The 115,343-nt window shown below is 61.3% G+C and carries 105 protein-coding genes, 1 pseudogene and 2 riboswitches (2 of these 108 running past the window's edge); of the genes and pseudogenes, 62 read left to right on the top strand and 44 right to left on the bottom strand.

All coding sequences use genetic code 11. The features are described from left to right. Positions 1-131, bottom strand: partial view of a thiol peroxidase gene (gene tpx / locus M2397_RS14955; protein ID WP_259243836.1) — the 5' end (the start) only. The gene continues 370 nt to the left of window position 1, outside the view; 131 of the gene's 501 nt are visible here — the first part of the coding sequence; the start codon lies at positions 129-131; its stop codon lies off the left edge, out of view. A gap of 159 nt (positions 132-290) precedes the next feature. Here tpx and M2397_RS14950 point away from each other — a divergent pair, with 159 nt between their 5' ends. The 10 genes from M2397_RS14950 to M2397_RS14905 all read left to right on the top strand — a co-directional run bounded on the left by M2397_RS14950 (position 291) and on the right by M2397_RS14905 (position 11,505). Next, positions 291-1,580 carry a glycosyltransferase gene (locus tag M2397_RS14950; protein ID WP_259243835.1) on the top strand — a complete coding sequence of 430 codons (1,290 nt, stop codon included), beginning with the start codon at positions 291-293 and terminating at the stop codon, positions 1,578-1,580. A gap of 72 nt (positions 1,581-1,652) precedes the next feature. Then, a complete protein-coding gene (locus M2397_RS14945) occupies positions 1,653-2,558 on the top strand; it encodes an AraC family transcriptional regulator (protein WP_131696564.1) in 906 nt (301 codons plus the stop codon). Between the two features lie 190 nt (positions 2,559-2,748). Further along, complete coding sequence (locus M2397_RS14940) at positions 2,749-4,059, top strand: sugar ABC transporter substrate-binding protein (protein WP_145337318.1); 1,311 nt, start codon at positions 2,749-2,751, stop codon at positions 4,057-4,059. Between the two features lie 154 nt (positions 4,060-4,213). Further along, positions 4,214-5,104 carry a carbohydrate ABC transporter permease gene (locus M2397_RS14935; protein ID WP_131696566.1) on the top strand — a complete coding sequence of 297 codons (891 nt, stop codon included), beginning with the start codon at positions 4,214-4,216 and terminating at the stop codon, positions 5,102-5,104. Between the two features lie 10 nt (positions 5,105-5,114). Continuing rightward, the gene (locus M2397_RS14930) at positions 5,115-5,945 is read left to right on the top strand and encodes a carbohydrate ABC transporter permease (RefSeq protein ID WP_048728032.1); all 831 of its coding nucleotides are present in this window, start codon (positions 5,115-5,117) and stop codon (positions 5,943-5,945) included. 36 nt (positions 5,946-5,981) lie between these two features. Next, on the top strand, positions 5,982-7,085 hold the full coding sequence (locus tag M2397_RS14925) for an ABC transporter ATP-binding protein (protein WP_090405114.1): 1,104 nt from the start codon (positions 5,982-5,984) through the stop codon (positions 7,083-7,085). 15 nt (positions 7,086-7,100) lie between these two features. Continuing rightward, positions 7,101-8,582 (top strand): mannitol dehydrogenase family protein, encoded by a 1,482-nt coding sequence (locus M2397_RS14920; RefSeq protein ID WP_259243828.1) that lies wholly within the window; start codon positions 7,101-7,103, stop codon positions 8,580-8,582. A gap of 137 nt (positions 8,583-8,719) precedes the next feature. Next, positions 8,720-10,201 carry a xylulokinase gene (xylB, locus tag M2397_RS14915; protein ID WP_131696568.1) on the top strand — a complete coding sequence of 494 codons (1,482 nt, stop codon included), beginning with the start codon at positions 8,720-8,722 and terminating at the stop codon, positions 10,199-10,201. Positions 10,202-10,213: 12 nt separating this feature from the next. Then, positions 10,214-11,152, top strand: coding sequence for a carbohydrate kinase (locus M2397_RS14910; protein ID WP_131696569.1), 939 nt, complete (start codon positions 10,214-10,216; stop codon positions 11,150-11,152). An 83-nt stretch (positions 11,153-11,235) separates the two neighbouring features. Further along, positions 11,236-11,505, top strand: coding sequence for a DUF2790 domain-containing protein (locus M2397_RS14905; protein ID WP_259243826.1), 270 nt, complete (start codon positions 11,236-11,238; stop codon positions 11,503-11,505). 61 nt (positions 11,506-11,566) lie between these two features. On the opposite strand, the gene M2397_RS14900 is transcribed toward M2397_RS14905, so the two are convergent. Together M2397_RS14900 and ilvA are read right to left on the bottom strand one after the other, a co-directional pair. Beyond that, the gene (locus tag M2397_RS14900) at positions 11,567-11,836 is read right to left on the bottom strand and encodes a DUF1652 domain-containing protein (protein ID WP_145337315.1); all 270 of its coding nucleotides are present in this window, start codon (positions 11,834-11,836) and stop codon (positions 11,567-11,569) included. 233 nt (positions 11,837-12,069) lie between these two features. After that, positions 12,070-13,092, bottom strand: a complete 1,023-nt coding sequence (gene ilvA / locus M2397_RS14895) for a threonine ammonia-lyase, biosynthetic (protein WP_259243825.1) — start codon at positions 13,090-13,092, stop codon at positions 12,070-12,072. Positions 13,093-13,339: 247 nt separating this feature from the next. Between ilvA and M2397_RS14890 the strand changes: the two genes are divergently transcribed. Beyond that, a complete protein-coding gene (locus tag M2397_RS14890) occupies positions 13,340-13,540 on the top strand; it encodes a ParD-like family protein (protein ID WP_027606410.1) in 201 nt (66 codons plus the stop codon). Then, positions 13,540-14,301, top strand: a complete 762-nt coding sequence (gene map, locus M2397_RS14885) for a type I methionyl aminopeptidase (protein WP_259243823.1) — start codon at positions 13,540-13,542, stop codon at positions 14,299-14,301. Before M2397_RS14890 ends, map begins: the two co-directional genes overlap by 1 nt. Before the next feature lie 84 nt (positions 14,302-14,385). Here map and M2397_RS14880 read toward each other — a convergent pair whose 3' ends face one another. Further along, positions 14,386-15,318, bottom strand: coding sequence for a magnesium transporter CorA family protein (locus M2397_RS14880; protein WP_259243821.1), 933 nt, complete (start codon positions 15,316-15,318; stop codon positions 14,386-14,388). Positions 15,319-15,324: 6 nt separating this feature from the next. Continuing rightward, positions 15,325-16,911 carry a RimK family protein gene (locus M2397_RS14875; protein ID WP_259243819.1) on the bottom strand — a complete coding sequence of 529 codons (1,587 nt, stop codon included), beginning with the start codon at positions 16,909-16,911 and terminating at the stop codon, positions 15,325-15,327. Positions 16,912-17,005: 94 nt separating this feature from the next. On the opposite strand from M2397_RS14875, the pseudogene M2397_RS14870 reads away from it, so the two are divergent. Then, positions 17,006-17,455 (top strand): annotated as a pseudogene (locus M2397_RS14870) (GNAT family N-acetyltransferase); the annotation flags it as partial. Here M2397_RS14870 and sfnG read toward each other — a convergent pair. Continuing rightward, positions 17,451-18,536, bottom strand: coding sequence for a dimethylsulfone monooxygenase SfnG (gene sfnG / locus M2397_RS14865; RefSeq protein ID WP_259243818.1), 1,086 nt, complete (start codon positions 18,534-18,536; stop codon positions 17,451-17,453). The pseudogene M2397_RS14870 and the gene sfnG overlap by 5 nt on opposite strands. Positions 18,537-18,804: 268 nt before the next feature. Between sfnG and M2397_RS14860 the strand changes: the two genes are divergently transcribed. Then, complete coding sequence (locus M2397_RS14860; RefSeq protein ID WP_259243817.1) at positions 18,805-20,043, top strand: acyl-CoA dehydrogenase family protein; 1,239 nt, start codon at positions 18,805-18,807, stop codon at positions 20,041-20,043. 302 nt (positions 20,044-20,345) lie between these two features. On the opposite strand, the gene M2397_RS14855 is transcribed toward M2397_RS14860, so the two are convergent. Both M2397_RS14855 and M2397_RS14850 read right to left on the bottom strand, forming a co-directional pair. Then, a complete protein-coding gene (locus tag M2397_RS14855; protein ID WP_145337311.1) occupies positions 20,346-21,131 on the bottom strand; it encodes a sulfite exporter TauE/SafE family protein in 786 nt (261 codons plus the stop codon). A gap of 91 nt (positions 21,132-21,222) precedes the next feature. Next, positions 21,223-21,993: a class I SAM-dependent methyltransferase gene (locus tag M2397_RS14850; protein ID WP_259243816.1), complete on the bottom strand. Its 771-nt coding sequence runs from the start codon at positions 21,991-21,993 to the stop codon at positions 21,223-21,225. 137 nt (positions 21,994-22,130) lie between these two features. Between M2397_RS14850 and M2397_RS14845 the strand changes: the two genes are divergently transcribed. From M2397_RS14845 to M2397_RS14835, 3 genes are all read left to right on the top strand, one after another. Continuing rightward, positions 22,131-22,652, top strand: coding sequence for a DUF3455 domain-containing protein (locus M2397_RS14845; protein WP_131696579.1), 522 nt, complete (start codon positions 22,131-22,133; stop codon positions 22,650-22,652). Positions 22,653-22,736: 84 nt separating this feature from the next. Then, positions 22,737-23,267: a sigma-70 family RNA polymerase sigma factor gene (locus M2397_RS14840; RefSeq protein WP_145337309.1), complete on the top strand. Its 531-nt coding sequence runs from the start codon at positions 22,737-22,739 to the stop codon at positions 23,265-23,267. Beyond that, positions 23,264-23,938 carry an anti-sigma factor domain-containing protein gene (locus M2397_RS14835; RefSeq protein ID WP_259243815.1) on the top strand — a complete coding sequence of 225 codons (675 nt, stop codon included), beginning with the start codon at positions 23,264-23,266 and terminating at the stop codon, positions 23,936-23,938. The genes M2397_RS14840 and M2397_RS14835 overlap by 4 nt, the downstream gene beginning before the upstream one ends. On the opposite strand, the gene M2397_RS14830 is transcribed toward M2397_RS14835, so the two are convergent. Next, on the bottom strand, positions 23,939-25,240 hold the full coding sequence (locus M2397_RS14830; protein WP_145337308.1) for an ATP-binding protein: 1,302 nt from the start codon (positions 25,238-25,240) through the stop codon (positions 23,939-23,941). It abuts the gene before it with no gap. Positions 25,241-25,243: 3 nt separating this feature from the next. Further along, entirely contained in the window at positions 25,244-25,945 is a 702-nt protein-coding gene (locus tag M2397_RS14825; RefSeq protein ID WP_053135156.1) for a response regulator transcription factor, read from the bottom strand. A gap of 171 nt (positions 25,946-26,116) precedes the next feature. Here M2397_RS14825 and M2397_RS14820 point away from each other — a divergent pair, with 171 nt between their 5' ends. From M2397_RS14820 to M2397_RS14770, 11 genes are all read left to right on the top strand, one after another. After that, complete coding sequence (locus tag M2397_RS14820) at positions 26,117-27,274, top strand: efflux RND transporter periplasmic adaptor subunit (protein ID WP_259243814.1); 1,158 nt, start codon at positions 26,117-26,119, stop codon at positions 27,272-27,274. 12 nt (positions 27,275-27,286) lie between these two features. Further along, positions 27,287-30,391 carry an efflux RND transporter permease subunit gene (locus tag M2397_RS14815; protein WP_259243811.1) on the top strand — a complete coding sequence of 1,035 codons (3,105 nt, stop codon included), beginning with the start codon at positions 27,287-27,289 and terminating at the stop codon, positions 30,389-30,391. Between the two features lie 162 nt (positions 30,392-30,553). Beyond that, on the top strand, positions 30,554-30,985 hold the full coding sequence (locus M2397_RS14810) for a hypothetical protein (RefSeq protein ID WP_131696585.1): 432 nt from the start codon (positions 30,554-30,556) through the stop codon (positions 30,983-30,985). A gap of 103 nt (positions 30,986-31,088) precedes the next feature. After that, entirely contained in the window at positions 31,089-31,730 is a 642-nt protein-coding gene (locus M2397_RS14805) for a DUF1345 domain-containing protein (RefSeq protein WP_131696586.1), read from the top strand. A gap of 72 nt (positions 31,731-31,802) precedes the next feature. Next, the gene (locus M2397_RS14800; RefSeq protein WP_167655489.1) at positions 31,803-32,642 is read left to right on the top strand and encodes an AraC family transcriptional regulator; all 840 of its coding nucleotides are present in this window, start codon (positions 31,803-31,805) and stop codon (positions 32,640-32,642) included. Positions 32,643-32,696: 54 nt separating this feature from the next. Then, complete coding sequence (locus tag M2397_RS14795) at positions 32,697-33,296, top strand: LysE family translocator (protein ID WP_131696588.1); 600 nt, start codon at positions 32,697-32,699, stop codon at positions 33,294-33,296. Between the two features lie 109 nt (positions 33,297-33,405). Then, positions 33,406-34,425 (top strand): LacI family DNA-binding transcriptional regulator, encoded by a 1,020-nt coding sequence (locus M2397_RS14790; protein ID WP_145337302.1) that lies wholly within the window; start codon positions 33,406-33,408, stop codon positions 34,423-34,425. A 92-nt stretch (positions 34,426-34,517) separates the two neighbouring features. Continuing rightward, positions 34,518-35,300, top strand: coding sequence for a sugar phosphate isomerase/epimerase (locus tag M2397_RS14785; RefSeq protein WP_131696590.1), 783 nt, complete (start codon positions 34,518-34,520; stop codon positions 35,298-35,300). Continuing rightward, entirely contained in the window at positions 35,293-36,234 is a 942-nt protein-coding gene (locus M2397_RS14780; RefSeq protein ID WP_259243805.1) for a sugar kinase, read from the top strand. Before M2397_RS14785 ends, M2397_RS14780 begins: the two co-directional genes overlap by 8 nt. Before the next feature lie 45 nt (positions 36,235-36,279). After that, positions 36,280-37,578, top strand: coding sequence for an MFS transporter (locus M2397_RS14775; protein WP_259243803.1), 1,299 nt, complete (start codon positions 36,280-36,282; stop codon positions 37,576-37,578). Further along, positions 37,575-38,552, top strand: coding sequence for an NAD(P)-dependent oxidoreductase (locus M2397_RS14770; protein WP_259243802.1), 978 nt, complete (start codon positions 37,575-37,577; stop codon positions 38,550-38,552). The genes M2397_RS14775 and M2397_RS14770 overlap by 4 nt, the downstream gene beginning before the upstream one ends. Before the next feature lie 54 nt (positions 38,553-38,606). On the opposite strand, the gene M2397_RS14765 is transcribed toward M2397_RS14770, so the two are convergent. Continuing rightward, entirely contained in the window at positions 38,607-40,232 is a 1,626-nt protein-coding gene (locus M2397_RS14765) for a methyl-accepting chemotaxis protein (RefSeq protein ID WP_259243801.1), read from the bottom strand. Between the two features lie 233 nt (positions 40,233-40,465). Between M2397_RS14765 and M2397_RS14760 the strand changes: the two genes are divergently transcribed. Genes M2397_RS14760 through M2397_RS14750 form a run of 3 tightly spaced genes read left to right on the top strand, consistent with a single transcriptional unit; the run spans position 40,466 to position 42,927 of the window. Then, the gene (locus M2397_RS14760; protein WP_259243799.1) at positions 40,466-41,893 is read left to right on the top strand and encodes a nucleobase:cation symporter-2 family protein; all 1,428 of its coding nucleotides are present in this window, start codon (positions 40,466-40,468) and stop codon (positions 41,891-41,893) included. Between the two features lie 13 nt (positions 41,894-41,906). Continuing rightward, the gene (locus tag M2397_RS14755; RefSeq protein ID WP_145337296.1) at positions 41,907-42,368 is read left to right on the top strand and encodes an LEA type 2 family protein; all 462 of its coding nucleotides are present in this window, start codon (positions 41,907-41,909) and stop codon (positions 42,366-42,368) included. A gap of 7 nt (positions 42,369-42,375) precedes the next feature. Beyond that, positions 42,376-42,927 carry a GNAT family N-acetyltransferase gene (locus M2397_RS14750; RefSeq protein ID WP_259243798.1) on the top strand — a complete coding sequence of 184 codons (552 nt, stop codon included), beginning with the start codon at positions 42,376-42,378 and terminating at the stop codon, positions 42,925-42,927. 28 nt (positions 42,928-42,955) lie between these two features. Here M2397_RS14750 and M2397_RS14745 read toward each other — a convergent pair whose 3' ends face one another. Continuing rightward, entirely contained in the window at positions 42,956-43,882 is a 927-nt protein-coding gene (locus M2397_RS14745) for a carbon-nitrogen hydrolase family protein (RefSeq protein ID WP_259243797.1), read from the bottom strand. Between the two features lie 92 nt (positions 43,883-43,974). Between M2397_RS14745 and M2397_RS14740 the strand changes: the two genes are divergently transcribed. Next, on the top strand, positions 43,975-44,895 hold the full coding sequence (locus M2397_RS14740; RefSeq protein WP_259243796.1) for a LysR family transcriptional regulator: 921 nt from the start codon (positions 43,975-43,977) through the stop codon (positions 44,893-44,895). Here the strand turns inward: M2397_RS14740 and M2397_RS14735 are convergent. Then, positions 44,867-45,121: a hypothetical protein gene (locus M2397_RS14735; protein ID WP_053135090.1), complete on the bottom strand. Its 255-nt coding sequence runs from the start codon at positions 45,119-45,121 to the stop codon at positions 44,867-44,869. The genes M2397_RS14740 and M2397_RS14735 overlap by 29 nt on opposite strands. 164 nt (positions 45,122-45,285) lie before the next feature. Here M2397_RS14735 and M2397_RS14730 point away from each other — a divergent pair, with 164 nt between their 5' ends. Continuing rightward, positions 45,286-45,606: a YqjD family protein gene (locus M2397_RS14730; RefSeq protein WP_259243795.1), complete on the top strand. Its 321-nt coding sequence runs from the start codon at positions 45,286-45,288 to the stop codon at positions 45,604-45,606. Between the two features lie 86 nt (positions 45,607-45,692). Here M2397_RS14730 and M2397_RS14725 read toward each other — a convergent pair whose 3' ends face one another. After that, positions 45,693-46,727, bottom strand: a complete 1,035-nt coding sequence (locus tag M2397_RS14725) for an Ldh family oxidoreductase (RefSeq protein WP_184745805.1) — start codon at positions 46,725-46,727, stop codon at positions 45,693-45,695. A 179-nt stretch (positions 46,728-46,906) separates the two neighbouring features. Here M2397_RS14725 and M2397_RS14720 point away from each other — a divergent pair, with 179 nt between their 5' ends. Further along, entirely contained in the window at positions 46,907-52,069 is a 5,163-nt protein-coding gene (locus M2397_RS14720) for a dermonecrotic toxin domain-containing protein (RefSeq protein WP_259243794.1), read from the top strand. A gap of 20 nt (positions 52,070-52,089) precedes the next feature. Here the strand turns inward: M2397_RS14720 and M2397_RS14715 are convergent, their stop codons facing one another. Further along, a complete protein-coding gene (locus M2397_RS14715; protein ID WP_025857288.1) occupies positions 52,090-52,359 on the bottom strand; it encodes a PepSY domain-containing protein in 270 nt (89 codons plus the stop codon). Between the two features lie 142 nt (positions 52,360-52,501). Here M2397_RS14715 and M2397_RS14710 point away from each other — a divergent pair, with 142 nt between their 5' ends. From M2397_RS14710 to M2397_RS14680, 7 genes are all read left to right on the top strand, one after another. Beyond that, complete coding sequence (locus tag M2397_RS14710; protein ID WP_259243790.1) at positions 52,502-53,500, top strand: FecR family protein; 999 nt, start codon at positions 52,502-52,504, stop codon at positions 53,498-53,500. Between the two features lie 351 nt (positions 53,501-53,851). Next, entirely contained in the window at positions 53,852-54,277 is a 426-nt protein-coding gene (locus tag M2397_RS14705) for a hypothetical protein (protein WP_259243885.1), read from the top strand. Next, complete coding sequence (locus tag M2397_RS14700; RefSeq protein ID WP_145337290.1) at positions 54,277-54,828, top strand: adhesin; 552 nt, start codon at positions 54,277-54,279, stop codon at positions 54,826-54,828. The genes M2397_RS14705 and M2397_RS14700 overlap by 1 nt, the downstream gene beginning before the upstream one ends. Positions 54,829-54,895: 67 nt before the next feature. Further along, positions 54,896-55,645 carry a hypothetical protein gene (locus tag M2397_RS14695; protein ID WP_131696605.1) on the top strand — a complete coding sequence of 250 codons (750 nt, stop codon included), beginning with the start codon at positions 54,896-54,898 and terminating at the stop codon, positions 55,643-55,645. A gap of 61 nt (positions 55,646-55,706) precedes the next feature. After that, on the top strand, positions 55,707-56,387 hold the full coding sequence (locus tag M2397_RS14690; RefSeq protein WP_131696606.1) for a C39 family peptidase: 681 nt from the start codon (positions 55,707-55,709) through the stop codon (positions 56,385-56,387). Positions 56,388-56,425: 38 nt separating this feature from the next. Next, positions 56,426-57,169, top strand: a complete 744-nt coding sequence (locus M2397_RS14685; protein WP_053135060.1) for a hypothetical protein — start codon at positions 56,426-56,428, stop codon at positions 57,167-57,169. Positions 57,170-57,219: 50 nt separating this feature from the next. Beyond that, positions 57,220-58,527 carry a hypothetical protein gene (locus tag M2397_RS14680; RefSeq protein ID WP_259243787.1) on the top strand — a complete coding sequence of 436 codons (1,308 nt, stop codon included), beginning with the start codon at positions 57,220-57,222 and terminating at the stop codon, positions 58,525-58,527. Positions 58,528-58,603: 76 nt separating this feature from the next. Here M2397_RS14680 and M2397_RS14675 read toward each other — a convergent pair whose 3' ends face one another. Next, on the bottom strand, positions 58,604-59,926 hold the full coding sequence (locus M2397_RS14675; RefSeq protein ID WP_131696609.1) for a sigma-54 dependent transcriptional regulator: 1,323 nt from the start codon (positions 59,924-59,926) through the stop codon (positions 58,604-58,606). A 341-nt stretch (positions 59,927-60,267) separates the two neighbouring features. Here M2397_RS14675 and M2397_RS14670 point away from each other — a divergent pair, with 341 nt between their 5' ends. Beyond that, on the top strand, positions 60,268-60,528 hold the full coding sequence (locus tag M2397_RS14670) for a hypothetical protein (RefSeq protein WP_032887053.1): 261 nt from the start codon (positions 60,268-60,270) through the stop codon (positions 60,526-60,528). A gap of 65 nt (positions 60,529-60,593) precedes the next feature. Here the strand turns inward: M2397_RS14670 and M2397_RS14665 are convergent, their stop codons facing one another. From M2397_RS14665 to gnd, 3 genes are read right to left on the bottom strand one after another with little or no spacing between them, the layout of a single operon-like run. After that, entirely contained in the window at positions 60,594-61,418 is an 825-nt protein-coding gene (locus tag M2397_RS14665) for an HAD family hydrolase (RefSeq protein ID WP_145337287.1), read from the bottom strand. Beyond that, complete coding sequence (gene zwf / locus M2397_RS14660) at positions 61,415-62,938, bottom strand: glucose-6-phosphate dehydrogenase (protein ID WP_131696611.1); 1,524 nt, start codon at positions 62,936-62,938, stop codon at positions 61,415-61,417. The genes M2397_RS14665 and zwf overlap by 4 nt, the downstream gene beginning before the upstream one ends. Beyond that, positions 62,935-63,918 (bottom strand): phosphogluconate dehydrogenase (NAD(+)-dependent, decarboxylating), encoded by a 984-nt coding sequence (gene gnd, locus M2397_RS14655; protein WP_131696612.1) that lies wholly within the window; start codon positions 63,916-63,918, stop codon positions 62,935-62,937. Before gnd ends, zwf begins: the two co-directional genes overlap by 4 nt. Positions 63,919-64,188: 270 nt before the next feature. Here gnd and M2397_RS14650 point away from each other — a divergent pair, with 270 nt between their 5' ends. The 4 genes from M2397_RS14650 to M2397_RS14635 all read left to right on the top strand — a co-directional run bounded on the left by M2397_RS14650 (position 64,189) and on the right by M2397_RS14635 (position 68,978). After that, on the top strand, positions 64,189-64,368 hold the full coding sequence (locus M2397_RS14650; protein WP_256663518.1) for a DUF6026 family protein: 180 nt from the start codon (positions 64,189-64,191) through the stop codon (positions 64,366-64,368). Between the two features lie 160 nt (positions 64,369-64,528). Next, positions 64,529-66,271: a phosphoethanolamine transferase CptA gene (locus M2397_RS14645; protein WP_184745819.1), complete on the top strand. Its 1,743-nt coding sequence runs from the start codon at positions 64,529-64,531 to the stop codon at positions 66,269-66,271. A gap of 129 nt (positions 66,272-66,400) precedes the next feature. Beyond that, positions 66,401-68,626, top strand: a complete 2,226-nt coding sequence (locus tag M2397_RS14640; RefSeq protein ID WP_259243786.1) for a TonB-dependent siderophore receptor — start codon at positions 66,401-66,403, stop codon at positions 68,624-68,626. A 142-nt stretch (positions 68,627-68,768) separates the two neighbouring features. Beyond that, complete coding sequence (locus tag M2397_RS14635) at positions 68,769-68,978, top strand: hypothetical protein (protein WP_131696615.1); 210 nt, start codon at positions 68,769-68,771, stop codon at positions 68,976-68,978. A gap of 103 nt (positions 68,979-69,081) precedes the next feature. On the opposite strand, the gene M2397_RS14630 is transcribed toward M2397_RS14635, so the two are convergent. From M2397_RS14630 to M2397_RS14585, 10 genes are all read right to left on the bottom strand, one after another. Beyond that, a complete protein-coding gene (locus M2397_RS14630; protein WP_131696616.1) occupies positions 69,082-69,573 on the bottom strand; it encodes a GNAT family N-acetyltransferase in 492 nt (163 codons plus the stop codon). Between the two features lie 174 nt (positions 69,574-69,747). Further along, the gene (zapE, locus tag M2397_RS14625; protein ID WP_259243782.1) at positions 69,748-70,851 is read right to left on the bottom strand and encodes a cell division protein ZapE; all 1,104 of its coding nucleotides are present in this window, start codon (positions 70,849-70,851) and stop codon (positions 69,748-69,750) included. Between the two features lie 15 nt (positions 70,852-70,866). Beyond that, positions 70,867-71,202, bottom strand: coding sequence for a nuclear transport factor 2 family protein (locus M2397_RS14620; RefSeq protein ID WP_145337284.1), 336 nt, complete (start codon positions 71,200-71,202; stop codon positions 70,867-70,869). A gap of 51 nt (positions 71,203-71,253) precedes the next feature. Next, a complete protein-coding gene (locus M2397_RS14615; RefSeq protein WP_145337283.1) occupies positions 71,254-71,970 on the bottom strand; it encodes a YafY family protein in 717 nt (238 codons plus the stop codon). Positions 71,971-72,117: 147 nt separating this feature from the next. Continuing rightward, positions 72,118-74,775, bottom strand: coding sequence for an aminopeptidase N (pepN, locus tag M2397_RS14610; protein ID WP_259243779.1), 2,658 nt, complete (start codon positions 74,773-74,775; stop codon positions 72,118-72,120). A gap of 13 nt (positions 74,776-74,788) precedes the next feature. Beyond that, positions 74,789-75,619: a DUF2797 domain-containing protein gene (locus tag M2397_RS14605; RefSeq protein ID WP_065941225.1), complete on the bottom strand. Its 831-nt coding sequence runs from the start codon at positions 75,617-75,619 to the stop codon at positions 74,789-74,791. Further along, entirely contained in the window at positions 75,616-75,876 is a 261-nt protein-coding gene (locus M2397_RS14600) for a YeaC family protein (RefSeq protein WP_017738604.1), read from the bottom strand. The genes M2397_RS14605 and M2397_RS14600 overlap by 4 nt, the downstream gene beginning before the upstream one ends. Positions 75,877-75,890: 14 nt before the next feature. Continuing rightward, positions 75,891-76,760, bottom strand: a complete 870-nt coding sequence (locus M2397_RS14595) for a rhomboid family intramembrane serine protease (protein ID WP_131696621.1) — start codon at positions 76,758-76,760, stop codon at positions 75,891-75,893. After that, positions 76,757-77,731, bottom strand: a complete 975-nt coding sequence (locus M2397_RS14590; protein WP_178116770.1) for a metallophosphoesterase — start codon at positions 77,729-77,731, stop codon at positions 76,757-76,759. Before M2397_RS14590 ends, M2397_RS14595 begins: the two co-directional genes overlap by 4 nt. Continuing rightward, positions 77,728-78,618: an NAD(+) kinase gene (locus M2397_RS14585; protein WP_003190745.1), complete on the bottom strand. Its 891-nt coding sequence runs from the start codon at positions 78,616-78,618 to the stop codon at positions 77,728-77,730. The genes M2397_RS14590 and M2397_RS14585 overlap by 4 nt, the downstream gene beginning before the upstream one ends. 145 nt (positions 78,619-78,763) lie before the next feature. On the opposite strand from M2397_RS14585, the gene M2397_RS14580 reads away from it, so the two are divergent. Next, complete coding sequence (locus tag M2397_RS14580) at positions 78,764-79,711, top strand: DUF1853 family protein (RefSeq protein ID WP_259243775.1); 948 nt, start codon at positions 78,764-78,766, stop codon at positions 79,709-79,711. 125 nt (positions 79,712-79,836) lie between these two features. Here the strand turns inward: M2397_RS14580 and M2397_RS14575 are convergent, their stop codons facing one another. From M2397_RS14575 to cobW, 4 genes are read right to left on the bottom strand one after another with little or no spacing between them, the layout of a single operon-like run. Next, entirely contained in the window at positions 79,837-80,439 is a 603-nt protein-coding gene (locus tag M2397_RS14575; protein WP_259243881.1) for a VWA domain-containing protein, read from the bottom strand. 53 nt (positions 80,440-80,492) lie between these two features. Then, positions 80,493-81,491, bottom strand: coding sequence for an ATP-binding protein (locus M2397_RS14570; RefSeq protein WP_184745831.1), 999 nt, complete (start codon positions 81,489-81,491; stop codon positions 80,493-80,495). Continuing rightward, positions 81,491-85,252: a cobaltochelatase subunit CobN gene (gene cobN / locus M2397_RS14565; protein WP_259243772.1), complete on the bottom strand. Its 3,762-nt coding sequence runs from the start codon at positions 85,250-85,252 to the stop codon at positions 81,491-81,493. The genes M2397_RS14570 and cobN overlap by 1 nt, the downstream gene beginning before the upstream one ends. Before the next feature lie 3 nt (positions 85,253-85,255). Continuing rightward, positions 85,256-86,317 carry a cobalamin biosynthesis protein CobW gene (gene cobW, locus M2397_RS14560; RefSeq protein ID WP_131696626.1) on the bottom strand — a complete coding sequence of 354 codons (1,062 nt, stop codon included), beginning with the start codon at positions 86,315-86,317 and terminating at the stop codon, positions 85,256-85,258. A gap of 92 nt (positions 86,318-86,409) precedes the next feature. Then, positions 86,410-86,610, bottom strand: a riboswitch (cobalamin riboswitch). Positions 86,611-86,652: 42 nt separating this feature from the next. Beyond that, positions 86,653-86,858, top strand: a riboswitch (cobalamin riboswitch). 96 nt (positions 86,859-86,954) lie between these two features. On the opposite strand from cobW, the gene M2397_RS14555 reads away from it, so the two are divergent. From M2397_RS14555 to cobM, 4 genes are all read left to right on the top strand, one after another. Further along, on the top strand, positions 86,955-87,143 hold the full coding sequence (locus tag M2397_RS14555; RefSeq protein WP_027606475.1) for a CbtB-domain containing protein: 189 nt from the start codon (positions 86,955-86,957) through the stop codon (positions 87,141-87,143). A gap of 11 nt (positions 87,144-87,154) precedes the next feature. Then, on the top strand, positions 87,155-87,859 hold the full coding sequence (locus M2397_RS14550) for a CbtA family protein (protein ID WP_131696628.1): 705 nt from the start codon (positions 87,155-87,157) through the stop codon (positions 87,857-87,859). Continuing rightward, complete coding sequence (locus M2397_RS14545; protein ID WP_131696629.1) at positions 87,856-88,248, top strand: cobalamin biosynthesis protein; 393 nt, start codon at positions 87,856-87,858, stop codon at positions 88,246-88,248. The genes M2397_RS14550 and M2397_RS14545 overlap by 4 nt, the downstream gene beginning before the upstream one ends. Before the next feature lie 70 nt (positions 88,249-88,318). Continuing rightward, entirely contained in the window at positions 88,319-89,065 is a 747-nt protein-coding gene (gene cobM / locus M2397_RS14540) for a precorrin-4 C(11)-methyltransferase (protein WP_259243769.1), read from the top strand. 251 nt (positions 89,066-89,316) lie between these two features. On the opposite strand, the gene nfuA is transcribed toward cobM, so the two are convergent. Next, a complete protein-coding gene (gene nfuA / locus M2397_RS14535; protein WP_027606479.1) occupies positions 89,317-89,901 on the bottom strand; it encodes a Fe-S biogenesis protein NfuA in 585 nt (194 codons plus the stop codon). A gap of 93 nt (positions 89,902-89,994) precedes the next feature. Continuing rightward, positions 89,995-92,289 (bottom strand): fatty acid cis/trans isomerase, encoded by a 2,295-nt coding sequence (locus M2397_RS14530; RefSeq protein ID WP_259243768.1) that lies wholly within the window; start codon positions 92,287-92,289, stop codon positions 89,995-89,997. A gap of 165 nt (positions 92,290-92,454) precedes the next feature. Between M2397_RS14530 and metH the strand changes: the two genes are divergently transcribed. After that, the gene (metH, locus tag M2397_RS14525; protein ID WP_259243767.1) at positions 92,455-96,165 is read left to right on the top strand and encodes a methionine synthase; all 3,711 of its coding nucleotides are present in this window, start codon (positions 92,455-92,457) and stop codon (positions 96,163-96,165) included. Between the two features lie 52 nt (positions 96,166-96,217). After that, positions 96,218-96,436: a DUF2970 domain-containing protein gene (locus M2397_RS14520; RefSeq protein ID WP_027606482.1), complete on the top strand. Its 219-nt coding sequence runs from the start codon at positions 96,218-96,220 to the stop codon at positions 96,434-96,436. Here the strand turns inward: M2397_RS14520 and M2397_RS14515 are convergent. After that, a complete protein-coding gene (locus M2397_RS14515) occupies positions 96,433-97,500 on the bottom strand; it encodes an ABC transporter substrate-binding protein (RefSeq protein ID WP_259243765.1) in 1,068 nt (355 codons plus the stop codon). The two genes, M2397_RS14520 and M2397_RS14515, sit on opposite strands and share 4 nt — an antisense overlap. 422 nt (positions 97,501-97,922) lie before the next feature. On the opposite strand from M2397_RS14515, the gene M2397_RS14510 reads away from it, so the two are divergent. Both M2397_RS14510 and M2397_RS14505 read left to right on the top strand, forming a co-directional pair. Beyond that, positions 97,923-99,581 (top strand): nitrite/sulfite reductase, encoded by a 1,659-nt coding sequence (locus M2397_RS14510; protein ID WP_167655460.1) that lies wholly within the window; start codon positions 97,923-97,925, stop codon positions 99,579-99,581. Next, complete coding sequence (locus M2397_RS14505; protein ID WP_003235539.1) at positions 99,565-100,059, top strand: DUF934 domain-containing protein; 495 nt, start codon at positions 99,565-99,567, stop codon at positions 100,057-100,059. The genes M2397_RS14510 and M2397_RS14505 overlap by 17 nt, the downstream gene beginning before the upstream one ends. A 370-nt stretch (positions 100,060-100,429) precedes the next feature. Here the strand turns inward: M2397_RS14505 and M2397_RS14500 are convergent, their stop codons facing one another. Beyond that, positions 100,430-100,834 (bottom strand): MerR family transcriptional regulator, encoded by a 405-nt coding sequence (locus M2397_RS14500; protein WP_131700657.1) that lies wholly within the window; start codon positions 100,832-100,834, stop codon positions 100,430-100,432. Between the two features lie 71 nt (positions 100,835-100,905). Between M2397_RS14500 and M2397_RS14495 the strand changes: the two genes are divergently transcribed. Beyond that, positions 100,906-102,138, top strand: coding sequence for an NADH:flavin oxidoreductase/NADH oxidase family protein (locus M2397_RS14495; RefSeq protein WP_131700656.1), 1,233 nt, complete (start codon positions 100,906-100,908; stop codon positions 102,136-102,138). Between the two features lie 77 nt (positions 102,139-102,215). Further along, positions 102,216-103,940 carry a ubiquinone-dependent pyruvate dehydrogenase gene (poxB, locus tag M2397_RS14490; RefSeq protein ID WP_131700655.1) on the top strand — a complete coding sequence of 575 codons (1,725 nt, stop codon included), beginning with the start codon at positions 102,216-102,218 and terminating at the stop codon, positions 103,938-103,940. 117 nt (positions 103,941-104,057) lie between these two features. Here the strand turns inward: poxB and M2397_RS14485 are convergent, their stop codons facing one another. Beyond that, on the bottom strand, positions 104,058-104,615 hold the full coding sequence (locus M2397_RS14485) for an NADPH-dependent FMN reductase (RefSeq protein ID WP_131700654.1): 558 nt from the start codon (positions 104,613-104,615) through the stop codon (positions 104,058-104,060). 227 nt (positions 104,616-104,842) lie between these two features. Here M2397_RS14485 and M2397_RS14480 point away from each other — a divergent pair, with 227 nt between their 5' ends. Beyond that, the gene (locus M2397_RS14480; protein WP_065927911.1) at positions 104,843-105,079 is read left to right on the top strand and encodes a hypothetical protein; all 237 of its coding nucleotides are present in this window, start codon (positions 104,843-104,845) and stop codon (positions 105,077-105,079) included. Between the two features lie 63 nt (positions 105,080-105,142). On the opposite strand, the gene M2397_RS14475 is transcribed toward M2397_RS14480, so the two are convergent. Next, complete coding sequence (locus tag M2397_RS14475) at positions 105,143-105,487, bottom strand: hypothetical protein (protein ID WP_131700653.1); 345 nt, start codon at positions 105,485-105,487, stop codon at positions 105,143-105,145. 181 nt (positions 105,488-105,668) lie between these two features. On the opposite strand from M2397_RS14475, the gene M2397_RS14470 reads away from it, so the two are divergent. After that, the gene (locus M2397_RS14470) at positions 105,669-106,562 is read left to right on the top strand and encodes a LysR substrate-binding domain-containing protein (protein WP_131700652.1); all 894 of its coding nucleotides are present in this window, start codon (positions 105,669-105,671) and stop codon (positions 106,560-106,562) included. On the opposite strand, the gene M2397_RS14465 is transcribed toward M2397_RS14470, so the two are convergent. The 5 genes from M2397_RS14465 to M2397_RS14445 all read right to left on the bottom strand — a co-directional run bounded on the left by M2397_RS14465 (position 106,559) and on the right by M2397_RS14445 (position 111,569). After that, a complete protein-coding gene (locus M2397_RS14465; RefSeq protein ID WP_131700651.1) occupies positions 106,559-107,140 on the bottom strand; it encodes a GNAT family N-acetyltransferase in 582 nt (193 codons plus the stop codon). The genes M2397_RS14470 and M2397_RS14465 overlap by 4 nt on opposite strands. Positions 107,141-107,148: 8 nt before the next feature. Further along, on the bottom strand, positions 107,149-109,404 hold the full coding sequence (locus tag M2397_RS14460; protein ID WP_259243760.1) for an Orn/Lys/Arg decarboxylase N-terminal domain-containing protein: 2,256 nt from the start codon (positions 109,402-109,404) through the stop codon (positions 107,149-107,151). 86 nt (positions 109,405-109,490) lie between these two features. After that, positions 109,491-110,231, bottom strand: coding sequence for a DNA polymerase III subunit epsilon (dnaQ, locus tag M2397_RS14455; protein WP_167655525.1), 741 nt, complete (start codon positions 110,229-110,231; stop codon positions 109,491-109,493). Positions 110,232-110,313: 82 nt separating this feature from the next. Continuing rightward, positions 110,314-110,766 (bottom strand): ribonuclease HI, encoded by a 453-nt coding sequence (gene rnhA, locus M2397_RS14450; protein WP_003173571.1) that lies wholly within the window; start codon positions 110,764-110,766, stop codon positions 110,314-110,316. A 44-nt stretch (positions 110,767-110,810) separates the two neighbouring features. Beyond that, entirely contained in the window at positions 110,811-111,569 is a 759-nt protein-coding gene (locus M2397_RS14445) for a class I SAM-dependent methyltransferase (protein ID WP_131700648.1), read from the bottom strand. A gap of 65 nt (positions 111,570-111,634) precedes the next feature. Between M2397_RS14445 and gloB the strand changes: the two genes are divergently transcribed. The 3 genes from gloB to M2397_RS14430 all read left to right on the top strand — a co-directional run. Next, positions 111,635-112,402, top strand: coding sequence for a hydroxyacylglutathione hydrolase (gloB, locus tag M2397_RS14440; RefSeq protein ID WP_145337271.1), 768 nt, complete (start codon positions 111,635-111,637; stop codon positions 112,400-112,402). 98 nt (positions 112,403-112,500) lie between these two features. After that, the gene (locus tag M2397_RS14435; protein ID WP_184745836.1) at positions 112,501-113,916 is read left to right on the top strand and encodes a lytic transglycosylase domain-containing protein; all 1,416 of its coding nucleotides are present in this window, start codon (positions 112,501-112,503) and stop codon (positions 113,914-113,916) included. 149 nt (positions 113,917-114,065) lie between these two features. Further along, positions 114,066-115,343: the 5' portion of an extracellular solute-binding protein gene (locus M2397_RS14430; protein ID WP_259243753.1), read on the top strand. The gene runs 552 nt beyond the window's last position; only the first 1,278 of its 1,830 coding nucleotides appear in the window; it begins with the start codon at positions 114,066-114,068; its stop codon lies beyond the right edge, outside the window.

Genomic DNA, 115,343 nt, shown 5'->3' with positions numbered 1-115,343 from the left:
CCGGCAAAGGTAGCCAGGGTTGCATCCGACAGATCGCCGGCGGTCAGGGTGAAGTCTGCAGCTTCAGAGCCGACTTTCGGCAATTCGCCTTCAACCTGGACAGGGTTCCCACGAAGGGTGACTTGAGCCATGAACAGAATCCTTATGCTGGGTTTTGGTTAAACGAATTCGAGAGGCGGAAGTTAACCACAAAGTGCCGTGGCTACCTACCGCCAGACACAAATTGTCATGCCACGCGGTTGTGGTTTAATTGCGCGCTTTGCGCCTGCCCTCCAAGGAAACCGTTGTTGATGAATCAGCCCGCCACCAAAGTCCTGGTCATTGGTTATGTCTGGCCGGAGCCGCGTTCCTCGGCCGCGGGCGGGCACATGATGCAGATTCTCGAAATGTTTCTTACGCAAGGTTGGGACATTACCTTCAGCAGCCCCGCAGCGCTGGGCGAGCACAAGGCCGACCTGCTTGCGCTGGGCATCGCCGAATGCGCGATTGAGCTCAATAACAGCAGTTTCGACGATTTTATCCGCGAACTATCCCCCGACATCGTGCTGTTCGACCGTTTCATGATGGAAGAGCAGTTTGGCTGGCGCGTGGAGAAATGCTGCCCCGACGCCCTGCGCGTGCTGGAAACCGCCGACCTGCAAAGCCTGCGCGACGCCCGTCACCAGCGTCTCAAGGCGCACCTCAAGGCCCATCCGGGCAGCGACGACTTCACTGCGCTGTTTGCCCCGGCCCTGGAGGAAGAATTCCAACTGATGGCCGACACCGACCTGGCCAAGCGCGAAATCGCCGCGATTTACCGCTGCGACATCAGCCTGATGATCTCCGACGTGGAAATCCGCCTGCTCACCGAACAGTTCAAGGTACCGGCCGCCCTGCTCCACTGGTGCCCGTTGATGATGACGCCGCCAACCGACGCCTTCGTACCGTTCGAGGAGCGTGCGCACTTCCTCAGCATCGGCAACTTCCGCCACGCGCCGAACTGGGACGCCGTGCTGTGGATGAAGAACAGCCTGTGGCCGCTGATTCGCCAGCAACTGCCGGGCGCCCAACTGCATATCTATGGTGCCTACACCCCGCCCAAGGCCACCGCACTGCACAATCCAGCGCAAGGCTTTCACGTGATGAACTGGGCCGAGGATGCCCTGCAAGTGATGACCGCTGCGCGTATCTGCCTGGCGCCCTTGCGCTTTGGCGCGGGCATCAAGGGCAAGTTGGCCGATGCGATGCTGTGCGGCACACCCAACATCACCACGCCGGTGGGTGCCGAGGCCATGGGCGATGAACAGCCCTGGCCTGGCGTGATCGAACCGAGCGCCGCCGCCCTGGCCGCCGCCGCGGTGAGTTTGTACCAGGACCGCGAGCGTTGGACCCAGGCCCAGGAGCACGGCCGCCAGCTGCTGGCGCGCCGCTATGACCAAAACGTGCATGGTCCCGCGTTGGTGGAGAGCCTGGAACGCTGCCGCAGCCATCTCGCCGCCCACCGTCGGGACAACTTCACGGGCAGCATGCTGCGCCACCACGCCCATAAAAGTACGCAGTACATGTCCCAATGGATCGAGGCAAAAAACCGGACCGTGTAAACGCCGGCGCTGGCGAGGTCGTGCGCGAGGGGGCATTATCCCAAGCAGCAACCACAATAAAGCGACGGCAGCATGACCCGAGCAACGCGAATCACCGACCCTTCCTACGAGCTGATGGACGATCACAACGGTCTGTCCATCATCTATCGCCAGCATGGTTTCCCCTGCCCGCTGGTGCGCTGGCATTTCCACAAGGAATACGAACTGCACCTGATCGTCGCCAGCTCGGGCAAGGTGTTTATCGGCGACTACATCGGCAACTTCTATCCGGAAAGCCTGTTCCTCACCGGCCCCAACCTGCCCCACAACTGGATCAGCCAGGTGGAGGAAGACGAAGTGGTGCCCAAGCGCGACATGCTGGTGAACTTCACCGATGAGCTGTTCGAGCAGGGCAGCCACATTTTTACCGAACTGAAAATGCTGGCACCGTTGCTGGAGCGCGCTCAATACGGCATCGAGTTCCGCTGCAAAAAAACCATCGCCCAGGCCATGACCCTGATGCAACGTATCGAAGACGCCCAGGGCATGGCGCGCCTGGGGCACTTCTTCATCTTGCTGGAAGTGCTGAGTAGCTGTGAGGACTACCACCTGCTGTCCGGTGTGACCACGCCGCAACTGGCCGATGAACACAGTATCGACCGCACCAACCGCGCGGTGGACTACATTTTCGCCCACTACGCGCGCGAGTTGCCCCTGGAGGAAGTGGCGGAACACCTGGGGATGAAGCCGACGTACTTTTCCCGGGTGTTCAAGCAGGCGACCGGGCGCACATTTATCGAGTTTGTAAACCGGCTGCGCATCAGCAAGTCCTGCGAGCTGCTGGCCGATGGCGACAAGGCCGTGACGGATGTGTGTTTTGAATCGGGCTTCAACAACATCTCCAATTTCAACCGGCGATTTCAGCAGCTCAAGGGCATGACACCCTCTCACTACCGCCGCCTGGCGGTACAGCGCTTGACCGAGCAGAACCTGGCCTAATGGTGATCGCGCCCACGTAGTGGACACGATCCTCGAGTGCAAAAAAGTATCAGTCCAAGTGTTCCCAAGGATTTGTCACAGCCCCGTTTGAAGGCTGTAATCAACGCACACTCTTCCTGACTGCTCGTAGGAAGACACAACAACAATAACTGTCCTTCTGTAGCCCCTGGGCGCGGAAATGGAGTGCGCGATGAAGTTCACAGCAAAAGCTCTGCTTGCCTGTACCTGTATGACCCTCAGCGCCGTCAGCCTTGGCGCGCAAACCCTGACCATTGCCACCGTCAACAACAGCGACATGATCCGCATGCAGAAGCTCTCGAAAACCTTCGAGGCCGAGCATCCGGAGATCAAGCTGAACTGGGTGGTGCTCGAAGAAAACGTACTGCGCCAGCGCCTGACCACCGACATCGCCACCCAGGGCGGGCAGTTCGATGTGTTGACCATCGGCATGTACGAAGCCGCACTCTGGGGCGCCAAGGGTTGGCTCGAACCGATGAAGGACTTGCCGGCGTCCTACGACCTCGACGACGTATTCCCTTCCGTGCGTGACGGTTTGTCCGTCAAGGGCTCGCTGTACGCCTTGCCGTTCTACGCTGAAAGCTCGATCACCTATTACCGCACCGACCTGTTCAAGAACGCCGGGCTGAGCATGCCCGAGCACCCGACCTGGAGCCAGATCGGCGAATTCGCGGCCAAACTCACCGACAAGAGCAAAGAGCAATACGGCCTGTGCCTGCGTGGCAAAGCAGGTTGGGGTGAAAACATGGCGCTGATCACCACCCTGGCCAACGGCTACGGCGCGCGCTGGTTCGATGAGAAATGGCAGCCGGAATTCAACGGCCCCGAGTGGAAGGACGCGCTGAACTTCTACGTCGACAACATGAAGAAATCCGGCCCGCCGGGTGCTTCCAGCAACGGTTTCAACGAGAACCTGGCGCTGTTCAACAGCGGCAAGTGCGCGATCTGGGTCGACGCGAGCGTCGCCGGCTCGTTCGTCACCGACAAGACCCAAAGCAAAGTGGCTGACCATGTCGGTTTCACCTTTGCCCCCCACGAAAAAACCGACAAAGGCACGTCGTGGCTGTACTCCTGGAGCCTGGCGATCCCGACCAGTTCCAAGGCCAAGGACGCCGCCAAGGTGTTCACCAGTTGGGCCACCTCCAAGGAATATGGCGCATTGGTCGCCAAGACCGACGGCGTAGCCAACGTGCCGCCAGGTACGCGCAAGTCGACCTACAGCGACGAGTACATGAAGGCTGCACCGTTCGCCAAGGTGACCCTGGAATCGCTGAAAGTCGCCGACCCGACCAAACCGACCCTCAAGCCGGTGCCGTATATCGGTATCCAGCTGGTGACCATTCCTGAGTTCCAGGCGATCGGAACCCAGGTCGGCAAGTTCTTCTCCGGCGCGCTGACCGGCCAGCAAACGGTCGATGCTGCACTGACCGCCGCGCAGACCACCACCGAGCGTGAAATGAAGCGGGCGGGTTACCCCAAGTAACCGGGGCCTCACCACAGTTCAGTGTGGGAGGGGGCTTGCCCCCGATAGCAATCTACCAGTTGATGATTTTGTGACTGATACACCGCTATCGGGGGCAAGCCCCCTCCCACACTGACCGCACTCCGATCCTTGCTCCGCACTGGTCTTGATTATCATGAATACACCCCCCAAAAGCCGCCTGGCCAACCCAGGCTGGTTCCTCGTCACGCCCTCGGTTGCCATGCTGCTGCTGTGGATGATCGTGCCGCTGGGCATGACCCTGTACTTTTCACTGATCCGCTACAACCTGCTCTACCCCGGCGAGAACCAATTCGTCGGGCTGGAGAACTTCACTTACTTCATCACCGACTCGGGTTTCCTGCCCGGCGCCACCAATACGTTGTTGCTGGTGGGCAGCGTGCTGCTGATCAGCGTGGTGTTCGGCGTGTTGATCAGTGCCCTGCTGGAGGCCAGTGAGTTCCTGGGGCGGGGCATCGTCCGGGTGCTGTTGATTTCGCCCTTCTTCATCATGCCCACCGTCGGTGCGCTGATCTGGAAGAACCTGATTTTCCACCCGGTTTCGGGGATTCTCGCCGCCGTGTGGAAGTTCTTCGGCGCCGAGCCGGTGGACTGGCTGGCGCACTACCCACTGCTGTCGATCATCATCATTGTGTCGTGGCAATGGCTGCCGTTCGCCATCCTGTTGCTGATGACCGCCATGCAGTCCCTCGACCAGGAACAAAAGGAAGCTGCGCGCCTGGACGGTGCCGGCGCCATCGCGATTTTCTGGCACCTGACCCTGCCCCACCTGGCCCGCCCTATTGCCGTGGTGGTGATGATCGAAACGATCTTCCTGCTCTCGGTCTTCGCCGAAATCTTCACCACCACCAACGGTGGCCCCGGCTACGCCTCCACCAACCTCGCCTACCTGATCTACAACCAGGCGTTGGTGCAGTTCGACGTGGGCATGGCCTCGGCCGGCGGCTTGATTGCCGTGGTCATCGCCAATATCGCGGCGATCATCCTGGTGCGGATGATCGGCAAAAACCTGACTGACAAGCCTTGAGGGCCGCGCCATGACGCTTCAACAATCCCGCCGCCTGCAAAGCCTGTTGCTCGGCACCCTGGCCTGGGCCATCGCGATCCTGATCTTCTTCCCGATCTTCTGGATGGTGCTGACCAGCTTCAAGACCGAAATCGACGCGTTCGCCACGCCGCCGCAGTTCATCTTCACGCCGACGCTGGAGAACTACCTGCACATCAACGAGCGCAGCAACTACTTCAGCTATGCCTGGAATTCGGTGCTGATTTCATTCAGCGCCACCGCCCTGTGCCTGCTGATTTCGGTGCCGGCGGCCTACTCCATGGCGTTCTACGAAACCAAGCGCACCAAGGGCACGCTGCTGTGGATGCTGTCCACCAAGATGCTGCCACCGGTGGGCGTGCTGATGCCGATCTACCTGCTGGCCAAGAGCCTTGGCCTGCTGGACACGCGCATCGCGCTGATCATCATCTACACCCTGATCAACCTGCCGATCGTGGTCTGGATGGTTTACACCTACTTCAAGGACATCCCCAAGGACATCCTCGAAGCCGCGCGCCTGGACGGCGCCACGCTGTGGCAGGAAATGGTCCGGGTGCTGCTGCCGATCGCCAAGGGCGGCCTGGCTTCCACGGTGTTGCTGTCACTGATCCTGTGCTGGAACGAGGCCTTCTGGTCGTTGAACCTGACCTCGTCCAACGCCGCGCCCTTGACCGCACTGATCGCCTCCTACTCCAGCCCCGAAGGCTTGTTCTGGGCCAAATTGTCAGCCGTCTCGACCCTGGCCTGCGCGCCGATCCTGATCTTTGGCTGGATCAGCCAGAAACAGCTGGTGCGCGGTTTGTCCTTCGGCGCCGTGAAATAACGGTTTCCTATAAAAATTCAAAAGGAGGCCCATCCCATGGCCAACCTGAAAATCAAGAATCTGCAAAAAGGCTTCGAAGGCTTCTCGATCATCAAGGGCATCGACCTGGAAGTGAATGACAAGGAATTCGTCGTGTTCGTCGGCCCGTCGGGCTGCGGTAAATCTACCCTGCTGCGCCTGATTGCCGGCCTCGAAGAGGTGAGCGAAGGCACCATCGAACTGGATGGCCGCGACATCACCGAAGTCACGCCGGCCAAGCGCGACCTGGCCATGGTGTTCCAGACCTACGCCCTGTACCCGCACATGAGCGTGCGCAAGAACATGTCGTTTGCCCTGGACCTGGCCGGCGTCGACAAGAAGCTGGTGGAAAGCAAGGTCAACGAAGCCGCACGTATTCTCGAACTGGGCCCGCTGCTGGAGCGCAAGCCCAAGCAACTCTCCGGTGGCCAGCGCCAGCGCGTGGCGATCGGTCGGGCGATTGTGCGCAACCCGAAGATCTTCCTGTTCGACGAACCGCTGTCCAACCTCGACGCCGCCCTGCGCGTACAGATGCGCCTGGAACTGGCGCGCCTGCACAAAGAGCTGCAAGCGACCATGATCTACGTGACCCATGACCAGGTTGAAGCCATGACCCTGGCCGACAAGGTAGTGGTGCTCAACAGCGGTCGCATCGAGCAGGTCGGCTCGCCGCTGGAGCTGTACCACCAGCCGGCCAACCTGTTTGTGGCGGGTTTTCTCGGCACGCCGAAAATGGGCTTCCTCAAGGGCAAGGTCACCCGCGTCGAAGGCCAGGGCTGTGAGGTGCAGCTGGACGCCGGCACCCTGATCAGCCTGCCGCTGAGCGGCGCCAGCTTGAGCGTGGGCAGCGCGGTGACCCTGGGCATTCGTCCGGAGCACCTGGAAATCGCGTCGCCTGGGCAAACCACCCTGACCGTCACCGCCGACGTCGGCGAGCGCCTGGGCAGCGACACCTTCTGCCACGTCATCACCTCGAACGGCGAGCCGCTGACCATGCGGATTCGCGGCGACATGGCCAGCCAGTATGGCGAGACGCTGCACCTGCACCTGGACCCGGCGCACTGCCATCTGTTCGACACCGACGGTGTTGCCGTGGCCCGTCCACTGCGCGCTGCCGCCTGATTTGCGAGATTTGTGATGAAACTGAATAAACAGAACCTCACCCAGCTGGCAGCGGAAGTCAAACTGCCGGCCTACGCCATTGCGAGTACCTCCCAGGGTATCGCCCATATCGGCGTCGGCGGCTTCCACCGCGCGCACCAGGCGTATTACACCGACGCGCTGATGAATACCGGCGAGGGCCTGGACTGGAGCATCTGCGGCGTTGGCCTGCGCGCCGAGGACCGCAAGGCCCGCGACGACCTGGCCGGCCAGGACTACTTGTTCACCCTTTACGAACTGGGCGACACCGACGACACCGAAGTGCGCGTGATCGGCTCGATCAGCGACATGCTGCTGGCCGAAGACAGCGCCCAGGCATTGATCGATAAACTGGCCAGCCCCGAGATTCGCATCGTCTCGCTGACCATCACCGAAGGCGGCTACTGCATCGACGACAGCAACGGCGAGTTCATGGCCCACCTGCCGCAGATCCAGCATGACCTGGCGCACCCCAGCTCGCCGAAAACCGTGTTTGGCTTTATCTGTGCGGCATTGACCCAGCGCCGCGCGGCCGGCCTCCCGGCGTTTACCGTGATGTCCTGCGATAACCTGCCGCACAACGGCGCCGTCACGCGCAAGGCACTGCTGGCCTTCGCCGCCCTGCACAATGCCGAGCTGCATGACTGGATCAAGGCCAATGTGAGCTTCCCGAACGCCATGGTCGACCGCATCACGCCGATGACCAGCACTGCCCACCGCCTGCAACTGCACGATGAACACGGCATCGACGATGCCTGGCCAGTTGTCTGCGAACCCTTTGTGCAATGGGTGCTGGAAGACAAGTTCGTCAACGGCCGCCCGGCGTGGGAAAAGGTCGGCGTGCAGTTCACCGACGATGTGACACCCTATGAAGAAATGAAGATCGGCTTGCTCAACGGCAGCCACCTCGCCCTGACCTACCTGGGGTTTCTCAAGGGCTATCGGTTTGTGCACGAGACCATGAACGACCCGCTGTTCGTGGCTTACATGCGCGCCTACATGGACCTCGACGTCACGCCAAACCTCGCGCCGGTACCGGGCATCGACCTGACCGACTATAAGCAGACCCTGGTGGACCGCTTCTCCAACCAGGCGATTGCCGACCAGTTGGAACGGGTGTGTTCGGATGGCTCGTCGAAGTTTCCAAAGTTCACCGTGCCGACCATCAATCGCCTGATTGCCGATGGGCGCGAGACCGAGCGCGCGGCGCTGGTCGTCGCGGCCTGGGCCTTGTATTTGAAGGGCGTGGATGAGAATGGCGTGAGCTACACGATCCCCGATCCGCGCGCGGCGTTCTGCCAGGGGCTGGTGAGCGATGATGCACTGATCAGCCAGCGATTGCTGGCAGTGGAAGAGATTTTCGGTACGGCTATTCCCAACTCGCCTGAGTTTGTGGCAGCGTTCGAGCGTTGCTATGGGAGCTTGCGTGATAACGGCGTCACCGAAACCCTACAGAACCTCCTGAAGAAACCGGCTTAAATGTGGGAGGGGGCTTGCCCCGATGAGGGTGTGTCAGGCAAATATTCTTCACTGACCCACTGCCATCGGGGGCAAGCCCCCTCCCACACTGGACCGGGTTGCCAATCCAAAAAAATAACACCGCTGAGCACACTCTCATGACCCAGCAAAACCTGTTCCTCGGCATCGACTGCGGCACCCAAGGCACCAAGGCCATCGTCCTCGACGCGTCCAGCGGCAAGGTGCTGGGCCTCGGCGCCGCCGCGCACACCCTGATCAGCGGCGCCAATGGCCGGCGCGAGCAGCACACCCAGGAATGGCTGGATGCCTTTACCGAAGCCACCCACCGCGCCTTGCAACAGGCGGGCGTGGACGGCCAGGACATCCTCGGTATCGGCGTGTCCGGCCAGCAGCACGGCCTGGTGTTGCTGGATGACAGCGGCCAGGTGCTGCGCCCGGCCAAGCTGTGGTGCGACACCGAAACCGCACCGGAGAACGAGCGCCTGCTGGCCTACCTGGGCGGCGAGAGCGGTTCGCTGGAACGCCTGGGCGTGGCGATTGCGCCAGGCTACACCGTGTCGAAACTGCTGTGGACCCTTGAGCAGCACCCGGACATCTTCGCGCGCATCGCCCATGTCCTGCTGCCCCACGACTACCTCAACTACTGGCTTACCGGCCGCGCCGTCGCCGAATACGGCGATGCCTCGGGCACCGGCTACTTCAACGTGCGCACTCGCGCCTGGGATGTGGCGCTGCTCAAGCACATCGATCCCAGCGGCCGCCTCGAAGCGGCGTTGCCGGCGTTGATCGAAGCCGATCAAACCGTGGGCAGCATCCTGCCGGCCATCGCCGAACGCCTGGGCATCAACCCCAAGGCCATCGTGTCCAGCGGCGGCGGCGACAACATGATGGGCGCCATCGGCACCGGCAATATCGCCCCCGGCGTGATCACCATGAGCCTGGGCTCGTCCGGCACCGTGTATGCCTTCGCTGACCAACCCAACGTCAGCCCGCAGGCGTCGGTCGCCACGTTCTGCTCGTCCAGCGGCGGCTGGTTGCCGTTGATCTGCACGATGAACCTGACCAACGCCACCGGGGTGATTCGCGAGCTGTTTGAATTGGACCTCAACGCCTTCAACGCGCTGGTCGAGCAAGCCCCGATTGGCGCCGATGGCGTGAGCATGCTGCCGTTCCTCAACGGCGAACGCGTGCCCGCCCTGCCCCACGCCACCGGCAGCCTGCATGGGCTGACCATGACCAACCTGACCCGTGCCAACCTGTGCCGGGCCGTGGTCGAAGGCACCACCTTCGGCCTGCGCTACGGCCTCGACCTGCTGCGCCAGACCGGCCTGCAAAGCCAGAGCATCCGCCTGATCGGCGGCGGCTCGAAAAGCCCGGTGTGGCGGCAGATGGTCGCCGATATCATGAACACCGAAGTGATCTGCACCGAACAAAGCGAAGCCGCCGCCCTAGGCGCGGCGATCCAGGCGGCGTGGAGCCAGTCCGGCGAATCCCTGGCCAGCCTGTGCGACAAATGCGTGAGCGTCGACCCGACCAGCCGTACCCTGCCGGTGGCGGCCAGTGTCAGCGCCTATCAACTGGCTTACGAACGCTATCAACAGCACGTGGCAACCCTTTAAGAGCGAACGACTATGTATTTGGTGTGTGGTGAAGCGCTGTTTGATTTTTTCAGCGAGGAAGATGCCAGCGGGCAGGCCTCCAAGGTCAATTACAAGGCGATTGCCGGCGGCTCACCGTTCAACGTCGCGGTAGGTTTGCGCCGCCTGGGCATCGAGGCCGGGTTGTTCGGCGGCCTGTCCACCGACTTCCTCGGCCGGCGCTTGTTGCAGGTGCTGAAAGATGAAGGCGTCAGCGAGCAGTTCCTGGTGGAGTTCGCCGCGCCGACTACGCTGTCGATGGTCGCCGTGGGCGCCGATGGTTCACCGCAGTACAACTTCCGGGGTGAAGGCTGCGCCGACCGACTGCTGGAAGTCGCCCACCTGCCGGAACTGGGGTCTGATATTCGCGGCCTGCATATCGGCTCGTTTTCGCTGGTGGTGCAACCGATCGGCGACACCTTGCTGAACCTGGTCAAGCGCGAAAGCGGCAAGCGCCTGATCAGCCTCGACCCCAACGTGCGCCTTAATCCGCAGCCGGATATCCAGCTGTGGCGCGACCGTGTCGCCGAGTTGGCCAAGCATGCCGACCTGATCAAGGTCAGCGATGAGGACCTGCACCTGCTCTACCCCGGCCAGTCGCCGGAAAGCGTGCTGCAAGGCTGGCTGCAGCACCGTTGCCAACTGGTGTTCCTCACCCGTGGCGGCGATGGCGCCAGTGTGTTCAGCCGTCAGCATGGCACCTGGTCGCAACCGGCACAGAGCGTGGTGATGGCGGATACCGTGGGTGCCGGGGATACCTTTCAGGCCGCGTTGATTGCCTGGCTGACCGAGCAACAGCTGGACTCGGTGGAAGGCCTGCAACAACTGAGCCGCGTGCAGATCGACGCCATGCTCGGTTTTGCCATCCGCGCTGCGGCACTGACGTGCGGCAAGACCGGGCCGGACCTGCCGTATCGCCAGCAGCTTGGATGAAGGTTTTGTCAGCCAGGGAAAATTAATCGATGGTTAATCCCGCAAGTCGAGAGTGAAGTTCTACTCACTTGCGGAGCACCACCATGAAACTGCACACCTTAATGCTCGGCAGCGCCCTGGCGCTGGCAGCGGTGTCGGGCCTGGCCCAGGCTGATGATCAAACACAGGCGAACAAACCCGTGCCTTATCATTACGGCATGCCGATGAACATTGCCAAGGTCCTGGCCATGAACGAACCCCTAACCAACGACTGCAAAGTCATCAAGGCGGATATCAAGTTCCTGGACAAGGCGGGCAAAGTGGAAGACGTGAGCTACCGGAAAATGTCCGAAGCCTGCGACTTCCAGAATTGATGGGCAAACATACACAGCATTGGGCCTGGCATTTACCAGGCCCACCGTTCATAACCAACGATCAGTAGTAACCGCGCCCTCCAGCCCTTTGCTGGGCAGGTGCATGGCTGTGCTTGAGGTCTTCACGCAACCCGGTGATGAGGTTGCAAATAGCTCGACTGCTGTCGAGTTTGTCAGCATTTATACCTTTGACCTCCAAATCCACCCGGTCACGGTCGCGGTCGTCATAGACCTTGATCGTCAGCGAAGCATCTTCGGCTTTGGTGCATTCGCACCGTTTAGGCAGGAAACTTCCTTCAATAATGCTGCGAAGTTCTAATTCCGAAAGCATGGCCAACCTCTCCTTTTTTGAGACTTGCCAATCGATTGTTGTAGGTCTGCAGGCGCATGCCTGCCACGTCTTGCCAGCCCTGGAAGACGCTTACCCTTACCAGCCTACTCGGCAAATTCCGTTTTTGTTGTAACTTTTCCTCATAAGCAGTGTGGGAATTTACATAGCTTAGGTTACCCCAGTTAAATCATCGTCGAACCGCTTCGATTAATCGTTTAACCCCACGCTTCGAATTAAACCGCAGCTTGTGCCGCTACTCTTTCAGCAACATATCGCAAACTATCAAAGTTGATATTGGCGCCTGAATTAACTGCGACCAAGGTCTGCGCACTCACCCCACGATTGGCCACGTACTTGCGAACCCCCGCCACCGCCAGCGCACCGGAGGGCTCGGTGATGGAACGTGTATCGTCGTAGATCAACTTCATCGCGCTGCACAGTTCGTCATTGCTGACGGTGATCACTTCGTCGACCCAATCGCGGCAGATCTCAAAGCCATAGGCGCCGATCTGCGCGACCGCGGTGCCATCGGCGAACCCGTCGACACTGGGCAGCACCACCCGCTCTCCAGCTCGCAGCGCCGCGAGCAGGCAACTGGAGCCTTCGGGTTCGACCCCGATGATGCGCACCTCGGGCCGCAGGTATTTGACGTAGGCGGCAATGCCGGCGATCAGGCCGCCGCCGCCCACCGGCACGAAGATCGCGTCCAAGGGGCCCTGTTGCTGGCGCAGGATTTCCATGGCCACCGTGCCTTGGCCAGCGATCACATCCGGGTCATCGAAAGGCGACACGAACGTGCACCCGGATGTCTCGGCCAACTGCAGCGCATGGGCCAGGGCAAACGGGAAGCTCTCGCCGTGCAGCACCGCTTCGGCGCCTCGGGAGCGCACGCCCAGCACCTTCAACTCGGGAGTGCTGCACGGCATGACGATCCGCGCCTGGATCCCCAACTCCTTCGCCGCCAGTGCCACGCCTTGCGCATGGTTACCCGCCGACGCCGTCACCACACCACGCGACTTTTGCTCGGCGGTGAGCTGCACCAACTTGTTGTAGGCGCCGCGAATCTTGAAGGAAAAGGTCGGTTGCAGGTCTTCGCGCTTGAGCAGCACCTGGTTGCCCAGCAATGCCGACAACGCCGGCGCGGCTTGCAGGGGCGTACGCACCGCCAGGTCATAAACCGGCGCGGCGAGGATCTTCTTCACATAGTGTTCAAGCAATGCCGTATCAGCGGTGTGGGGGACGGGGCACGTGCTCATGGGTGTCTCCTGGTTTTTAAGGGCCTTGGAGACGGAAAAACAAAACCCGCCTCTAAGGCGGGTTGGGGTGCAGCCGTGTGCTATCCCGCCATATGAGGAATGGCGGTAATAATGCTTGGCTGGCTGCGAAAGGCTGGGTAGGTCATGCCTGGAAATTAACCGGCCATCCGTATCAAGTCAACATCCTGTTTACCGACAGCATACGAAACATATACGATTCGTATATCCAGCCACTACAGTGAACCTCATGGGCATCGTCAAGATCAGCGACCAACTGCACGAACAACTCCGTCTGGCCAGCGCGGCCATGGACCGTTCCATCAACGCCCAGGCCGAGTTCTGGATCAAGGTCGGCCTGCTCGCCGAACTGAACCCCAGCCTGCCCTACCACGAGTTGATCAACAAACTGCTGCTGGACAAGCCCGACCTGATCCGGGGGCGCAGCTGATGATCAAGACCGCCGCCCAACTGGCTGTGATGCGCGAATCCGGGCGCCTGCTGGCCAAAGTGTTCGACATGCTCGACGGGTTTGTCGCCGCCGGCCGTTCCACCCTGGAGCTGGACAGCGCCGTCGAAGCCTTCATCCGTAACGAGCTCAAAGCCCGCCCCGCCAGCCTCGGGCAGTACGACTACCCGTTCTCCATCAACACCTCGATCAACGAGGTGGTGTGCCATGGCATGCCCAGCGCGAAGGAGATCCTCAAGGACGGCGACATCATCAACATCGACATCACCCTGGAAAAAGGCGGCTTTATCGCCGACTCCAGCAAGATGTACATGATCGGCACCGTCGCCCCCAAAGCGCGGCGTCTGGTGGAGATGACCTTTGAGGCGATGTGGGCCGGGATCCGCCAGGTCAAGCCCGGCGCGCGCCTGGGCGATATCGGCCATGCGATCCAGAGCCATGCACAAGCCAATGGCTACAGCGTGGTGCGTGAATACTGCGGCCATGGCATCGGCAAGCAGATGCATGAAGAGCCGCAAATCCTCCACTTCGGCCGTCCCGGTACCGGGCTGGAACTGCGCGAAGGCATGGTGTTTACCATCGAACCGATGCTCAACCAGGGCAGTTCCAAGGTGCGCAGCCTGAAAGATGGCTGGACGGTGGTGACCAAGGACAACAGCTTGTCGGCGCAGTGGGAACATACCGTGGCGGTGACGGCGGATGGCTTTGAAGTGCTGACCCTGCAAACACAGCCAGGCCAATAACCTGTGGCGAGCGGGCTTGTCCCGCGTTGGGCTGCGCAGCAGCCCCAAACCAGGCGCAGAGGCGTGCCTGATGCATTGCCACCTTTACATCGTCGCGCCCGCCATCCGCTTGAGCACTAGCACCATCAAGCCTGCCCCCATCCCCATCGCAGCCAGGAACAACGGGTACGACACCCACCACGGCGTACCCGCCGTCATCATGCTGAACTCCGACATACCGCCAATGCTGGCGATCAGGTTGAGCGGCAGGAACACCACGTTGATCAGCGTGAGCTTGCGCAACAGGTTGTTCATGCTGTTGTTCATCAGGTTGCCGCGCGCATCGATCAGCCCGGAAAACACGTTGGAATAGATCTCCGCCTGTTTGTAGCACTGATGGTTCTCGATGATCAGGTCGTCGATCAGGCCGAGGATCTCGGCACTGAAGTGCTCCTTTTCCCCATGGTTGCGCAGCCGCGACAGCACGGCGCCGTTGCTGTGCAGCGCGTTGATGTAATAGATCAGGCTTTCGCTGAGGCTGAACATCTGCATCAGGTGATGGTTGCTCATGGACGCGTTGAACTGCTGCTGCAACTCCCGTGCAACCAGCTTGATCACCTTGAGGTGGCCCAGGTAGTGGTGGATGTTGTTGAGCAGCAGGTCGAGCAATACGTCCAGCGGCGTGTGCAACGGCCGGCGCTGGCCCAGGCCACTCAGTGGGGTTTCATCGGTGGCGATCACCAGCAGGCGGCCGGGTGAAAACAGCAGGCCGCACGACGCCACTTCGAACACCAGGTTGCCGCCACCGGAATAGTTCTCCGGGCGCTTCCAGATCAGGAACAGGTTGTCGGGATGAAATTCGATGCGTGAGACTTCGTCCGGGTCGAGCGCCGACGCCAACGCGTGCTCGTCGAGCTTGTGGTGATCGCGCAGCCATTCGCGCTCGGCCAGGTCGGGGTTGTTGAACAACAGGATCGGGGCCGCATCGTTATCCCCGCTGCGCAGCTTTCCATCGGTCAGTTCAAAGCGCTGAATCATCGCGCGTCACCAGACCTGGCCCTGGCGTTTCAACTCCAGGCGCCGCACGAACTCTTCCAGCACCAGGCTGTACAGGTCGTCCTGCAAGTAGGCATCTTCGATGCCGGCATCGAGGTTGGGGTTGTCGTTGACCTCGATCACTACCACCTTGTCGCCGGACTGCTTGAGGTCCACACCGTACAGGCCGTCGCCGATCAGGTTGGCGGTTTTCACCGCCAGTTCCACCACCGCCTTGGGCGCTTCATGGACGGCCAGGGTGCGGCATTCGCCGTTGATGGCCTGGCCGATGGCCTTGTGGTTATAGATCTGCCAGTGGCCCTTGGACATGAAGTACTGGCAAGCGAAGATCGGTTTGCGGTTGAGTACGCCGATGCGCCAGTCGTACTCGGTGTAGAAGAATTCCTGGGCCAGCAGCAGCACCGAATGCTCGAACAACTCGGCGGTGGCCTTGAGCAAGGCTTCCTGGCTTTCGACCTTGATCACGCCACGGGAGAAACACCCGTCGGGAATCTTCAACACCAGCGGAAACCCGAGGCGCTCGCCGACCCGTTCGAAATCTTCCGGTCGCTCCTTGTAGAGAATCTCGGTGGCGGGCATGCCCAGGTGATGGCTGTTGAGCAGGTCGGTGAGGTAAACCTTGTTGGTGCAGCGCAGGATCGAGGCAGGGTCGTCCATCACCACCAGGCCTTCGCTTTCGGCTTTCTTCGCGAAGAGGTAGGTATGGTTGTCGACGCTGGTGGTCTCGCGGATCAGCAAGGCGTCGTATTCGGCCAAGCGCGCGTAGTCCTTGCGCTCGATCAGCTCCACATCAATGCCCAGGCCCTTGCCCACGCGGATGAAGTTCTCCAAGGCACGGGCGTTGGACGGTGGCAGTTGCTCCTGTGGATCGTGCAGGATCGCCAGGTCATAACGGGCCAGGCGCCGCGAACGGGGTTGGCGCCAGATCTTGCGGCTGAAGTTATCGAGGGCATGGGCGAATTGATCTTCCTGGTCGTCGCGCAACTTGTGCAGTACGCCGGACTTCACCCCTTCGATATGCCAACCGTTGTTCTTTCTGAATTCAACTAAGAGAATCGGACTTGGAAATGTTTCAAACAACTGACGGGCCAATTCCTGCAACGGTTCTATATTGGTCCTGCCGAAGTAGAGAGTCAGGGTAAACCCTTCGGTATTACTGTAGAGGTGATGACTCAAGGCTTTATCAAGGGTTTTATCCAAGTCATCCAGCGCCAGGCCGTACAGCGACTTCTTAGTCAGTTCGCTGATGGTGCGCACCGAGGGAATCACCTTGTGTCCGCGCGCTTCGGCCAGCAACGAGCAGTAGTAGCCGTGCCCCAGGTACTTGTAGCTGCGGCACAGATTGATCACCTGCACACGCTTGCCTGTGTCGTTCTGCCAGGTTTGCTCCAGGTATTCCTGGGCGGTGACGATGTCTTCGCTGGGAAAGTAGGAGGCCCAATCTTCCTTGCGCTCAACAATGATCAGCACTTGACTGTTACTTCGAGGCGGCGCAGAAAAAAAGCCCTTCGATGTTATTGTCGCCGCGACGATTTGCTCGGATACTTCACGCCAATGACCTTGTACCGCCGACATAATATTTGATCCGCTTTAGAGAACTCGACCTTTTCTATTAAGCACGATCTCTTAGGGAAGTCCCGTTTCGTTACGCAACTTTTACGGCGGTTATATGGCTCTTTTCTCTCGCGTTGCATTACCCAAAGATGTACCGGCATTAGTCGCATTGGAGCACCAGTGTTTCACCACCGACCGGCTTTCATCGCGCAGTTTTCACTGGATGATCAGCCGCGCCCACGGCCAGTTGCTGGTGGCGGAACAGGACGGGCAGTTGCTCGGCTATGCGCTGGTGCTGTTTCGTCGTCGCAGCGCGTTCGCGCGCCTGTATTCCATCGCCATTGCCGAGCACGCGCGTGGCCTCGGGCTGGGCAAGCAGTTGCTCAGCCATGTCGAGGCCTGCGGGGTGACGCACGGGTGCGCGCACCTGCGCCTGGAGGTGCGCACCGACAACCCCGGCGCCTTGGCGCTGTATGAACGCAACGGCTACCGGCGCTTCGCCCAGGTCAACGACTACTACGCAGACCACACCCCTGCCCTGCGCCTGGAAAAAACCTTGGTCAGGCCACCTGCTTGATCCCGGCCTTGGCTTCCAGCTCGCGCACCAGCGGCAACACGCGCTTGCCGAAGTACTCCACTTCTTCCTGGAAGTGCAGGAAGCCTGCCAGTACCAGGTCCACGCCCACGGCCTTGAGCGCGACGATGCGCTCGGCAATTTGCTGCGGGGTGCCGATCAGGTTGGTCTTGAAGCCATCGTTGTACTGCACCAGGTCTTCAAAGCTGGACTTGGCCCAGTTGCCCTCGCCTTCGGGGGACGCCTTGCCTGCCTGCTTGGCCGCGTCGCCAAAGGCATTCACGGCTTCCGGGTCGGCCTTGTCGATGATCTCTGCGAGCACGGCGCGGGCTTCTTCCTCGGTGTCGCGGGCGATGATGAATGCATTCACGCCGACTTTGACCACATGGTTGTTGGCGGCAGCCTTGGTGCGAATGTCATCGACCTGGGCCTTGATGCCTTCCGGGGTGTTGCCGTTGGTGAAATACCAGTCCGACACGCGCGCCGCCATGTCCCGCGCGGCCCGTGAACTGCCGCCCTGGAACACTTCCGGCTGGCCCAGCGGCTTGGGTTTGAGGGTGTAGTTGTTGAAACGGTAGAAGTCGCCCTTGAAGGTAAAGTCGTCCTGGGTCCAGATGCCTTTGAGGGCGTGGATGAATTCCTCGGAACGGCGATAGCGCTCGTCGTGCTCCAGCCAGTGTTCACCGATGGCCTGGAACTCGCCCTTGAACCAGCCACTGACGATATTCACCGCAATGCGGCCGTTGGTGAGCTGGTCGATGGTCGCCAGTTGCTTGGCCGCCAGCGCCGGTTGCCACGGGCCGGGCAGGATCGCCGCAATCACCTTGAGCTTGGTGGTCGCGGCCAGCAATGCATGGCTGAACGCCACGGATTCATGCTGGTTCTCGGCGCCGTAGCCGGCGGTGAAGCGGATCTGGGTCAGGCCATACTCGAAGCCGGCTTCTTCGGCCAATTGCGCCAGTTTGCGGTTGTAGTCGATGCCCCAGTGGGTGCGTTGTTCGATCTTGCTGACCACCAGCCCACCGCTGACGTTGGGCACCCAATAGGCAAATTTCACGGTTTGCTGACTCATCGAACGGTACCTCGCACAAAGGAATGTACTGAGGGGTTGAGCAGCAAGCGTGCCAGGCGCGGGCAAACGCCCGCGCCACAAGGGTTGCGACGCGAATTCGGGCCTGGGAGGCTTGGAATGCCAATGTCAGGGATTGCAACGGTTTGTCGGTTTGCTGTTGCTGGAGCAACAGCAAACAGCGTGCATCCTCCCCTAAACATTGGCCCTGGCACCCGGCACGGACTGTGCAATCACTCCCGGTACCGATCACTGCCCCGGAGCCTTGCTCATGACCGAACACCACGTTATCAACCCGCTGTCTGTCGGCGTCGACTACCCCACGTTGGCTGCACGCTTTCGTCCGATTTTCCAGCGCATCGCCGATGGCGCGGTGGCACGCGAACAAACCCGCGCCCTGCCCCATGAGCCGATCCAATGGCTCAAAGAGGCCGGCTTCGGCGCGGTGCGGGTGCCGGTGGAATACGGCGGTGGCGGTGCTTCGCTGCCGCAACTGTTCGAACTACTGATCGAACTGGCCGAGGCCGACTCCAATGTGCCCCAGGCCCTGCGCGGGCATTTCGCCTTTGCCGAAGACCGCCTGAATGCGCCGCCCAGTGCCGGCCGCGACCTGTGGTTCAAGCGCTTTGTCGACGGCGACATCGTCGGCTGTGCCTGGACTGAAATCGGCGCCGTGGCCATCGGTGACGTTGTCACCCAGGTCAGCCCGGACGGCGATCAGTGGAAACTCAACGGTGAAAAGTTCTACAGCACCGGCAGCATTTTCTCTGACTGGATCGACGTGTACGCCCAGCGCAGCGACACCGGCGGCGATGTGATCGCCGCCACCCGCGCGCGCCAACCCGGCGTGGAACACAGCGATGACTGGGACGGTTTTGGCCAGCGCACCACGGGCAGCGGCACCTCGCGCTTTACCGATGCAGTGGTGGAGGCGGAAAACGTCATCGACTTTGCGACCCGCTTCAAATACCAGACCGCGTTCTACCAGCTCGTACTGTTAGCGAGCCTCGCCGGTATCGGCCGTGCCGCGTTGCGCGATGTGGCCCACCAGGTGCGCAGCCGCAAGCGCATCTACAGCCATGGCAATGCCCAGCATGTCAGCCAGGATGCACAAATCCAGCAGGTGGTGGGCGAAGTCGCGGCCTTGGTCTATGCCGCCGAAGCCAGCGCGTTGAAGGCCGCAGTGCCGGCACAACGGGCGTACCTGGCGCGTTTCGGGGGGGATGAGGGTGTCGAGCGCGAAGCCAACGTAGCGGCCGAAATCGAGTCGGCCACAGCGCAGGTGGTGGTGTCGGAGCTGATCCAGCGCGCCACCAGTGAGTTGTTCAACGCACTGGGGGCGTCGGATGTGCGCCAGGGCAAGTCCCTCGACCGCCATTGGCGCAATGCGCGGACCGTGTCGTCGCACAACCCGGTGATCTACAAGGCGCGGATCGTGGGGGACTGGGTGATCAATGGCACCGAGCCGCCGTTTGTGTGGCAGATCGGCAATGGCCCGGCGAAAGCCTGAGGCTGAGCGGGGTCAAAACTGTGGCGGCCCTGGCCCAGGACGGCTAACCCGGCGTCCTGCCGGGTTACCCACGGATTCAAGCCTGCGTTCGGCCAGTGTGTTTAATGGGGCGCCTAGGATCAAGATCAAAAGCCAGAGCAAAAACAGACCGAGGCCTACCTGCTGGATAAAGATCCAAATGTGGGAGGGGGCTTGCCCCCGATAGCGCCGGGTCAGTTAACCAATAAGTGACTGACACTCCCTCATCGGGGGCAAGCCCCCTCCCACATTTGGCCCTTGTATATTTGAATCCTGTGTACGCCTCAAAAGGCCAATTTGTAGCCAATGGTCATCAACATGATCGCCAGGCACGGGCGCAATACGCCGTCCGGGACTTTGCCAGTCATGTGGCTGCCGAAATAAATGCCCGGCAGCGAACCCATCAGCAGAAAGCCCAGCAGGTGCCAGTCCATATTGCCCATGCCGGCATGGCCCAGGCCCGCCACCAGGGTCAGGGGTACGGCGTGGGCGATCTCGGTGCCGACCAGGCGGCGCGTGGCCAGGAACGGATAGAGGATAAATAACGCGACCGTGCCGAGGGCGCCGGCGCCGATGGAGGTCAGTGCAACCATGGTACCCAGCACCGCACCGGTCACCACGGTCAACGCATTCAGGTTGCGCGGGTTCATATGGTAGTGATCGCCCGCATGGCGCTGGGCGAACGCCAACAGGCGCTGCTTGAACAGGATCGCCAGGGCGGTCAGCAGCAGCACCACGCCGAGGGCCTGCTTGATCACCGCGTTCATGGCGCTGGGGTCGGTGTGCAGGGTGGCGAGGAACCACAGGGTCAGCAACACCGCAGGCACACTGCCCAGGGTCAGCCAGCCGGTGATGGTCCAGTCGATGTTCTTGTTCTTGCTGTGTACCAGCACGCCACCGGACTTGGTGATGGCCGCGTACAGCAGGTCAGTGCCCACGGCAGTGGCCGGGTTGATGCCGAACCACAAGAGGATCGGGGTCATCAACGAGCCACCGCCTACACCGGTCATGCCGACGATAAAACCAACAATCAGGCCCGCGATTACAAAACCAAAGTTACCCACTTCCATCAAAGCTACCTGCGGCCTTATAAAATTCTGGCCGCAGGATAGCGATTTTTCTTATAACGACTTATATCAATATGATCTGACTTTATGCCTTTTATGGCAGTCGGCGGCAGACATACGCCTGGGTTTGATAGGGAAACGCCACTGTGTCACGGCCTTTCAATGCCGGATGGGTGGCGATCAAGCCACGCAACTGCTCGGTCACGAGGGCTTTTTCAGCCTCGGGCAACGCGGCAATAAAGCTCACGGAGAGGACGCGATCCATGATCACCTCCTGTGGGCTGCCTACATGGCTATACGGGAAACACGTCATTTCGGGGTCGGAAAAGTACTCGCCGTTGAACGCTTCGCGCCAGCGCCCGGAGTGAAAGCGCGGGGTGTCACCTTCGTAGGGGGTAATGATCGCGGTGATGGCCGCCACCCAATCCACCGATTCATCGCGCACATTCCACACCAGCCCAAGGCGCCCTGCGGGCTTGAGTACGCGATGGATTTCCGCCAGCGCGGCCTGGGTGGAGAACCAGTGGAAGGCCTGCGCGCAGACCACCGCGTCGGCGCTGGCAGTCTCCAGGGGGATGGCTTCGGCGGTGCCATTGACCAGGCGCACGTCCGGCAGCAGACGGGTCAACTGCGCACCCATGGCCTGCACCGGCTCGACGGCGATCAACGTAGGCGCCAGGGTACTGAGCAGGCGCGTGAACTTGCCGGTGCCGGCGCCCAGGTCGACGACTAATGAATGTGCATCGACGCCGAGTACATCCGTGAGCCAGCCGGTGAGCTGCCTGGGATAACTCGGCCGACCTTGGGCGTAGGTGACGGCCTGGGTAGAGAAACCTTGTTGAGCAGACGCGTGAACACCAGTCATTGCCAATCTCTCCTCGGGAAAAGCGGGGGCACAGTGTGCGCCTTCCCCAGTTTATTTTCTAATCGCTGCATCCAATCGTATGCGTCATGGGTAGTCCTCCCAGTAACCCCGCTGTTTGACTGAATGGAGAACTACCTATGAACGCTAAAGCCCTGCTCTGCTTCACCGGTTTGCTCATCGCCACCCCAGCGGCCTTTGCCCAGACCGGCTTGCCCGACAGTATCAAGGTGCCGGATGGCCACAAGGTGGCACTGGAAACCACCGGCATCGGCGAAATCACCTACGAGTGCCGCGACAAGGCCAATGCCGCCGGCCAGACCGAATGGACCTTCGTCGGCCCCAAGGCCGTGCTGAATGACCGCAGCGGCAAGCAAGTGGGCACCTACTTCGGCCCACCGGCTACCTGGCAGGCCAAGGACGGCTCGAAAATCACCGGCACCCAGCTCGCCGTAGCCCCCTCGGGTGCGGGTAACCTGCCCTACCAATTGGTCAAGGCCAACCCGGCCGAGGGCAAGGGCGCGATGAGCGGCGTGAGTTACATCCAGCGGGTCGCGCTCAAAGGTGGCGTGGCACCGAGCACCGAGTGCACCACTGCCAACAAGGGCAAGCAGGAAGTGGTGAAGTACCAGGCCGACTACATTTTCTGGGCGGCCAACTGAGCAAACTGCGCTACGCTGCCCCTGTAGGAGCCGGCTCCTACAGGGGGGTGGTTATCGTTATTACAGCGGTGGAAGTACGTGGCCTTGCCTGACACCCATTTTGATTATGAAGCCTGCCTATTGGCCTGTGCCCGTGGCGAGCAACGTGCCCTGCGTCAACTGTATGAGCAGGACAGCAGCCGTTTGCTCGGCGTGGCGTTGCGCATCGTCCGGGACAAAGCCCTGGCCGAAGACGTTGTGCATGACGCATTTATGAAGATCTGGCACGGCGCCGGCAGTTTCGACCCCGAACGCGGTTCGGCACGGGGTTGGGTGTTCAGTGTGACCCGTCACCTGGCCCTCAACTACGTGCGCAACCACCATCGCGAGGTGGCACTGGGCGAGGAACATGAACAGCTCGCCGCGCCTCACGACACCTTTGAATTCCCCGCACGCGCAGGCTTGATGCACACCTGCCTGCAACAACTCGACCCGGCCCGTCGCACCTGCATCCTGCATGCCTATGTCGACGGTTATTCCCACAGCGAAATCGCTTCAAGACTGGGCACCCCGCTGGGGACCGTCAAGGCCTGGATAAAACGTAGCCTCGCCGCGCTGCGGGAGTGCATGGCATGAACGAAACACTCGACGAACTGGCCAGCGAATACGTACTGGGCACCCTGCCGGCCGAACAACGCGCCGAGGTGGAACAACGCCTCCCGCACGATGCGCAATTGCGTGCGGCGGTGGACGCCTGGGAGCAGCGCCTGTTGCCCCTGACCGCGCTGGCAGAACCGGTGCCGCCCTCCGCTGAACTGTGGCGGCGTATCCAGCGCAACCTCGCCCCTGCGCAAACCCGCGAAGGGTGGTGGAACCTGCTGGCGTTGTGGCGGGGCCTGGCGGGTGCGGGGCTGGTGACGACGCTGGTGCTCGCGGCCTTGTTGCTGACGCGCCCTCCTGCGCTGGCCCCCAGCTTTGTGGTGGTACTGGTGGCGCCGCAAAACCAGGCACCGGGCTGGGTGATCCAGGCCAGCAATAATCAGCAGATCCAGTTGATTCCGTTGGGCGTGATGGAAGTGCCGGCGGACAAGGCCTTGCAGTTCTGGACCAAGGGCGATGGCTGGCAAGGCCCGGTGTCCCTGGGGCTGGTCAAGCCGGGGCAAACCCTGTCGGTGCCGCTGGACAAACTGCCGCCGCTGGCGCCCAACCAGTTGTTCGAACTGACCCTGGAAGACCCGCGTGGCTCGCCCACCGGTAAACCCACAGGACCGATCCAGGCAATCGGCCGTGCGGTCAAGGTGCTCTGATCAGGCGACATTGGGCAGCCACACCCGAAAGCGTGCCCCCCCCAACGGCGAGGCCAATGCAGTCAGGGTGCCGCCCTGGGCTTCCATGGCGCGCCGGCTGATGGCCAGGCCCAGGCCAAAGCCGCCGGTGGAACGGTCGCGGCTGCGGTCGAGGCGGTAGAACGGCTCGAAGATACGCTCGCGCTGGTCCAGCGGAATGCCGATGCCATCGTCATCCACCCGGATTTCACAACCTTTGGCGCAGACCTTGACCCCCACCTGAATGCGCTTGTCGCAGTAACGTGTGGCGTTGCGCAGCAGGTTCTGCAGCGCGCGGGCAGTGAGGCGTGGGTCGAGGCTGAAGCGTTCCACGGCGCAATCGAGTACCACATCGATGACGATCTCGGGGTTTTCCAGTTCGTCATCGACGCTGCCCAGCACACTGTCGATAAATTCATCGAGCACCACCTCAACCCGCTCCGGCAGTTGCGCCGGGTTTTGCAGGCGGCTGTAGGACAGCAACTCCAGCACCAGTTCATCCAACTCACGAATATGCGCCACCAGGCCATGCAGGCGTGCGCGACTGGCCTCTGGTAAATCCTCCGACAGCGCCAGGGCCAGGCCGAAATCCAGGCGTGTGAGCGGTGTGCGCAGTTCATGGGAGACCGCGTTGAGCAGGTCGCGCTGCTGGTTGAGCAGGTGTTCGATGTCGTCGGCCATGGTATCGAACACCGCCGCCAGGCTGCCGATGTTGGAGCTGGGCGGGATGTGTGTGCGCTCGGCCAGGTTGCCTTTGCCCAGTTGCGTGGCGGTGCTTTTCAGGCGTTCGAGGTCGCGCCAGTGCGGGCGCAGCCAGAACAGCAGGCAGGCCAGCAACGCCGCACCGATCAGCACGTTCATCGACCAGTACAACAGGTTCATGTCCAGCGGGTCCGGCGGGACGGTGAGCTTGACCACGAACTGCTCGTTGAGCGGCGAACTGATGTCCTCCATCCAGCCCCACTCCCCCAGGTGAATCACGGGTTTGCCCTGCTCCAGCAGTTTCGCTTCCTGCGCGGTGTAGCGGGCGTCCTGGCGTAACAGCAATTGCACTTTGAGTGGCGCGAAGTCACGGCCCAGTTGCTCGGTCACCTGGGACCAGCGCTCCACCGGCGCGCGCAGGTACTGCTTGACGATCAGCTTCTGCATGCCCCGGGATTGCTCGACGTTGTAGTCCAGGTAGCGGTGTTCGAAGAGTTGGATCACCAGCTTGGGAATCAGGAAGATCGCCGCGCTGTAGGTGATGATGGTGATCAGGTAGAGGCGTACCAGTACACGAAACATCGGTCAGCATTCCCACTCGGAACGGCTGAACAGGTAGCCCTTGCCCCACACGGTCTTGATCTTGCGCGCTTCACCGGCGTGGTCGTCGAACTTGCGGCGCAGCTTGGAAATGGCCACGTCCACCGAACGGTCGGTGCCGTTGAACTCGATACCGCGCAGGCGTTGCAGGATCTGGTCGCGGCTGAGCACTTCGCCGGCGTGCCGGGCCAGCACCACCAGCAGGTTGTATTCGCCACTGGACAACTCCACCGCCTGCTCGCGCCAGGTCACGGTGCGCTCCGACAGGTCGATGCACAGGTTGCCCATCAGGATCTGGTCGCTGGCCACCTGCGGCTCGGACAAACTGCTGCGCCGCAGCAAGGTGCGCACCCGCGCCAGCAGCACCCGCGGCTCGCAGGGTTTGGTGACATAGTCGTCGGCGCCCATTTCCAGGCCCAGCACCTGATCGTGGCTGTCGTCGCGCGCGGTGAGCATCAGGATCGGCAGGCCCGCCGAATCGGCGCGCAACAGGCGGCACACTTGCAGGCCGTCGAGGCCGGGCAGCATCAGGTCGAGGATCACCAGGTCCGGCGGGTTGAGGCGCGCGCGTTCGCGAACGTGGTCGCCACGACTGAGCACACTGACGTGGTAGCCATTGCGTTCCAGGTAGCTGGCAATCAGCTCGGAAAGTGCGGCGTCGTCTTCCACCAGGAGGATGTTGGGCATGGTGTTTCCAAATAATGCGGTTTGTTGGTGTGTTGCAGGATTGTGCAAGGATATACGCCCTCGACGCCCCGCGCGCCGCACCTTACATTTCTTCACAGACGACCTACACAGCTTCACAGCACCACGGCGCAGGTGACCTTAGGATGCGCCAGTCAATATTGGGATAAGAGCATGTCGAAGAATCTGTTTGCGCCATTTTGCCTGTTGGCCCTGACGCTGGCCCTGAGTGCCTGTGACAAATCGGCCGCCGAAGCGCCAGAAATGCCCCTGGCCAAAGTGCGCATCGAAACCCTTGAGGCCAAGCCCCTCTCCATCACCAGCGAATTGAGCGGACGCATCGCCGCGCCGCGCATCGCCGAAGTGCGCGCACGGGTCGCTGGCGTGGTGATGCAACGGGTCTTCAAGGAAGGCCATGACGTCAAACAGGGCGACGTGCTGTTTCGCATCGACCCGGCACCGTTCAAGGCTGACCTGGACAGCGCCCAGGCCAACCTGAGCAAGGCCGAGGCCAATGCGTTCCAGGCGCGCCTGCAGGAGCAGCGCTACAGCCAATTGGTGGAAGGCAACGCCATCAGCGGCCAGGACTACGACAACGCCCGCGCCGCCGTGCGCCAGACCAACGCCGAAGTTGCCGCCAACAAGGCCGCCGTCGAGCGCGCCAGGTTGAACCTGGGCTACGCCACCGTGACCGCGCCGATTTCCGGGCGCATCGGCCGTGCCCTGGTGACCGAAGGCGCACTGGTGGGTCAGAACGAAGCCACGCCCCTGGCGATCATCCAGCAACTGGACCCGATCCACGCCGACCTTACCCAGTCCACCCGCGAGCTGAACGACCTGCGTCGCGCTTTCCGCGCCGGCAGCTTGAAGCAGGTCGGCCAGGACCAGGCCAAGGCCACGTTGATCCAGGACGATGGCAGCCTCTACCCGCTGCCGGGCAAGTTGCTGTTCGCCGAGATCAGCGTCGACCCGGGCACCGGGCAGATCATCCTGCGCAGCGAGTTTCCCAACCCGGACCTCGACCTGCTGCCCGGCAGCTTCGTGCGGGTACGCCTGGAGCAAGCCGTCGACAAACAAGGTATCAGCGTGCCGCAACGCGCCATCACCCGCGACAGCGCCGGCATCCCCATGGTGCTGCTGCTCGACGCCGAGCAGACCGTCAGCCAGCAGCCGGTAGAACTGGGTGCGGTGATCGATGACCGCTGGGTGGTCAGCCACGGCCTCAAGCCCGGCGACCGTATCGTCGTCGAAGGCCTGCAGCACGCGCGCCCCGGTGAAAAAGTCCAGGCCGATGACAGCCCCACACCCGTTGCCCAGGCTTCCGGCCAATAAGGATCATTGACAATGCCGCAGTTCTTTATTGACCGCCCGATCTTCGCCTGGGTGGTCGCTCTGTTTATCCTGCTGGCCGGCTTGCTGGCCATCCCGCAATTGCCGGTGGCCCAATACCCCAACGTCGCGCCGCCGAAGGTGGAAATCTACGCAGTGTACCCGGGCGCCTCGGCCCAGACCCTGGATGAAAGCGTGGTCAGCCTGATCGAGCAGGAGCTCAACGGCGCCGATCACCTGCTGTATTTCGAATCCCAGAGCAGTCTCGGCTCGGCGACGATTACCGCCACGTTCCAGCCCGGCACCAACCCGGAAATGGCCCAGGTGGATGTGCAAAACCGCCTCAAGGCGGTGGAGCCGCGCCTGCCCCAGGCCGTGACCCAGCAGGGTTTGCAGGTGGAGAAAGTCTCCGCCGGCTTCCTGCTGCTGGTCACCCTTACCTCCAGCGACGGCAAGCTCGACGACGTGGCGCTCAGCGATTACCTGGCGCGCAACGTGATGAACGAGCTCAAGCGCCTGGACGGGGTGGGCAAGGCGCAGTTGTATGGCGCCGAACGCGCCATGCGCATCTGGATCGACCCGCAGAAGCTGATCGGCTTCAACCTCACACCGGCCGACGTGAACGCCGCGATCAGTGCGCAGAACGCCCAGGTCTCGGCCGGCAGCATCGGCGACTTGCCGGGCACCAGGACCCAGGAAATTACCGCCGCGATCCTGGTCAAGGGCCAGTTGTCCACGCCGGCAGAATTCGCCGATATCGTGCTCAAGGCCAACCCGGACGGCTCCACCGTGCGCATCGGCGATGTGGCGCGGGTAGAAGTGGGCAGCCAGGAATACCAGTTTTCCACGCGCCTGAACGGTAAACCGTCCACCGCCGTCAGCGTGCAACTGGCGCCGGGGGCCAATGCGCTCAACACCGCGACCCTGGTGCGGGCGAAGATGGACGAGCTGTCGCGCTATTTCCCGGCCAATGTGGAATACAAGATCCCGTACGACACCTCGCCGTTCGTCAAGGTCTCGATCACCAAGGTGGTCTACACCCTGCTCGAAGCGATGGCGCTGGTGTTTGCGGTGATGTTCCTGTTCCTGCAGAACGTGCGCTACACGCTGATCCCGACGCTGGTGGTGCCGATCGCGCTGATGGGCACCTTCGCCACCATGCTGTTGCTGGGCTTCTCGATCAACGTGCTGACCATGTTCGGCATGGTGCTGGCCATCGGCATCCTGGTGGACGATGCAATTGTGGTGGTGGAGAACGTCGAGCGGATCATGGTCACCGAGGGCCTGTCGCCCAAGGACGCGACGAAAAAAGCCATGGGCCAGATCACTGGCGCCATCGTCGGCATTACCCTGGTGCTGGTCGCGGTGTTCCTGCCGATGGCGTTCATGGCCGGCTCGGTGGGGGTGATCTACCAGCAGTTCTCGCTGTCGATGGCCACCTCGATCCTGTTCTCGGCCTTCCTCGCCCTGACCTTGACCCCGGCCCTGTGCGCCACCCTGCTCAAGCCGATTGCCAAGGGGGAGCACCATGCCAAGGGCGGGTTCTTCGGCTGGTTCAACAAGCGCTTCGAGCAGCTCACCGAGCGTTACGAAGGCTGGGTCGCCTATGCGCTCAAGCGCAGCGGCCGTTACCTGCTGATCTACCTGGTATTGCTGGTGGGCCTGGGGCTGATGTTCAGCCGCCTGCCCGCCTCGTTCCTGCCGGTGGAAGACCAGGGCTACACCATCACCGACATCCAGCTGCCGCCGGGTGCGAGCAAGAACCGCACGGTGCAGGTGGCCGAGCAGATCGAAGCGCACAACGCCGGTGAGCCTGGGGTGGGTGACACCACCATGATCATGGGTTTCAGCTTCTCCGGCTCCGGGCAAAACGCCGCGCTGGCGTTTACTACGCTCAAGGACTGGTCGGAACGTGGCAGCGATGACTCCGCGGCCTCGATTGCCGACCGCGCCAACATGGCCTTCAGCGAGCTCAAGGACGCGATCGCCTATACGGTCCTGCCGCCTCCCGTGGATGGCCTGGGCACCTCCAGCGGTTTCGAGTTCCGCCTGCAGGACCGCGGCGGTGTTGGCCATGCCGCACTGATGGCGGCACGCACCGAATTGCTCGCCGCTGCCGAGAAAAGCCCGATCCTGACCAACGTGCGCGAAAGTGCCCTGGCCGAGGCGCCGCAAGTGCAGCTTGAGGTCGACCGCAAGCAGGCCAACGCGCTGGGTGTCTCGTTTGCGGATGTGGGCAATGTGCTGTCTTCCGCCATCGGTTCGGCCTATGTCAACGACTTCCCCAACCAGGGCCGCATGCAGCGGGTGGTGGTGCAGGCCGAAGGTGACCAGCGCAGCCAGGTGGCGGATTTGATGAAGATCCACGTGCGCAACAAGGCCGGGGAGATGGTGCCGCTGTCGGCATTCGTTGTCGCCAAATGGACCCAGGGCCCGGCACAACTGACGCGCTACAACGGCTACCCCGCCATCGCCATTTCCGGCGAGGCGGCACCGGGGCATAGCACCGGTGAGGCGATGGACGAAATCCAGCGCCTGGTCAGCCAACTGCCTGCAGGCCTGGGCCAGGAGTGGACGGGATTGTCATTGCAGGAACGTCTGTCCGGCTCACAGGCGCCGATACTGCTGGGCCTGTCGCTGCTGATCGTGTTCCTGTGCCTGGCGGCGCTGTATGAAAGCTGGTCGATCCCGACGTCGGTGCTGCTGGTGGTGCCGCTGGGCGTGCTCGGCGCGGTGCTGGCGGTGACCTTGCGGGGCATGCCCAACGATGTGTTTTTCAAGGTCGGCCTGATCACCATCATCGGCTTGTCGGCGAAGAACGCGATCCTGATCATCGAGTTCGCCAAGGACCTGTATGACCAGGGCGAAGACCTGATCGACGCCACCCTGAAAGCCGCACGACTCCGGTTGCGGCCGATCATCATGACTTCGCTGGCGTTTATCCTCGGCGTGGTGCCATTGGCGATTGCCACCGGTGCCAGTTCGGCGAGCCAGCAGGCGATTGGTACCGGCGTGATCGGCGGGATGATCACCGCAACCTTGGCGGTGGTGTTTGTGCCGGTGTTCTTTGTAGGGGTGATGAAGTTGACAAAGCGTAAGGTTGCGATCAACAAGTCCTGAGTCACTTATATCTTTTAGGTCTGAAGAAGCACATTTCAAGACTGTCATATTTGACAGTTTTGAAATGTTCAACATTGCTCTAAGCTGCTCTGGCGCGTAATAACCCAATGCCATGCGGGTCCAGTTACGTCACTCATTCAAAACCAAGTAGAGGGTTTTAAAATGACGACTGACAACAATCAATATAAGGGCAGTATTACCGCCGATACCACGCTAACTAAAAATTTCAGCGCGACGGAAGTCATGATGTCGCGGTACTCATCAACCGATGGTGCTGTGTTGGCGGTGAGGGGCGATGACGCTGACTGGGATGGAAATTTTCTCGTCCTTTTAATACCAGTCCAAAATCAGACTTCAGGATCACTTGAGGTATCCGAATCTTATGAGCGCAACAAAGCTCGCATTCACTTTAATCGTTTTTTGGGTGGAGAAGAGCCTGTCCGTGGATATGCGCAGAGCGGGAAAATCACATTTGAATATGATCAGCAAGGCAATACCGTGAGCGGCACTGGCCACTTCAAGGTTCGATCTGATGACTTGGGCCACGAGTACACATTTGAAAAGCTGGAGTTCTCAGTTCAGCCCGTCAAATAACCGCTTCGGTGCGTCACCTGCCACAATCACACACTATCATGGAGTTCCCTCTGTTTTTGTGTGAATACGCTATAGTGGCTCCCCTGTCTTTCGGGGAGCCTCTATGCCTTTCCTTGCCCGCACCCACCCTCGCCTCTCCGCCGCCGCCGTGCTCGGCCTTGTCATAGGCATCCTGGCACCCGCCGACACCCTCGCCAGCAAAATCCTCATTGGCTGGAACGCCGGAGTCTGGACTTACCTGGTGCTGATGCTGTGGCTGACCAGCCGTGCCAGGGCCGACGATGTAAAGCGCATCGCCGAAATCGAGGACGAGAACGCCGGGCTGGTACTGTTCACCGTGTGCATCGCCGCCATCGCGAGCCTCGCCACCATCACCTTCGAACTGGTGGGCAGCAAAGACCTGGCCACTTCCGAGCGCCTGCTGCACTACGGGTTCACCGGGCTGACGGTGATCGGTTCATGGCTGTTGATCGGGGTGATTTTCAGCGTGCATTACGCCCGCCTGTATTACACCTGGAACGGCAAGGAACCGGCGCTGCGTTTCGCCGAAGGGCTGTTGACGCCGAACTACTGGGACTTCCTGTATTTCTCCTTCACCATCGGCGTGGCGGTGCAAACCTCTGACGTCGGCGTCGCCACGCGCGGCATGCGCAAGGTGGTGCTGGGGCAGTCACTGATCGGCTTTTTGTTCAACACAGCGATCCTGGGGTTCTCGATCAACATCGCCGCCGGGCTGTTCAGCTAGGCTGCACAAACCTTCTAGACGCAATGGCGCCGGCAGACGCTAATACCCTTACACATCGCATGCTGGTGTTTTATGGCCGCGCACAATTGGATCGACTTGTCCCAGGACGCCGACACCGGCATCGAGACCCTGCGCGCGCATTTCGAGGGTCACGCCTACGACCCCCACTGGCATGACAGCTATCTGGTCGGCGTCACCGAACAAGGGGTGCAGCAATTCAACTGCCGCCGCACCCGGCACAACAGCGTACCGGGCCAGGTGTTCCTGGTAGAGCCTGGCGAACTGCATGACGGCGACGCGCCCACTGCGGACGGCTTTACCTATCACATGCTGTACCTCGACCCGCAGTGGCTGGCGCGGGAAGTGAGTGCGGTATTCGAAGAGGCGCCCCTCAACAGTCAACTGGGGTTTGCCAGCACCGTGACCAGCGACCCGCGCCTGGCCCTGGCCACCAGCCGTGCGTTCCAGACCCTGCACAGCGGCGAACTGCGCATCGTGCGCCAGCGCGCCATGGACCAATTGCTGGAGCGCCTTACCGCCCAACTCCAATGGCGCACCCGCTACCGTGAAGACCCGAGCTTGCCGCTGGTGGCCTATAAGGCGCGGGACTACCTGCATGCCCACCTGCAGCAAGACGTGGGCATGGACGAACTGGCCTTGACGTGCGGCGTCGACCGCTTTCGCCTGACCCGCGCCTTCAAGAGCGCCTTCGGCCTGCCGCCCCACGCCTACCTGGTGCAACTGCGCCTGGCCCGCGCCCGGCATTTACTGGCTAAGGGCGAACAACCGGCAGACGTGGCGATTGCCCTGGGCTTTGCCGACCAGAGCCATCTGGGCCGCTGGTTCATCCGCGCTTACGGCCTCACGCCCGCCGCGTACCGCAAGCGCTGCTCAAATCTTCCAGACAGGTAAGGCGCCGGCTTGTGAAGATCGACTCCATCGATTGGTTTACCGGAGTCCCCCGCCATGCTGTCCACCTTGCTGCCGTTCATGCTGTTCGCCTTCGTCGCCTCCATCACACCCGGCCCCACTAACATTCTGGTGCTGAGCAACAGCGCCCGCTACGGGTTCAAAGCCGCCATGCCAATCATCCTCGGAGCCTGCACCGGGGCGGCCGGGCTCGTGCTCCTGGTGGGGGCCGGGTTTGGCCAGTCGCTGGTACACCTGCCCAAGGTGCAAAGCGCCATGCAGTGGGCCGGCGTCGCCTGGTTGAGTTACCTGGCCTGGCAGATCTTCCGTGCCCCCCCTCAAGTCATCGAAGTGGATGCAGGCCAAAAGCCTCTGGGGCTGATCGGCGCTGCCAGCCTGCAATTGATCAACCCCAAGACGTGGATGATGGCGTTGGCGGTGGTCAGCGTATTTGCCGGTAATGGTGAGCAGCGCCAAAGCCAGGTGGTGTACCTGTCCCTGGTGTTTTTCCTGATATCGATGCCCTGCCTGGGCACCTGGGCGCTGTTGGGGGTGGGGTCTGCGCGGGTGTTTCGTTCGCCCAAGGCCATGCAGCGTGTTAACCGAAGCATGGCCCTGCTGCTGTTGGCGGCGGCGTGGTTGGGCATGCTCGTCTGAGCACACCGATCATCTATCTTTGTCCTACAGCTTCTTGACGACTTTCCTACTTTAGTGGTTTCCTGAAACCGGTTTCAGTCATTCCAATAAAAATAGAAGGTCGATGACCGTGAACAACTTTTCTGCCGCCCAGCGCAGCCGCGTGACCATGCTCGACGTCGCCGAGCACGCCGGCGTATCCAAGGCCAGCGTGTCGCGCTTTATCGGCGAAGACCGCGCCCTGCTCTCCGATGCCATCGCCCTGCGCATCGAACAAGCCATCGAACAACTCGGCTACCGCCCCAACCAGATGGCCCGCGGGTTGAAACGTGGCCGCACGCGCTTGATCGGCATGCTGGTGGCCGATATCCGCAACCCCTACTCCATTGCCGTGATGCACGGCGTCGAAACCGCCTGCCGCCGGCACGGCTACAGCCTGGTGGTGTGCAACACCGACCGCGATGACGAACAGGAGCGCCAACACCTGGCGGCGCTGCGCTCCTACAACATCGAAGGGCTGATCGTGAACACCCTCGGCCATCACCTCGACCAATTGCTGGAACTGCAACGGGAAATGCCTCTGGTGCTGGTGGACCGCAAGGTCGAGCCGCTGCACAGCGACCTGGTGGGGCTGGATAACCCGGCGGCGGTGCGCATGGCGGTGGAGCACCTGGAACAGCAGGGTTACCGCGAGGTGTTGCTGGTGAGTGAGGCCTGCGATGGCACCAGTTCACGGCAGGAACGCCTGGACAGCTTCAAGAGCGAAATTGCCCGGCACCCGGCGCTGACCGGCGCGGTGCTGGAGCTCGATGATGCGCTGGAACAACGCCTGCAAGCCTTTCTCGCCAAACCCGGCCCCAAGGCCCTGTTCTGCGCCAACGGCATCGCCGCGCTGGCCTGCACCCGTGCGCTCAAGGCGCTGGACTGCAACCTGTTCGACGACGTGGGTTTGATCGCCCTGGATGACCTGGACTGGTACCCGCTGGTGGGCAACGGCATCACCGCCCTCGCCCAACCCACCGAAGCGATTGGCGCCAGTGCGTTCGATTGCCTGCTCAAGCGGTTGCGCGGTGACACCGAACCGACCCGCACCCTGGATTTTTTGCCCCAGTTGATCATCCGAGGCTCAACCCAGCGCCCCTACACGTAGCCGCTGTCGAGCCTTGGCGAGGCTGCGGCTACGGCAGAGTCGACTGGACATTCAACGTCAAAAAATGAAACCGGTTTCAGAGGTAAACAACAATGCACAAATACCCCGTTTCCATCAGCCTTTCCAGCTACGGCGCCGACCTGGTCCGCCAGCAAGGCCAATTGAGTTTTGTCGAATTGCTGGCCGCCGCCGGTGCCCAGCGCATTGAGTGGCGCGAAGAACTGCTGACCGTTGAGCAACCCGCCGAATTGGCCCAGGCCGCCGCCGCACAGGGCCTGGAGTGCGTATTTTCATCGCCGCTTGAATTGTGGATCGCCGGCCGCGCCCAGCCGAATGCCGAACTGAACGCCACCCTCGACCGTGCCCAGGCCTTTGGTGCGCGCTGGCTGAAAGTCTCCCTCGGTTATTTCACCGACACCAACGACCTGGAAAGCCTGCACGCCCTGCTCGCTCGCCACCCGGTCAAGCTCTTGGTGGAAAACGACCAGACCCTGCACGGCGGGCGCATTGAGCCGATGCAGCGCTTCTTCACTGAAGTCGAGCGCCTGGGCCTGCCGGTCAAGATGACCTTCGATATCGGCAACTGGCAGTGGCAGGACCAATCCGCGTTGACCGCCGCACGCCTGCTGGGCCGGCACGTCGACTACCTGCACTGCAAGGCTGTGGCGCGCCGCGCAGACGGCAAGCTGGTAGCGCTGCCGCCCGGCGCCACCGACCTGCATCTGTGGGAACAACTGCTCAAGCACATGACTCAAGGCATTACACGGGCAGTGGAATTTCCGCTGCAGGGCGATGACCTGGTCGACGTCACTGCGCAACAAGTGGCGGCCCTCGCCCTCCTCGGCCAACCTCGTGGGGAGAATGCCCATGTCTGAGATCGATATTCTGTCGTTTGGCGAAACCATGGCGATGTTTGTCGCCGAGCAGACCGGCGACCTGGCCCAGGTGGCGCAGTTTCACAAACGCATTGCCGGCGCCGACAGTAATGTCGCCATCGGCCTGTCGCGCCTGGGCTTCAACGTCGCCTGGCTGAGCCGGGTGGGCGATGATTCCCTCGGGCGCTTTGTGGTCGACACGCTGAAAAAAGAAGGCCTGGATTGCCGGCATGTGGCGGTCGATCCGCTGCACCCCACCGGTTTTCAGCTCAAGTCCCGCGAAGAAGCCGGCGATGACCCGCAGGTGGAGTACTTCCGCAAGGGCTCGGCCGCCAGCCAGTTGTCCGTCACCGCCATCAGCCCTGCGCTGCTGCAGGCCCGCCATCTGCATGCCACCGGTATTCCGCCGGCCTTGTCCGAGGCCACCCGCGAGTTGTCCCGCGAGTTGATGACACAGATGCGCAAAGCCGGGCGCAGCGTGTCGTTCGACCCTAACCTGCGTCCGTCGCTATGGACCAGCCAGGCGCAGATGATCGACGAAATCAACGCCCTCGCCAGCCTCGCCGACTGGGTCCTGCCGGGCCTGGGCGAAGGCCGTCTGCTCACCGGTTTCGACGACCCCGCGGATATTGCCGCGTTCTACCTCGACCAGGGCGCCGAAGCCGTTGCGATCAAGCTGGGCCCGGACGGCGCCTACTTCCGCACCCAGCTGGACCAGGGCTTTGTCGCCGCCGTGCCCGTGGACAAGGTGGTGGACACCGTCGGCGCCGGCGATGGTTTTGCCGTGGGCATGATCAGCGCCCTGCTGGAAAACCTCAGCTTCCCCGAGGCCGTGCAGCGCGGCAACTGGATCGGCAGCCGCGCAGTGCAAAGTCGCGGCGATATGGAAGGCTTGCCCACCCGTTCCGAGTTACCCACCCGATCCGTCGCTTGACCCACACCCTGTTGCCACAACTACAACAAGCTCAGGAGCAACCTTATGGACACCGTGAAACTCGCCACCCGTCGTTGGTGGTACATCATGCCCATCGTCTTTATCACCTACAGCCTGGCGTACCTGGACCGCGCCAACTACGGCTTTGCCGCCGCCTCCGGGATGGCCGAAGACCTGATGATCACCCCCGGCATGTCGTCGTTGCTGGGGGCGCTGTTCTTCCTTGGCTACTTCTTCTTCCAGGTGCCGGGTGCGATCTACGCGCAGAAACGCAGCGTCAAGAAGCTGATTTTCGTCAGCCTGATCCTCTGGGGTGGGCTGGCCACCCTGACCGGCGTGGTGTCCAACGCCTACATGCTGATCGTCATTCGCTTCATGCTCGGCGTGGTCGAGGCCGCCGTGATGCCGGCCATGCTGGTGTACCTGTGCCACTGGTTCACCCGTGCCGAACGCTCGCGGGCCAATACCTTCCTGATCCTCGGCAACCCGGTGACCATGCTGTGGATGTCGGTGGTGTCCGGCTACCTCGTGCAGCATTTCAGCTGGCGCTGGATGTTTATCATCGAAGGCCTGCCGGCGGTGTTCTGGGCGTTTATCTGGTGGAAGCTGGCGGATGAAAAACCCGCAGACGCCAAATGGCTGAGCGAACAGCACAAAAAAGACCTGGAAAGCGCGCTGGCCGCCGAACAGGTCGGTATCAAGGCGGTGAAGAACTACGCCGAAGCGTTCCGTTCGCCCAAGGTGATCATCCTGGCGCTGCAGTTTTTCTGCTGGAGCATCGGCGTGTACGGTTTTGTCCTGTGGCTGCCGTCGATCCTCAAGAAAGGCCTGCAGATGGACATGGTCGAAGCCGGCTGGCTCTCGGCCCTGCCCTATCTCGCCGCCGTGATCGCCATGCTGGTGGTGTCCTGGGGCTCGGACAAACTGCAAAAGCGTAAGCGCTTTGTGTGGCCGCCGCTGCTGGTTGCCTCCATCGCCTTCTACGCGTCCTACGCGTTGGGCGCCGAACACTTCTGGTGGTCCTACACCCTGCTGGTGATTGCCGGGGCTTGCATGTATGCGCCGTACGGGCCGTTTTTTGCCATTGTCCCGGAAATCCTCCCCGCCAACGTCGCCGGTGGCGCCATGGCGCTGATCAACAGCATGGGCGCCCTCGGCTCGTTCGGCGGCTCGTATCTGGTGGGTTACCTCAATAGCAGCACCGGCTCGCCCGGCGCCTCGTACCTGCTGATGAGCGGCGCGCTGATGCTGTCGGTGGTGCTGACGATTTTCCTCAAGCCCGGCGCCAGTGACCGTGAGCGCGCGCCGCTGCCTACCCTCGAATTGAAGGTAAAAACTCAATGAAAAAATCTGTGGTTTTATACAAGAAACTCTCCGCACCGCTGATGGCGCGCCTGCATGAACACGCCGAGGTCACGCTGATCGAAGCGCTGGACGAGTCCGGCCTGGCCAAGCTGCGCGACGCCCTGCCCACCGCCCACGGCTTGCTCGGTGCCAGCCTGCGCCTGGATGCCAGGCTGCTGGATCTCGCGCCGCAACTTGAAGCCGTGGCCAGCGTGTCCGTGGGGGTCGACAACTACGATATCGACTATCTGACCCAACGCGGCATCCTGCTCAGCAACACCCCGGACGTGCTCACCGAAACCACCGCCGACACCGGCTTCGCGCTGATCCTGGCCACTGCCCGGCGTGTGGTGGAGCTGGCGGACATGGTGCGCGCCGGCCAGTGGAACAAGAATATCGGCCCGTCACACTTCGGCAGCGACGTGCATGGCAAGACCCTGGGCATCATCGGCATGGGCCGCATCGGCGAAGCCTTGGCCCAGCGCGGGCATTTCGGCTTTGGCATGCCGGTGCTCTACCACAGCCACTCGCCCAAGCCGGCGGTGGAACGGCGCTTTGGTGCGCAGTACCGCAGCCTTAACGACTTGCTGCAACAGGCCGATTTTGTCTGCCTGACCCTGCCGCTGACCGCCGAAACCGAGAAGCTGATCGGCGCCGAGCAGTTTGCGCTGATGGGCCCGGAGACGATCTTTATCAATATCTCGCGGGGCAAAGTGGTGGACGAGGCGGCGCTGGTCGACGCCTTGCAACAACGTACGATTCGGGCGGCGGGGTTGGACGTGTTCGAAAAGGAACCGCTTGATCACGGCTCACCGTTGCTGCGTCTGAACAACGTGGTGGCGACCCCACATATCGGCTCCGCGACCCATGAGACGCGTGAGGCGATGGCCAAGTGCGCGGTGGATAATCTGTTGCAGGCATTGGCGGGTGAAAAACCGAAGAACCTGGTCAACCCAGGCGCTTGGAAGCAATAAACACATGTGGGAGGGGGCAAGCCCCTCCCACATTTTTGCCAGTATTCCAAATACTTAGATAACGAACCTCGCCACCATCCCATTCAAATCCACCGCCAGGCGCGACAGTTCATGGCTGGCTGCAGTGGTCTGGTTGGCGCCCGCCGCCGACTGAGTCGCCAGGTCGCGGATGTTGACCAGGTTGCGGTCCACTTCACGGGAGACCTGGGCCTGTTCTTCCGACGCGCTGGCGATCACCAGGTTGCGTTCGTTGATCAGGCTGATGGACTGGGTGATCTGCTCCAGGGCCACACCGGCGGCGCGGGCCAATTCCAGAGTGTTTTGGGTGCGCTGGTTGCTCTGTTGCATCGACTGCACGGCTTCACCGGTACCGTTCTGGATGCCGGCGACCATTTTCTCGATTTCCTGGGTCGACTGCGCCGTGCGATGGGCCAGGGCCCGCACTTCGTCAGCCACCACCGCGAACCCGCGACCGGCTTCACCGGCGCGCGCCGCTTCGATGGCGGCGTTGAGCGCCAACAGGTTGGTTTGTTCGGCAATCGCGCGGATCACGTCCAGCACCTTGCCGATGTCACGGCCCTGGGTGGCCAGGCCTTCGATCATCGCTGCGGTGTTTTGGACGTCCTGGGTCATGGTCTGGATCGCCCCGACGGTTTCCACCACCCGGTCGCGGCCTTCGCGCGCGGCCTGGTTGGACTGGTTGGAAGCCTCGGAGGTGGACACTGCATTGCGCGCCACTTCCTCCACCGCAGCGGTCATCTCGTTGACCGCCGTGGCGGCCTGGTCGATTTCATTGTTCTGCTGTTGCAGGCCCCGGGACGCTTCCTCGGTCACGTTGCTCAACTCTTCAGCCGCCGAGGCCAGCTGCGTGGCCGAACCGGCAATGTGCTGGATGGTCTGGCGCAGGTTGGTTTGCATGCTCGACAAGGCGTTGATCAGGCGCGCGGGTTCATCGTTGCCATTATCTTCAATGACGCTGGTCAGGTTGCCACCTGCGATGGTTTCAGCCACCTGAACAGCTTTACGCAAAGGCGTCACAATGCTGCGGGTCAGCAACCAGGCCAGCAGCACCGTGAGCAGCGCAGCGGTGACCGACACCACGATAATCCCGGTGATGGCGCTGGTGTAGCTCTGCCCTGCGTGGTCGTCGGCTTGCTTGGCGTTGGCGGCATTGATCGCGATCAGCTTGTTCAACTGCTCGCCCATCTGGTCAGTACCTTCCTTGACACGGGTATTGATCAGGGCGCGCATCTCCTCGACGTTGCCTTGCTTGGACAACGTCAGCATGTCTGCCTGGGCCTTGAAGTAGTTATCCAGGGTGCTGACAAACGTCTTGTACAACGCCGCTTCCTCGGTACCGGCGGGTAATGCCGCGTAGCCGGCCTGGGCCTTCTTCACCTTGTCGACCAGCACGCCGATGCGCGTTTCGGCTTCCTGCAGGGCGGCGGGCTCGCGGTTGACCAGTACTCTAAATGACAGAATACGCATGCGCAGGACGTTCTCCGTCATCTGGCCCAGGTACGTCACGCTGGGCAGTTGGTTCGCGCTCATGTCCACCGAGGCTTGGCGCATCAACGTCATGCGGTTGGCCGCGAAGCCGCCCAACACCACCACTAACAGGGCGATGAAAGCGAAGCCGAGAGAAGCTCGAGGGGCGATGTTCAAGTGACGGAGTGACATAGGGGGGATCTCGAAATGGAGTGGCGGCTCGCGCCCATGCCACAAAACGACCAGCCAGCGTCAACGCACTGTCTGACCTCGGCCATCACTGTTGTTTTTGATAGGTGGGCCTATAAGCAGTATCGGCAGGAATCGAGGTTTTATGCAGGGTCTTTATAAATATTTTTTTACACTTCTGACGCTGAGCAGTTTCTGGCATCCTGCGCCTCCCTTTTCTGACCCGAGCCATCATTTTGTCTGACGCTCATGCCCCCCGCCCCCGCTATAAATCCGACCTGATCTACGGCCTGGAAGATCGCCCGCATTTCAGCGCGGCGATCTTCGCCGCGTTGCAGCATGTGCTGGCCAGTTTTGTTGGCATCATCACCCCCACCCTGATCGTCGGTGGCGTGCTCGGCCTGGAAAGCGAAGTGCCCTACCTGGTGAGCATGGCGCTGTTTGTGTCGGGGCTCGGCACCTTCGTCCAGGCACGCACGTTCGGCCCCATTGGTTCGGGGCTGCTGTGCCTGCAAGGCACCAGTTTCTCGTTTATCAGCGTGATTCTCAGCGCGGGGTTCATGGTCAAGGCCCGGGGCGGCGGCACCGATGAGATCCTCTCGACGATCTTTGGCATCTGCTTTTTTGCAGCGTTTATCGAAGTGGTGTTCAGCCAGTTCATCGGCAAGCTGCGCAAGCTGATCACCCCGGTGGTGACCGGCACCATCATTACCCTGATGGGCCTGTCACTGATCAAAGTGGCCGTCACCGACATGGCCGGCGGCTTTGGCGCCAGCGACCTGGGCGCGGCGAGCAACATGGGCCTGGCAGCCCTGGTGCTGCTGACCATCGTGGTGCTTAACCGCTTCAATAACCCGTTCCTGCGCCTGGGTTCGATCGTGATCGGCCTGGCCTTGGGTTTTGTGGTGGCCTGGTGCCTGGGGCGCGTCGATATGGCGGCACTGCCCCAGGTGCCGCTGATCAGCGTGCCGGTGCCGTTCAAGTACGGTTTCTCGTTCGACTGGGTGGCGTTTATCCCGGTGGCGGTGATCTTCCTGATTTCGCCCCTGGAAGCGGCCGGTGACCTGACGGCCAACTCGATGATTTCCCAACAGCCGGTCAAGGGCCCGCTGTACATCAAGCGCATCAAGTCAGGCCTGTTGGCCGACGGCCTCAACTCGGCGATGGCCGCGACCTTCAACAGCCTGCCGATGGTGACGTTCGCCCAGAACAACGGCGTGATCCAGTTGACCGGCGTGGCCAGCCGCTACGTGGCGTACTTCATTGCCGGCCTGCTGGTGCTGCTGGGGCTGTTCCCGATGATCGGCGCGGTGCTGCAACTGATGCCCAAGCCGGTGCTGGGCGGCGCGACCCTGATCATGTTCGGCACCGTCGCCGTAGCCGGCATCAAGATCCTCGCCGAAGCCGGGCTGCATCGCCGCAATGTGCTGATCGTGGCGATCTCCCTCGGCATGGGCCTGGGCGTGGCCGCCGTGCCGGAAGTGTTGCGCGACCTGCCCAAGGCGCTGCACAACATCTTCGAATCGCCGATCACCGTGGGCGCGTTCTGTGCAATCCTGCTGAACATTTTCCTGCCGGAAGAGTTCATAGAGCTGGAAGAAGATGAATTTGATCCGGAGTCCTCTACCCTCAAAGTGATGCAGGACCCGGACGTCACGAAATAGGAGCACCCTTTGTATGCGCAAGCTCATGGTTCTATCGCTGTTGCTGCTGAGCTTGAGCGCCTGCGCGCTGTTCCCCAACCGCGACCCGGTGAATATCAATGTGGTGGGCATCGAGCCGCTGCAAAGCCAGGACCTGGAAGTGCGCTTCGCCGTGAAGCTGCGGGTGCAGAACCCCAATGAAACGGCGATCGACTACAACGGCGTGGCCCTGGACCTGGAGGTCAACGGCCGGCCGCTGGCGTCGGGAGTGAGTGACCAGAGCGGAAGCATCCCACGTTTTTCCGAGACCGTGCTGGTGGTGCCGGTGAGTGTTTCGGCGTTTTCCGTGCTGCGCCAGACCTTGGGCCTGAGCCAGACCCAGAGCTTGAACAACCTGCCCTATGTGCTGCGGGGCAAACTGGCGGGTGGGCTGTTCGGCACGATGCGCTTTGTGGACCGCGGCACGCTGGACTTGCCGAATACCGCGACCTGGTAATGACACCGTGCAACCGACACTCTTTACCGAACGCCTGATCCTGCGCCCGCTGACCCTGGACGATGCCGAAGGGATCCAGCAGCAATTTCCGCACTGGGACGTGGTGCGTTACCTCAACGCCCTGGTGCCATGGCCCTACCCGGCCGACGGCGCGCGCACCTACCTGGAGCACATCGCCCTACCCGCCATGGCCCGTGGCGAGGAATGGCATTGGTCGCTGCGCCTTAAAAGCGCACCTGAACAGTTGATTGGTAACGTCAGCCTGATGGACGAGCAGGATAACAACCGCGGGTTCTGGCTAGGGCCGCAATGGCAGGGGCAAGGTTTGATGTCCGAAGCCAGCGCGGCGGTGACCGACTACTGGTTCGGCGTGCTCAAGCGCCCCGTGCTGCGAGTGCCCAAGGCCGCACCCAACCTGGGCTCACGGCGAATTTCCGAGCGTACGGGCATGCGTTTGATCAGGACGGATGAAGGTGAGTTTGTGGCAGGGACTTTCCTGCGGGATATCTGGGAAATGACCCGCGAGGAATGGCTGGAAAACCAGTCGCCCAAACGCTGAGGGCCACCTCCCACAGTTCGATCGTGGTTCAGTCGGTGATATAGCGCACGCCTGGCTTGGCGCGCTCATCCACCACCAGTTCGAACACATCCGGCCGGGCGTAATGCCCCACCACGTCATAGTCGTACCGCGCGCGCACCAGGTCATCGGTGTTGATCTGCGCGGTCAACAACCCCACCTCACCCAGCAACGGCCCAGCCAGGATGTCGCCCATGGGGCCGACAATCACGCTGCCGCCGGCGATCAACGGGCGTTCCGAAGGCCAGTTGGTGACCTCGATGCCCAGCGCCTGAGGCGAGGCCTGCACCTGGCAGGCACTGACCACAAAGCAGCGCCCCTCATGCGCCACATGGCGCATGCTCACCTGCCACATCTCGCGCTCATCCACCGTCGGCGCGCACCACACCTCGACGCCCTTGGCGTACATCGCAGTGCGCAGCAGCGGCATCATGTTTTCCCAGCACACCGCGCCGCCGATACGCCCTACCGCCGCGTCGATCACCGGCAAGGTCGAGCCGTCACCCTTGCCCCAGATCAGCCGTTCGGTGCCGGTGGGCATCAGTTTGCGGTGCTTGGCCACCAGGCCGCCCGACGGTTCGAAATACAGCACGGTGCAATACAGGCTGCTGCCACTGCGCTCGATCACGCCCAGCACCAGGCTGGCGCCGGTACGTGCCGACAAGCCGGCCAGGGCCTCGGTCTCGGCGCCCGGCACATCGATGGCGTTGGCAAAATAGCGGGCAAAGGCTTCGCGGCCTTCGGGCAGGCGATAGCCCAATTGGGTGCCAAAACCTTCACCCTTGGGATAGCCGCCTAGCAGCGCTTCGGGCATCACCACCAATTGCGCGCCGCTGCGCAGGATCTCGTGTTCATAGGCGAGAATTTGCGCCAGGGTGTCGGCCTTGCCGCCAGGCAGGGAACCGATTTGCAGGGCCGCCACAGTGGAAACTGGCATCACGATCACTCCAAATAAAGGGGGGTTGCCCATTCTCTCGCCAGGCTCGATCATGAATAAAGCCCACCTCAGTGCTGAATGATATGAGCCAAATGAATATCGCCCACGTTGATCTGAACCTGCTGAAAACCTTCGAAGCCCTGCACGATGAGTCCAGCGCCAGCCGCGCGGCGTTGCGCCTGGGTGTTACACAGTCGGCCATCAGTGCAGGCTTGCGCCGTTTACGCGACGTCTATGGCGACCAACTGTTTGTGCGCACCGGCCGTGGCCTGGCGCCCACGCTGCGGGCCAACCAGTTGAAACCGGTGATCAGCGAGGCGCTGGAGCGCTGTCGGCAAAGCCTGGCGATGGTCAATCCAGACAACCCGAACTATCAAGGCCGCTCGGTGGTGGTGGGCCTATCCGACGACTTCGAGATTGCCTATGGCCGCCGACTGATGGACGCCATCGCACAACGTCTGCCGAAGCTGCGGGTGATTTTCCGCCAAACCCACAGCCAGATCGTTGCCGGAGCTCTGCTCGACCGCACCCTGGACCTGGCGATTACGGCGGGCGGTTTTGCGCAAAGCCGGTTGAGTCGGCAGGTATTGGGAGGGGGGGATTATCGCTGCGTCGTGGACCCTCGCAGCTTGGCGTCGGGCCAGGAAAGCCTCAGCCTGGATGAATTTGTCACCCGCGAGCATGTGCTGGTGTCGTCGGGCGGTTTTATCGGCATTACAGACGAAGGGTTGGCGGCGCAGGGGCTGAGCCGCCAGGTGTGCGCCTCGACCAGTCATTTTGCCGCGCTGCCGTTTCTGCTCAAGGGCAGCCAGGCGGTGGCGACCATTCCCGGGCATGCGGCGCAGGCCATCGCCGAGATGACCGGCCTGCGTGTACTGCCCTGCCCGCTGGCGCTGCCGCGCTACCCGGTGGAGCTGGGTTGGCGAACCCAGGCCCAGCTCGACCCGATGTTACTTAAAGTCCGCGAGGCGATTGCCGCCAGCTTTACTTCGCCGCCGCCATCAGTTTGTTGACTTCACTGCGCACCATGTTGGAAAACTCCGGTGGCGACATGCCGTCGAGTTCGGCGCGGACCCATTCGGACCACTTGCCCTTGCGCTTGGCGCGCTCACCGAACAACCGTGCGGCTTCGCCCTTGGCCTTGCCCAGGTTGGTTTGCCACAGGTCGTAGAGGCGGGACTTTTCATCTTCCAGCTCGGCGCGTTCGGCGAGGGTCTTGTTGGCGAGATTGAAGCTCATGTCAAAATTCCTGCTGCACAAATAGACGACATCTTACACTGTAGGTCGAATTTTCCAGATTTGGATTTCGCTCGCCAGTGCTGACCCGACAAAAAACTGCAACTTTTGCCGCCGCCCGGCACTCCATTGTTCACTGTCACATTCACCTGCAAGGAGTCACACCCATGGCCCGCAAAACTGCCGCCCAAGCTGTTGAAGATCAAATCAAGGATCAAGCATTCAGTGAACTGACGGCCCTGATCGAAGAATCGGACAAGCTGCTCAAAAGCAGCGCTGCCCTGGTGGGCGAAGAAGGCGAAACCCTGCGCGAACAGGTCGCCATCAAACTCAAGCAGGCATTGGATTCGGTATCCAACGTGCGCGAGCGCAGCAAGCCGGTGGTCAATGCCACCGAAACCTACATCGGCGGCCATCCATGGCAGACCGTGGCTATCTCCGCGGGCTTTGGCCTGGTGGTTGGCCTGCTGCTGGGTCGCCGTAACTGACACCTTCCGTATAGCTCCATGCGTACGCAGCTGCCGAGTGCAAGCGAGGCAGCTGCGTATTTGCGCGGAGCGGGATAAGACAGCATCTACGTAGCCCAGTCTCGCAGCTGGTTCAATGCTTCCAGATCCACCTCCACCCCCTCCTCCAACGACTTCGCCCGCGTGCGATGACGTCGATCCCCCGGCAAGCGCCGCAACCCTGCCGCATGCATCTGCCGCACCAACTCCTGGCTGCGCTCGGCGAAGCTTTGCCCGGCGGTTTTGCTCGGGTCGATCACAATCAGCAGTTGGCCGGTCCAGGGCGTGCGCGCGCCAGGATGGTCGGCCCAGTTGAACTCGAAAGAGAAGTTGCCGCCCGTCAGGGCCGCCGCCAGCAACTCGACCATCATCGACAACGCCGAGCCCTTGTGCCCGCCAAACGGCAGCAACGCACCGCCCTCCAGCACGGCCTTGGGGTCGGTGGTGGGTTGGCCGAGGCTGTCGACACCCATGCCCGGCGGCAGGCGCTCGCCTTTGCGCGCAGCGATTTGCACGTCTCCGTGGGCAATGGCGCTGGTGGCCAGGTCGAAAACAATAGGGGCGCCATCGGCACGCGGCGCCGCGAAGGCAATGGGGTTGGTACCGAACAACGGGCGGTCGGCGCCATGGGGCACGACGCAGGTCATGCTATTGACCACGCTCAGCGCCACCAACCCCTCCTCGGCGAAAGGTTCGACATCGGGCCACAACGCGGCGAAGTGATGGGAATTGTGGATCGCCAGCAGCGCGATGCCGGCACTGCGTGCCTTGGCCACCAGCAACGGACGCGCGGCCTCAAGGGCCGGCTGGGCGAAGCCATTGCCGGCATCCACCCGCACGAAACCCGACGCGACATCCGTGACCACCGGTGTAGCCTTGCCGTCGACCCAGCCACTGGCCAGTGTGCTGAGGTAACCGGGGATACGAAAAATGCCATGGCTATGGGCACCGTCGCGCTCTGCACTGGCGCAATTGCGTGCCAGGATCGCGGCAACTTCCGGCGACGTGCCGTGCTTCACAAACACGGCGTGGAGCAAGCCCACCAGGTCGTTGAAACCGATGAGCGCTGTAGCGTTTTCAACTATCGGGGACTGGGCAGACATCTGTAGCTCCGATTTTATAATTGGAAGAGACAACAAGAATCCAGACCGTTGATTAAACAACGGCCCATGTGCCTGCTGTCAACGGACGCTTGAAGCCGGGTCCAGTTATCTACCGCCACACACGCCGCGGCGCCGCCTACCCTGGTCTCCATTCCCCTTTGTTGAACGGAGAGCACACCTTGGCGACCATCACCCCGCCGTATTTTTTCGATGAGTTCCTACTGCCAACCCGACGCAAGCAACCCACGCCACGGGAACATGCACTGGGGTTCACAGTCAAGGACCTCGATTGGCTGCATACGCTGTACTACGCCACTCATACGGCACGTACGGACCTGACCCTACAGCGCTACCCGATGCGGGTGGAAAGACTGTTGATCAACGCACCGGGCCAAGCCGCCCTCCCGATGGGCGGCGCCTTCATGATGAGCCCGACCCCGGACGACAACAAAGCCGTGCTGTACACCCCGTATGGCGGGCTGGAGTTATTCGAGAGCCGCACCGACCTGCTAAGTGAAGTGCAGGAGCGTTTGAAGCAACCGAGCTCGCGCACCGACCTGCTGCAATTTCTGTCGATTGCCGAGCGTGACGCATTGCCGGTGACGGTGCACCTGACGGTGACGGCGAGCGTCATCGAAGGCGCCGTGATGGAAGACCAGAAGAACACCGTCCTGGCCTGTCAGCAAAAAAATGCAGTGGCCCTGCTTGATGAGCTGCGCAAATTTCCCAGCCTCAATGGGATGCTCGACACCTTGCTCAGCATCATGGCCCGCACCTATTTCCCCGGCCTGAACCAGGCCGACACTCGGGTGAACTTCTTCAGCCGCGCGTCCGTGGGAGCACACAGCCGCTGGGTCGACTCGCTACCGTTGCGCGACGCGCTGTTACGGTTTTACGTCTCCCATGCCTGGCCCGCGGGCCAGACCCACTCCTTTTTCAACATCGGCCATGACACCCGCGCCTTTACCCAGGCGCAACTGGCCGACGACCTGCAACGCTGGGACAGCGTGGTCGAGCAAACCAGCGGGATTCTTTCAACGCTGTTGAACAGCCTGTTGCAGACCTACTGGAATGAAGACTTCAACGCAGGGCAGTCACGTCGGCAGTTTTGCGCCCGGGTCATGAGTGACAAGTGCCGCACCGACCTGCTGCTCAAGCACCAGGACAGGGTTCTGTCCACCGATGAAAGTCAAAAACTGCGGGCGTTGTTCCTTCCGGACCACGCTTCGCGTATGGCCTTCGCCGGCCCGTTGAATATAGAAAAAGTGCGGGTTCACGCACCTTTTCAACACTACGTCGAACTGGGCGGCACCCTGATGATCAGCAATGCCCAGGCGTATCTGTATACCCAATCGCGTGGCTTGCAGGTGCTCGAGAACCTGAATGACCTCAAGGACATCCTACTGACCATGCTCAAAACCGCCGGGCATGAAGATGAGCTGCTCAATTTCCTGTCGCTGGACGAGCGCAGTGTGTTTATCGGCATGGATCACATTGAGGTGACCGGGAACCCTGTCGCTGGCGATCTATTTCTCGAAATGGTTGAGGACATTCTCGCCAAGCAGTTCGACAACCTGGAGTACGCGCTGGGGCTTTTTCGGCGCAGCGCGGGGGAGATCGACCTGGACGCGCTGCTCGACAGTGCCCTGGACGTACGCACCATGCTCGACAGCCGCTTGATGGCGTTGGAAACGGGCGGCCGCTGGAGCGTCCACCCCATTACCCTTGGCAATGGCCGCCCGTCCACGGTGCATGCCGAAAAGGCCAAGGCACACCTGCAGCGCCTGCAAGCCGTCGAGGCGGCCATGGCGCTGGAACGCAGCAAACAGCCGACCTTGCGCGACCTGGCGGCCCATGCGCTGGACGCCGAACTGGCCAAGCGCCGGCTGGACCTGAACGCCGACGATGTCTATATCAATACCTATGCCACACACGCCAGCGATCGCGAAGAGCGCTTGCCCCAACGGTCTTCCAGCATGGTCGAGCACTTTATTGCGCGCCTGGCCAAGCAAGCCATTGCGCTGACGGACTCGTCCCTGAGCGGGTTTTATGGCAGGCGCAGCGCGGGCGTCGCCAACAAGCTGCAAAACCTGACAACTGCTGGCTTCAATGCGGTTATCGAGCAGGTCCTGACCACCTTTGCAGAACGCGACTTGCGTGGGCTGCCACATCTGTTTCTGGACAATAACCGGGCCCACCTCAGCGATGGGATGCTGCAGGGGCTGAGCGGCGAAGCGCGACTGAGGCGGCTGGACAAAAGCTTGTCGCACCCCGGTCTCGCACTGCTGGACAGCGTCCTGCATGCCGACAGCCTGACCCGCCTGACCCGCCGAGGCCTCAACGGCTTCATCCCGGATGCGTTTGGCCTGACCCTCAAGATCGGCACTGACACCACCCCCCAGGCCCTGGCCAACTGCTTTGTGCTGACTGAACGCGGCGGCACAGACCCGGACCATTCAGGGGCGGCACTGTTGTGGACACCCCGTTGCGGCTATGAGGCATTTGCGTCGATCAAGGTGCTGTGCGAAGCCCTGAAACAACGTTTACAAGACCCCTTCGGGCGGTTGCCGCTGATGGAGAATTTGCCGGTTTCCACGCGCGCGCCCCATCAGGCCTGTCAGCTCGCCCCCCTGCGTCGGATCGACGACCACCTGCTGCACAACCGCCAACAGTCCTACAGCGACTTCATGCGTGACGCGATTGAGCATCTACTCTCGATGAAGTTGAGCGCCCGGCGCTTTCAGGACTGCATGGACAGCTTTATCCGCCAGGCACCACCGACCAACCTGCCCAGGGCCATTGCCATCGCGCGCGCCATGGTCCAGCAGCAAGCACTGCCTGTGTGGCTGGGCATGGCACTGCCCCATGAACAGATCCTGCAGGCCGAATTGCTCGAGCAGTATCGCGTCAACAGCGCGGACGAGCGTGACTACCTGCACGGCATCACGCCCATGCGCGAACTGGCCAAACGCACCCTTTCGACCCTGCTCGATGCGCGTTTTGCCGGGCAAATCGTCAACCCGGACACCGTTCTGATTCCCGGCCGTATCGACCTGGAGGGGCACGCTGAAACCCTGACGGATTTCGCCCTGCGACACCTGCCTGATCTACGCGCCGAAGACATCCGGCCACAATCGCGCACAGCGACGCCTTTGCCTGCCGCACTGGACGGCAATGCGGTGGTGCAACTGGTTCGCCAACTGGACTTGAAAAGCCTTTACCAGACACGGCTAACCACGCGCCTCAAAGGTCAGACCGAAGACGCCCGTGAGCGCCGCCAATTGTTCTGCCGGCAGTTGCCCTGGCAATTGCTGCAATACGCTCATGAACAAACACTGCAGGAGCGGCTATCCGCATCAGCCTGGAGCTTCGTCCAGCAAGTATTCGACATGCCAGATGCCGTGGCGCGTGCCGCCGTGGCTGGCGCGACGGCGATCATACGGCCCCTTGAACTGATCGCCACTGCGGGCGCAGCCCAGGTCAAGGCACTGGGCTGCTACCTGATCGGTCCCAAAGCGGGCGCGTCCGGCCCCCTGATCCTGTATGCGCCCTACAGTCCCAAGCATTTATTAAAGGAGTACGCCAATGAGGCGGCGCTACTCAATGAGTTCACCACCGCCGGTGCGCTGCAGGACTGGGTAATCGGCCGGATGCCAGCCCCTCATCAGGCCACTTACCGCAATTTGCTGGGCCAACGCTGGAGCCAGGGGCACTCGGAAATCCAACTCGGCGCCTCGCCCATTACCGGCAACCTGTTGAGCCAGCTGTTTGAGGACAACCTCGAGATGCTGCTTCAGATGTTGGCCAGTCAGTTCTCTCCGTCGGGCAAGGTGCAGTGGAACGCAGCCACCAGCCTGTTCACCGAAGATATCCCTAAAGGATTGCAGTTCATGGCCGGCAAACTGGCGTACCCGCTGGCCGTGTGGCGCAGCCACAAACTGTTCCTGGCCTCGGCTGAAGACCTGCAGCGACACCGCTGGCAACACGCGCTCAAAACCTTTATCGGCGGTGTGGCCGAGCTGGCCTCCTTGCGCAAGGAGCTGGACAAACTCCTGCCGCAGACCGCCTCAACCGAGGAGCAAGTTCCGCTGGAGCAATGGCTGCAAGCCCCTGCGCCGGCCGCCGCCACACTGGCCGACCTGGACCTGACCGCCCCTGCCCGCACCCGATTGCAAGCCTTTGAAAACCACGCAATTGCCTTGAAGGATCTGGAGCAAGACGCACAGAGCCGCCTGTACAGCGACAAGACTGGCAGCGGTCATTTCGTGCCGTTGGCAGGCAAGGTGTACCCGGTGAAAAAAGCCGGTGAACACTGGCGCGTAAGCAATGACGAACTGCATGGCCCTTATGTGCAACGCAATGCCCAAGGCGCATGGACGCTGGACCTCGGCCGGCACCACCCGCGCTACGGCAAAACCTTGAGTCGCTACGCAGGCAGGGCCAAAACCCGGGCAGGCGAACGGGACACCATCAATATCGAAGCCGTAGGCATGCGGGAAATTGCCGCGTTATCCAGTTGGAAAGCCCAGTGCATTGATGAAGCACTCAATGTTGCGACGTACTATGCGGTCACCTGCAAGCGCAACCTCCTGCACTTTGCCACACACCTGAAGCCCAACAGCCGGCCGGGGCGGTTTTTCAGTGAGTTGTTCGGGGTTGTCACACTGACGTCCGATCAGGTGCAACGAGTCGAGCGGCGCGTCGACGAGGTGCTCGATGAATTGACCAATCACACCCTGATCAGCCCGGACTCTCGGCGGTTTGTCAGCGGCACGCGCCGCTACAGCCAACAGGATACATTTGCCTTTGTGCTGCCCGATGATGCGGAGCAGAAGATCTACTTGCTGGACCGTTTTTTTGATCCGCACATGGATATCTACCAAAACCGATTGAACACCCCATTCAACCTCTCGGCCCATGCACGGGCAACGGTGTTGATTCATGAAATCACGCACATCAAGTCCTTGACCGAAGACCTGGCGTATCTGGACACCATGCGACCGTTCCATGACCTGATTAACGTAAAGATTCACGGCGCCCAGCTGATGCAGACCGACCTTGGCAACTTGCGTGATACCGCACTGTCGACCCTGACGCCCGCCACCCTGTTGTTCAAGACATGGGACGAGTTCACCCAGGAATGGGAGGACTTCGGCAGCAGCCGCGTGACGTCGGATCTGAAGGATAAAGTCCTCAGCACCACCGGCTGCCGGACCCTCGATGACGCACGGTCAATGTTCATGAGCAACGCCGACAAGCGTATCGACACGATTCTGGCCAATGCCGATTCCGTCACTTACCTGATCAGTCAACTCGGCCGGGAACTGGATGCGGGAGCCTGAACAGGCTCCCGGCGGGTCTATCAGTCTTTCTGGTCACGCAGGATATTGCCCGAAGCCCCATCGATGCGCGCTTCATACACGGTGCCGTCAGACTTGCGGCCTTTGACTTCCCAATAGCCGTTGTCATCGGCTTCGGCTGCATAGACTTCGATGTAGCCGGCCTTGGTCTTCGCCACTTCAATCGCCTTTTCAATGGTGATCCAGCCCGCACCGGGCTTATCGGCCAGAGCGGCGCCTGCACTGAGCAGCGCGGTGGTTGCACACAGGGCGACTAAGGTTTTCTTCAGCATATTCGTACTCCATTGTGGGAATGTCCTGAATTTTTTAGGTCGCGCCAAACAAGAATAAGTTCCAATTGATGTGCAATCGCCATGACGCCTGTTCTCGCGGTCCACCTCAGGAGGTTAGAATGTGCGAAATCAGGATGAGTTAATGAGCGAAAAGTCCCTTTCAGAAGCCGAATATGACGCCATCACCGACGCCGCCGCGCATTGGTGCATGCGCCTGCACGCAAGTGATTGCACCCCAGGTGAGCGTCAGGCTTTTGCGCAATGGCATGATTCCCACCCGCTGCACGCCTTTGAATACGCAGCGATGCTGGAAATCTGGGACGTCGCCGACCACCTGCCCCGCCACGAAACCCCGGCGTTGGTGGTGCCCTTCAAGAAGCCACGCAGCCGCTTGCGCACCTACGCGGTAGCGGCGGCGATCTGCCTGACCGTCTTGCCTCTGGTCGCGTTTACAGGCTGGGAAGCCGGCTGGTTGCCGAGTTCCTATGAACGTTTCCAGGCCGCCAATGGCTTGCGCCAGGTCACCTTGGGCGATGGCAGCGAGGTGGAGCTCAACCTGGGCACCGAACTGGTCTACAGCAACTACAAGGATCAGCGCCGCGTCACGCTGAAAAAGGGCGAGGCGTTCTTCAAGGTCAGCCATGACAGCGCACATCCGTTTATCGTGCACGCAGGCTCAGGCCAGGTGCGCGTCACGGGCACCCGGTTCAACGTCTGGAAGTATGAAGACCAGGTGCGAGTGATGTTGCTCGAAGGCTCGGTGCAGATTGCCAGCGACCAGGTACACGGCAGCGTGCCCCTGACGCCGGGCATGCAGGCCAGCTATCAACAAGGCGATGCAACGCCGCGCGTACGCGCAATGAGCCCCAATGACACCGCCCTGGCCTGGCGCCAGGGCAAGCTGGTGCTCGACAATCTGGCCTTGGTCGATGCGTTGCCGTTGATCAACCGCTACCTGAACAAACCGGTGATGCTGGCGGACGCCAACACCGGGACGATTCGGATCGGCGGCATCTACAACATCACCGAGGTCAACAACCTCATCCCCTCGTTGCCCAAGGTTCTGCCGGTCTACCTGACCCAAAACCAGGATGGCAACCCCGTCATCAATTCCATCCCGCGTAAATCCCCCAAAGGCTGAACGCTGGCCACAAGCCTGGGCGCGTTTGCGCCCGAAGTGTCCATTTTTGAAACACTCGACTCCTCTGGACCGCCCGCACTGGGCGGAGTCATCGTTTTGTCATGCACAGTGTTACAGCGCTGATACAGCGGGGTGAATCGTTTGTGGTATGGCGGTGTGCACATGGCCGAACACAAGCTGTATCAGCGATGAAACAGCACTGACATCACTTTGCCCACAAATAATTCCAACTCATTGAATAACAATAAAAAATAAAAAGCGGCACGGCTTCTGCTCTATCCCTTACAGCGCTGTTTAGGGTCAGCGCGAAGAACAGGGAATGCCGCCGTGATTACACTCACTCAAGGTCCAATGAACGTACTGCTGATCAGCTGTGTACTCAGCGTCGGCATCAGTGTTCCAAGCTTTGCAGGTGACGGCGTGATCGTGACGGGGCGCAATGTACAGGCTCATATGTACGGCCGCGCCGCCTTCGGTAAAGACCCCTACCCCTCGACTGCCAACGCCAATCCCAGCCGGGAAATCATCGGTGCCACTGGCGAGCTCAGTGACATGGATATCGGCAGCGTCAGCAGCGGCTCAAGCATCGTCCGCGCAGTTCAGACCAACGGCACCTTGACCGGCCTGCATGCCACACAAAGCAGCATGTCCACCCTGGGGGCCGGCTCTGCCGCCGGCCACGGTGCGGGCAGCAGCATGGGCGGGCAGATCAGCGACTCGATCCAGCGCGGCATGGCGCCACTGAACAACATCGGCAGCATGCTGGGGGGCAAATAATGAATCGCTCCCTGCTCGTTCTCGCCCTGTTGGCCAGCGCCCCGGTATTTGCCGACGACACGGCAGTGATCAACAACAGCGGCCAACAATACGAGGGTGTCGTGTCGATCAACCAGGCGGCCGGCAACCAGCAACAAATGTCCAACAGCCGCGCCATCGCGCTCGGTGGCCAGGCCACCAACGTCAACATCCAGCGCCTCGACGGCAGTGTCGACCCGTCCCTGAATGCCAAGGCGGCGATCCAGGGCAGCTCTTTTACCAATGGCAACGGTGTACTGGGCATCAACCAGTCGGCCGGCGCCAATAACCAAACAATCAATGCCGTGCGGATCAGCATCAACCCTGGCCCGCAAAGCATTGATGACAGCGTCCTGTTGCAACAGAACACCACGACGCTGGCAACCGACTCAGGGCTCACCCCCACCACTGGCAGCCGCCTTGTCGTTACAAGCGACCAGGCCTTCACAGGCAGCCGAGGAGTGATTCAGGTGAACCAGAGTGCAGGGGTGGGGAACCGAGTGGCTAACACCCTGGGCATCACTATCAAGTAAACGCTTGGTAGCACTCGTTAGACCGTACCAACACTTAACCAACTAATTAGAAGCAAGGAGAAACACCATGAAACCTCAAATGGCTCTGAAACCACTGGTTTTCGCTCTGGCTGCACTCATGGCTGCTGCTGCTCAAGCAAATGGTGGTGGCTGGCACCCTGCGCCTCAACCAACCGGGGTTGTTGCCTCTGTCGTGACCGATGTACAAAACAGCGTCGGCAACAAGTTTGACGACACCAAGACCGAAAACAATGCCTCTGCCGATGACTCGGTAAACGGCAACAGCGGCAACACCGGTGTTAACGTCCAGTCGGGCAGCGGTAACCAGGCAGACAACTCCGGCGCCATCTCCAGTGCCAAAGGTGACTTTGCAACCGTATTCGCTGTCGTCGATGTCAATCAAAACAGCGGGCTGAACAACTTCGTCAACAAAGGCACCCAAAACAACGCCTCGTTGGATGGCTCGGCTAACGGTAACTCCGGCAACCTGGGTTACAACGGCCAGGCCGGTCAAGGCAACCAGGGTAAAAACAACCTGGCAATCACCACGGCTGATGGCAAAAACATCGCAGCGGCCGCGAACACCGAGCAAAACTCGCTCGCCAACAGCTACCTGAACGCTGCCGCTACCAGCTACGGGTATGGTCATGGCAGCAAAGCCCAATACGTGTCCAACAACTCCAGCCTCGACAACTCGGTTAACCGCAACTCCGGCAACGTAGGTGTGAACCTGCAGTCCGGCTCGGGCAACCAAGGCAGTAACAGCCTGTCGATCGGTCAAGGTTGCAGCGTCTGCGCCAGCGGCGTGCGCTTCTGATCCAACGGGGCCTTGGCAACAAGGCCCTTTTTTATTCCAGTGTCCAGCAGGTCACATGATCATGCGCCTCGCGACCCTCACCCTCCTGATGCTGCTCACCGGCCCGACCTGGGCAGGCACCATGGCGATCTCCGCCCTGCCTGGCGGTACAGTAATCTACAAGAAGGTCGAGAGTATTCGTGAGCGCCGGTTCGCCAACCTGGTGGAACAGAAAACCGATTTCAGCTGCGGTGCTGCGGCACTCGCCACCATCCTGCGCCAGGGTTATTGGCTGGACGTAGACGAAGATCACGTCATCAAAGGCATGCTGGTCAATGCAGACCAGGACCTGGTACGTACCCAGGGGTTTTCCATGCTGGACATGAAGCGCTACCTCGAAAGCATCGGCATGCGTGCCCGGGGCTACAAAATCGCGCCAGAAACACTGGTCACCGTAAAGATCCCCGTGGTGGTCCTGCTGGAAATTCGTGGCTACAAGCACTTCGTGGTGATGCAGCGCGCCGACAAGGACTGGGTCTATATCGGCGACCCTGTACTGGGCCATAAGCGCTATTCGCATGACGACTTCGTCAAGGGCTGGAACGGCATCGTCTTCGCCGTGCTGGGTGAAGGTTATGACAAGGCCAATGCCCTGCTCGACCCGCCCACACCGCTGACCGCCAAAAACCAGATGAATGAATTCAGGCCCGTAGGCGATGCCGAGCTGATGGATTTCGGTTTTATCCAGAGCGACTTCTTCTAAGAAGCGCAATAAGGGGCAGGACGCTCCAGGAGCAGCAGATGAACACTTCCCGTTGGCTGACGGTCTTGTGTCTGGCAGCCTCAATGCCCGCTTATGCTTCGTCGGGGTTCAAACCCATCGAACTCAAGGACTCGGAAATGGCCGACCTGCGCGGCCGTTACGTGATGCCCGGGCGAATCATCAGCTTCGGCATTGTCATGAGCAGCACCTGGACCAATGCCGTGGGTGACAGCATCACCGGCAAGGCCAGTATGCAGGTCGACTCGTCGACCATTACCCCGCAATTCTACGTACAAACCACTGGCTCGACCGGCAACGGCACGAACCCGAACACCGGCACCGGCACGGTAACCGGTGGCGCCGGCCTGGGCAGCGGCCAGGGCGTGACGCAGAGCGTGCGTACCGCCGGCGATGGCAACACCGCTTATAACAATGTGGGCATCACCGTCGAAAACGGTTTTGCACCCTCCAACATCGTGCAATCGGGGCAAGTGCTGGTCGCCGGAGGTACGGTGACCGGTGACAGCGCGGCAGGCCGCGTGAGCGTGTCGGCCAACAACGGTGGCTTGCAGATGGCGATCCAGGCCAACCACAACCAAGGCAACAGCCTGCAGCAGATCGGTGGCGGGAATGTGCTGCAAGGCACGGTCCTAACCGGCAACACTAACTTCGTCAACAACATGACCCAACTCAACGTAGTGATGAACAACAACGGTTTGAACAACGGCGCCTTAAATTGCAACTTGGATCAACTCAAAGCCCTACGCACGCTCGGTTATTGAACTACGCTGACCGTCGACACTTACGCATTAGATAAAGGACGGCTTATTTCATGCATCGATCGTTATCGCTCCGTGCTGTGATCTGTTTAAGTACGCTCTTGCCCGCATCTGTTCTGTATGCAGCGCCAGATAGCGACATCGAAACCCTCAAACAGGAACTTCTGGAACTCAAGCAGCGATACGAAGTGCAGCAAAAAGCTCTGGCCGTCCTGGAGCAGCGTGTGCGTCAGGTCGAAGACCAACCGGCCACCCCGGCTCCCAAACGCCTGGCCAAGTCCCCGGCAGACTTTCAAAAAGCCAAAGGCACCACCGTCGCGGGCACGGGTGCCACAGCAGCATCCGGTGGCGCAGGAGGGGGTGGCGGCAGTTCCTACGGCCAGTCCCTCAAGGATGACTCCGCGCCGGCGCAAAGCGTCAGTAACCTCTATAACGAAGCCAGCGGCTTTTTCGGCAATGGCAAGTTCAGCTTCGAAACCGGCGTCACCTATGCCCGTTACGACGCCCGCCAGTTGACCCTCAACGGGTTCCTGGCGCTGGACTCGATTTTCCTCGGCAACATCAACCTGGACCGGATCAAGTCCGATAACTGGACCCTGGACCTGACCGGGCGCTACAACCTCGATAACCGCTGGCAGTTCGACGTGAACGTGCCGGTGGTGTACCGCGAGTCGACTTACCAGTCTGCCGGCGCCGGCAACAACGGCACCGCGACGTCGGAACAGTCGGTCACCCGCGATCCGACCATCGGCGACGTCAACTTCGGCGTGGCCTACAAGTTCCTCGACGAAACCCCCACCCTGCCGGATGCCGTGGTATCGGTGCGGGTCAAGGCCCCTACGGGTAAAGAACCGTTTGGTATCAAGCTGATCAATACACCCGGCAACGACAACCTGTTCGTGCCGGAAAGCCTGCCTACGGGCAATGGGGTCTGGTCGATCACGCCGGGGATCTCCCTGGTCAAGACCTTCGACCCTGCCGTGTTGTTTGGTTCGTTGTCCTACACCCATAACTTCGAAGAATCGTTTGATGACATCAGCAGTGACGTCAACCAGAAGGTCGGCGGCAAGGTCAGCCTGGGCGACAGTTTCCAGTTCGGTGTCGGCGTGGCCTTCGCCCTCAACGAGAAGATGAGTATGTCGTTCTCGGTGTCCGACCTGGTGCAGCGCAAGAGCAGGCTCAAGCCCAACGGCGGCGACTGGCAATCGGTGGTGTCCAGCGATGCCAACGCCGGCTATTTCAACGTGGGGATGACCATTGCGGCGTCGGATAACCTGACGATCGTGCCGAACCTTGCAATCGGCATGACGGATGATGCGCCGGACTTTACGTTCAGCCTGAAATTCCCGTATTACTTCTGATTAACTTGACGCAACATCCATAAGGAAAAGCCCCGCAACGATAAGGGTCGTTGCGGGGCTTTTCGGTTTACCCGCCCTAGCGGATCTGGTGCTTGTGCAACAACCGGTAGAACGTCGGCCGGGAAATGCCCAGCACGCGGGCCGCGACACTCAGGTTGTCGCTGTGCCGGTTAAGCACATCGCACAGCGCCTGGCGTTCGGCGCGGTGCTTGTAGTCTTCCAGTGTAGCCATGGGGGGCGAAATTGCCTGTTCGCCCACCAATCCCAGATCGGCGGCTTCGATCTGGCGCCCTTCGGCGAGTACCAGGCCGCGGCGCACGCGGTTGGCCAACTCGCGGACGTTGCCCGGCCACAGGTGCTGCCCCATGGCCACCAAGGCGTCTTCGCTGAAACTGCGGGGGCGTCGACCGGTTTCCTGGCTGTAGAAGCGCGAAAAGTGGTTGGCCAACATCGCCACATCACCATGGCGATCGCGCAAAGGCGCGGTGACCACCTGCAGCACATTGAGCCGGTAGTACAAGTCTTCACGAAAAGAGCCCTTGGCGACAGCCGCTTCGAGGTCGACGTGGGTGGCCGCCAGCACTCGCACATCGACCGGAATGGGCTGGCTGCCGCCGACCCGCTCGACCTGCTTTTCCTGGAGAAAGCGCAGCAGGTTGGCCTGCAGCTCCATGGGCAAATCGCCGATTTCATCGAGGAACAGTGTGCCGCCATGGGCCGCTTCAATGCGCCCGACCTTGCGCTGATGGGCACCGGTAAACGCGCCCTTCTCATGGCCGAACAGTTCGGATTGGATCAGGTGTTCGGGAATGGCGCCGCAGTTGATCGCGACAAAGGGCTTGGCATGGCGCTGGGACTGGCGGTGCAGGGTCTTGGCCACCAACTCCTTGCCGGTGCCGCTGTCGCCACGGATCAACACCGGGGACTCCGTGGGCGCCAGCTTCGACAATAATTTGCGCAGCTCACGAATGGGTCGGCTGTCACCCAGCAGTTCATGCCCTTCATCAACCGGCGTGTGACCCTTGCCGCGCAGGCGCGCCATGCCAAACGCGCGGCCCAGAGTCACCTGCACCCGCGCGACGTCAAATGGCAAGGTATGGAAGTCGAAAAACCACTCGCAGACGAAGTCGCCCACATTTTGCAGGCGCAGCACATCCTGGCTGAGTACGGCGATCCACTCGGTGCCACTGCGGCTGATCAGTTCCTTGACGGCTTCGGGCCGCTCCAGGTGATAGGGCTGCAGGCGCAACAGGCCGACATCGCAGGAGCGCTCTCCCACCGATTGCAGTGCACAGCTGTCCACATCCCACCCCGCCGTACGCAAACCGGGCAGCAAGCCGTGACAGTCGTCACAGGGGTCAACCACGAGCAAACGACGTTGGACGAGGGGCACACCCATGACTGATCCTTGGCGTCAATATTATTAAAGTTATTTAGAAACAATAGTTTGTATTGGCTGTCGATAACCCTAGCAAGATATTGACGCCCGCTTGTATCGTTTTGCTATAAGAGCGGGCAAAAAGCCACTGCTCGGGTTAGAGGGCAGAAAGTTGCGCCATCGCAAAGCTTTCAATCCGCTTTCAAAACAGCCGCTTACATGACGTTAGTCAGGAAAAGTTGAAAATTGTTGCTCTAACATGTGACCCGTACCCCGCCATCGCGCATCAGTACAAGTAACCCGCCGCACGGTCAGCCCAACCGCCGGTACTCACTTGAATGGGCATTTAGAGAGAGACCCACATGAACGCCCCGCTCCGCATCAACGAAGCTCTTTTGATCGCAGACCGTGCTTTCCAGCCCTTTCAATGCGTGGCCTGGCACGATGGCAACGGCGCCCTGAGCCTGAGTGTCATCGACCGCACCAATACCCGTATCGGCAGCAAACAACTGTCGTCGAACACTTATAGCGACCCGGCGCAATTGGAAGACTTGCTGTTGCAAGCCCGCGCCGAGCTCGACAAGGATGGCTACCAGTTGCAGTCCTGGGCCATGCCGAAGTAAATCGCGACCAACTTGCGATCACTGCAAAACAGTGATCGCAAGTTGCGCAATACAACTTAAGACGCTTATCGCGCCGCGAGAATAAACCGTTCGATTGCTTCGGCAGCGCCATCCTCGACATTGCTGCCGGTAACGACACTGGCCTGGCGCTTGACGACCTCTTCCGCCTGCCCCATGGCAATCGACAACCCGGCCACTTGAAACATCGCCGGATCATTGCCCCCGTCACCGATGGCCGCCGTCTGTTCCAGCTGCACCCCAAGGTGCGCCGCCAGCGTCTTCAAAGCCTCGCCCTTGTTGGCCAACATGGCCGTCACATCCAGATAAATCGGCTGCGAACGCGACACTTGGGCCAAGCCCTGGACCTTGGGCTGCAATTGCGCTTCCAACGCCACCAGCAATTGGGCGTTGTTGCTCGCTGCAACGATCTTGTCGATACGATCCAGGTAGGGCTCGAAACTCTCCACCACCACCGGTCCATATCCCAGGCCATGGGCTTCGCGCGGTTCCACCGGCCCTGGCGGGCCGCGGCGCAGCCAGTCACCGTCGGCAAACACCCACGCCTCCACATCCGGCTCGGCCGAGAATAGCGCCAGGGTCACCAGCGCCGCCTCCGCCGGCAGGTGGTGGGCAACCAGGATGCTGCCATCCGGGTTGATCAAGGTGCCGCCGTTGAAGCCCGCCACCGGCATATCGATCCCGAATGTCTCGATCAGATGCAGCATGGCCTTCGGCGGTCGCCCGCTGGCCAGGCTGAAAAACACCCCGGCCTCGCGCAGGGCGCTCACCGCATCGGCGGTGCGCTGGCTCAGGCTGTGATCCGGATGCAGCAAGGTGCCGTCCACGTCGCTGAGGATAAAACGGATGGGATGAATCGCTGCATCACTCATCCTAGCGAGTGCCAGGTGCGGCCATCGCGCGCCAGCAACACATCAGCCGCTGCCGGCCCGTCTTCACCGGCCTTATAGGTCTGGATCCCGTCGTCCTCCTTCCACGCATCCAGAAACGGTTGCACTGCACGCCAGCCGTTCTCGATGTTGTCGGCACGCTGGAACAAGGTCTGGTCACCGGTCATGCAGTCGTAGATCAGGGTTTCGTACCCGGTCGACGGTTGCATCTCGAAGAAGTCCTTGTAGGCAAAACCCAGCTGGATGCTAGCCATGTCGAGGGTTGGCCCGGGCTTTTTCGCCAGCAGGTCGAACCACATGCCTTCATTGGGCTGGATCTGGATTTTCAGGTAGGTGGGCTTGACTTCATCCACCTCGGTGTCGCGGAACTGCGCATAGGGCGCCGGCTTGAAGCAGATCACGATCTCGGTGTCGCGCACGCTCATGCGCTTGCCGGTGCGCAGGTAGAACGGCACCCCGACCCAGCGCCAGTTGTCGATCATCACCTTGAGGGCGACGAAGGTCTCGGTGCTGCTGTCGGGAGCGACGTTGGCTTCTTCGCGGTAGCCGGGCAGTGACTTGCCGGCAATTTCGCCAGCGGTGTATTGCCCGCGCACCGAGTTGGCCCGCGCGTCTTCCAGGGACCACGGGCGTACCGCACCGATGACCTTGGCCTTTTCACCGCGCACCGCATCGGCACCAAAGGCGGCCGGGGGCTCCATGGCCACCATCGCCAGCAGCTGGAACAGGTGGTTGGGCACCATGTCGCGCAGGGTGCCGGTTTTTTCGAAGAAATTGCCTCGCGTCTCCACGCCGACGGTTTCGGCGGCGGTGATTTGCACGTGGTCGATGTAATGGTTGTTCCAGAACGCTTCGAACAGCACGTTGGAGAAACGGCTGATGAGGATGTTCTGCACCGTTTCCTTCCCCAGGTAATGGTCGATGCGATAGATCTGCTTCTCGCTCATCACCTTGAGCAGGCTGGCGTTCAACGCTTCGGCGGTGGCCAGGTCGGAGCCGAAGGGCTTCTCGATCACCACGCGACGGAAACTGTCATCGGTTTCCGTCAGCAGGCCGGCACTGCCCAGGCGCTGCACCACGTCACTGAAGAAGCGCGGTGCAGTGGCCAGGTAGAACACCGCGTTGCCGGTGCCGCTGTCAGCGATCTTCTTGCCGATGTCGGCGTAGGTGCTGTCATCGAGGAAATCGCCCTCGACGTAGCTGATGCCTTTGGCCAGTTGCGCCCACAATGTCGGATCGAGGGCGTTATCCGCATTGCCCTTGATCTTGCTCGCCGCCTCGGTGCGGATAAAGTCCTCGAGTTTCTTGGCGAAGTCGGCATCACTGATGGCGTTGTGATCAACGCCAACGATGCGCAAGCCATCCCCCAGCAAGCCATCACGACGGAGGTTGTACAGCGCCGGCATGAGCAGACGTTTGACCAGGTCGCCATGGGCGCCAAACAGAAACAGGGTGGTGGGTGGAGCAGGTTCGGCCTTGAGTTTCTTGCCGTTGGCGGTCATTTTTTGGAAGTCTCCACGTGGCCGCCAAAGCCAAAGCGCATGGCAGACAGCATCTTGTCACCGTAGGTGCTCTGCTGGCGCGAGCGGAACCGCGCGAACAACGAAGTGGACAATACCGGCACCGGCACGGCTTGTTCCATGGCGGCTTCGATGGTCCAGCGGCCTTCGCCACTGTCGGCCACGGAACCGGAGTAACCGTCCAGCTTGGGGTCGGTGGCCAGGGCGTCGGCGGTCAGGTCCAGCAACCAGGACGAGACCACGCTGCCACGGCGCCAGACTTCGGCGATATCGGCAACGTTGAGATCGAAGCGCTGGTCTTCGGGCAGGTTTTCCGAGTTCTTGGTCTTGAGGATGTCAAAACCTTCGGCAAACGCCTGCATCATTCCGTACTCGATGCCGTTGTGGATCATCTTGACGAAATGCCCGGAGCCCGCCGGGCCGGCGTGGATGTAGCCCTGCTCGGCACGTTTGTCAGCCGCAGCGGAACGGTCCTTGGTGCGCGGGATATTGCCCAGGCCCGGTGCCAGGCTGGCGAAGATCGGGTCGAGGCGCTGCACAGTCTCGGTGTCGCCGCCGATCATCATGCAGTAGCCACGTTCCAGGCCCCAGACGCCGCCGGAGGTACCGACATCGACATAGTGCAGGCCTTTTTGCGCCAGGGCCTTGCCGCGACGCACGTCATCCTTATAGTTGGTGTTGCCGCCGTCGATGATCACGTCACCGTCTTCCAGCAGCTCACTGAGTTCATTGATGGTGTTTTCGGTGGGGTCGCCTGCCGGCAACATCACCCAGACAGCACGCGGTTTCTGCAGCCCGGCCACCAGGGCCTTCAGGTCGGCAACGCCGGTGGCGCCCTCTTCGCTCAAACCTTTGACAAATGCTTCGTTACGGTCGTAAACAACGGTGGTATGCCCGTTGAGCATCAGGCGCCGTGCAATATTCCCGCCCATGCGGCCTAGTCCGATAATCCCCAGTTGCATGTGCTGATGCTCCTAACTGCTAAAAAATGTGTGACATAGTTTATAGCGCAATGAGGCTAATGAGGGTTAGTCCAGGGCAGAACCGTGTAGTTTCATGGGAAAAAATTGCCATCGTTTCACCATCACACCCCCGAAAGTCACACGACCACCAAAAATAAAAAAGTTCCATTGAAGTGAAAAAGAATTCAGAATTGCTTTCGACTGTTGCCGAGAACCTCGACTCAAGCGTTCTGGCACACCGCGACACACCGGCTATTTGCGAGGTAAGCAATGAGCACAGCACAGATGACCCGTCCTCCACAGACCCTCTACGTCACTATCCGTCGTGATGAGTTGCGCCAGCTGAAAGACGAACGCGAACAGCTGCAGCAGGAAGTCATGCGCCTGCGTGCTCATATCATTCAAGCCCAGCTTGATCAGCCTTCCGGTGTGCAGCCTGCACTCTGCTGAGCCCGTTATTAATTTGTAAGATTACGGCTACATAAATCTCACAAAGTTTTCACATGCCCTTCCCGATACTCCCGCCCCCAAGGGCCACCCCATGCAAGGGTGGCCTCTGTTGCGCGCAGCCCTGCGCGCCAACTGAAAAATTACCGGGTTGGAGCACTGGATGGCGATGTTCGAACGCAGCACCACGTCTGCGAAAGGCTTTGATTGGGCCGGCCTTGGCTGGTTATTCCTGTTTTTCTGGTACTTCTCCGGCATTACCCAACTGCTGATCCAACTCAGCGGCACTTCCGGCTTCAGTGGTTTTCGCCAAGCCTTCTTCATGAGCGCGATATGGCTCGCGCCACTGCTGGTATTCCCCCGGCGTACGCGCTTGCTTGCCGCCCTGATCGGTGTGGTGCTATGGGCCTGTTCCATGGCCAGCCTGGGTTATTTCTTCATCTACCAGCAGGAATTTTCCCAAAGCGTCATCTTCATCATGTTCGAGTCGAACATCTCTGAAGCCGGCGAGTACGCCACCCAATACTTCGCCTGGTGGATCGTGCTGGCGTTCATTGCCCACACCGCCGTGGCTATTTTCCTGTGGACCCGGGTACGCCCGGTGTATTTGCCGCGCGGCCAGGCCCTGGTGGCGGCAACGGCGATCCTGGTGGCCATTATCGGTTACCCGCTGGTCAAGCAGATTGCCCGCAGCGACACCCTGGACGACGCCATCGACCGCTTCGAATCGCGCATCGAACCGGCTGTGCCCTGGCAGATGATCGTTGCCTACCGCCGCTACACCGAACAGCTGGACAACATGCAAGGCATGCTCGACAGCGCCAGCCAGATCCCACCCTTGACCAACCTCAAGGACACCATGGCCGGCCAGCCTTCGACCCTGGTGCTGGTGATCGGTGAGTCCACCAACCGTCAGCGCATGAGCCTCTACGGCTATCCGCGCAACACCACGCCGGAGCTGGACAAGCTGCGCGACCAACTGGCGGTGTTCGACAACGTCATCACCCCGCGCCCCTATACCATCGAAGCCCTGCAACAGGTACTGACGTTCGCCGACGAGGAGAACCCCGATCTTTACCTCAAGACACCGTCGATCGTCAGCGTGATGAAACAAGCCGGGTACAAGACCTACTGGATTACCAACCAGCAGACCATGACCAAGCGCAACACCATGCTCACGACCTTTTCCGAACAGGCCGACGAGCAGGTGTACCTGAACAACAACCGCAACCAGAACGCACGCCAATACGACGGCGACGTCCTTGCACCGTTCTCCAAGGCCCTGGCCGATCCGGCCGAGCGCAAGTTCATCGTGGTGCACCTGCTCGGTACCCACATGAGCTACCAGTACCGCTACCCGCCGACCTTCGACAAATTCACCGACCGCCAGGGTGTACCTGCCGGGATCAGTGACGATCAACTGCCCACCTACAACAGCTACGACAATGCGGTGCTGTACAACGATTTCGTGGTGTCGAGCCTGATCAAGGACTACGCCAAGACCGATCCCAACGGCTTCCTGCTATACCTGTCTGACCACGGTGAAGATGTATTCGACTCGGCTGGCCACGCCACCCTGGGACGTAACGAAGGCAAGCCGACGGCGCCGATGTACACCATTCCGTTCATGGCCTATGCCTCGCCGAAATGGCGCGAAACCCACGACTGGAAGTTTGCAGGCGACTTGCAACGCCCTTACAGCAGCTCGCAATTGATCCATACCTGGGCCGACCTCGCCGGGCTGAGTTTCAACGAACTGGACCGCAGCAAGAGCGTCGTGAGCGACAGCTTCACGTCGCGCCCGCTGATGATCGGCAACCCCTACATGCGCCCGCAAAAGGCCTTGATTGACTTCAGCCTGATCAAGCCAAAAAAGGTTAATCCGGCCGATGTGGTCCTTCAGTAAAAATAGGCTTTGCACCAGATAGATAACAATCATTCTCGTTTAAGCCTAAAGTTTCCCCGCTCCTTTCGTCTTTGAGCCAAGGCCTTCCCTTTCCGGGGTGGCCACAAAGACGACAAGGAGTCTTCCGCGATGTTCGCGCCTTTTACCCGTTCCATGACCCTCACACTCGGCCTGTGCGGCGCCGCGTTAAGCCCGGACCTGCTGGCTGAAACCGACCCCGAACATGCCCCGCTCGAACTTGGCGCGACCAACATCTCTGCCGAAGGCCTGGGTGCCACCACCGAACACACCGGCGCCTACACCACGGGCTCGATGAGTACCGCCACCCGCCTGAACCTGTCGGTCAAGGAAACCCCACAATCGATCTCGGTGATCACTCGCCAGCAGATGGATGACTTCAATCTCAATACATTGACCGACGTGCTGCGCCAGACCACCGGGATCAACGTCCAGCATAACGACTCCGACCGCGTGTCCTATTCCTCCCGCGGCTACGGCATCACCAACTTCCAGATTGACGGGATGCTCAATACCTTCGGCTACATGAAGTCCGACGCCGACACCATCATCTATGACCACATCGAGGTGGTACGCGGTGCCACGGGATTGACCACCGGCGCCGGCGACCCCTCGGCCACCATCAATATGGTGCGCAAGCGCCCGACTGCCCAATGGCAGGCGAAAACCGGCGTCAGCGCCGGCAGCCATGACAACTACTACAGCTACCTGGACGTGGGCGGCCCGCTGGCGTTGGACGGCAAGCTGCGCGGGCGCACAGTGCTGGCCTACCGAGACAGCCAATCGTTCCGCGACAACTATGGCCTGCAGCGGGCGGTCGGCTACGGCATTCTGGAAGGTGATCTTTCAGACGATACCGTGCTGGCCGTAGGTTTCGATTACCAGAACAAGCAGGTCCAAGGCACCTCATGGGGCACCGTGCCGTATTGGAACAGCCAGGGCGGCAAGGCCGGGCTGTCGCGCTCCACCAATATGGCGGCGCACTGGAGTTCCTGGCCGCTGACGGACAAGACCACCTTCGCGACCCTCGACCATAGGCTGGGCGGCGACTGGCACGTGAAGGCCGCCTACACCCATCGCCAGAGCGACACGGATGGCAAGGTGTACTACGGCGGCGCGGGCTTCCCCAACGATGATCGCAGCGGCATGACCGCCTGGGCGAGCCATATGCGCGGCACCTCCAGAATGGAGGCCGTCGACCTCAACCTCGCCGGCAGCTATGCGCTGCTGGGCCGCGAACATGCATTGATGATGGGCTATGGCGAGGCCACGCAGCGGGATGTCTCCCCCGTGATGCGCAGCAACATACCTGCCGGCTACTACACCATCGAAGACTGGAAATACATGGGCGGGATCGCCAAGTTCGGCGACACCGTCACCGACCTCAAGGGCGAACACAGCAGCAAGCAACAAAAGGCCGGCTACCTGGCCACGCGCCTGAGCCTTACCGAGCGCTTGCATGCGGTGCTGGGCAGCCGCTATGGCAGTTGGGAACTGAAAAGCGCGGCCCCACAATACGATGCCAACGACCAGCTTACTGCAGCCGGCAAAACCAGCCAGACCCACAATGATATGTGGACGCCCTACGCCGGCCTACTCTACGACCTGACGCCGGAGTACACCGTCTACGCGAGCTACACCGACATCTTCAAGCCACAAAGCCTCAAGGATGCCAGCAAGAAGTACCTGGAACCCGTGGTGGGCAGCAACTATGAGGTCGGCCTTAAAGGGAGCGTACTGGGCGAACGCTTGAACCTGGCGGCAGCGTACTTCTGGAGCACCCAGGACAACGTCGCAGAGCGGGACGACTCGGTAGCGCGGAACCCGACCACTGGCGAGGAGTACTACAAGTCCGGCGGCAAAGGTAACAAGGTCAACGGCTTCGAATTGGAAGCTGCCGGGGAAATCATGCCCGATTGGAACCTGACGGCCGGCTACACCTACACCCATTCGGTCAACGGCTCAGGCAAACGCAACAACACCGGGCAGCCGCTGAACCTGCTGAAGGTCTCCAGCGCCTACCGATTGCCGGGTGCGTGGCGCAACCTCACGGTCGGCGGCGCGGTGACCTGGCAGAGCGACATTTACGATTGGAGCGATCGACCCACAGGGGCTCTCGTCGGCAACACACGAGTGACCGAACGGGCGAAGATCACGCAACAGGCCTACACCGTGGTCAACCTGATGTCCCGCTATCAATTCGACGAGCATCTTTCGGCGTCGCTTAACATTAATAATCTATTTGATAAAAAATATTACGAACGCGTCGGCTTTTATAACGGCGTGTATTGGGGTGACCCACGGGCCGTCACGCTTGCGCTGGACTGGAGACTATAAACAGCGTCTGCAAAGTTAACGAAATCGTTAACTTTCGATCAGCGTCATGTTAACTCCCACTTAATAAGATATCGCCATAGTCGCTCCATGATTCTGATCAAGGAGCGACCGGATACCGATCATTCTTAATGGGAACACTGCGATGAAACTTGCTACCTTGATGCTTGCCAGCCTGATGACCCTGACCTCCGCTGCCGCGTTTGCAGAAGGCGGCTCGGAGCGTTCGAAGCAGTTCTACAAAGATTTCACCTTCACGCAGCAGACACTTCACGGCACGACTGAACAAACGGCGTCCGCCGACGGCAAGACACCGAAAACCAATACTGCCGAACAGGAACAACCCAAGAGTTAATTTAATCTTTGGCTAATCCGCACTACCCGGGGCCACTCCGCTCCGTTGGCAAACGGTTTATTGGGCGCCCTCTAAAGGCGCCCTTTTTTTCGCCCGCTATTTATTAAAGCGGTTTGTTCCAGAACAACATGCGCCCATGGGCCGGATCAAACTTCGAGTCATCAAAACCAAACTTTCGATACGCCGACTGGGCGACGGCATTACCTTCCAGCACCTCCAGGGTGATCTTGCAGCAACCACGCTGGCGGGCAATTTCCTCGACCTTCAGCAGCATTTTCTGGCTCAGCCCCAAGCCGCGAAACTCATTCATCACCACCACGTCGTGAACGTTGACCAAAGGTCGGCTTGCAAAGGTGGAGAACCCCTCAAAGCAATTCACCAGACCGGCCGGCTCACCGCCGACAAACGCCAATACACTGAAGGCATGGGGGCGCTTGGCCAGCTCGGCCGGCAGTTGCTCCAGTAGATCGGCGGGCAGGCTGTGGCCGCCACCCATCGGGTCTTCTGCGTAATGGTTAAGCACGCGGCGAATGGCTTCGGCATGCACAGGATTGGTGTAGCTGGCTTGCAGCACCAGGATATCTGGGGTGTCCATTTCCGTCCTCGATCACGACTACAAGGGAATCTGCTCCCTTTTGAGGGACACGATTGTAAGCGTGGAGTCAGCACCAGATGAAGGAGATTAACTACAAATGTGCGCCCGAAAGCGCGAAGGCTTTAGCGCTAAAAAAGCACAAAGTGCTAATTCAGGGCTTTTTTCGTACAGGTCTCAGCCGAAGCGCTGCAGCTGCATTTCTTGCAACCGGCTCAGGGTGCGACGGAAAGGAAACCCCAGGTAACCATCAGTATACAGGCGCTCCAGCGGCACCTGGGCTTCGATAAACAACGGCACCTTGCGGTCGTAGCACTCGTCCACCAAGGCGATGAACCGACGCACACTGTCGTCGTGCACCGACAACTGCGGCAGCTCTCGATCACCGGCTACCACACGCTCGGCCCCATCCTCGGTGCCACGGGCAATCCGGCCTGGACGCTGTTGCGCACTCAGATTGGGCACCTCCCCCAGCAGGATCACCTTGAAGCGATCGCACAGCAGCATGAAATCCATCGCCGCCAGGGGTTGTTCGCAGAGGTCGGCATAGCGGCACCAAAGCACGCTGTCACTGGCCTGCACGCAAACGATGGAACGATGGCCAACGGTGACCGGGCCACGACTTACCGTTTGCCCTTCGGCCAATTGTTCGAACACATTCGACAGCGCGTCGGGTCGGTTCACCCAATAGCGCTGCAGGCCAATACCGGGATGCAAGCGATGATCCTCACCACCGTCTACCGCCACCACTTGCATATGCCGCTCGATCGCCGCAATGCCCGGCAGGAAGCGCTCCCGATTGAAGCCATCGGCATACAGCTGGGCCGGCGGTTGATTGGAGGTGCAGACCATCACCACACCGTCCTCGAACATGACCTGGAACAGCCGGCCGAGGATGATCGCGTCACCGATGTCATTGACGAACAGCTCGTCGAAACACAACACCCGCACCTCCCGGCTCAATTCCCGCGCCAGCGCCTGCAACGGGTCATGGGTGCCGGTGAGCTGGAACAGACGCTGGTGCACCCAGCCCATGAAGTGGTGAAAATGCTGACGCCGTGCGGGCACCCGCAGGCTTTGGTAGAACTGATCCATCAACCAGGTCTTGCCACGGCCCACTGGCCCCCACAGGTAAACGCCAGTCACGGGCGAATGGCCTTGATGCAAGGCTGCATGGCAGGCTTGCAGGGCGTCCACCGCCCGGCGCTGGGCGTCGTCGACGACGAAACCCTGTTGGGCGATGGCGTGTTGGTAGGCAGCGAGGGGCGAGTCGAAAGTCATGCCCGCGATTATGACCTACAGGGAGATGTCCAGTCGTGAAATCTTGCCCTGCGCGTTCAGGCGAAAGGTGTAGCGCAATTCCAGCGGGCTGCCGGGAAAGTTGCCGGAGACCACATTGCTGACCAGCACCTTGCCAGTACGGTGCTGCACGTTGAGCACCTCGACACGCGGCTGGTAACGGCGCCCGGTGTCTTCCATCCAGTGCGCAATGGCGGCGGTGCCCACCTGGTGCTGGCCTTCATCGAACACATTGGCATCGTCGGCAAAACAGTGGGCAATGACCGAGGTGTCGCGGGCATTGGTCGCCGCGATATAAGCCGCGATGGCTGGGGCCAGTTCAGGCTGGGACATGGCAAAGCTCCTTCTTAGGTGGTTGTGGCACCATGCTAAGCCAGGGATGTGTCAGTTCTTGTCAGGAGTAAACGGCCCGGTTTCATTCTGCTCCATCAGCTTGCGCCAGGCCCGCAGCCAGTCGCTGCGCCGCCCCGGATAACGTTCACCGAGGGCCTTGGCACTCGCCACGCGGTCGGTGCGAAAGGTGCGATAGGCGCCGCGTAGCTCACACCAAGCCACAACCACCCGCACTTCATTGAGGAACCCCAGGGCCAGGGGCCAGATCAGGCGTTGGCTCTGGGTCTGGCTGGCATCGGCGTAGTCGATATGCAACTTGGCCTGATTGCGGATCGCCTCGCGAAACACATTGAGGGGCACGCGGTTTTCCGGGTAGCCGAACCCTGGCGGGCCGGGCAATAGCGTCGGGTTGCGCAAGGCTTCCTGGGCGGCAGGGTCAAGTACATCGGCAATCTTGGCCAACGCGTTGGCGGCGGCTCGACTCAACACCTCATCCCCGCGCTGATCGACATAACGCAAGCCCAGCACCACGGCTTCGGTTTCCTCGGCGTTGAGCATCAACGGCGGTAGAAACAGCCCGCTGCGCAGCACATACCCTACCCCGGCCTCGCCGAAAATCGGCGCGCCCAGGGCGGTCAACTCAGCAATGTCGCGGTACAGCGTGCGCTCCGACACCTCCAACTGCGCCGCCAGCACGGCGGCGGTCACCGGGCGTTTCTTGCCCCGCAGGGCCTGCAACAAAGTGAGTAGACGAGTGGTACGCGACACGTTGATCCCACCGAATAAGGAAAAGTGCCGCAGCTTAGCAGAGCCTTCTGCCAGGAAACGTCAGCAGCAAAAAAGCGCTCCTTGAACGAAGCTCCGGGGCAAAAAAAACGGCCTGAACAGGCCGTTTTTTTTACCGAAGCGGTTTATTTAAGCAAGACTCTTGCTCACCACCTCGAACACATCGCTGGACAACTCACCCGACCCACGAATGCGCTCCAGCTCCGCCGTCATCAACGCCTGGCGCGCGCTGTCGTATTTACGCCAGCGGGTCAGCGGCGCCAACTGGCGCGAAGCGATCTGAGGGTTGAAAGCATTCAACTGGATCACCAGGTCCGCCAGGAAGCGGTAGCCCGAACCGTCGGCGGCGTGGAAGTTGATCAGGTTCTGCCCGGCAAACGCGCCGATCAGTGCACGCACTTTGTTCGGGTTCTTGATAGTGAATGCCGGGTGCTCCATCAACGCCTTGACCCGCGCCAGCCCGCCCGGCAACGTGCTGCCGGCCTGCACGCTGAACCACTGGTCCATGACCAAGGGGTTGTCCTTGAAGTTCTCGGCAAATACCGCCAGCGCCTGGGTCTTCTCCGCTTCGAACGGCGAGTTCACCAGCACCGCCAGCGCGGTCAGGCGCTCGGTCATGTTGTCGCTGGTGTCGAACTGCTCAAGCGTCGCCGCCAGCACTTCGGGCTTGCCGCTGAGCATCAGGTACGACAGCGCGATGTTCTGCAAGGCACGCCGGGCGAAGTGCTCGGCGGCGGCTACATAAGGCGTCTGCTTGGACAGCTCGCGATTGGCCTGGTAACGCAACCACAGCGGTTCATGCAGGTTGTCAGCCAGTTGCTTGCGCGCAAACTCACGCGCGGCGTGGATGGCATCCACATCCGCCACGTCACTGATTTCCGTCAGGTACGCTTCGCCCGGCAACGACAGCATTTCCGCAACCATGGCCTGGTCCAGGCTTTCGTCGCTCAACACACTGCGCAATGCCGTGATCAGGCGCTGGTCCATCTGCAACGCCTTGCCCTGTTGATGCTGACCGATCAGTTCCTGCAACACCTGCACCGACAGCTGCTGCCCCGCATCCCAGCGATTGAAGCCGTCGCTGTCATGCTGCATCAGGAACATCAGTTGGTCGCGGTTGTACGGGAAGCTCAGTTTCACCGGTGCCGAGAAACCACGCAGCAACGACGGCAATGGCTGTTCGGCGATGTCGACGAAGGTGAAGGTTTGCTCGGCTTCGGTCACCGAAATCACGCGGGACGTGCCGCCGGCTGTCGCTTCACCGACAAGGCGCAAGGCAATGCCCGCGCCCTTCCCGTCCAGCAGGCCCAGCTCGACCGGAATTACGAACGGCAGTTTCTCGACCTTGTCCGGGGTTTCCGGGCAGCTCTGGCGGAAGGTCAGGCTGTAGGTCTTGGCCGCAGCGTCGTAGGACTCGCTCACCGCCAGGCGTGGCGTACCGGCCTGGCTGTACCAGCGCTTGAACTGGCTGAGGTCGGCGCCGTTGGCGTCTTCCATGGCCTTGATGAAGTCGTCGCAGGTCACGGCCTGGCCGTCATGGCGTTCGAAGTACAGGTCGCTGCCTTTACGGAAGCCTTCGGCGCCGAGCAAGGTATGGATCATGCCGACCACTTCCGAGCCTTTTTCGTACACGGTCAAGGTGTAGAAGTTGGATATCTCGATAAAGCTGTCCGGGCGCACCGCATGGGCCATGGGGCCGGCGTCTTCGGCGAACTGGTGGGTACGCAGGTAAGCCACGTCCTGGATGCGCTTGACCGTGGCGGAGTTCATGTCGGCGGAGAAGCCCGAATCACGGAACACGGTGAAACCTTCTTTCAGCGACAGCTGGAACCAGTCGCGGCAGGTCACACGGTTGCCCGACCAGTTGTGGAAGTATTCGTGGGCGACGATGGCCTCGACCCGTTGGTGCGCGGCGTCGGTGGCGGTTTCGGCCCGGGCCAGCACGGCGCTGGAGTTGAAGATATTGAGGCCCTTGTTCTCCATGGCGCCCATGTTGAAGTCGTTGACCGCGACGATCATGAAGATGTCGAGGTCGTACTCGCGGCCGTAGGTTTCTTCGTCCCAGCGCATGGATTTTTTCAGGCTGGTCATGGCGTGCTGGCACTTGTCGATGTTTTCCGGCTCGACGTAGATGCGCAGCGCCACTTCGCGGTTAGTCATGGTGGTGAAGCTGTCTTCGACACACCACAAATCACCGGCCACCAGTGCGAACAGGTAGGCGGGCTTCTTGAACGGGTCTTCCCAGGTTGCCCAGTGGCGGCCGTCTTCACCAGGACCGCTGGCAATCGGGTTGCCGTTGGACAGCAACACCGGGTAGCGGTGTTGCTCGGCGATCACCGTGGTGGTGAAGGCACTCATCACGTCCGGGCGGTCGAGGTAATAGGTGATCTTGCGGAAACCTTCGGCCTCGCACTGGGTGCAGAACATACTGCCGGATTTGTACAAGCCTTCCAGGGCAGTGTTGCTTTCCGGGTGGATGCGCACGCTGGTATCGACCGTGAAGGTCTCGCGGGTCGGATGCAGGGTCAGGTGGCTGTCCGTCAGCTGGTAGTCAGCCTCGCTCAGTTCCTGGTCGCCGAGGTTGACCGTCAGCAACTCCAGCTGCTGGCCGTCGAGTACCAGCGGCGGCAGGCCGGCGCCACGCTCGGGGTTACGGCGCATTACCAGCTGCGCGTGGACCAGGCTGTGGTCCTCGAACAACTCGAAGGTCAGGTGCGTCTCTTCGATCAGGTAGTCCGGCGCCTGATAGTCCTTCAGGTAAATCATCTTCGGTTGTTCGGTGCGCATGGGTGGCATCCTTCTACTGATGCACGGCGAGCTGGTAGGCCGTGTACTTACGAATATTGATCACGCCGGTGTCGAAGATCAGGTATTGGCCCTTGATCCCCAGCAGCGTGCCTTCGGCAATCGGGTTCTTGTCCAGGTTGAAGCTGACGATCTTGGCCGGATACTGCTCCACCGGGTAACGGATTTCCAACGGTTCGAGGTCGGTTACCGGTTGGATGGCCTGCAGGCCGAAGCGTTCCTGTAATTGCAGCAGGCCGTCGGCACAGGAGGCGAACAACTCGTCGCGCACCTGCTTGAGGTCCACCGCTGCCGCGTCGCCCTTGAGCAACGCACGCCAATTGGTCTTGTCCGCCACCTGGCTGCGCAGCACATCCTCGACAAACCCGGATTGCTGGCGTGTAGCCACGCGCATGATCGGCAACGCCTGGCTGGCGCCCTGGTCCAGCCAACGCGTCGGCAATTGCGTGGCACGGGTAATGCCGACCTTGATCCCCGACGAATTGGCCAGGTACACCACGTGGTCGGTCATGCAGAATGTCTCGCCCCAGCCAGGATCGCGGCAGGTGCCGGCGTCGTAATGGCAACGCTCCGGGCTCATGATGCACAAGTCACACTGGGCCAGCTTGGTCATGCACGGGTAGCAGTAGCCCTGGCTGAAGCTGGTCTTGGTCTTGCGGCCGCAATGGCTGCAATGGATGGCACCGAGGTATTCCAGGCGCACATGGGTGCCGATCAGGGGGTTGACCGGCACTTCGGTATCGCCCAAACGAAACGCGTATTGAACGGTCGGCTCACCCAGTTGCGCCGACATTTTGCTGACTGCACCGCGACCAATTTCAATCAATGGATCGCATCCGACTTGAACAGGATGTTCGGCACGGTGGTCGACTTCGACTGGCATTCCTGCGGGCCCATGTAGCCGGTGCGCTGGTCTTCCGGCAGGTTCTGGATCTCCCAGGCGATCATGGCCTGCAGGGACAGTTCGCGCTGCTCGGCACTGAGCTTGCGGCCATCGGACCACTTGCCGATTTCCACGGCGAGCTTGAGGCTCTCGTAGATGTCCGGGGTGATGTTTTCGATCATTTCAGCAAAAGAGGACATAAGGCTCTTCCTTATCAAAGAGAGGATTTGCGACGGTTATACAAACCGCCCAGCAAACCGGTAAGGCAACCGATGGCCAGGCCGCCGACGTGGGCAGCGTTGGCAATTTCGCCGAAACCGATCATCGAGACCAGCCCTGACAGGCAGAGCACCAGCCACACCAGCATCATCACCAGCACCCCACGGGGCAAGCGATAGGCCGGGTTGGGCGAGAGTAGTTGAAAGATCCAGCAATGCCCGAGCAGGCCATACAGCACGCCGGACAAGCCACCGAACAGACCGGGGCCACCGTAGGCATATTGCGCGTAGTTGGAGACCAGGCTGAACAACAGGGTCAGGCCAAGCAGGTTGATGCTGCCCTGGCGCACTTCGATACGCCGGCCCAGCTCCCAGTACCACATGCCATTCATGGCCAGGTGCAGGATGCCGAAATGGATCAGCATCGGCGTGACCAGCCGCCACCACTGACCGGAGGCCAACATCTCGGCGAACGGCGTGAACTGGATGTACTCGCCCATCACCCGGAACGGCAGGAAGGTCAGCCAGCTCATGGCCTGCAGGTTTTCACCCAGCAAGGTCACGGCGCCGACAATGATGCTCGCCAGCAGCACCAGCGCCGTTACCGGGCTATGGCGCACTTGCTGGGCAAAGCCGGGACGCGTTACCGGCGCCTGCTCGGGAATATCCAGCGTCTGGTCCGGATCACCGGCGGGAAAGCGCTGGTACAGCACGCGCACGTCGTCGCTGATGGTCTCGGGCACCCACAACACCTGCTCGCCGGCTTCCTCGCTGACGCGATGTGGCACTTGCATGCGTTGCAGCAATTTCACGAAACCGCCCAGGTCGACGCTCAACGGCAAGCGCAATACGGGCACGGCACTCATACAATCACCTCGGGTCGCTCAACGTCGACCCATACGAATTTATGCGGATCCAGTCGGGTTTCCTGGTCCAGCCGATACGCCACCAGCTTGCCGTACAGCACCGCGCTGTAGTCCAGGCACGCCAGGTTCGGGCGGATCGGCGCCGGTTTGCCGCTGCGCCAGTAATGGCCGACGAACAGCAACGGTTCGTCGGCGCCGTAGCGCAGCAGGGAATTTTTTTCATGGGGCGACAAGGGCGTGCGCGCCACCGGCTCAGGCAAGGCGTCGGGCTGGAACACGATGTCGCCGTAGGTTTTCGGGTCGTCTTCCCAGAACTTGGTGCGGAAGAACGAGCGCGTCAGGCCATCGCCACCGGTCAGCGTCAGGCCGTCCGGCAGGCGCATATCGGTGCCGCGCAACAGACGGTCGAAAGCGTTGCAGGCAAAACTGCCGGGCACGGCGGCGGCCTGCAGGAAGTGCTGGTCGATGCAGCCATCCGGGAACGTCGCGCGCAGTGGCTGGATAAAGCCGTCGTCCCAGCACGCATGCACCACGCGGAAACGCCCGGCATCGACAAACAGCGGCATGTCGTAGAACCAGCCGAGGAAGTCGCGCCAGTCGGCCGGGTGGTGCTCGAACTGGGTCAGGGTCTCGTGGATCAGCCGCTCATGCCGTGGGGTGTGCTCACGCACGAACTGCTTGCCACTGCCCGGCGGCGCCGGTGTGGCCCAGCCCAGGGCATTGAACTCGTGGTTACCCATGATGCACAGCGCCTGGCCGGCCTCGGCCATGTCGTGGACGATATGCAGCGCCTCGCGAATGCGAGGGCCACGGTCGATGATATCGCCCAGGAACACCGCCATGCGCGACGGATGGCGCCAGGTGCCAGCCTGCTTGTGGTAGCCCAACTGCTCGAGCAAGTGCTCAAGGGTATGAGCGCAACCGTGCACGTCACCAATCAGGTCGTAGCTACGCGCGGGATCGAGCATCAGTCGCCTCCACCCCCCAAGCGGCTGCCCCAGCCCAACTTGGTGCGGCACACTTCGTAGTAGTTGTGATCCAGCGGGTGGATCAACCGCAACTTCTGTGCCTTCTTGCTCACGGTGATGGTGTCACCGGGGGCGCAGGTGAAATGGTTCTGCCCGTCACAGGAGACTTGCGGGTAGATCTGCATGTCTTTGGACACCACGATTTTCAGCTCACTGTTGCCATCGACCACAATTGGCCGACTGGACAACATATGGGGGTACATCGGCACGATCACAATGGCATCGAGCTTGGGATGCATGATCGGGCCACCGGCCGACAGCGCGTAGGCGGTGGAGCCGGTCGGGGTGGCGACGATCAGGCCGTCGGCCTTCTGGCTGCACACGAACTGGCCGTCGATATACAGCTCGAATTCGATCATCCGCGTGGATTTGCCCGGGTGCAGCACCACGTCATTGAGCGCATCGCCCTGGCCGATGGCTTCGCCGTGACGGCGCACTTCGGCCTGCAGCAGGAAGCGGTTTTCCACGAGGTAATGGCCGTCGAGCACCTTGGCCACTTCGACTTCCAGCTCGTCGGGGCGGATATCAGTGAGAAACCCCAAGCTGCCGCGGTTGATCCCCAGCACCGGCACGTTATGCCGCGCCAGGGCCCGGGCCGCGCCGAGCAGGCTGCCATCGCCGCCGACCACGATGACCATGTCGCAGACTTCGCCAAGCATCTTGCGCGAGGAGGTTTGCAGGCCGTGGCCGGGGAGGATTTCGGCGATGGTGTCTTCGAGGATCACATGCAGGTGGCGTTCCAGCAGGAATTTTTTCAGCCGGCGGACGGTGTCCAACACCTGGGTACTGCCCAGGCGACCGATAATGCCGATATTGCGAAAGTGCTCCATGGGGCTCCTGCGGGATTGGGGGGGCGGCAAAAAGAAACGATTATGGGCGAAAGGCCGCCTCAGGCAAAATCCTTTGTCGCCGTGAAGCCTTGATGACAACGGTTCTCGCCCACCTGCGCAACGGTTAAAGGGCTATGCTCGGACCATGACTGTGTTCCCGGATTTGCACAACCTGCCCCGCCAGCTGCGCCACCCCGAGGTGCGCGACCTGGCGTGGGTGATGCTTGCCCCGCCGATGCTCGCGCAAACACCTTGGCCGCAGCGCCACCCGCTGGCGGGCAGCGACTGGGTGCAGGCGCCCGAGCGTCTTGAACACTGGCTACGCGCACTCGACCAGGACAGCCGCGCCTTGCAGCATTGGCTGAGCCTGTCGCGCACCCGGCGCCTGGGTCTGTACTACGAACGCCTGTGGCAGTTCGCCGTGCAGCACGCGCCGGGGGTGGAATTGCTCGCCGCCAACCTGCCGATCCGCCGTGCCGGGCACACCCTGGGCGAGCTGGACATGCTGCTGCGCGACCGCGATGGCGTGCACCACCTGGAACTGGCGATCAAGCTCTATCTCGGCCCGCAGGACGGCACCGGCCGGGACACCGCGCAGTGGCTGGGCCCGGGCTGCCATGACCGGCTGGACCGCAAGCTGGCGCACCTGGCCCAGCATCAATTGCCGATTTCGGCGCGGGCGGAGAGCCGTGAGGTGTTGGCGGCCCTGGATATTCAGCAGTTTGACGCGCACCTGTGGCTCGGCGGGTATTTGCTCTATCCATGGCCGGGCCAGGCCGAATCGCCCCACGGTGCCCATCCGCAGCATTTGCGCGGGCGCTGGTTGCATCAACGTGATTGGCGGGATTTTGTCAGCGCCAGCGCGCCAGGTCGCTGGCAACCGTTGCCCCGGCATGCGTGGCTGGCGCCGGCGCACTACCCGGCGGATGAAGTGTGGAGTGAAGGACAGATGCAGGCCTGGCTGGCAGACCTTGATCCGATGGCACCCGCACAGTTGCTCGTGCGCATGGTGCAGAACGGCGAGGATTGGGAGGAAGCCGAACGGTTGTTCCTGGTGGCGGATCTTTGGCCGAATGTGCCGGGGGCTGGCTGATAGAGTGTGTGGTGTATTGAGGGCCTCATCGGGGGCAAGCCCCCTCCCACACTGACCGCATTCCAAAGGGTGTACTCGATCAAATGTGGGAGGTGGGCTTGCCCCCGATGGCGACGGTACCGGCACTACAACTCATCGATATGCCGATAATCCAACTGCAACCCCGCCGCCAACGCCTGGGCCCGCCCCAGCCTGATCGGCCCGCGCTCGATATCCACCAGCAACCCCGCACACGCCAATAACGGCAACCCGTCGATGTCCTTGAGTCGCCCATCCGTAATCACCAGCACGCGCTGCTGCTCCGCCGGATAACGCTTGCGCCGCGCCAGCAGCCAATGCCCGGCCTCGGTCAGCGCCGCCAGCAATGGCGTACCACCGCCTGCACCCAACTGATCCAGCCAGCCCGCCAGGCCTTTCGCTGCTTTCAACCCCTGTACCTGCCACTTCGGCGCCTGGCCGCTGGCGGTCAGCAACGCCATGCGTGCGCGTTGCCGGTAGGCGTCGTCAAACAGCTGGGCGAGCAATCCCTTCGCGTCGGTTAATGCACGATTCCGCCGGGTGGACGCCGACGCATCCACGATCACCAGCCACAACTCATGGGGCGAGCGGCTGCGCAGGTGGTAGCGCAGGTCTTCACGGGAGTGCGGCCGACCGCCGAGCAAGGTGCCCGGCCAGTTGATCGAACCCTGCTGCGCACTGCGTGCCTTGCCCTGCCTGCCGTTGTCCAGTCGCCCCGCCTTGGGGCGGGCATCCGCCCCCGCGTCAGCTCGGGGGCGAATGCCTAGGGCTTTTTTGGCCAGGTGGGCACGTCTCGGCGTGTGCCTGTGGGCAGGGCCGGCGCGGGCATGTTGCCCCATTGGCCTTGCCCGGGCGACGTGTCCGAGGGTGTCGGCGACTGCCCTTGATTGGGTGGGCTGGCCGGTGGGGATTGCTCCTGGCGACGGTGGCGCAAGGCAAATTCCGCAACCGCTTCGATGTCTTCTTCGGCAATTTTATCCGCGCCCCGCCACGCCGCGTGGGCCCGGGCGCCGCGCAGCCAGACCAGGTCAGCACGCAAGCCGTCGACACCTGCGGCAAAGCAACGCTCGGTGATCTGCGCCAAGGCCTGATCATCCAGATCGATACTGTCCAGCCGCGCCCGCGCCTGGGTGCAGCGCTCGCGCAACGCTGCCTGCTGCTCGGTCCACTGCGCGCAGAAAGCGGCGGGGTCGCTGTCGAAATCCAGGCGACGCCGGATGATCTGCCCGCGCTCGGAAGGCACCGTCTGCCCGCTCAGCGCTACGTTGAAACCGAAGCGGTCCAGCAGCTGCGGGCGCAACTCGCCCTCCTCCGGGTTCATCGTGCCAATCAGTACAAAGCGCGCCGAATGCCGATGGGAGATGCCGTCGCGTTCGATCAGGTTGGTGCCGCTGGCGGCGACGTCGAGCAACAGGTCCACCAGGTGATCAGGCAACAAGTTGACTTCATCCACATACAACACGCCGCCGTCCGCCTTGGCCAGCACGCCAGGGGAAAACTGCGCGCGGCCTTCGCCCAGCGCGGCGTCGAGGTCCAGGGTCCCGACCAGACGCTCTTCGGTGGCGCCCAGCGGCAAGGTGACAAATTGCCCGCTGGCCAGCAGATCCGCCAGGCCACGGGCCAGGGTTGATTTGGCCATGCCGCGTGGGCCTTCAATCAGCACGCCACCGATCTTCGGGTCGATGGCGGTCAGGCACAGCGCCAGTTTCAGGTCGTCGGCGCCGACCACGGCGGACAGCGGGAAATGGGGAATATTGGTCATCAGCTGTCTTCTTCTATATCCAGCAACAGGTTTTCCAACGCCTCGCGGTACGCCCCCGGTTCCTGCCACAAACCGCGCTGCTGGGCTTCGAGCATGCGCTCGGTCATATCACGCAGCGCTGCGGGGTTGTGCTGCTGCACAAAGGCCCGGGTGTCAGGGTCGAGCAGGTAGGCGTCGGCGAGCAATGCATATTGATGATCGTCAATCAGCTCAGTGGTGGCGTCGAAGGCGAACAGATTGTCCACGGTCGCGGCCATTTCGAACGCACCTTTATAGCCGTGGCGCTTCACCCCGTCGATCCACTTGGGGTTGGCGGCGCGAGAACGGATCACCCGGTTCAGCTCTTCCTTCAAGGTGCGAATCCTGGGCAGGTCCGGCTGGCTGTGGTCGCCATGGTAGCTGACGGCCTTGTCGCCGCTCAGGGTTTCCACGGCAGCGAGCATGCCGCCCTGGAACTGGTAGTAGTCGTTGGAGTCGAGCAGGTCGTGCTCGCGGTTATCCTGGTTCTGCAACACCGCCTGCACCTGGCTCAGGCGCTGGGCGAACTGCTCGCGAGCGGCGGTGCCTTCATCGGAACCGCCATAGGCGTAGCCGCCCCAGTTCAGGTAGACCTCGGCCAAGTCCTCGCGGCTTTGCCACAGACGCCCGTCAATGGCGCCCTGCACGCCCGCGCCATAGGCACCGGGCTTGGCCCCGAAGATACGCCAGCCGGCCTGTTTCGCCGCCACCTCGTCATCCAGGCCGGACGCCAGCAACGCCGCGCGCTCACTGCGCACCTTGGCGGCCAGTGGGTTCATGTCGTCCGGCTCATCCAGGGCCGCCACCGCTTGCACCGCCGCGTCGAACAGGCGGATCAGGTTGGCGAACGCATCGCGGAAAAACCCGGACACGCGCAGCGTGACGTCCACGCGCGGGCGGTCCAGCAGGCTGATCGGCAGGATTTCAAAGTCATCCACCCGTTGACTGCCCGTGGCCCACACCGGCCGTACGCCCATCAGCGCCATGGCCTGGGCGATGTCGTCGCCACCGGTGCGCATGGTGGCCGTGCCCCACACCGACAGGCCGAGCTGGCGCAGGTGGTCGCCGTGGTCCTGCAGGTGCCGCTCAAGCATCAGGTTGGCCGACTGGAAACCGATGCGCCATGCCGTGGTCGTGGGCAGGTTACGCACGTCCACGGTAAAGAAATTGCGCCCGGTAGGCAGCACATCCAGGCGCCCACGGCTCGGCGCGCCGCTTGGCCCAGCCGGCACAAAACGCCCGCCGAGGGCATCCAGCAAGCCGTGCATTTCCGCAGGGCCGCAGGCATCCAGGCGTGGCGCGACCACAATGCGCAGGCTTTCGATCACCGCCTTCACATCCTCCCAGCCGGGCTCTTCCAGCTGTTCCACCGGCCCTTCCAATGCCTGCTCGATCAGTCGCGCGGCGTACAGTTCCAGGCGCTCGCGGGTATCACCAGCGGTACGCCACAACTGCGTATCGATCGTCTGCAACACCGCCGGGCGTCGTCCGGTCCAGGGCTCAGCCAGGGCGCAGTCCAGCGGGTCGAAGCCCAACTCGAAGGCTTTGGCCAACACGCGCAGCAGGCTCGATTGCGGGCCACGGCCATCGCCACGCGGGATGCGCAGCAAAGCCAGCAGGGTGTCAATCCGCAAGCGACCCTGCGGGGACTCGCCAAAGATATGCAGGCCGTCGCGGATCTGCGACTCCTTCAAGTCACACAGGTAGGTGTCCAGGCGCGGCAGCCAAATCGCAGCATCGGCGTCGCCATCCAGTTCAAGCTCCTGGTCGATACGGGTTTCGCGAACCAGTTGGAGGATGTCTTTTTGCAGTTCGCGGGCACGGCGCGGGTCGAGCAGTTGGGCTTCGTAGTATTCGTCCGCCAATAGCTCCAGATTACGCAACGGCCCGTAGGTTTCGGCGCGGGTCAGCGGCGGCATCAGGTGGTCGATGATCACCGCCTGGGTGCGCCGCTTGGCCTGGGCGCCCTCGCCCGGGTCGTTGACGATAAACGGGTAGATGTTCGGCAGCGGCCCCAGCAGCGCATCCGGCCAGCAGTTTTCCGAGAGCCCCACGCCCTTGCCCGGCAGCCATTCCAGGTTGCCGTGCTTGCCCACATGGATCACGCCATGGGCGCCGTAGGTGTGGCGCAACCAGAAGTAGAACGCCAGGTAGCCGTGGGGCGGCACCAGGTCCGGGTCGTGGTACACCGCGCTGGCATCCACCTGGTAACCCCGGGCCGGCTGGATGCCGATGAAGGTCAGGCCCAGGCGCAGGCCGGCGATCATCAGGCGGCCGTCGCGGAACATCGGATCGTTGTGCGGAGCGCCCCAACGCTCCAGCACCGCCTGGCGATTGGACTCAGGCAAGCGCTGGAACATCGCCTCGTAGTCGTCCAGGCCCAGGCTTTGATGGCAGGGGCGCAGGTCGAGGCTGTCGAGATCGTTGGTGACGCCGCCGAGCAGATCATGGATCAGCGCAGTGCCGCTTTCGGGCAATTGATCCGGCACCGGATAACCTTCGGCTTGCAGGGCGCGCAGGATATTCAGCGCGGCGGCCGGGGTGTCCAGGCCCACGCCATTGCCGATGCGACCGTCGCGGGTCGGGTAGTTGGCGAGGATCAGGGCAATGCGTTTATCCGCATTCGGCAGCCGTGCCAGTTCGACCCAACGGCGCGCCAATTCAGCGACGAAATCCATGCGCTCGGGCGCTGCGCGGTAGCACACCACGTCCGACTGGCTGCGCTCGCTGCGCCAGGCCAGATCCTTGAAGCTGATCGGCCGGCTGATAATCCGCCCATCCAGCTCGGGCAAGGCAATGTGCATCGCCAGGTCGCGAGGGCCAAGGCCTTGCTCGCTGGCCTGCCAGCCCGGCTGGTTATCCTGGGCGCAAATCGCCTGGATCACCGGAATATTGCGACGAAACGGCCGCAGATGCGGGGCTTCGGGGCTGGATTGGGCAAAACCGGTGGTGTTCAGGATTACCGCCGCGCCGACCTCATCCAGCAGGTCCTCGACCACCGTCAGGCAGCCGGGCTCTTTCAAACTGGCCACCGCCATCGGCAACGGGTTAAGGCCCGCCGCCTGCAAGCGCTGGCAGAACACATCAATAAAACCGGTATTGGCCGCCTGCAGGTGCGAGCGGTAGAGCAGCACCGCCGCCACGGGCCAATCCGCGTGCCAATCGGTCTGCCAGTCATTGAGACGAGGGTTGGCTTTATGCGGGTGATAAATCGCCGTGCGCGGCAGGGTTTGCGGCTCGGCCCAGGCATAGTCGCGTCCCAGGTAGCCGCTGGCCAGGCAACGATAGAAGTCCAGGGCATTGCCCAAACCACCCTGACGAAGGAAGTGCCACAGCCGGTCGCGCTGTTCGGCACTCACCGTGCTCAGGCCGCTGAGTTCCGGGTCCGGGCGATCATCCCCCGGCACCAGGATCAGGGTGACGCCGCGCGCGGCCAGCTCCACAAGACGCTCGATGCCGTAGCGCCAGTAACCGATGCCGCCGTGCAGCGAAATCAGGATGACCTTGGCGTGGCGCAGCACTTCGTCTACATACAGGTCGACCGAGGCATGGTTCTGCACCTGCATCGGGTTGGCCAGGCGCAGGCTGGGGTAATCCTCGGGCAACTGCTGGGCCGCTTCGGCCAGCAGCGCCAGGCTGGAATCGCCGCTGCACAGAATCACCAGTTCAGCGGGGGTTTGGCCAAGGTCGGCAATATTGTCGTCCGCGACGAAACCACCGGGCTGAGTCCTGAGCAGGTGCATGGGTTAAACGCTGAGGGCAGCGCGCAGCTGCGCTTCGAGGCCCGCCGCGTCCAGCTCCTGGCCGATCAGCACCAGCCGTGTGATGCGCGCTTCGTCGGCGCCCCAGGCACGGTCGAAGTGCTTGTCGAAACGCGTGCCCACGCCCTGGATCAGCAGGCGCATCGGTTTGTTCGGGATGGCGGCGAAGCCTTTGACGCGCAGGATGCCGTGCTGAACCACCAATTGGGTCAGGGCGTCGAGCAGCAGCGCCTCGTCGGCTTGGGGCAGGTCGATGGAGATGGAATCGAAGGCATCGTGATCATGATCGTCTTCACCATCGTGGTGATGATCGTGGTGGCTATGGCGACCGTCGATATGTTCTTCGGAACCCGCGCCGAGACCGATCAATACATCCAACGGCAGGCGACCGCTGCTGGCTTCGATGACCTTCACAGCCGGCGGCAGTTCTTCGGCGACTTCCAGGCGTACACGGGCCAGGTCTTCGGCGCTGATCAGGTCGGATTTGTTGAGGATCACCAGGTCGGCGCTGGCCAGTTGGTCGGCAAACAGCTCGTGCAGCGGCGATTCATGGTCCAGGTTCGGGTCGAGTTTGCGCTGGGCATCGACCTGGTCCGGGAACGCGGCAAAGGTGCCGGCGGCCACGGCCGGGCTGTCGACCACGGTGATGACCGCATCAACCGTGCAGGCGCTGCGGATTTCCGGCCACTGGAAGGCCTGTACCAACGGTTTTGGCAGGGCCAGGCCCGAGGTTTCGATAAGGATATGGTCGAGGTCGCCGCGACGGGCGACCAGTTCGCGCATCACCGGGAAGAACTCTTCCTGCACCGTGCAGCACAGGCAGCCGTTGGCCAGCTCGTACACGCGGCCGTTGGCCTCTTCTTCGGTGCAACCGATGGAGCACTGCTTGAGGATTTCACCGTCGATGCCCAGCTCGCCGAACTCGTTGACGATCACCGCAATGCGACGGCCCTGGGCGTTGTCGAGCATATGGCGCAGCAAGGTGGTTTTGCCCGAGCCGAGGAAGCCGGTAACGATGGTGACGGGGAGTTTGGCCAGTGTTTTCATCGGATGCCCTTTGGGGCGGGCATACGGGACGATAGGCCCTGCGGCGGCGCGCAGACGCGGATTTCGTCACCGGATCACCCCGCCCGGTTGAATTGGAAAATCGGTTACGAGGCAGGTCTCCTGGCTTGGGGCTTGCGGGTCTTGCGACCGGCGCCGACTGCGCCTTCCCGCCGTAATGGCAGTGGCGTGGCAGTCAGATAAACCCTTCACAGTTGCGGGGGCAGCCGCGGCTTGGACCGCGTTCCCTTCTTAGCTTCGACCTGGGCCGAAGAACCTCGAAGGTGCAAGGCTACAGGGGCTCGCCGCATTTGACTACCGTCCCCGGCCCATGCTCTCCTACACATCTTGTTTCGGGTGCCCTTCACAGGGTGAAACGGGAAACCGGTGAGTCATAGCGTTATGACGAGTCCGGTGCTGCCCCCGCAACGGTAAGCGAGTGAAGCGTCAGATCCACTGTGCCTGTACGGCATGGGAAGGCGACGCTTTATAGACCCAGTGTCCCTCGCAAGCCCGGAGACCGGCCCGAATAACATCGAATAACAAACCCGCGGTGGGCGGGCGCTGTTAAAACCCTGCGTGCCTGGCTCGCGGGGTTTGCATGCGCTCGTTTCACCCTGACACCTGAAAGGGACGCGCCATGTCGATCATCAGCAGCACCTCGCACACCGCCAGCAGCTCCGCCACCCTCAGCCAACGCCTGACCGCCGCCATCGGTGCGTCGATCCTTGGTGCGTGTCTGGTGTATTTTGCCGGCTTCTCGCATATCGAGGCGGTGCACAACGCGGCCCACGATACCCGTCACAGCGCCGCGTTCCCGTGCCACTGAGGCCTGCCGATATGATCAAGCGTATTGCGCAAACCGCAGGGTTCACCGGCTTGCTCGCTGCCCTGTTGCTGACCCTGTTGCAAAGCTTCTGGGTCGCGCCGCTGATTCTGCAGGCGGAAACCTTTGAAAAGGCCCCGGCCGCGACTGAAGTCGTGCATGAGCACGCCGCCGGCGCCGCAGCACACACCCACGACGCCGAAGCCTGGGAACCGGAAGACGGCTGGCAGCGCGTGCTGTCGACCACCGGCGGCAACCTCGTGGTCGCCGTCGGCTTCGCCCTGATGCTCGCCGGCCTCTATACCCTGCGCGCCCCTACCCGTACGGCCCAAGGCTTGCTGTGGGGCTTGGCCGGTTACGCCACCTTTGTGCTGGCGCCCACTCTGGGCCTGCCACCGGAGCTGCCGGGCACTGCCGCCGCTGACCTGGCGCAACGACAAATCTGGTGGATCGGCACCGCTGCCTCGACGGCGGCCGGTATTGCCCTGATCGTGTTTGGGCGCAACTGGCTGCTGAAAGTCTTGGGCGTGGCGATCCTGGTGGTGCCACATGTGATCGGCGCGCCGCAGCCGGAAACCCATTCCATGCTGGCGCCGGAAGCCCTCGAAGCGCAGTTCAAGATCGCTTCGCAGTTGACCAACGTGGCGTTCTGGCTGGCGCTCGGCCTGATCAGTGCCTGGCTGTTCCGCCGCAACCGCGACGACCAATACTCGGCATGACCCTGGTGGTCGGCCTGGGTTGCCAGCGGGGTTGTGATGTAGACACCCTGCTGGGCCTGTTTGACAGCGCCCTCGCCAATGGCGGGATTGAGCGCCAGCGTGTCACGGCACTGGCCAGCATCGACCGTAAACAGGACGAGCCTGGGTTGCTCGCCCTGGCCCGCTTGCTCAATCTGCCGTTGCAGTGCTTCAGCGCCGCGCAACTGGCGGCGTATGAAGACCGGCTGAGCCACAAATCCACCGTCGCGTTTGCCCATACCGGCTGTTATGGCATCGCCGAAAGCGCTGCCCTGGCCCTGGCCGAACAGCTCTGCGGCGGTCCTGCCCGCTTGTTGATCACTCGCCAGAAAACCGCCCAGGCCACCTTTGCATTGGCCTGCGCCGGCTAAAATCCCGATAATCGCCCTTCCCGATCATGAGCAATCTTCATGCTCGCCCGCTTTTGCACAGGAATTCTCCATGACCGTCTACTTCATCGGCGCCGGCCCCGGCGATCCGGAATTGATCACCGTCAAAGGCCAACGCCTGATCCGCAGTTGCCCGGTGATCATCTATGCCGGCTCGCTGGTGCCGGCGGCGGTGCTGGAAGGACATCAGGCGCAACAGGTGGTCAACAGCGCCGAACTGCACCTGGAACAGATCATCGAACTGATCAAGACTGCCCACGCCAACGGCCAGGATGTGGCCCGCGTGCACTCCGGCGACCCGAGCCTGTATGGCGCGATTGGCGAGCAGATCCGTTACTTGCGTGAGTTGGGCATCCCTTTCCAGATCATTCCCGGAGTAACGGCGGTGGCAGCCTGCGCCGCGTTGCTGGAAACGGAACTGACCCTGCCGGACATCGCCCAAAGCGTGATCCTGACCCGCTACGCCGATAAAACCAGCATGCCGGCCGGGGAAGACTTCGACAGCCTGGCCCGGCATGGCACGACCATGGCGATTCACCTGGGGGTCAATCATCTGGAGAAGATCATCGCCGAACTGCTGCCACACTATGGCGCGGACTGCCCGATGGCGGTGGTACACCGGGCGACATGGCCGGATCAGGATTGGGTGGTCGGCACGCTCAGCGATATTGCCGACAAAGTCGCCGCCAAGGGCTTTCGGCGTACGGCGCTGATCGTGGTGGGCCGGGTGCTGGCCAGTGACAATTTCAGTGAGTCGTCACTGTATCGGGCCGGGCATGCGCACCTTTATCGACCTTGATTTTTTACTTCATAAAATCACACCAACACACTGATTTAAATTAAAAAACACAAAGAGCAATGTGGGAGGGGGCTTGCTCCCGATAGCGGTGTGTCAGCTTCCTCATGAGACGACTGAGGCACCGCTATCGGGAGCAAGCCCCCTCCCACACTTGATCTTTATTGTTAGATAGATGGTGTAAGAGCTTGAATTAAAAGAATAAAAAAACGGCGCTCACGGGCGCCGTTTTTTGTTCGCAGTGAACGCCTTACTCAGTAGTAGGCGTTTTCTTTCTGCGTGTGGTCTGTCACGTCACGGACGCCCTTGAGCTCCGGAATGCGCTCCAGCAAAGTGCGCTCAATGCCTTCACGCAGGGTCACGTCCGCCTGGCCACAGCCTTGGCAGCCGCCGCCGAACTTCAATACGGCGATGCCGTCATCGACGACGTCGATCAAGCTGACCTGACCGCCGTGGCTGGCCAGCCCCGGGTTGATCTCGGTTTGCAGGTAGTAGTTGATGCGCTCGTTTACCGGGCTGTCGGCGTTGACGTTCGGCACCTTGGCGTTGGGCGCCTTGATGGTCAACTGGCCGCCCATACGGTCGGTGGCGTAGTCGACCACGGCATCGTCCAGGAAGGCTTCGCTGAAGTTGTCGATATACGCGGTGAAGCTTTTCAGCCCCAGGGCGGTGTCTTCAGGTTTCTCTTCACCGGGCTTGCAGTAGGCAATGCACGTCTCGGCGTACTGGGTGCCAGGCTGGGTGATAAAGACGCGGATGCCGATACCCGGGGTGTTCTGCTTGGACAGCAGGTCAGCCAGGTAATCGTGGGCGGCGTCGGTAATGGTTATGGCAGTCATGGAAACTCCTCACAGGCTTGCCGGCAGTTTACGCCAAAATATTACGCAGGTACAAAGTCCTAGTAATTTTGTCGGAAAAGACTCTCGCCCCAGTCAGAGGTTTTCATAACGGTTCATATCCAGCACCCCCTCTTCCACTGGCGTGGTTTCGCGGATGTACTGGGACAAATCGTGGAAATACTGCCAGAACAACGGATGGCTGCGGCGCACGCCCCAGCGATCGACGATTTTTTCAAAGCGCTTGGCGTCCTTGGCCCGCTCCATTTCAGCCACGAACTCTGGCACTTCCTGCGCAGGAATATTGAACATGAAGTTCGGGTAGCTGCTGAGCACGCCCGGATAGAGGGTCAGCGTGTCGAGGCCCGGCTGATAACGGTAGGCCTCACCGAGCAGGAACGCCACGTTACTGTGAGCGCGGTTGCGCAGCAGGCTGTAGACCACACGCTGGCCGCTGGCGGTTTCGATACGCAGCATCGTGGCTTCGGGCAACTGGTCGATCACCTTGAGCCCCGCCGCCGGGCGCGAGGTCAGGCGGCTGAGCGCCTGCTCCGCATCCTGCAATGCCGGGTCGATGCCATCACGCGAGCAGTACGCCCCGGCGCAACGGTTGATCGGGTCCGGGCTGGCATTCAGGTAGCTGTAGCGGGTAAGCAATTGGTTGGCAAAGTCACGCTTCGGGTCTTTTTCATCCAGATGCAGGCCAGTGGGCTTATCGTCATCGATCGCCTCATAGTCCAGCCACAGCTTGATCTTGCCGCTGTTCTGGTACCAATCATCCATAAAGGCATCGCGGCTATCGGCGGGCATCAGGCGCAGGAAGTTCTGCTCGGCGCCGTTGCGGATCAGGTCGAAGTACAGGCGGGTCTGGGCCTGGTGCGATACGTTGCCGAACACGTCGAAGTTGACCACCAACTGGTAATAGGTGCGTTCGAGCAATGGAAAGTCGAACAACCACATCGTCTGCGGGACTTCACCGATCAGGCCTTTATTGACCGAGGCGCTGTCAAAGTGGCGAAAGATGCTTAACAGCGCGTTGTCGTTGCCGACCCATAGCGTCGACCAACTGGGCGCCGGCAGCTCGGCATAGCTGTCCCGCCGCAGCGCTTCGTACTGGTTGCGCTTATCACGGTACTTGAGCCACAGGCTGAGCACACTGCCCACGTCGTCATTCTGCCCTGGCATCGCCAGCAACGGCGTGGCCTGGCCGCGATAGCGAGCATCGGTGATGTACAGGTCGTGGTCGGGCGCCTGGAACAGCGCCCAGAAATTGTCGCGGATCACATCCGTGGCAATTTGCCCGCGACATACCGGCCCGCGAATAAACGTGCGCACGAAGTACTCGGCGTTATCCAGCATGAACTGGTAGCGCGCCTGGGCGGGAATCGCCTCGAATGTCTCGAAAGGATTGGCACGACGGCCGGGGCCATAGCCCGGCAAGGCGCTGGCCTGCCAGTCACCGCTGTAGAACAAGGCTTTGATCCGCGCCATTTTCTCTGCGCTGAGGGGGTATGTGATGTGAGTCTTGTGGACGATCACCCCTTGTACGGGCCACAGGCGGTAGTACACGCGGGTGCCGGGATCGTCATTGGGACGACGGGTGTTGATCAGGTCAATCGGCTGGCCGCTGGGGGTACGCGAGCGCACCCACTGGAAGAAATGCCCCGGCTCACCGCCTTCGAAATAGAGGTGCGCAATAAACAAATGCTCGAACAGCCAACGGGCCACCAGGCTTTCCCGGGCGCCGGGGGCATTGAACAGGTTTTCCCATTGCAGCACCTGCGCGGCTTCCTGGGCACTGGGGGCCACACCTTGCTCGTCAATCGGTGCACCGGAGGCCAGCCAGCGTTGCAGCGTCTGGTATTGCTGGTCGCTCAAGCCAGTTACGGCCAGAGGCATGCCTTCATTGGGGTGAGCACCGGCGTAAGCGTCGAACTCTCCCGGCAACGGGCACATATTCTCGCGGTTAAGGCCCAGCACAATATCAGCGGGCAACTTGGCGTTGGGTTGTAACGGCGCGCGGCGATGACCGAGTTCGAGCATGCGCGCCATCAGCGCAGCTTGGCTGCCTTGGGCGTCGAGTACTGAGCTGAAGCCTTCGCGCTGCCAGGCAGCTTTGCCGAACGCGTCATAGAACAGGCGGGTCGGCTTGGTCGCCTGGCTACGTTCGCCATCGTAGACCGGCACCTTACTGGCGCCCCGCGTCGCACCCTCGGCACTGCCCAGGTTCAGTTGGCAGGCCGAGTCGTAGCACGCATGGCAAGCCACGCACTTCTCGGTGAAGATTGGTTGGATGTCGCGGGTATAAGAGATCGCCGAAGAGGGACCTTCCGCCAACGCGGTACTGGCTATCAAGGCCAGGACGGCGCTGACGATAAGACGAAGTGACATGTATCCGGTCCCGATTCAATACGTGCGATTTAAAGTGGCGGTGATTCTAGCGGGCCATGCCCTCCATCAACATGAACGATATTCATGCAAAACCTGGACATGCCGCAAATCCGCACAGGTTTGTTATGATCCACGCCCTCCGTAATGCCTGACCAGAGTAGTCCCATGTCCGATCGTAGCGCTCGTCTGCAAGCCCTTCACCACGCCCTCAAGGAACGCATCCTGATCCTCGACGGCGGCATGGGCACGATGATCCAGAGCTATAAACTGGAAGAACATGACTACCGCGGCAAGCGCTTCGCCGACTGGCCGAGCGACGTCAAGGGCAACAACGACCTGCTGGTGCTCACCCGCCCGGACGTGATCGGCGGGATCGAGAAGGCCTACCTGGACGCCGGTGCCGACATCCTCGAGACCAACACCTTCAACGCCACCCGTATCTCCATGGCCGACTACGGCATGGAAGAGCTGGCCTATGAACTGAACGTCGAAGGCGCACGCCTGGCACGCAAGATCGCCGATGCCAAGACCGCCGAGAACCCGGCCAAGCCGCGCTTCGTTGCCGGCGTCCTCGGACCGACCAGCCGCACCTGCTCGCTGTCGCCCGATGTGAACAACCCCGGCTACCGCAACGTCACCTTCGATGAACTGGTGGAGAACTACACCGAGGCCACCAAAGGCCTGATCGAGGGCGGCGCCGACCTGATCCTGATCGAGACCATCTTCGACACCCTCAACGCCAAGGCTGCGATCTTCGCCGTACAGGGTGTGTTCGAAGCGCTCGGTATCGAATTGCCGATCATGATCTCCGGCACCATCACCGACGCCTCCGGCCGTACCTTGTCGGGCCAGACCACTGAAGCCTTCTGGAACTCGGTCGCCCACGCCAAGCCGATTTCCGTGGGCCTGAACTGCGCCCTCGGCGCCAGCGAGCTGCGCCCTTACCTGGAAGAGCTGTCCAACAAAGCCAACACCCACGTGTCTGCGCACCCGAACGCCGGCTTGCCCAACGAGTTCGGCGAATACGACGAACTGCCGTCGGAAACCGCCAAGGTCATCGAAGAGTTCGCCCAGAGCGGCTTCCTCAATATCGTCGGCGGCTGCTGCGGCACCACTCCGGGCCATATTGAAGCCATCGCCAAGGCCGTGGCCGGCTACGCGCCGCGCCCGATCCCGGACATCCCCAAGGCTTGCCGCCTGTCGGGCCTGGAGCCGTTCACGATTGATCGCAGTTCGTTGTTCGTCAACGTCGGCGAGCGCACCAACATCACCGGTTCTGCGCGTTTCGCCCGCTTGATCCGGGAAGACAACTACACCGAAGCCCTGGAAGTCGCCCTGCAGCAGGTGGAAGCCGGCGCCCAGGTGATCGACATCAACATGGACGAGGGCATGCTCGATTCGAAGAAGGCCATGGTGACCTTCCTCAATCTGATTGCCGGCGAGCCGGACATCTCCCGCGTACCGATCATGATCGACTCCTCCAAGTGGGAAGTGATCGAAGCCGGCCTCAAGTGCATCCAGGGCAAGGGCATCGTCAACTCCATCAGCATGAAGGAAGGCGTCGAGCAGTTCATTCACCACGCCAAGCTGTGCAAGCGCTACGGCGCCGCCGTAGTGGTGATGGCCTTCGACGAAGCCGGCCAGGCCGACACCGAAGCGCGCAAGAAGGAAATCTGCAAACGGTCCTACGACATCCTGGTGAATGAAGTCGGCTTCCCGCCGGAAGACATCATCTTCGACCCGAACATCTTCGCGGTCGCCACCGGTATCGAGGAGCACAACAACTACGCCGTCGACTTCATCAACGCCTGCGCCTATATCCGCGACGAGCTGCCGTACGCGCTGACCTCCGGCGGCGTGTCCAACGTGTCGTTCTCGTTCCGCGGCAATAACCCGGTGCGTGAGGCGATCCACTCGGTGTTCCTGCTGTACGCGATCCGCAACGGCCTGACCATGGGTATCGTCAACGCCGGCCAGTTGGAGATCTACGACCAGATCCCGGCCGAGCTGCGCGATGCCGTGGAAGATGTAGTCCTCAACCGCACCCCGGAAGGCACCGACGCCCTCCTCGCCATCGCCGACAAGTACAAGGGCGACGGCAGCGTAAAAGAGGCCGAGACCGAAGAATGGCGCGGCTGGCCGGTCAACAAGCGCCTGGAACACGCGCTGGTCAAGGGCATCACCACCCATATCGTCGAAGACACCGAAGAATCGCGGCAGTCGTTCGCGCGTCCGATCGAAGTGATCGAAGGCCCGTTGATGTCTGGTATGAACATCGTTGGCGACCTGTTCGGCGCCGGCAAGATGTTCCTGCCCCAGGTGGTGAAATCCGCCCGCGTGATGAAGCAGGCCGTGGCCCACTTGATCCCGTTCATCGAGCTGGAAAAAGGCGACAAGCCGGAAGCCAAGGGCAAGATCCTGATGGCCACGGTGAAAGGCGACGTGCATGACATCGGCAAGAACATCGTCGGCGTGGTGCTCGGTTGCAACGGCTATGACATCGTCGACCTCGGCGTGATGGTGCCGGCCGAGAAGATCCTGCAGGTGGCCAAGGAGCAGAAGTGCGACATTATCGGGCTGTCCGGCCTGATCACGCCGTCCCTGGACGAGATGGTGCATGTGGCCCGCGAGATGCAGCGCCAGGACTTCCACCTGCCGCTGATGATCGGCGGCGCGACCACCTCCAAGGCGCACACGGCGGTGAAGATCGAGCCCAAGTACAGCAACGATGCAGTGATCTACGTCACCGACGCCTCCCGCGCGGTGGGCGTGGCCACGCAGCTGCTGTCCAAGGAACTGAAGGCCGGCTTCGTCGAGAAGACCCGCCTGGAATACATCGACGTGCGTGAGCGCACCTCCAACCGCAGCGCGCGCACCGAACGCCTGAGCTACCCGGCGGCCATCGCCAAGAAGCCGCAGTTCGACTGGAGCACCTACGCGCCGGTCAAGCCCACCTTCACCGGTTCCCGGGTACTGGACAATATCGACCTCAACGTCCTGGCCGAGTACATCGACTGGACCCCGTTCTTTATCTCCTGGGACCTGGCCGGCAAGTTCCCGCGCATCCTTACCGATGAAGTGGTGGGTGAAGCCGCCACCGCGCTGTACGCCGACGCCCAGGAAATGCTCAGGAAGCTGATCGACGAAAAACTCATCAGCGCCCGTGCGGTGTTCGGTTTCTGGCCGACCAACCAGGTGCAGGACGATGACCTGGAAGTCTACGGTGAAGACGGCCAGCCGATTGCCAGGCTGCATCACCTGCGCCAGCAGATCATCAAGACCGACGGCAAGCCGAACTTCTCCCTGGCCGACTTCGTGGCACCAAAAGACAGCGGCGTGACCGACTACATCGGTGGTTTCATCACCACCGCCGGCATCGGCGCCGAAGAAGTGGCCAAGGCTTACCAGGACGCCGGCGACGACTACAACTCGATCATGGTCAAGGCCCTGGCCGACCGCCTGGCCGAGGCCTGTGCCGAGTGGCTGCACCAGCAGGTGCGTAAGGAACACTGGGGCTACGCCAAGGACGAGCAACTGGATAATGAGGCGCTGATCAAGGAGCAATACAGCGGCATCCGCCCTGCCCCCGGTTACCCGGCGTGTCCGGATCACACCGAGAAAGCCCAGTTGTTCCAACTGCTCGACCCCGAGGCCCGCGAAATGCACGCTGGGCGCAGCGGAGTGTTCCTCACCGAGCATTACGCGATGTTCCCGGCGGCGGCGGTCAGCGGCTGGTACTTCGCCCACCCGCAGGCGCAGTACTTTGCCGTGGGCAAGGTCGACAAGGACCAGGTAACCAGCTACACCGCGCGCAAGGGCCAGGACCTGGCCGTGACCGAGCGCTGGCTGGCGCCGAACCTGGGTTACGACAACTAAGCCGGCCTGGATTGTCTATGCTGTCCTTCACACACCTTGTGTCGAGGGATGTATGGACGATCCAGTCAACAACAAACCGCCGACCTTCTGGCAGATGCTCCACAGCGTCATGGCCGCCGCCTTTGGCGTGCAGAGCGGCAAAAATCGCGCGCGGGACTTCACCCACGGCAAGCCCAGCCACTTCGTGATCCTGGGCATTCTGTTTACGGCGGTGTTTGCCTTGACCTTGTTTGGAATCGTCAAGTTGGTGCTGCACCTGGCCGGCGTCTAGCGCAGTAACAGGTGCAGGCTGAACGGGTAACGATAGGACGCCGGCTTACCCTGGGCGGACAGCGCGCGAAAATTCACCGACGGTGTCGGCCCCAACAAGCGCCGCGCCTGGCCGGCATCGATCAATTGGAACAAGGCCAACTGACGGTCGCGCCCGCCGTATGCGCCAATGTCCAGGCCCTTGGCATCATCATGAACCAATACCATGGCCCAGCCACCGACGGTGAAATGCCCGGCGACCAAGGATGATAAGCGTCCGTCCAATCGCGCCTGCAAGATCTCCGGCGAACTGTTGAGTGCGCTGAACAGCACATCCTTACCCGGCAACCGTCCACTGGCCTGCAACGCTTGCATGGCACCCAGTGCCATCTGATCGTTGGCCGACCACACCAGCGCCGTCTGCGGGTAGCGCTTGAACAGTTGCGTCGCTTGCTCGAAGGCGCGTTCGCGGCTCCACTCACCGTAGACCAACTGACGCAGGCGCACCTCGGGATGCTCGGCCAGCGCCCGCCGCATGCCTCGCTCACGCAGTTGCGCGACCGGCGTGGTCTTGACGCCGGAAAAGGCCAGCAGATCGAGGGATTGGCCGGGGCCAACCGGGCCGTGCTGGCGCAACAGGTCACGGAGCATCAGGTAACCAGCCTGTTCATCGTCAGCGACCAGGCTGCCGATCAAACGGATGCCACGGCGGGCTCCCAGCAATTGCTCCTGATCGGGGGTCAGCGCACTGTTCACGAGCAGCAGCTTGACGCCACTGCCCTCGGCCATGCGCAGGATCTGCGGCGCAACGTACTGCTCATTCACCAGTATCAGGTAATCAGGCCGCTGGCTGCCTTGCAGCACCTCACGCGCCTGGAGCAGCGTGTTGTCGGTACTACGCTCGCCATAACGCACACGCAAATCCAGGCCGAGGTCCTTGGCGGCGGCCTGCATGAATTGCGTGTAGCTGACCCAGAAGGTTTCCGTCGACATGCCCGGATTGAGAAACACCACCGACGTTGCATGAGCCATCACCCCATACGTCGATCCCAGCAACCAGAAATACGTAATCAACACCTTCAACATGGATGCTTGAGCCTCGAAAATAGGCCGCCATGATAGTGGCAATGCCTGAACCAATCGAGGCTCAATCAACGTCCTTTATTGGTGGCTGACCCAGAATACGGCCGTTCCCACCACCAGAATGATCAAGAACAGAATGGCCCAGGCATCGACGGTACTGTCAGGTTTACGGGCTTTTGTCGGATTGCTCATTGCATCGCCTCTTGTCGGTTTTATAGGTGATTGCACTCAAACACGCTCACAGTAAAGTTCACGATTGCCCGCATGACAAATGTGGGTATCACGATAACCCTTCTCATTAGTCATTTTGGTTATGTGCATATACTCAAACATCACTTTTGCGCATAAACGCAAACTGGTATCGTGCGCCGGCTCCGTTGGGAGTGCGCGGCCGTGCGCGCAGATTTGCCGAGAACAGGACCTATATGTACGTATACGACGAATACGATCAGCGCATCATCGAGGACCGCGTCAAGCAGTTCCGTGATCAGACCCGACGCTACCTAGCAGGTGAACTGAGCGAAGAAGAGTTCCGCCCTCTGCGCCTGCAAAATGGCCTTTATGTTCAGCGCTTTGCGCCGATGCTGCGGGTGGCCGTGCCTTATGGCCAACTGACTTCGCGCCAGACCCGCATGATGGCCAAGATTGCCCGCGACTTCGACAAAGGCTATGCCCACATCAGTACCCGCCAGAACGTGCAGTTCAACTGGCCGGCCCTGGAAGATGTGCCGGATATCCTGGCTGAACTGGCCACCGTGCAGATGCACGCCATTCAGACCAGCGGTAACTGCCTGCGCAACGTGACCACCGACCAATTCGCCGGAGTTGCCGCCGACGAGCTGATCGACCCACGCCCGTGGTGTGAAATCGTCCGTCAATGGACCACCTTCCACCCCGAGTTCGCCTACCTGCCCCGCAAGTTCAAGATCGCCATCAATGGCTCGAGCTCGGACCGTGCAGCCATCGAAGTACACGATATCGGCCTGGAGCCGGTGTACAACGCGGCCGGCGAGCTGGGTTTCCGTGTCCTGGTGGGTGGCGGCCTGGGCCGTACCCCGGTGGTCGGTGCTTTTATCAACGAGTTCCTGCCATGGCAGGACCTGTTGAGCTACCTCGACGCCATCCTGCGGGTCTACAACCGCTACGGCCGTCGTGACAACAAGTACAAGGCGCGGATCAAGATCCTCGTCAAGGCGCTGACCCCTGAGGTGTTCGCCCAAAAAGTCGATGCCGAGATGGAGCACCTGCGCGGCGGCCAGACCACCCTGACCGAAGCCGAAGTGCACCGTGTGGCCAAGCACTTCGTCGACCCTGAGTACAAGGCCCTGAGCAATCAGGACGCCGAACTCGCAGCGCTCGACCAGCAGCACCCAGGCTTTGCCCGCTGGCGCACCCGCAACACCCTGGCGCACAAAAAGCCGGGCTATGTGGCGGTGACCCTGTCGCTGAAACCGACCGGTGTTGCACCGGGCGACATCACCGACAAACAGCTGGACGCCGTCGCCGACCTGGCCGAGCGCTACAGCTTTGGCCAGCTGCGCACCTCCCACGAGCAGAACATCATTCTCGCGGACGTTGAGCAGGGCCAACTGTTCACCCTGTGGGGCGAGCTGCGCGAAGGCGGTTTCGCCACGCCGAACATCGGCCTGCTGACCGACATCATCTGCTGCCCGGGCGGCGACTTCTGCTCCCTGGCCAACGCCAAGTCGATCCCGATTGCCGAATCGATCCAGCGCCGTTTCGACGACCTGGACTACCTGTTCGACATCGGCGAGCTGGACCTGAACATCTCCGGTTGCATGAACGCCTGTGGTCACCACCACGTCGGCCACATCGGCATCCTGGGCGTGGACAAGAAAGGCGAAGAATTCTACCAAGTGTCCCTGGGTGGCAGCGCCAGCCGCGATGCGAGCCTGGGCAAGATCCTTGGCCCATCCTTCGCCCAGGAAGCCATGCCCGAGGTGATCGGCAAGCTGATCGACGTGTACATCGAACAGCGCACCGAAGATGAGCGTTTCATCGACACCTACCAGCGCATCGGCATTGACCTGTTCAAGGAGCGCGTCTATGCAGCGAATCATTAAGAACAACGAAGTCCTCGACGAAACCTGGCACCTGCTGCCCAAGGACGCGAGCTTCGACGGCATTTCCAACTGCGACGACCTGATCGTGCCGCTGGCGCTGTGGCGCGAACATGGCCACGCCCTCAAGGCTCGCGACGGCGGCCTGGGTGTTTGGCTGGACGCCGATGAAGAAGCCGAGGAGATCGGCGCAGACGTGGAACACTTCCAGGTCATCGCCCTGAACTTCCCGGCCTTCACCGACGGTCGCAACTACTCCAACGCACGATTGCTGCGTGACCGCTATGGTTACAAAGGCGAGCTGCGGGCGATTGGCGACGTGTTGCGCGACCAACTGTTCTACCTGCGCCGTTGCGGGTTCGATGCCTTCGCCTTGCGCGCCGACAAAGACCCGTACGAAGCGCTGGAAAGCCTCAAGGACTTCTCGGTGACGTACCAGGCTGCAACGGACGAACCGCTGCCGCTGTTCCGTCGGCGCTGAGCATCAAATGTGGGAGGGGGGGGTTGCTCCCGTGACGGCTCTGGAGCTGACAACTCTGTAACTGATGCCCCGCGCTAAATGTGGGAGGGGCGGTGCGACGATTCGACTTGCTCCCGATGGCGGCCTCTGGGCCGCCCATGTGCTTGGGTTGGAATGAGTACATATCCATTGCTGCGGTAACGGCTACTTATGGTTTCGCTCTTACAGCGAATCACTTTTGGAGAGGCCCAAAAGTAAGCCAATGTATGGTCAGCCCACCCCCTGGCCGCCTGAGATCAAGATCTAAAGCAAGATCAAGGGCGACTCGCTTCGCATCGTGGTTAGCGTTGGCTGCTACGTTGTGTCGATACCTATACTCATCGAAGCTTGTTCAGGCACCGATCTTAATCGACGCCAGCACCTGCTTCTGCCCCATGGAGCACGGCACGCCTTCCGGCTGCGCCCGGACCGCGTCGATCACGCCCAGCAACTGCGCCTTGCTATGAGCCAACTGCGCCTGCATCGCCTCGATCTGCGTCACCTTGCGCTCCAGCGCCTCGATCAACTCCTCGCGCTTGTGCTCCCCCGGCGCGGGCATTAGCGCCTTGAGTTCCTGCAAGGTAAACCCGGCCTGCTGTGCGCTCTGGATCAGTTGCAGCGTTTGCAGGGCATCGGGCGCATAGCGTCGATACCCGTTGGCCTGGCGCCCCACCTGGCTGATCAACCCTTCGGACTCATAGAAGCGGATACGCGACGCCGCCAACCCACTCTGCTTTGCCAGCTCACCAATATTCATCAAAACGCCCGCTTGACATTAAAGTTAACTTTAAGCTTAGCCTGAGGCCTCCCAAGCTCCGGAGTCAACTCATGTCACCCTTCGACCCCTTGCAACTGCCCAATGGCCAGGTCCTCGCCAATCGCATCGCCAAGGCAGCGATGGAAGAGAATATGGCGGACGCCGATCAAGCGCCTTCCCGTGAATTGAAGCAGCTGTACACCGCCTGGGCCAACGGCGAGCCCGGCCTGCTGTTGACTGGCAATGTGATGATCGACCGCCGTGCCATGACCGGTCCCGGCGGCGTTGCCCTCGAAGACGAACAGCATCTGGACAGCTTTCGCGAATGGGCCGATGTGGCCCGCGACAAGGGTGTGCACTTTTGGGTACAGCTCAGTCATCCGGGACGCCAGACCATGGCCAACCTCGGCCAGCAAGCCCTGGCGCCCTCCGCGATTGCACTGGACCTCGGCAGCTTTTCGAAGATGTTTGCCAAGCCCAGGGCCATGACCGAGGACGACATTCAAGACGTGATCAAACGCTTCGCCACCAGCGCACGCCTGGCCGAGAAAGCCGGGTTCACCGGGGTGCAGATCCACGGCGCGCACGGTTACCTGCTCAGCCAGTTTCTCTCGCCGTTGAGCAACCACCGAACTGACCGCTGGGGTGGCTCGCTGGAGAACCGTGCGCGCCTACTGCTGGAGGTGATCCACGCGGTTCGCGCCAGCGTCAGCCCGTCATTTTGCGTCGCGGTAAAGCTCAACTCAGCGGATTTCCAGCGCGGCGGATTCGCAGAGGCCGATGCGCGTGCAGTGGTGGAGATGCTCAACCCCTTGCCCATCGACCTGCTGGAATTGTCCGGAGGCAGCTACGAAGCACCGGCCATGCAAGGCGATGCGCGGGACGGTCGCACCTTGGCCCGTGAAGCGTACTTCCTGGAGTTTGCCAAGGAACTGGCGACTATCGCCCGGATGCCGTTGATGGTCACCGGCGGCATTCGCCGCCTGCCCATCGTGCAGCAGGTGCTGGACAGCGGTATTGCCATGGCCGGCATTGCTACCGCCCTGACGCTGGAACCGCAACTGATCAAACACTGGCACGAGGGGCGCGACCTCAACCCGCAACTCAAACCGATCAGTTGGCAGCGCAAACCCTTGGCCGCCCTCGCCACCCTGGCCGTAGTGCGTGACCAGATGCGCCGCTTGAGCCGCGGCCGCTTGCCCAATGCCAAGGTCGCGCCGTGGCTGGCATTGGTGCGCGACCAATGGTTTATCGCCCGGCGCACCCGGCAATACCGCGCGGCCATGACGCAATCTTCACATTAAAGGCGGAGCATTCGCCGTGATCGAACTGTCCCCTATTGATCAGCCGCTTTTAACCTCACTGACGATTGGAGTTCTTCATGGCGAAAATCAACCTGGCCCAGCAATTGGCGACCACCCTTGAACAGGCGGGCATCAAGCGTATCTGGGGCCTGACCGGCGACAGCCTCAACGGCCTCACCGATGCCCTGCGCACCATGGACAGCATCGAGTGGATGCACGTGCGCCACGAAGAAGTCGCCGCATTCGCTGCCGGTGCCGAAGCGGCGGCCACGGGTGAACTGACCGTATGCGCCGGCAGTTGCGGACCGGGCAATCTGCACTTGATCAATGGCCTGTTCGACTGCCACCGCAATCATGTCCCTGTACTGGCGATTGCCGCACAAATTCCCTCCTCCGAGATCGGCCTGAACTACTTCCAGGAGACCCATCCCCAGGAACTGTTCAAAGAATGCAGCCACTTTATCGAGCTGGTCACCAACCCCGAGCAGATGCCCCACGTGCTGCACCGTGCCATGCGCTCGGCGATCCTCAATCGCGGCGTGGCGGTGGTGGTGATTCCGGGGGACGTGTCGTTGCTGGAGGTGGAAGACAAGCTCAAGCCCTGGCCGGCCCTGCACGCACCGCGCACCCTGCCGGCGGAACAGGACCTGCTGCGCCTGACCGAGATCCTTGAAAGCAGCGAGAAAGTCACCCTGCTCTGCGGCAGTGGCTGCGCCGGTGCCCACGATCAAGTGGTGGCCCTGGCCGACACGCTGGGGGCGCCGGTGGTGCACGCCCTGCGCGGCAAGGAGCATGTGGAGTGGGATAACCCGTTCGACGTGGGCATGACCGGCCTGATCGGCTTCAGCTCCGGTTACCACGCCATGCTCGACTGCGACACGCTGATCATGCTCGGCACTGACTTTCCGTACCGCCAGTTCTACCCCACCGACGCAAAAATCATCCAGGTTGATCGCAACCCGCAGGCCCTGGGGCGGCGCGCCACGCTGGACCTGGGAATCGCTGCCGATGTGAGCGAGACCCTCGGCGCGCTGCTGCCGCGCCTGACCCGCAAGACCGACCGCAGCTTCCTCGATACCTCGCTTAAGCACTACGAAAAAGCCCGCCAGGGCCTGGACGACCTGGCGCAACCGTCAAAGGCCAACCGGCCGATCCACCCGCAATACGTGGCGCGTCTGCTCAGCGAACTGGCGGACGACGATGCAATCTTCACCGCCGACGTGGGCTCGCCGACCGTGTGGGCCGCGCGCTACCTGAAAATGAATGGCAAGCGTCGCCTGATCGGCTCGTTCAACCACGGCTCCATGGCCAATGCCATGCCCCAGGCGATTGGCGCGCAGGCGGCCTTCCCTGGGCGCCAGGTGATCTCGATGTCCGGTGACGGCGGCTTTGCCATGCTGATGGGGGATTTCATTTCACTGGCGCAGCTGAAATTGCCCGTGAAAGTGATCGTGTTCGATAACTCGTCGCTGGGCTTTGTCGCCATGGAAATGAAGGCTGCGGGTTATCTGGATGCCGGCACCGAGCTGAAAAACCCGGACTTCGCCGCCATGTCCAACGCCATGGGCATCCTCGGCATTCGCGTGGAGCAATCCGAAGACCTGGAACCGGCCCTGCGCCGCGCCCTGGCCCATGATGGCCCGGTGCTGGTGGATGTGGTGACGGCCACCCAGGAACTGGTGATGCCGCCGAGCATCAAGCTGGAACAGGCCAAGGGCTTCAGCCTGTACATGCTTAAGGCGGTAATGAGTGGGCGCGGCGATGAGGTGATCGAGTTGGCGCGGACTAACTGGTTGCGCTGATCCAATACTGTGGGAGGGGCTTGTCCCCCGATTATGGTGTGTCAGCCAATGAATCCGGTGGCTGACAGAGAGCAATCGGGGGCAAGCCCCCTCCCACATTGGATAATGGGTGCCGATTCAAGCGCTCTGTTTTTCTACCCATTTGCCGTAGGCATCAATAAATGCCTGCAGGAAAGGCCTGGTCTTTTCCGACACCTTGCCGGACTCGTCAAACACGCTGCCCGCACCGCCCAGGTAGGCTTCCGGCTGCTGCATGCACGGCACATCAAGGAACACCAGGGATTGACGCAGATGGTGGTTGGCACCAAAACCGCCAACGGCGCCCGGCGATACGCTGATGATCGCCCCCGGCTTGCCGCTCCAGGCGCTTTGGCCATAAGGGCGGGAGCCTACATCAATCGCATTCTTCAACGGTGCGGGTACGGAGCGGTTGTACTCCGGTGTCACAAACAACACCGCGTCGGATGAACGTACTTGCTGACGGAAAGTACTGTAGGCTGCGGGCGGTGATGCCCCGTCGATGTCCTCGTTGTAGAGCGGCAAATCGCCAATTTCCACAATGTTCAACTTCAGGTTGGCGGGGGCCAGTTCGGCCAGTGCCAGGGCGACCTTGCGGTTGATCGAGTCTTTTCTCAAGCTGCCAACCAGAACGGCAATTGTGTAGACCTTGCTCATTGGGGTTTCCCGACGTGTGACTAAAGGAGCTTGTAGTTATAGAGGCTTCGCGGCGGGTGCACCAGAAGGTTTTGATAATCCTCCAGACGTTTGTCGCGCCAGTCGATGCGTAGGAACCGTCTGAAAACATCAGCGAATAGTATTTTTTTTCAATAGGTAAACTCCCTCTCTTTATGACGGTCTACACAACCGCATATCGAGTGTTTATCTCCAGAGGTTCTAAACAGATGGCAGCAGTATTAGTCGGACAGTTTCATGCCAGAGACGCAGAAGGACGCGTGTATTCGGTGCATGAGTTCCAGGAATCCAACCCGGCGCAAGGCGACCTGGCTGGCTCGGCACCCACCACCACCTACAAGCTGGCCATTGGCGACCGTGTAGAAAAACTGGAAGGCGATGAGTTCAAACTGATCCAGTCGGGGACCATTATCGTCCGCGAATCGCAAACCGTCCTCGCCTCATAAGATTGATCGCCCAGGCGTGCCTGCTCAGTCCTGGCCATTGACGGCATTGACTGGGTCGGGCGATCACGGGCTGCGAATCTCCGTCAATTCAGGTCCCTGCCCGCCGTCCACCTGCTTGAGCGTCACCATCAACCTGCCCCGCTCGCCTTCCACCTCGTACATCAAGCGTTTATAACCCGGTGCATTGTAGCCAGGGTACGCCACCACCTGCTTGACCAGCGTCATACCCAGCACCGTGCCGATGTGCTCGACTACCTGTTCCTGGGAAAGGATGAACGCTTCGAGTTCGAGGTTTTCCGGGGTTGATTCATCGTGATTGCTGAAGAGATAAGCAGCCACGCAGCCTACGGTCACCAGGACCAGCAGTTGCTTGACCGTTACCCCGAGAAATGTCGAGGGTAGAGGCATATGAGACCAGACCTGTTTTTGTTGTATGTGCCGGTAACCGGCATTGGTCGTTGATGATCAGACGAGCCATTCTAGTGAGGTCCTGGCTGAACGCCAGCGACATACACGACCCACACCGTCTTTTTTGCGCACGATGGCCTGCGCCATTGAATCCCCTCCGCGCTGCACATAGACTCCGGCCATGCGTTTACGTCATCTCGAAGTGATTCAAGCCATCCTGCAGACCGGACACCTCGGCACCGCCGCCGAATGGTTGCAGCTACCCGTGGGCGATGTAGACGCGGCACTCAAGGATGCCGAGCAGCAATTGGGTTTCATGCTGTTTGCCAGTGTGCGCGGGCGTTTGCAGGCGACACGGGAAACCCTGGAGCTGCAGGCAGAAATTGCCCACGTGTACGAAGCCCTGGAACCGGTGCAACGCCTGGCCAGCCGCCTGAAACACCATCACGCCCCCACCTTGCGCGCCTTGTGCACGCCGCCACTGGCCAATCAACTGCTGCCCCAGAGCATTGCGCTGCTGCGCCGACGCTTTCAGGACACACCGTGCAACCTGTCGAGCCAGCCGACCCGGGAAATCGTCCGCAGCCTGCTGCTGCACGAAGCCGACGTCGGCTTGAGCCTGTACGACCCGGAACACCCGCAAATCCATAGCACGGTGCTAGCCCAAGGCAAATTGCAATTGCTGGCGCCCCACGGCTGGCTCAAGCCCAAGCAGAAGTACATTGCGCTGCAAGACCTGGCCGGACAGTCGATGATCGGGCTCGAAGGACACGACCCGCTCAGCCGCCTGCTGGACGCCAAGCTCCAGGCCCTGCGCCCGCTGCCGGTGGTGCAGACGCGGGTGCAGACCTACCAGATGATGCGCAGCATGGTGGAAGCCGGCGAAGGCCTGGCGATTGTTGACCCGTTCACTGCGTTTGGCGCGCGCGAAGCGGGTCTGGATGCGTGCCCGGTGTCACCGCCGATCATGGTCAGCCTGTATGCGCTGACACTCAAGGATGGCGTGACCTCACCTGCGCTGAATGCGCTGCTGGAGATTGTCACGCAAAAGGCCCAAGGCCTGCTGGCGAGTTAAAACCGCTCGGCGTCGGTCTTGAACAACCGATACCAGAAAATCGCCACCTCGCGTGTTTGCGGGTCAATGCCGCGATAGCGCAGGTGGTCGATCCCGCCCATCACGTAGCCGCAACGCTCATACAGACGGCAGGCGCCCAGGTTGTTGTTCTGGGTTTCCAGCATCATGCCCGGCAGGTTTTTCTTGCGGCTCCAGAACTGCGCCACATCCAGCAGCGACTTGGCCACCCCATGCCGCCGGGCAGGCAAGGCCACCGCCAGTTCATCAACGTGGGCAAAGCCATTCCAATTGGTACTGACCACGATATGCCCGACCGCACGATCATCCAGGTAGGCCATGAAGATCGCACTGTCCGGCGCATCGCGGAAACTGGCGAACTCTTCCGGGTCGATGCCATAACACTTGCGGTACGGCACGATGCGTTCTACAGGCCATTGATCGACCCGCCTGCCCATCTCCGGCACACCATAGGCGTTGACCTCAAAGCTGAAATCATTGCCCCACACGTAGGCATCAAAGCCTTCATCGGCGACCCGCACACTGAGCCCTGGATACTTCGGGTTCATTACAGCTTGCATAAACATCCTTAACCCTTGATGCAATCGACGGTGTAACAACGACCACTGCCGTCATCTTCGTGTTGTAACCCATGAACATCGGCAACAAAACCGGGAAAACTGCTATCGAACGTCCGGGCAAACGCCAGGTAGTCAATGATCGACCGGGTCGACTCGGTAAAGCGCTCGCCCGGCATGATCAACGGAATGCCCGGCGGATAAGGCACCAGCATCACGGCTGCAATGCGTCCTGGCAAGGCATCAATGGAGACTGCCTCCACTTCGCCCCTTACCAATTGGTCATAGGCGTCGGCCGGTTTCATCGCGATTTCCGGCAACACCGTGTACATGTGCTTGAGGTGCTTGGCGGTGGCGTTGCTGCGGTAACAGCTGTGCAATTGGTCGCACAAGTCGCGCAAACCCAAGCCCTGATAACGGGCCGGGCCCTGGGCAAACACCGATGGCAAACAACTGGCGAGGCTGACATTCGCGTCGTAACTGCGCTTGAACTCCAGCAACTCGGTGAGCAAGGTACTCCATTTGCCCTTGGTGATGCCCATGGAAAACAACACGAGGAACGAATACAGCCCGGTCTTTTCCACCACCAGCCCGCGCTCCCAGAGGAATTTACTGACCACCGCGGCGGGAATACCGCACTCGCTCAAGGCGCCACCGGCAGTGAGGCCGGGCATTACCAAGGTTACTTTGATCGGGTCCAGCAGCACGTAGTCTTCGGCAACATCACCGAAGCCGTGCCAGTCATCCTGCGGCTGCAGCAGCCAATCCGCCGTGGCGACTAGGTCGATGCCCGCCACCGACGGCGGCTGCCAGATGGAGAACCACCAGTCTTCGGCGGCGATGTGTTGGCGCAGGTTGGCCAGGGCGCGGCGAAAACTCAGGGCCTCGTCGAACATTTCCTGCAGCAGCGAGCGCCCGGCCGGGCCTTCCATCATCGCCGAGGCCACGTCCAGCGAGGCGATGATGCTGTATTGCGGCGAGGTGGAGATATGCATCATGAAGGCTTCGTTGAAACGGTCACGGTCCAGTTGGCGCGCGCCGCCGTCCTGCACATGGATCATCGAAGCCTGGCTGAACGCCGCCAGCAGCTTGTGGGTGGAGTGAGTGGTGAACACCAGTGGGCTGTCCGGGGTGCGCGAGGTGCCCATGCCGTAGCGCCCGGTAAAGAACTCGTGGAAGGCCGCGTAGGCGTACCAGGCTTCGTCGAAGTGCAGCACCTCGACACTGTTGCCCAATTGCTGCTTGATCAGCTCGGCGTTGTAGCACAGGCCGTCGTAGGTGGAGTTGGTGACCACGGCCAGCTTTACCTTGGGTAGCCGGCCACGGGTCAAGGGGCTGGCGTCGATCTTGGCGCGGATCGATTCGGGGCTGAATTCGCTCAGGGGAATCGGACCGATGATGCCCAGCTCATTGCGTTCCGGGCACAGGTACAGCGGGATGGCACCGGTCATGATGATCGAGTGCAACACCGACTTGTGGCAGTTGCGGTCCACCAGCACCAGGTCATCGCGCCCGACCATGGAATGCCAGACGATCTTGTTGGCGGTGGACGTGCCATTGATCACGAAGAAGGTATGGTCAGCCCCGAAGTTACGCGCCGCACGGGCCTCGGCTTCAGCCAGGGGCCCGGTGTGATCGAGCAGCGAACCCAGTTCGGGCACCGAGACCGACAAGTCCGAGCGCAGGGTGTTTTCTCCGAAGAACTGATGAAACGCCTGCCCTACCGGGCTTTTGCGATAAGCCACGCCACCGCCATGGCCGGGGGTGTGCCAGGAATAGTTGGAGTCTGCCGTGTGTTGCACGAGGGCCTTGAAGAATGGCGGCAGCAGGCCATCCAGGTAAGTGCGGGCAGCACGGGCCACTTGGCGGGCGAGAAACGGCACGGTGTCTTCGAACAGGTAGAGAATGCCACGCAGTTGGTTGAGTTCACTCATGGCATCGGCCGGGGCGTTCTCCAGGGTGACCTGCTCGCCCAGGGCAAAGATCGGCAGGTTCGGCGCCCGCAGGCGGGCCAGGCGGATCAGCTCGACCATATTTTGCAGCAGGTGGGTATTCTCACCGGCGCCTTCGGCGGCAATCAGCATGCACGCCAGGCCGTGATGGGTCGACGCCACCAACCGGCCTTCGGCGTAGTCCACGGCAGAAAAGATACTGAAGCCCTCTTGTTCCAACTCTCGGGCGATGCCGCGAACCCGGTCACCGGCAACGGTGTCGGCCTTGATGTCGCGGTGCACGATAAGCACGGGAAACTTCAGGTCTTTGTACATGAGTGCTTGTCGTCCTGAGGGCTATGCACTCAAGGGTAGAAGCTCGGGGACGATGACGCGAATGAAGATTCTGAAAGCAATGGAGATCAACTGTGGGTCAGTTGGGTCCACAACGCCGGCGCACCCGCCGACTTGGCAATAGCCTCCAACCGCGCCGCATGCTCGGCCAGATCCTGCTCGCTGGCACGGATGATGGTGGAGGGCTTGCGATCCGCCGGCAGGCGACGGATTTCCGAAGGGCGGTTGCCCGAGCCTTCCGCCGAGCCGGCACCATCGGAGGCGTTTCCCGCCAGGGACAAGCTGGTCTGCCCGCCAGTCATGGTCAGGTAAACGTCGGCGAGAATCTCGGAGTCGAGCAAGGCGCCGTGGAGTTCACGGCCGGAGTTGTCGACGCCATAACGCTTGCACAAGGCATCGAGGCTGTTGCGCTGGCCCGGGTGACGTTCACGGGCCATCATCAAGGTGTCGAGGATCGAGCAGTGCTGGGAAATGTCCGCGCGATCCATCTGCCCCATCAGGGCAAATTCGTTATTGATGAAGCCGACGTCGAACGCCGCGTTATGGATGATCAACTGGGCGCCGTTGATGAATTCGAAGAACTCATCGGCCACTTCGGCGAAACGCGGCTTGCCCTTGAGGAACTCGTCGGTGATGCCGTGGACGCCGATGGCGCCTTCGTCACTGTCACGGTCCGGTTGCAGGTAGACGTGGAAGTGACGACCGGTGAGGCGCCGACCCATGAGTTCGACACAGCCGATTTCAATGATCCGGTGGCCGTCGGTCACCGGCATGCCGGTGGTTTCGGTATCGAGTACAACAGATCGGATGGCCATCAGGGTTCAGCTCTCAACGGTGTGGTGTGCAGTGTGGTGTGAGTCAAGGGGCGCGATGTTAACACGTCAGCCAACATCAGCTCTGCTTGTAGCCCCGCACTTCGTCCACACCTCTATTGGCAAGCTGGTCGGCGCGCTCGTTACCCGGATGGCCGATGTGCCCGCGCACCCATTTCCAGGTGATGTCATGGCGGTTGCATTGCTCATCGAGCAATTGCCATAGGTCGGCATTCTTGACCGGTTCCTTCGCCGCGGTCTTCCAGCCGCGCTTCTTCCAGTTGACCATCCACTCGTTGATGCCTTTCATCACGTATTGCGAGTCGGTGACCAGCAGCACGTTGCAGCGGCGCTTGAGTTCTTCCAGGCCGCGAATGGCGCCCATCAGTTCCATGCGGTTGTTGGTGGTGTTGGCTTCGCCGCCCCACAACTCCTTCTCTACGCCCTTGCACACCAGCAAGGCGCCCCAGCCGCCGGGGCCGGGGTTGCCCTTGCAGGCGCCATCGGTGAAGAGTTCTACGCTATCGGTCATCGGTTACATCCATCAAAACAGGCAGGTCTGAAATCAAAAAAGTTCTACGGTTCGCTTTGGTTGCGGTTGACCTTGGCCATCGGCATCGGCACCAGTTTGCCCATGGGCTGGCGCAGCACCTGGCGCACCGGCCGCAGGCCGACCACGATCTTGCGCGCCACCAATAAATAGAAGCCGCCCCCCGACAGCTGCCACGCCCCTGCGCGGCGTTCCCAGCCGGCCAGACGGCCTTGCCACTTGGCCGAGGCAAGCGGCGGACGATAGCACCCGAAGCGGCGTTTCTCCAGTGCGAAGCCCAGCAGGTTCAGCCAGTCCCCGACCCGTGAGGGCGAGATGCAGCGCGCCTGGCGCAGGCCATCATGGGCGAACACATGCCGCAGCCCCCAACTGCTCCAAGGGTTGATGCCGACAATCAGCAAATGGCCACCAGGGCGCACACTGCTCGCCGCTTCACGCAACAGACCGTGGGGCGACAGGCAGAAATCCAGGCCATGCTGCAACACCACCACATCGGCGGCGTGCTCGCTCAACGGCCAGGCCTGCTCCTCGCACACAATCTCCACCCCCGGCAATGGCGCGCCCAGGCGCACATTGCGTTGCACCTGGGGTGCGGCGGGCGGGGTCTGGGCCGATGGGCCGTAATGCACCAGGTAGCCGCCAAAGAAACGGCCCAACTCGTCTTCGAGCATGCGCCGTTCTTCATCCAGCAGAAATTGCCCGATGGGCCCGGACAGCCATTCACGGGCTGCGCCGATCAGGGCCAGCCACTCAGGATCGGCCTGGGCGAACGCTTTATCAGTCATTGCATTCTCCAACTCGCCTAGACGTTCTAAGATGCACCAATGTGTTCAGCTTGGCGAATCGAAGAATGATACAGATCAGTGCCCTGCCCGCCTTCACCGACAACTACATCTGGTTGTTGCAGGACCAGCAAACCCAACGTTGCGCCGTGGTCGATCCCGGCGATGCCACGCCGGTACTGGCCTGGCTCAAGCAAAACCCGACGTGGACCCTCAGCGACATCCTGATTACCCACCATCACCACGATCATGTCGGGGGTGTCGAGCAACTCAAGCGTGTGACTGACGCCAAGGTGTACGGTCCGGCCAACGAGCCGATCCCGGCGCGGGACACCGCCCTGCAGGATAACGACCGCATCAGCGTGCTGGGCTGGGACTTCGACGTCTATGCCGTGCCCGGCCACACCCTGGGCCATATCGCCTTCTACCACCAGGGCGTGCTGTTCTGTGGCGACACCCTGTTCGCCGCCGGCTGTGGCCGCCTGTTCGAGGGCACGCCGGAGCAGATGCACACCTCCCTCGAGCGCCTGGCCGCCCTGCCCGCTGACACCCTGGTGTACTGCACCCACGAATACACACAAAGTAACCTCAAGTTTGCCCAGGCGGTGGAACCGCAGAATGCCGACATCTCCGAACGGGTGGAAAACGTCCGTCAACTGCGGGCCCGCGGCGAGATAACGCTGCCTTCCAACCTGGCCCTGGAAAAGCGTACCAACCCCTTCCTGCGTACCTCTGAAACATCTGTTAAACAAAAAGCGGACGAACGGAATGGCCGTGACAACCGCTCTGGGGCCGAGGTATTTGCTAGCTTGAGGGCATGGAAAGATAAGTTCTAAAGGGATGCAATCTGATACGTAATTTCTGAACGGTTGACCGGAACCCAAGTGCTTTCTAGAATCGCCCGACATTTTTGCCCGGAACTTACTTCCAGCCAATGTCGTCATCTATTCGTAAATCCAACCATTCAGACGCATTGACCCGCCTGGCTCAAGCTGTGGCGGTGGCTGTGTCCGCCACGCTGGCGGGCTGCCAATCGACCAATTTCGCCGCACAATCCACCGTGCAACCCAAGCCCAACCTTGCCGCCAAGATCAAACAGAAACCCGTCATCTGGCTTTCAGAGAAACCTGCTCCAGAAGTGCCCCAGGACGTCTGGGAACGCATGCGCCGGGGCTTTCAATTGCAGGACAACGTGGGCGTCAACCCGCGTATCGAGCAACAGCGCCTGTGGTTCGCCAGCAACCCGTCCTTCCTGGAGAACGCCGGTGAACGCGGCAGCCTCTACATTCATTACATCGTCGAGCGCCTTGAAGAACGCAACATGCCACTGGAGCTGGCGCTGCTGCCAGTGATCGAAAGTGCCTACAATCCGATGGCCTATTCGCGCAGCGATGCCGTCGGCCTGTGGCAGTTCATCCCCTCCACCGGCCGCTACTTCAACCTGCGCCAGACCCGCGCCTACGACGGCCGCCGCGACATCACCGCCTCCACCACCGCCGCCCTGGACTATCTGACCCGTCTGCACGATATGTTCAACGGCGACTGGTTGCTGGCCCTGGCCGCCTATAACGCCGGCGAAGGCACGGTAAGCCGGGCCATCGAGCGCAACGAGAAGCTCGGCCTGCCCACCGACTACTGGAACCTGCCCCTGCCCCAGGAAACCAAAGACTACGTGCCCAAGTTTCTGGCGCTGTCCCAGGTGGTGCTGGCACCCGAAGCTTACGGCGTCAACCTGAACCCGATTGCCAACACGCCGTACTTCGAAGTGGTTGAAGTCAAGCAAAGCATGGATCTGTCCCGGGTTGCCGCGCTGGCCGAGATCGACGAAGACGAACTGTTCCAGCTCAACCCCGCCCTCAAGCAACGCACCACCCTGGATGGCCCGCAGCATCTGCTGGTCCCCAGTTCCAAGGCGCAATTGCTCACCAGCACTCTTTCGACGATGAAGCCGGAAGAATTGCTGGCGATGCGCCCGAAAAAACAGGTGTTCGACGAAGTCGAGACCGCACGGGTGGCCGGGCGTACTCGCAGCTACAAGGTGCGCAATGGCGACAATCTCACGCTGATCGCCAAGGCGAACAAGGTCGATGTGCACGACCTGCAGCGCTGGAACAAGCTCAACGGCCAGGCCCTCAAGGTCGGCCAGACCCTGGTGATGCAGGACACCCGCAAGCTGGTGGCCAAGGCCCACAGCAAGAAGCCGGTGCAGTACAAGGTCAAGAAGGGCGATTCGCTGTACATCGTCGCCAAGCGCTTCAACGTCGAGATGCAGCATCTCAAGCGTTGGAACCCGCGTACTGGCCAGGCGCTGAAGCCGGGGCAGATGCTGGTGGTTTCCGGGCCGCGCTAAGGTTTCAAGAACACTGTAGATCCAATGTGGGAGGGGGCAAGCCCCCTCCCACATTGGATCTACAGTGTTCCCAACCGGCTTTTTCCAACCGGAACAAGCTGTTACTGTACCGATCATAAAGCCCAAGCCGCCTGGATCGGATCCCTGACTTGAAGCGTCCCCTCCTTCTACTAATAAGTCTGGCCTTGAGCTTTGGTGCGAACGCGACGATAACCGAGAGCCACGGTTATACGCAGTTCGGCACGCTCAAGTACCCGGCCAAATTCACCCATTTCGATTGGGTAAACCCTGCAGCGCCGAAAGGCGGGACCTTGCGGGTCATGGCATTTGGCACCTTCGATACCCTCAACCCCTATACGTTCAAGGGCTCAAGCCCGGTTTCCACCCCCAACTTCCTGCAATACGGCGTCAATGAGCTGAACGAGCCGTTGATGGTCGGCACCGGTCAGTACGCGCCGTCCGGCGATGAACCGACCTCCAGCTATGGGCTGACTGCCCAGTCGGTGGAATACAGCGAGGACCGCAGTTGGGTGGTGTTCAACCTGCGCCCGGAAGCGCGCTTTCACGATGGCAAGCCGATCACCGCGTATGACGTGGCGTTTTCCTATCGCACCCTGCTGACCGAAGGCCACCCGCAGTACCGCACCAATCTGCAGGAAGTGGCGCGGGTGGACATCCTCAACCGTCATCGCATCCGCTTTGTGTTCAAGCGCGCCGGCAACCCGTTGCTGATCCTGCGCCTGGGCGAGTTGCCGGTATTGCCCCAACACTATTGGAAAAACCGCGACTTCAAGGCGACCACCTTCGAACCGCCCCTGGGCAGCGGGCCGTACCGCATCAGCAAGGTCACCCCTGGACGCCAGTTGGTGTTTGAACGGGTCAAGGATTACTGGGGCAAAGACTTGCCGGTCAACCAGGGCTTCTATAACTACGACAAGGTCGAAGTGGAGTTCTATCGCGACAGCGACGTAGCCTTCGAAGCGTTCAAGGCCGGCGAGTTCGACATTTACATCGAGCACCAGGCCAAGAACTGGGCCAATGGCTACAACTTCCCAGCAATCAACCGTGGCGAGGTGATCAAGGCGCAGATCGCCCACCAGATCCCGACCCAGAGCCAGGGCCTGTTCATGAACACCCGGCGACCGACCTTCAGTCAGACCAAGGTGCGTGAAGCCCTGGGGCTGATGTTCGACTTCGAGTGGACCAACCGCACCCTCTTCAGCAGCGCCTACAAACGCACGCTCAGCTACTACCCCAACAGCGAATTCGCCGCTACCGGTGTTCCAACCGGCCATGAATGGCTGATGCTCTCCCCGTACCGCGAACAGCTGCCGCCCAACCTGTTTACCCAAGCCTTCAGCCTGCCCCAGACCGATGGGCGCGGCATCCCCCGTGAAACCCTGCGCCGTGCCCTGGCGCTGCTGGGC

This window comes from Pseudomonas sp. BIGb0381 (genome assembly GCF_024809815.1).
Taxonomy (GTDB): Bacteria; Pseudomonadota; Gammaproteobacteria; order Pseudomonadales; family Pseudomonadaceae; genus Aquipseudomonas.
This window is presented reverse-complemented; position numbering and strand designations above follow the sequence as displayed.

Excerpts from the sequence above, each read along its gene's own strand:
- M2397_RS14850 (WP_259243816.1), bottom strand. The coding sequence starts at position 21,993 with ATGACTGGTGTTCACGCGTCTGCTCAACAAGGTTTCTCTACCCAGGCC.
- M2397_RS14475 (WP_131700653.1), bottom strand. The coding sequence starts at position 105,487 with ATGCCTCTACCCTCGACATTTCTCGGGGTAACGGTCAAGCAACTGCTG.
- M2397_RS14755 (WP_145337296.1), top strand. The coding sequence starts at position 41,907 with ATGCGCAAGCTCATGGTTCTATCGCTGTTGCTGCTGAGCTTGAGCGCC.
- M2397_RS14735 (WP_053135090.1), bottom strand. The coding sequence starts at position 45,121 with ATGAGCTTCAATCTCGCCAACAAGACCCTCGCCGAACGCGCCGAGCTG.
- M2397_RS14515 (WP_259243765.1), bottom strand. The coding sequence starts at position 97,500 with ATGTTGAAGGTGTTGATTACGTATTTCTGGTTGCTGGGATCGACGTAT.
- M2397_RS14580 (WP_259243775.1), top strand. The coding sequence starts at position 78,764 with ATGACTGTGTTCCCGGATTTGCACAACCTGCCCCGCCAGCTGCGCCAC.
- M2397_RS14830 (WP_145337308.1), bottom strand. The coding sequence starts at position 25,240 with ATGTTTCGTGTACTGGTACGCCTCTACCTGATCACCATCATCACCTAC.
- poxB (WP_131700655.1), top strand. The coding sequence starts at position 102,216 with ATGGCGAAAATCAACCTGGCCCAGCAATTGGCGACCACCCTTGAACAG.
- M2397_RS14460 (WP_259243760.1), bottom strand. The coding sequence starts at position 109,404 with ATGTACAAAGACCTGAAGTTTCCCGTGCTTATCGTGCACCGCGACATC.
- M2397_RS14835 (WP_259243815.1), top strand. The coding sequence starts at position 23,264 with ATGAACGAAACACTCGACGAACTGGCCAGCGAATACGTACTGGGCACC.
- M2397_RS14945 (WP_131696564.1), top strand. The coding sequence starts at position 1,653 with ATGACCCGAGCAACGCGAATCACCGACCCTTCCTACGAGCTGATGGAC.
- M2397_RS14645 (WP_184745819.1), top strand. The coding sequence starts at position 64,529 with ATGGCGATGTTCGAACGCAGCACCACGTCTGCGAAAGGCTTTGATTGG.
- M2397_RS14465 (WP_131700651.1), bottom strand. The coding sequence starts at position 107,140 with ATGCAAGCTGTAATGAACCCGAAGTATCCAGGGCTCAGTGTGCGGGTC.
- M2397_RS14780 (WP_259243805.1), top strand. The coding sequence starts at position 35,293 with ATGTCTGAGATCGATATTCTGTCGTTTGGCGAAACCATGGCGATGTTT.
- M2397_RS14570 (WP_184745831.1), bottom strand. The coding sequence starts at position 81,491 with ATGACCAATATTCCCCATTTCCCGCTGTCCGCCGTGGTCGGCGCCGAC.
- M2397_RS14650 (WP_256663518.1), top strand. The coding sequence starts at position 64,189 with ATGAGCACAGCACAGATGACCCGTCCTCCACAGACCCTCTACGTCACT.
- M2397_RS14505 (WP_003235539.1), top strand. The coding sequence starts at position 99,565 with ATGCAGCGAATCATTAAGAACAACGAAGTCCTCGACGAAACCTGGCAC.
- M2397_RS14805 (WP_131696586.1), top strand. The coding sequence starts at position 31,089 with ATGCCTTTCCTTGCCCGCACCCACCCTCGCCTCTCCGCCGCCGCCGTG.
- M2397_RS14925 (WP_090405114.1), top strand. The coding sequence starts at position 5,982 with ATGGCCAACCTGAAAATCAAGAATCTGCAAAAAGGCTTCGAAGGCTTC.
- M2397_RS14620 (WP_145337284.1), bottom strand. The coding sequence starts at position 71,202 with ATGTCCCAGCCTGAACTGGCCCCAGCCATCGCGGCTTATATCGCGGCG.
- M2397_RS14670 (WP_032887053.1), top strand. The coding sequence starts at position 60,268 with ATGAACGCCCCGCTCCGCATCAACGAAGCTCTTTTGATCGCAGACCGT.
- M2397_RS14710 (WP_259243790.1), top strand. The coding sequence starts at position 52,502 with ATGAGCGAAAAGTCCCTTTCAGAAGCCGAATATGACGCCATCACCGAC.
- M2397_RS14630 (WP_131696616.1), bottom strand. The coding sequence starts at position 69,573 with ATGGACACCCCAGATATCCTGGTGCTGCAAGCCAGCTACACCAATCCT.
- M2397_RS14745 (WP_259243797.1), bottom strand. The coding sequence starts at position 43,882 with ATGCCAGTTTCCACTGTGGCGGCCCTGCAAATCGGTTCCCTGCCTGGC.
- M2397_RS14855 (WP_145337311.1), bottom strand. The coding sequence starts at position 21,131 with ATGGAAGTGGGTAACTTTGGTTTTGTAATCGCGGGCCTGATTGTTGGT.
- M2397_RS14715 (WP_025857288.1), bottom strand. The coding sequence starts at position 52,359 with ATGCTGAAGAAAACCTTAGTCGCCCTGTGTGCAACCACCGCGCTGCTC.
- M2397_RS14815 (WP_259243811.1), top strand. The coding sequence starts at position 27,287 with ATGCCGCAGTTCTTTATTGACCGCCCGATCTTCGCCTGGGTGGTCGCT.
- M2397_RS14785 (WP_131696590.1), top strand. The coding sequence starts at position 34,518 with ATGCACAAATACCCCGTTTCCATCAGCCTTTCCAGCTACGGCGCCGAC.
- M2397_RS14740 (WP_259243796.1), top strand. The coding sequence starts at position 43,975 with ATGAATATCGCCCACGTTGATCTGAACCTGCTGAAAACCTTCGAAGCC.
- nfuA (WP_027606479.1), bottom strand. The coding sequence starts at position 89,901 with ATGACTGCCATAACCATTACCGACGCCGCCCACGATTACCTGGCTGAC.
- rnhA (WP_003173571.1), bottom strand. The coding sequence starts at position 110,766 with ATGACCGATAGCGTAGAACTCTTCACCGATGGCGCCTGCAAGGGCAAC.
- M2397_RS14905 (WP_259243826.1), top strand. The coding sequence starts at position 11,236 with ATGAAACTGCACACCTTAATGCTCGGCAGCGCCCTGGCGCTGGCAGCG.
- gloB (WP_145337271.1), top strand. The coding sequence starts at position 111,635 with ATGATACAGATCAGTGCCCTGCCCGCCTTCACCGACAACTACATCTGG.
- M2397_RS14500 (WP_131700657.1), bottom strand. The coding sequence starts at position 100,834 with ATGAATATTGGTGAGCTGGCAAAGCAGAGTGGGTTGGCGGCGTCGCGT.
- M2397_RS14810 (WP_131696585.1), top strand. The coding sequence starts at position 30,554 with ATGACGACTGACAACAATCAATATAAGGGCAGTATTACCGCCGATACC.
- M2397_RS14890 (WP_027606410.1), top strand. The coding sequence starts at position 13,340 with ATGGGCATCGTCAAGATCAGCGACCAACTGCACGAACAACTCCGTCTG.
- M2397_RS14665 (WP_145337287.1), bottom strand. The coding sequence starts at position 61,418 with ATGAGTGATGCAGCGATTCATCCCATCCGTTTTATCCTCAGCGACGTG.
- M2397_RS14910 (WP_131696569.1), top strand. The coding sequence starts at position 10,214 with ATGTATTTGGTGTGTGGTGAAGCGCTGTTTGATTTTTTCAGCGAGGAA.
- M2397_RS14800 (WP_167655489.1), top strand. The coding sequence starts at position 31,803 with ATGGCCGCGCACAATTGGATCGACTTGTCCCAGGACGCCGACACCGGC.
- pepN (WP_259243779.1), bottom strand. The coding sequence starts at position 74,775 with ATGCGCACCGAACAACCGAAGATGATTTACCTGAAGGACTATCAGGCG.
- M2397_RS14725 (WP_184745805.1), bottom strand. The coding sequence starts at position 46,727 with ATGTCTGCCCAGTCCCCGATAGTTGAAAACGCTACAGCGCTCATCGGT.
- M2397_RS14900 (WP_145337315.1), bottom strand. The coding sequence starts at position 11,836 with ATGCTTTCGGAATTAGAACTTCGCAGCATTATTGAAGGAAGTTTCCTG.
- M2397_RS14480 (WP_065927911.1), top strand. The coding sequence starts at position 104,843 with ATGGCAGCAGTATTAGTCGGACAGTTTCATGCCAGAGACGCAGAAGGA.
- cobN (WP_259243772.1), bottom strand. The coding sequence starts at position 85,252 with ATGCACCTGCTCAGGACTCAGCCCGGTGGTTTCGTCGCGGACGACAAT.
- zwf (WP_131696611.1), bottom strand. The coding sequence starts at position 62,938 with ATGACCGCCAACGGCAAGAAACTCAAGGCCGAACCTGCTCCACCCACC.
- sfnG (WP_259243818.1), bottom strand. The coding sequence starts at position 18,536 with ATGAGTCAGCAAACCGTGAAATTTGCCTATTGGGTGCCCAACGTCAGC.
- M2397_RS14445 (WP_131700648.1), bottom strand. The coding sequence starts at position 111,569 with ATGACTGATAAAGCGTTCGCCCAGGCCGATCCTGAGTGGCTGGCCCTG.
- ilvA (WP_259243825.1), bottom strand. The coding sequence starts at position 13,092 with ATGAGCACGTGCCCCGTCCCCCACACCGCTGATACGGCATTGCTTGAA.
- M2397_RS14550 (WP_131696628.1), top strand. The coding sequence starts at position 87,155 with ATGATCAAGCGTATTGCGCAAACCGCAGGGTTCACCGGCTTGCTCGCT.
- M2397_RS14680 (WP_259243787.1), top strand. The coding sequence starts at position 57,220 with ATGCATCGATCGTTATCGCTCCGTGCTGTGATCTGTTTAAGTACGCTC.
- M2397_RS14940 (WP_145337318.1), top strand. The coding sequence starts at position 2,749 with ATGAAGTTCACAGCAAAAGCTCTGCTTGCCTGTACCTGTATGACCCTC.
- M2397_RS14950 (WP_259243835.1), top strand. The coding sequence starts at position 291 with ATGAATCAGCCCGCCACCAAAGTCCTGGTCATTGGTTATGTCTGGCCG.
- M2397_RS14470 (WP_131700652.1), top strand. The coding sequence starts at position 105,669 with ATGCGTTTACGTCATCTCGAAGTGATTCAAGCCATCCTGCAGACCGGA.
- gnd (WP_131696612.1), bottom strand. The coding sequence starts at position 63,918 with ATGCAACTGGGGATTATCGGACTAGGCCGCATGGGCGGGAATATTGCA.
- M2397_RS14930 (WP_048728032.1), top strand. The coding sequence starts at position 5,115 with ATGACGCTTCAACAATCCCGCCGCCTGCAAAGCCTGTTGCTCGGCACC.
- xylB (WP_131696568.1), top strand. The coding sequence starts at position 8,720 with ATGACCCAGCAAAACCTGTTCCTCGGCATCGACTGCGGCACCCAAGGC.
- M2397_RS14485 (WP_131700654.1), bottom strand. The coding sequence starts at position 104,615 with ATGAGCAAGGTCTACACAATTGCCGTTCTGGTTGGCAGCTTGAGAAAA.
- cobM (WP_259243769.1), top strand. The coding sequence starts at position 88,319 with ATGACCGTCTACTTCATCGGCGCCGGCCCCGGCGATCCGGAATTGATC.
- M2397_RS14555 (WP_027606475.1), top strand. The coding sequence starts at position 86,955 with ATGTCGATCATCAGCAGCACCTCGCACACCGCCAGCAGCTCCGCCACC.
- M2397_RS14795 (WP_131696588.1), top strand. The coding sequence starts at position 32,697 with ATGCTGTCCACCTTGCTGCCGTTCATGCTGTTCGCCTTCGTCGCCTCC.
- M2397_RS14685 (WP_053135060.1), top strand. The coding sequence starts at position 56,426 with ATGAACACTTCCCGTTGGCTGACGGTCTTGTGTCTGGCAGCCTCAATG.
- M2397_RS14880 (WP_259243821.1), bottom strand. The coding sequence starts at position 15,318 with ATGATTCAGCGCTTTGAACTGACCGATGGAAAGCTGCGCAGCGGGGAT.
- map (WP_259243823.1), top strand. The coding sequence starts at position 13,540 with ATGATCAAGACCGCCGCCCAACTGGCTGTGATGCGCGAATCCGGGCGC.
- M2397_RS14875 (WP_259243819.1), bottom strand. The coding sequence starts at position 16,911 with ATGTCGGCGGTACAAGGTCATTGGCGTGAAGTATCCGAGCAAATCGTC.
- M2397_RS14730 (WP_259243795.1), top strand. The coding sequence starts at position 45,286 with ATGGCCCGCAAAACTGCCGCCCAAGCTGTTGAAGATCAAATCAAGGAT.
- M2397_RS14935 (WP_131696566.1), top strand. The coding sequence starts at position 4,214 with ATGAATACACCCCCCAAAAGCCGCCTGGCCAACCCAGGCTGGTTCCTC.
- cobW (WP_131696626.1), bottom strand. The coding sequence starts at position 86,317 with ATGAAAACACTGGCCAAACTCCCCGTCACCATCGTTACCGGCTTCCTC.
- M2397_RS14700 (WP_145337290.1), top strand. The coding sequence starts at position 54,277 with ATGAATCGCTCCCTGCTCGTTCTCGCCCTGTTGGCCAGCGCCCCGGTA.
- M2397_RS14495 (WP_131700656.1), top strand. The coding sequence starts at position 100,906 with ATGTCACCCTTCGACCCCTTGCAACTGCCCAATGGCCAGGTCCTCGCC.
- metH (WP_259243767.1), top strand. The coding sequence starts at position 92,455 with ATGTCCGATCGTAGCGCTCGTCTGCAAGCCCTTCACCACGCCCTCAAG.
- M2397_RS14920 (WP_259243828.1), top strand. The coding sequence starts at position 7,101 with ATGAAACTGAATAAACAGAACCTCACCCAGCTGGCAGCGGAAGTCAAA.
- M2397_RS14860 (WP_259243817.1), top strand. The coding sequence starts at position 18,805 with ATGACCGAACACCACGTTATCAACCCGCTGTCTGTCGGCGTCGACTAC.
- M2397_RS14770 (WP_259243802.1), top strand. The coding sequence starts at position 37,575 with ATGAAAAAATCTGTGGTTTTATACAAGAAACTCTCCGCACCGCTGATG.
- M2397_RS14775 (WP_259243803.1), top strand. The coding sequence starts at position 36,280 with ATGGACACCGTGAAACTCGCCACCCGTCGTTGGTGGTACATCATGCCC.
- M2397_RS14690 (WP_131696606.1), top strand. The coding sequence starts at position 55,707 with ATGCGCCTCGCGACCCTCACCCTCCTGATGCTGCTCACCGGCCCGACC.
- M2397_RS14845 (WP_131696579.1), top strand. The coding sequence starts at position 22,131 with ATGAACGCTAAAGCCCTGCTCTGCTTCACCGGTTTGCTCATCGCCACC.
- M2397_RS14820 (WP_259243814.1), top strand. The coding sequence starts at position 26,117 with ATGTCGAAGAATCTGTTTGCGCCATTTTGCCTGTTGGCCCTGACGCTG.
- M2397_RS14635 (WP_131696615.1), top strand. The coding sequence starts at position 68,769 with ATGAAACTTGCTACCTTGATGCTTGCCAGCCTGATGACCCTGACCTCC.
- M2397_RS14530 (WP_259243768.1), bottom strand. The coding sequence starts at position 92,289 with ATGTCACTTCGTCTTATCGTCAGCGCCGTCCTGGCCTTGATAGCCAGT.
- M2397_RS14640 (WP_259243786.1), top strand. The coding sequence starts at position 66,401 with ATGTTCGCGCCTTTTACCCGTTCCATGACCCTCACACTCGGCCTGTGC.
- M2397_RS14705 (WP_259243885.1), top strand. The coding sequence starts at position 53,852 with ATGAACGTACTGCTGATCAGCTGTGTACTCAGCGTCGGCATCAGTGTT.
- M2397_RS14695 (WP_131696605.1), top strand. The coding sequence starts at position 54,896 with ATGAAACCTCAAATGGCTCTGAAACCACTGGTTTTCGCTCTGGCTGCA.
- M2397_RS14585 (WP_003190745.1), bottom strand. The coding sequence starts at position 78,618 with ATGGAGCACTTTCGCAATATCGGCATTATCGGTCGCCTGGGCAGTACC.
- M2397_RS14825 (WP_053135156.1), bottom strand. The coding sequence starts at position 25,945 with ATGCCCAACATCCTCCTGGTGGAAGACGACGCCGCACTTTCCGAGCTG.
- M2397_RS14600 (WP_017738604.1), bottom strand. The coding sequence starts at position 75,876 with ATGTCCTCTTTTGCTGAAATGATCGAAAACATCACCCCGGACATCTAC.
- zapE (WP_259243782.1), bottom strand. The coding sequence starts at position 70,851 with ATGACTTTCGACTCGCCCCTCGCTGCCTACCAACACGCCATCGCCCAA.
- M2397_RS14545 (WP_131696629.1), top strand. The coding sequence starts at position 87,856 with ATGACCCTGGTGGTCGGCCTGGGTTGCCAGCGGGGTTGTGATGTAGAC.
- M2397_RS14435 (WP_184745836.1), top strand. The coding sequence starts at position 112,501 with ATGTCGTCATCTATTCGTAAATCCAACCATTCAGACGCATTGACCCGC.
- M2397_RS14520 (WP_027606482.1), top strand. The coding sequence starts at position 96,218 with ATGGACGATCCAGTCAACAACAAACCGCCGACCTTCTGGCAGATGCTC.
- M2397_RS14765 (WP_259243801.1), bottom strand. The coding sequence starts at position 40,232 with ATGTCACTCCGTCACTTGAACATCGCCCCTCGAGCTTCTCTCGGCTTC.
- M2397_RS14595 (WP_131696621.1), bottom strand. The coding sequence starts at position 76,760 with ATGAGTGCCGTGCCCGTATTGCGCTTGCCGTTGAGCGTCGACCTGGGC.
- M2397_RS14510 (WP_167655460.1), top strand. The coding sequence starts at position 97,923 with ATGTACGTATACGACGAATACGATCAGCGCATCATCGAGGACCGCGTC.
- M2397_RS14675 (WP_131696609.1), bottom strand. The coding sequence starts at position 59,926 with ATGGGTGTGCCCCTCGTCCAACGTCGTTTGCTCGTGGTTGACCCCTGT.